The following is a 115,343-nucleotide window of genomic DNA, read 5'->3' as shown; positions in this document are numbered from 1 at the left end:
CAAAAATGGAATTTATTTTCCGGAAGCCCAGCTGATCGCATTCCTGAATAATAAAACATAGTTCGGGTTATCAAACAATTCAGGCGCATGCCCCATAAATATGTATACATTCCGGGCTTTCACCCCAGGGTTCGTCCAGATCACCGGATGATCCCCCTTCAAAATCGTATTCACATGAGCCAATACATGCACATCCGGTCGCGGACTTCTATCGTAGGAATACCATTCTTCTTTCTTCACCAGAAATGAATCGGGCACTCCCCTCATTACGGGATGCTTCCCGTCCTCCACCACTACTTCTCCATCTGCAAAATCAGGAATGTAATCTTTCCACCTGATGTTGCCCATAAACTGATGAAACCAATCCCACATAGGATAACCATCAAACTCGCCCAATAATGTAGCATGATGAAAACCAATCCAGCCGCCCTTTCCTTCCGTAATATAGGCTTCAAATGCCTTTACTGCCGCCGGCTTCCAGGCATAAGGGGCATAATCCAGCTGGATAAATAACTGGTACTTCGACAGGAACCCCGCATCAATCTGATCCGTGTTCCGGATATAATCGATCACAAAATTGCTATCCTTCGCCAACTGATCCAACCACACCTTTGCTCTCTTACTGTAAGCAATATGATGCCCCCCGTTCTCTGCCAGCGCAAGCACGCGAAATCGCTGTGCCTGCACCGTACTACAAAAAAGTATAAGTATTATAATTGCCTTCATCATAGTTAAGCTTTTTTCGCCTTCCCTAATCCGACTTTAAACTTATCCGGCGTACCTGTCACTTTGATATTCATAAACCGGATTGTCTTGTTTTTATCCCTATACTCAATCGCATCTTCCTGGTCCGGATTTACCTCTTCTTTCTTCCTGCCAAACAAACCCTGCCATCCTGCACTCGTCACCACCTTCATCGGCACTCTCAGGTAATATTCCATACTGAAATCCAATCCCTGCTTACCTGATATTTCTATAAACCCAAGTGATGAGTTGATATTCATGTTCGGAATTTCAAGTACCCCGTTCTTCAGGGTCAGCTTATTCCTCAACGTATCAAAGTTAATCTTGTTCAGATTCTTATCTTTAAAATAACTCGCCATTGCCTGCATAGGCGTAAAATTCACCAGACTACCATTCCTGATATCCACATCCAGCGTAGCCTCCGAGTCTTCCAGTCTTGGTGTCAGATCAGGATGCATCAGCACACGACACCTTACCTGTCCAAACAACCTTCCCTTCACATTCTTATTAATCACATAGTCCTGCCCAAAGTAATCCAGCTTCAACATCATCTTTTCAATATTCACATCATTGAACCGGGTCCTGCTTCTGAACATAATCTTTGCCGGGTCAGAACCATCAAAATGTCCTCTCAGACCAATAGTACCTTCTGCAATATGCATTCCCAGTGTATCAATATACAGGTGATGATTTTGCTGCATGCGCATCTTCGTCGTAAAGTCCTTTATCCACAAATGATGGTACTTCACTCTTCCTACTGCCGCATCCACTGTAATATCAGTAAATGGTACGTTAAATATGTTGAACGCACTTTTATGAATAGAATCCGTCACCGTATTTCTCACCATGGCAGGTGCTACCAATGGCTTATCATCTTCCTCCTCCACACCTGAGAATTTATAATTCGTCAGCTGGTCCACATCCAGTTTTTCAGATTTGAATGTCAGGAAGTTCGGTTTCCTCTTCAGCGTAGTATCCTTTCCATAAAACAGCCGGCCACTGATATCAAAGTCACTGTTACCAATCTTACCTGTCAGCGTATCAATGCGCACAAAACGGTTATTACCGTACATAATCGTACCATTGATTTTCTCCAGCTGGATCGGGTGTACTTTCAATGACCCGGATATATTCGCAATATGCAGTTTGGCGAATTTGAAGATTGAATCGTACTTCATATCACACTTGGCCCGAAGCCAGAGATTACTGGCTACCTCATGCTGATAATCTTTTGGCACATAGTTTTTGCTGATTTTCCCCAGCAGGTCATTCATAGCCAGGTGCTGTGATTTCAGGTCAAATGCAATCTGGGTCTTACCCCTCTTCACCTTATCAAACCACAACTGGTAATTAATTACTCTCGCACTCAGTTTCAGATCCGTACTATCTATCAGTCCACCAAAATTACGCATCAGCAGGGCAGTGTCATTGATGGCCACTTCAGTACCAAAATCATGAAATGCATGCGGATAGTATTTAAATGCTGCATTTAGTTTTTCCATCCTGAAAGTACCTTTTGGTAATGGATCCGGATGCAGCAACTGGTTCACAGATGTCTCCAGGGACAATGCAATGTTAAAGCCATTGATCTCTTCTTTTGCCTTTCCTGCTTTAGCAGAATCAAAGGCCAGCACATCACTCATCAATATCTTTTTACTATGCACATTAAACGTCACCTTCACAGGTTGCTGGTGCTTATGGAATACCGCAGGCAGATCGCTCAGAGAACCACTCAGCATAATATCAGATTGCCCCACACGCAATGCCAGGCTGTCCAGGGTCACCATCCCATTCTTCATATTTGCATGCAGGTTCATATTACGCACCATATGCGGATAACCAGGAATCCGGAAAGTCAGGTTACTCACCGTCAGTTCACTCTGAATACCTTCTTTCAGTTTACCCAGTGACGCTTCCGGTAGTTGCATATCTACCAGCTCCCTGAAGTTCATGTTCAGGCTGATGTGCCCTGTTACTTTTTGCAGGTCTTTGATTCCCAGGAAAGCGCCGATGAACTCCAGCTCCAGTTCTGAATTCACCTGCATCACAATCTTAGGATCTGTAAAGTCGCGCATCACAAAGTTGCCCTTGAAAACACCCTTTTCAGGCAACGCACTCATATTCAGAATATGCAGTTCTGATGTCTTAAGGGAATGTTCTTTACCATTGGTATAATATCCTTTAAAACTCAGACTGTCTACTTTCTTATTAGCATCCGGATTCAGGAAGTAAGCATTTTCACAACCGAAGTTGACAGCGATAAATGGCATTTCACCATCTCCCAGTTTTCCCTTCATAATCCCCTTAAAAGAAATCCGGCCATCGTATTTAAAATGATTCAGCTGTTCCGTTACACTGGCAGGCGCAAAGGACAATAAGAGGTTGATATCCGGCTTGTCGCCTTCCAGCTTTATATCTACCAGGTTGCCATGAGACATGTCCAGGGAACCGGTTACATTAAAGCTCGCCTGTTCCAGTTTCAGTTTGCCTACAGGGAGGTTCAGCAACTGCTTTTTACTATCATAACTCAGTTTCAGGTTGGTCTCAATATTTTTTCGCCTGAATAGCACCGTATCGCCGGGGGTAATATAATCTACTACCTGCTTGCCTTCCATTGTAGCATCGATCAGGTCACCTTCCATTTTGAACGATGTTTTGATCTTGTCGATATGCGTAGCAACGTGTGATCCCATCACCTTATCGGTATACGAGATGTCCAGGTTTCTCAGAATAATCTTCTTGATGTCCAGGTTCATTGGTGAAGATTCCGCTGCTACAGTTGCGGAAGAATCTGACTGAATACGGTTAGCCTCCACAATATCGATCTTCCCGTTCTGCTCTTTCACCAGGTGCAGGTAGCCATTCTTTACCACAAGGGCTTTAATATTAAATTTCTGACGAATGACATCCGGCAGACTAAATCCGACAAACAATCTTTCAACCTTGTACAAAGGCTTACCCGTATGCTGTTTATTAGCATAAAATGTTACATCCTTCAGTCCGATAGATACGTAAGGAAAATTTTCAAATGGGGCGATGTTACTCCCACCCACTACGAGATCACCGGGCAACTGCTTATTCAGTTCCCGCAATGCCATCTGTGTCAATCGTTCCTGCTGAGTATACAAAATAAGAGAGGCGATCCCTAATAATGCCAGCATAGACCCTAATACGATATACAGGATACGAAAAATACGTTTCCGTGTCTTCATGCTTCTTTAATGATGTAGGTTGAGACTTGTTTGATAGATTTCCGCAAAATTAACCAGAACCCTATAAAATAAAAATATTTTATATGTATATAAGACGCTTCCCGGCGCTTTTTACCCCCATCATTTACCGAATCAGTAAAAAGTGCCACAATAGCCCCTTATTCTACCATCAGATACTCATAAAATCCGGTAATTTTGTACAATCAATAACAATCAGCACAATGGCTCGCGCTACAATACCGGTTTATGATGTCTGTACCATAGACAAAAACGGGCAACCGTTGCACCTCATGGTTGAAGACTTTGCCGGTTACCTCGACAAACACTACCAGGCAAGGCATCATCCGCACAGGCATGCCTTCTATCACCTGGTGATGTTCACAAAAGGTAGCGGATCCCATACCATCGACTTTGTCAAATTCGATGTACAGCCTTTTCAGATCTACTTCATGGCACCAGGCCAGGTACACAGCTGGGACTTTAAAAGCCGTACCGACGGATATATCATTCACTTCGCCGCCGACTTCTTCCGTTCCTTCCTGCTCAATCCGAATTACCTGGACCAGTTCAGCTTCTTCAGTGGCAACAGCCAGCAATCCGTTTGCCAGCTCCCTGCTTACATCCATGCTGAAGTAACCGAACTGTTCGAAAGACTGCTGCGGGAAGCGAATCAGCATCCCCAGCTCAATATAGACATGATCTGCCTGCGGCTGCTGGAGCTCTTCATTACTGTAGAGCGCCATACCACCAGGCCGGGAACCGCTGCCCTGACAGGACATACTTCTATGCAGCTGCGCAACTTCCAACAGCTTATTAATCAGTACTTCCGTACTAAAAGACTGCCAAAAGATTATGCCGCTATGCTGTACATAACGCCCAACCACCTCAATGCATTGTGCAGAGAATTGCTGGGTAAAACCGCCGGTGATGTGATTCGTGACAGGATCCTCCTGGAAGCTAAACGACTGCTAACCAATGCAGATATGAGTATTCTCGAAATCGCGTACGATCTCAACTTTAAAGACAACTCTTACTTCACCCGTTTCTTCAGAAATTATGAGGGAATCACTCCCGAAGAATTCAGAAAGAAATTCATTACTCAATAATATGTGTGCAGAAAAAATCGAAAAACGGCCCAACCTCTTCCTGAGTATCTGGAAAAACAGATGTCCCGCCTGCCGGAAAGGAAAACTTTTTAAGACGGACAATGCATATGATCTGAAGCACTATACAGAAATGAACGAAAGATGCCCCGTATGTGGAGAAGATCTGCAAAGGGAAATCGGGTTTTATTTTGGTACCGGCTATGTAAGCTATGCTCTCACCGTAGCCTTCAGTGTGGCCACCTTTGTAGCCTGGTGGGTGCTCCTTGGTTTCTCACTCTATGATAGCAGTGTATTCTGGTGGCTGGGTGTCAATGCTATCTTACTGGTTATTCTCCAGCCCCCTATTCAACGTATTTCCAGAACCATCTGGCTCGTATTCTTTGTCAGGTATAATCCTGATATAAAAACAGGACACTATCACCACTAAAAGTGGTCCAGGTCCTTAGGTCAGCTCAGAATATTGATATATAAAATGGTTGTGGGAACAATAATATAAAGAGAAGATCGTTTTGTAAATACAGGCAGCGGGTGTACGAATCCCGCTGCCTTGTCATCTCTGGGGTTTGTTCAATAAAATCTATGGCCTCGTGAATATTTTTGATTAGTTTATCGTCATTGTTGTAGCCTTCCGGCTTATTTCGTTTTCACATTTCCCTTTCGACATCACAAAAGTACAGTCTGTTCTCCCGGAAAAAAATCCCGGAAAACAGGGGTTTTCTTACCTGATCATATTAAAAACAATCTAAATCCAATAATCTCAACCAAGTAGCTATATTTATAAAATATTTTATATATTTCCATCCGGATGGGAACATTATTTACTTTCAGGCGGGTATTAAGCATACTCATTATCATGCTGTTAATTGCCAACAGCGTATTCATCACAAGCTGCTCCAGGTCCAAATCGACGTACCTGGACAGTCTCCAAAACGCTATCCGGAGGGTCCCCGACGAAGCTTCAAGGGTAGAATTATTCCTCCGGCTTGCAAAAAAATTGCAGACCACCGACAGCGCTTTAGCCTTCTCTTACATACAACAGGCACTGAAACTGGAAGAAAAACGGGACAACAAACTCGGAATCGCCAGTGCTCATCTTGCCCTGGGTGAATGGTACCGAACCTACCACGATCCCCAGGAGGCAGAGAAGTACCTGATCCTGGCCAAAGAGGCCCTCAAAAAGGACACCGCCAGGGAAAGCCGCAAGCTCATGGCCATGACACGGATAAATCTCGCCATGGTCATGGGCGACAAAGGCTATGCCCAGCTCCAGGTAGAAGAATACCTGAAAGCCATCCCCGTTCTCGAACAGCTCAATGAACCAAAAATCCTGGGAGCTACCTACCAGAGCCTGGGCGATATCTTCTTTAATAAGGCACAGTACAAAACCGCTACTACATATTATAACAAGAGCCTGGAAACATACGCCGACTCCGCAGCGTTCACAGAAGACATCATCAGCCGGCACCTGAACCTTTCCAGCTGTATGTTCTACCTCGATAGCCTGCAGCAAATGCAGCAGCACCTCTCCGATGCCAAAAAGAAACTGGACTCCATGCCGGGGGACTCTTCGATCCTTTGGGCTTCCTGGTTCGACTACCAGGGACAACTGGATCAGAAGCACCAGATGTACGTACATGCTACCATGATGTTCAATAGTGGTTTGTCCATCGCCCGCCGTTATCAGGATAATACCACCATTTGCCAGAACCTCTATTCCCTGGCAAAACTACATAACCGCCTTGGCCAGTATGATATTGCCATGTCATTCATGAATGAATATACTGCACTGGCATCCTCCCTCAGGGATTATCCCCTGCACATGCCGGCACTCGACCTCATGGCCGATATTGCCTACAAACAAAGTAACTCAGACCAGGGATACCGCTTCCTGCGACAATATATTACCCTTTCAGACAGTATGCAGGAACAGGAAGTGACATCCAAACTGCACGAACTCGAAACACAGTTCCAGACATCGGAAAAAGAAAGACGCATCCTGCAATTGCAACATGAAAACGAAAGACAGGAATTTGCCCTGCAGAAAAACAGGTTGCTCATTTCCCTGATGATCGTGATCATGATCTCCCTGCTGGTAGTTGCAGGATTGAGTTATCTCTTCTACCGCAACGGCCGCAAGCTGCTCACACAACAGGAACAACTGCACCAGTTCGAAGTAGACCGCATCCGCCAGGAACACCACATCTCCCTTTTGAGCGCCATGCTGGAAGGCCAGGAACAGGAACGTACCCGCCTGGCCAGAGACCTGCACGATGGTTTAGGTGGATTATTATCTGGTATCAAACTTGAGCTATCTACCATTCCAACCATCGATGATCTTGAGATCAAACATGATAAGGTAAACAATACACTCCAGCGACTGGATGGTGCCATGGATGAGCTTCGCCGCATTGCCCGCAGCATGATGCCTGAAATACTCATTAAATATGGACTGGGTGAAGCAACCTTAGAGTACTGCCGTGGCCTCAAAAAGACCGGCGTAAATAATATCGTCTGCCAGGTATACAACTTCCATACAGATAGTATGAAACATACCCGCCAGGTAGTACTGTACAGAATTATGCAGGAGCTGGTAAACAATGCCATCAAGCATGCCAATGCCTCCCAGATCCTCGTACTGCTGCAACAAACTGACAACACCATCTTCCTGACCATTGAAGATGACGGCGCAGGCTTTGATACCTCGCAGGGAAATAAACTGAAAGGCGCCGGCCTCGCCAATATCCAGGCCCGTGTAGACTTCCTCGGTGGAAAAATGGAAATTCAATCAGAAATAGGAACAGGAACCACCATCACAATCGAATGTGCAACAAGCGAAAAAAATGATGCATGATAAAGGTTATAGTTGTAGAAGACCACCCCATAATGGTGGAAGGACTGAAGAACATACTGCGTACCGACCTGACCATTAATGTGATCGGGGATTATGGCAATGGGAAAAGCGTACTACAGGCATTAGAAGAAAAAGATCACCCGGATGTCATCCTCATGGATGTAAACCTCCCGGATGTAAGTGGCATAAACCTGACCACTGAAATTAAAAAGAAATACGAGGATATCAAGATCATTGCCCTTAGCGTGCACGATGAGCAACCTGTTATTCACAGCATGCTCCAGAACGGAGCCAGTGGGTATGTATTGAAAAATGCACTGGGCAATGAAATTATCAAAGCCATCAACACCGTGATGGATGGAGAAGAATACCTTTGTACCAGTACCCGCGAAGCACTCAAAAGTGCTGACCAGGACCTGCTCAAAGCCATCCCCCGCATTACCCGCCGCGAAAAGGAAATCCTCCAGCTCATCGGCAAAGGCCTCACCACTATCCAGATAGCAGAACAATTATTTATCAGTACCCATACTGTAGAAAGCCATCGCAAGAACCTGATGGAAAAGTTCGGTGTGAACAATACCACCTCGGTTGTAAAACTCGCTGCCGAATACAAACTATTGTAACTGGGAATATACCTGCAACTTCGCTGTATCTGTCACCGCTATGCTCTTGCCGGATACAGCGATAGCCTGCTCCTGGATCAGTTCACTCATCACCCTGAAAGCCGTTTCATACGTCGTACCTGTATAAGATGCCAGGTCCTGCCTGCTCAGAATCAGGTCTATATTTCCCTCAGCATCCTGCCCAAACTTCTCTGCCAATAATAATAAGGCATACGCCACCCTTCCCTTCACCGGCATATTCACCAGGTTCCGCATCTTCTGCTCAGAATCCTGTAACTCCGTGGCATAAAAGAGCATCATCGCATACAGGAATTCATGATTCACCTTCAGTGAGGCCTGGAAAAATTCAAGGGGAATAAAACAAACTTCCACTGGCTCCAAAGCCGTGGCTGATACGGGATATAACTGGGTGCTCCCCACTCCCCTGTGCCCTACAATATCTCCCCTGCGGGCAAAACGCACAATCAATTCCTTCTCCTCTCCCCAGTGCTTATGCACCTTTACCGAACCACTAAATAAAAAGAAAATACCCTGTACCGGGTCTCCCTCCTTAAATAACAACCCGCCTTTTTTAACAGTATAGGTTTGCTTGTGTGCCTGTATAGCAGGTCTCCATTCGGGTACACAAAGCCGGCAGAACATACAGGTGCTTAAGTCGCAACCTGATTTATCTTTCTTCATTGCTCTTTTTTTTGATCAATGCCTGCACTTCGGCAGCTATATTACGCAAACGTACTACTTCTCCCACTACTATCACAGCAGGATTTGCCATTCCTTCGTGTTGTGACTTATAATAGATGTCAGTCACCGTGCCAACTACCATCTTATCCCTCCCGGTAGTAGCCTCCTGGATAATAGCTACCGGCAGATCCTTTTTCCCGTGCCTGGCAAAGATCTCCATAATCGCTTCCAGTTTGCTCATGGCCATTAATATAATGACAGTAGCCGTAGAACGGGCCGCCAGTTCAATATCCCCCGAAATATCCCCCGTTAGCGTTGTACCGGTCGTTACCCAGAAACTTTCTGTCACCCCCCTGCTGGTCAATGGAATCATCTGGGACTCCGCCGCTGCCAGGGCACTGGAAATGCCCGGAATCACCTCCACCTGTATCCCTGCTGCATTAGCAGCTGCAATCTCCTCCCCTGCACGGCCAAATACAAACGGATCCCCCCCTTTCAACCTCACCACATGCCCATGACTAAAAGCATATTCTACAATCAGGTGATTGATTTCCTGCTGAGACAGAGAATGGCACCCGTACCGCTTACCTACAAACTTCAATACCGCCCCCGGCCGGGCATAACCCAACAATTCCTCATTTACCAACGCATCATAAAGAATGACATCCGCCCTCTTTAATACATTAATAGCCTTTAGCGTAATCAACTCCGGATCACCCGGCCCAGCACCTACAAGGGATAATTTTGCCATACTTAATTAATATTACAAATAATTATATGTGATATAAATCATAACAATCACTATAAAAATACAATCATTATTCTTAATTTCATGATGCAAATCATAGAAAAAGGAAGAATTTCAGCGCTCAATCAGGAAAAAGCAATCATATTAAATATTTTATCATAAACAACCTTCTGCTTCTTATCAACCATGAAAATAGTAATCATTGGCAACGGAATGGTAAGCTATAAGTTTTGTGAGAAGATCCTCTCCAAGACCCACGCTACACCACCTCAGATCACGATATTTGGCGAAGAGCCCCGCCCCGCTTACGACCGGGTGCACCTGAGCGAATTCTTCGCAGGCAAAACTGCGGACGACCTCCTCCTCGCTCCCGCCTCCTGGTACAGCGAAAATAATATTCGCCTGCATTTAGGAGACCCTGTCCAACATATCGACCGTGAAAATAAAACCGTTCATTCCTACAAAGGTATCAACGAATCCTATGATTATCTCATATTTGCCACAGGTTCAGCCGCTTTTGTTCCCCCCATTCCCGGCGTTGACAAAAAAGGCGTATTCATTTACCGTACCATCGAAGACCTGGAACTCATGCGCGATTACGCTCCCAAAGCAAAACGTGGTGTAGTTATAGGTGGTGGTCTCCTGGGCCTGGAAGCTGCCAAAGCCCTCCTGGACCTCGGTATCCCCGATACCCACGTCATCGAATTTGCCCCCCGGCTTATGCCCCGCCAGATCGATGATGCCGGTTCACGCATCCTTCAGTCCAAACTCAACCAACTCGGCCTGGAAATTCATACCAATAAGAACACCTCTATTATATTAGGTGACGACACCATTACAGGATTACAATTTGCTGACGACTCCGTCCTTGAAGCCGACATGCTCGTTATTTCAGCTGGTATTAAACCCAGAGATGAACTTGCAAAACTCTGCGGCCTGGATACCGGTCACCGGGGAGGTATCGTAGTAAACGACCACCTGCAAACCACCGATCCGGCCATCTTTGCCATTGGTGAATGTGCCCTGCATAATGGTATGGTCTATGGCCTCGTAGCCCCCGGTTACGAAATGGCGGAAGTTGTTGCTACCAATCTTAGCAGTGGCGATAAATCTTTCACCGGCTACGACATGAGCACCAAACTCAAACTCATCGGCGTTGACGTAGCCAGCTTCGGTGATCCCTTCACCGGCCGCCCTATTGTATATGAAGACACCATGAAAGGTATCTACAAACGTATTAATGTCTCTGACGATGGTAAGACCCTCATAGGCGGTATCCTCGTTGGCGAAGCAGAAGCTTACAATATGCTGCTGCAAACCGCTAAGAACAAAGTAATACTGCCCCCAAATCCGGAAGATGTGCTGCTCGGTGCCCGCGGAGGTGCCACAGAGGCAGGTCCCGGGGTATTAGGCCTGCCGGACGATGCCATCATCTGCAGTTGCGAAAGCGTTACCAAAGCAGCCATCTGCCAGGCAGTGGAAGCAGGCCATGAATCTCTCAATGATGTAAAGAAATGTACCAAAGCCGGTACCTGCTGTGGTGGTTGTGTTCCCATGGTCAAAGACCTGATCACCTCTACCATGAAAGCACAGGGCAAATACATCCGCAACGTACTCTGTGAACACTTCCATTATTCCCGCCAGGAATTATATGACCTCATCAAAGTAAAACAACTGTATACCTTCGACGAGGTCCTGGATACCTACGGTCAGGGCGATGGCTGCGAAACCTGCAAACCCGTAGTCGCCTCTATCCTCGCCAGTCTCTGGAACGAACTCATTCTCGACAAAGGCAATGACACCGTACAGGATTCCAACGACCGCTTCCTGGCCAATATCCAGAAAGGCGGCACCTATTCCGTAGTACCCCGTATCCCGGGAGGCGAAATTACCCCTGCTAAATTACTGGTCATCGCACAGGTGGCCCTTAAATACAATCTCTACACCAAAATCACCGGTGGTCAGCGTATAGACCTCTTCGGAGCTCACCTCAGCGATCTGCCTTCCATTTGGGAAGAATTGATCGCTGCGGGCTTCGAGAGCGGCCATGCGTACGGCAAAGCACTCCGCACTGTGAAAAGTTGTGTAGGTTCTACCTGGTGCCGTTTTGGTCTGCACGATAGCGTAAGCTTTGCCATTCAGATCGAAGAACGTTACCGTGGTTTGCGTGCACCTCACAAGATTAAATCAGCCGTTTCAGGCTGTATCCGTGAATGTGCAGAAGCCCAGAGCAAAGACTTTGGCATCATCGCGACAGAAAAAGGCTGGAACCTGTATGTAGGGGGAAATGGTGGTTCCAAACCACAGCATGCCATCCTGCTCGCTTCAGACCTGGATAGTGAAACCTGCATCCGCTACATTGACCGCTTCCTCATGTTCTATATTAAAACGGCCGATCCCCTCACCCGTACCGCTACATGGCTCAACAAACTGGATGGCGGTATCACCTACCTCCGCAACGTAGTCGTAAACGATAGCCTGGGTATCGCCAATGAGCTGGAAGCAGAAATGCAATCACTCGTAGACAGATATAAATGCGAATGGAAAGAGGTAGTTGACAATCCCGAACTGCGCAAGCGATTCAATCACTTCGTGAACGCTCCCGGCGAAAAAGACCCTACCGTAAAATTCGATCATCTCAGAGAACAAAAAAAAGCTGCCGAATGGAAGTAACTACCGACACCCAGAAAGAATGGGTACTTGCCTGCCATACCACAGACGTGCCTCCTAATGGTGGAGTATGTGTAAAACTGGGCGATGAACAGGTTGCCCTGTTTTACTTTGCCCGCAGAAACGAATGGTATGCCACCCAGAACCTTTGCCCACACCGCCAGCAGATGGCCCTGAGCCGGGGTATGACCGGCACCCAGGAAGGAGAACCGAAAGTTGCCTGCCCTTTTCATAAGAAGACATTCTCACTGAAAGACGGCCGCTGTCTCACAGACGAGCATGAATGCAGCATTACGACTTACCCGGTGAAAGTGATAGAAAATAAAGTATATATAGGATTATATAATCCGGTGGCGATCATGTAAATTACGATTGTACCTGTCATGTACTGAATGATTACAGTGAAACAATCGTAACTAACACCACTCAACCAGAATTTATGAAGCTACTGTTCCGCACCGGAGCATTCTCCATTTTGCTGAGCGCAATCTCCTACCTCAATGTTGATGCGCAGTTTTCTATCGGAGCACAATTAAGGACTCGTACTGAGTACCGTGATGGACAAGGAGCTCCTCTTCCAAAGGGATCGAATCCCGCCGTATTTACATCCCAGCGTACCCGCCTTATGGCCGGGTTCACCGGTTACCGCTTCAAACTGGGTGCTACTATCCAGGATGTGAGGGTATGGGGGCAGGACGTATCTCTGATTAACAGGACAACGACACAGGATCTCAATGGCCTGATGGTACACGAAGCCTGGGCAGAAGTTATGCTCCTCGATACCGTGTACAAAAACAAAGCCCTGAACCTGAAAGTCGGCCGACAGGAAATTGCATATGACGATATGCGTCTACTGGGTAACCTGGACTGGCTGCAACAAGGCCGTCGCCACGATGCTGCCATCCTGAAGTACGAAACAGGCCCTTTCCAGTTACACCTGGGAGGCGGCTTTAATCAGAACAGGGAAAACACCACCGGCACAATCTATAATGAAACCCCTCCGGGCAATTACACCGCAACTACCAATGCAGGTACCATGTACAAAGCCATGGAATTCCTCTATGCCGGCAAAAAATTTAAGAAGGGTAATATGTCATTCCTCTTCTTCGCCGACCAGTTCTCAAAGTATCACACCGATACTGTGAATGGTGTAGCTACCAAGGTATATGAACAGGCTACATACACCCGTATGACCACCGGGCTGTTTTATACCAACACTTTTGATAAGTGGACAGTATCTGCCTCCGGCTACTATCAGTTTGGCAAAGGCGCAACCGGTCTGAAACTGAATGCAGCCACCCTGAATGCAAACTTTATGTACCAGGTATCCAAACCATTCAGCGCCGGCGCAGGTGCAGACTTCGCCACAGGGGGTACCTCCTCCGATGGCAAAACCAGCAATGCCTTCGACTTCCTGTATGGTACCCCACATAAATACTGGGGCTATATGGACTACTTCTATGTAGGCAGTCCTTTCGGCAACCGGGGCCTGCAGGACTACTATATCAAAACAAAATACAAACCCAATACAAAATGGACACTCACCGGCGATCTGCATGAATTTCTCGCCAGCAGTGAAATTCCAGGGTACGATACCCGCCGTTTTGGGGAAGAACTGGATATCGTAGGCAACCTTGCCCTGACAAAAGTAGTCAGCTTCGAAGCCGGCTATAGCCACTTCTGGAGCACCAATGCATTAACATCCGCAGGCGTTAAGAATGTTGCAAATGCTAAAAGCAATAGTAACTGGGCTTACTTAATGATCATCATCAAACCGGATTTTATTTTCAGGTAAAGGATTAAGACAGCCGTTTTCGAATAATAAGATTGAATCAAAAGAAAAATTATCCGATTTATCCGGATACGGTATCGCCATGCCATTACTCAACCAAAAAAACTCATTGCACTATGTCGCAAAACAACCAGCTCACGACTCTTCCGCTATTCTCTTTGAATAGCATTAACATGCGCACCTTTCACATTACCTGGCTCATGTTCTTTGTTTGCTTCTTCGGCTGGTTCGGCCTTGCACCGCTCATGCCCACCATTCGTGAAGACCTCGGCCTCTCCAAGGGACAGGTAGGCAATATCATCATTGCATCTGTGTCAGGAACCATCCTGGCCCGCCTGATCATCGGTAGGCTTTGCGATACATGGGGGCCCAGAAAGACAGCTATCCGGTTGCTGATCGCAGGTTCACTGCCTGTTTTTCTCGTGGGCCTGAGCCGGGACTATACCACCTTCTTACTTTTCCGCTTAGCCATCAGCGTAATAGGCGCTTCCTTTGTAGTGACACAATATCATACCTCCATGATGTTTGCCGCCAATATCAAAGGCACTGCCAATGCAGTAACCGGCGGCTGGGGTAACCTGGGTGGTGGTGTCACCAACATGGTAATGCCTGTTATTTTTGCAACCATAGTAGGCTTTGGGTTTACTAAGTCTGAAGCATGGCGCTATGCAATGATCATTCCCGGCATCATGATGCTGATCGTAGCATTCCTGTATGCCCGCTTTACAAAAGATACTCCAAACGGTAACTTCGATGAAATAGATCATCACGCCGGTAAAACCAAAACAGATTATACCATTCTTGCCGACTGGCGCATCTGGGCATTAACACTTGCATACGCTATGTGCTTTGGTATGGAGATCACCTTCGACAATGTCGCATCACTTCACTTTGTAGATACTTTCCACTTATCACAAAGCAGTGCAGGCTTTTGGGCGGGCGTATTCGGATTCATGAATCTCTTTGCCCGTGCCATGGGGGGGATCGTTTCGGATAAGGTAGGTGCCCGCTTCGGACTGAAAGGAAAAGGCCGCCTGCTCGCCATCGTATTATTACTCGAAGGTATCGGCCTGCTGTTCTTCGCACAGGCAGGCAATCTCACACTGGCTATCATCTCCATGCTCAGCTTTGCACTCTTCCTCAAGATGGCCAATGGCGCTACTTACGGCATCGTACCCTTCATCAATAATAAGAATATCGGACTGGTGAGCGGCATCGTAGGTGCAGGCGGTAACCTGGGTGGAATGCTCTTTGGCTTCCTCTTTAAGTCTGAGTCTATCACATATGTACAGGCATTCACTTATATCGGCTACATCGTAATCGGTGTCTCGCTCATCGTGATGCTCACAAGATTCATCAGTAAACCGGCGAAATCATGGCTTCCTATAAAACAACCTGTTGCTATTGCGGAGTAGGATGCGGCATTGTCGTGCATCAGGACCGTCAGGGAAAAATCCAGGTAGAAGGCGATAAGGATCATCCTGTAAACAGGGGCATGCTCTGCTCCAAAGGAATGAACCTGCACTATACCGTAATGGACACCAGCGATAGGTTGTATTATCCTGAAATGCGCTACAACCGCCACTTACCCAGGCAACGCGTTTCCTGGGATCAGGCCCTGGACCGCACCGCGGCTGTGTTTACACAAATCATTCAGCAATATGGCCCGGATGCAGTAGCTTTCTACGCATCCGGGCAATGCCTTACCGAAGAATACTATGTAGTCAATAAACTCATCAAGGGCTTCATCGGTAGCAATAACATAGATACCAATTCCCGGCTCTGTATGAGCAGTGCAGTTGCCGCTTACAAACTGGCCCTGGGCGAAGACAGTGTACCCGGTGCCTACGATGACCTTGAACTCGCTGATTGTATTTTCGTAGCAGGTGCCAATCCTGCCTGGTGCCACCCTATTCTCTGGCGGCGGGTGGAGGCTGCAAAAGCCGCCAATCCCGATTTAAAGATCATCGTCAGCGATCCCCGCGTTACACAAAGTTGCGCCACAGCAGACCTGCATTTGCAGATTCACCCGGGTACAGATATCGTATTACATCATGCCATTGGTCGCATCTTAATTGAACAGGGCCATATCGATCCATTATTCATCCGCGATCACACCGATGGTTTTCAGCAATACAGGGAGATAGTGATGGAACGCAGCATTGCCAGTGCTGCTGAGATCTGTGATATACCGGAAGCAGCCATCTGCGAAGCTGCCTCCTTAATTGGCAATGCCTCAGGATTCATGACCCTCTGGACCATGGGCCTCAATCAAAGCGTAGTAGGTGTAAGGAAAAACCTGAGCCTGATCAATCTGCACCTCATCACAGGACAAATAGGCAAACCCGGTGCTGGACCATTCTCACTCACTGGTCAACCCAATGCCATGGGTGGCCGCGAAGTAGGCGGCCTGTCCAACCTGCTGCCTGCACATCGTGTATTGGACAATCCCGCTCATCGTAAAGAAGTACAGGAATTCTGGGGAGGTGTGCCCCTCTCCGAAAAACCCGGCCTCACGGCGACAGAAATGTTCACTGCCCTCAACGATGGCAAATTGAAAGCCATCTGGATCATGTGCACCAATCCGCTCGTCAGCTTACCGGATGCACGCCTTGCAGAAGCGGCATTAAAGAAAGCAAAGTTTGTAGTGGTACAGGAAATATCCAATCGTCCCGAGACCCTGCAATATGCAGACGTCATTCTTCCTGCCGCAGCCTGGACGGAAAAGGAAGGCACGATGACGAATGCAGAACGTCGCATCAGTTACCTGCAAAAACTGACCACGCCCCCTGGCGAAGCATTGCCTGATGCAGAGATCATCTGTCGCTTTGCACGCAAAATGGGCTTCCATGGCTTTGACTACGAAAATGCAGCCGCCATCTATGCTGAACATTGCCGCCTTACCGCCGGCACCAACATCGATGTAAGTGGCCTGAACTATACCACCTTACAGGAGAAACGTACCGTACAATGGCCTTATCCACAGGGAGCAACAGGCGATGGTACCCCACGTCTTTTCACAGACCAGACCTTCTATACCCAAACCGGCAAGGCCGTAATTCACTCCTTCCCGGATGGTAATAATTCTACTCCTCCTGATCCGGAGCTGCCACTTATTCTTACCACGGGCCGCATCCGCGATCAGTGGCATACCATGAGTAAGACGGGGAAAGTGAGCAAACTGAAACAACATATTCCTGCCCCATTGCTGGAAATTCATCCTGACGATGCGGAAGAAAGAGACATCAAAGCAGATGACATCGTTGAGATTTTCAATGCTAACGGCAACGTACGTGTGAAAGCACAGCTCAGTACCAATATTAAGAAAGGTGTTGTCTTCCTCCCCATGCACTGGGGCAAAACGCTGAACAGTGATCTGAACAGGGCAAACAACCTGACACATACACTGGTAGATCCTATTTCAAAACAACCTGACCTTAAATACAGTGCTGTGCAGGTACGACGCTTTCAAAAGCCTGCACAGCGCATCATTATCATTGGTGCGGGAGCCGGTGCCTGCGGATTTGTAAAATCCTACCGCGCACTCAATACTACAGACGACATCACTGTATTCAGCAAAGAAAATCTTCCCTTCTATAACAGGGTGATGCTACCTGACTATATCAGTGGTACCCAGCAATGGCAGCAACTGGTGAAGATGACAGATGAGGAAGAAGCAGAATTAAATGTCAACCTGCTCAGAGGTATCAGTATCGTCGATATAGATCGCAGGAACAAAACCGTCACAGATAGCCTGGGCAATGAACACCAGTATGACATCCTCATCCTGGCCATGGGTTCAAGGGCAGCCATGCTCAAAGGTGTACCACCCCTGCCCGGCGTGTTTACCATGCGTAACCGGATGGATGCCGATGCCTTCATAAAACACATAGATCCTGCAAAAGGCAAAGTGATGATAGCCGGCGGTGGCCTCTTAGGAATAGAACTCGCCGCCTCCCTCAGGGAGATCGGGATGGAAGTAGGTGTCTTACAACGTACATCCCGCCTCATGTCGGCTCAACTGGATAAACTGGGTAGCCAGTTATTGTACGAAGAGCTCACTGACAGGGGAATAGAAATCCTGTACAATGATGAGATAGAACGCTTTACAGGTATCCGGCACTTAGATGGCATCCGCTTAAAAAGTGGCCGGCATGTACCCTGCCAGGCAGTAGTACTGTCCATCGGTACTTCTCCAAACATAGAACTGGCGCAGGCTTCGCAGCTTAACTGCAACCGGGGAGTAATCGTGAATGATTACATGCAAACCAGTGATCCTGATGTATTTGCTATCGGTGAAATCGCAGAGTTCAAAGGTACACTCTATGGTATCACTGCCGCGGCCGAACAACAGGCCGCTGTAGTAGCCAAATTCCTCAGTGGTGATATCAGCACTTACTACCAGGGTTCACTCTTTATGAACATCCTGAAGATGCATGGTACTGACCTTTGCGCTATGGGTACAGTGGAAACACCTAATGATCCTGCTTATGAAGAAGTAGTGTTCATCGATAAATCAAAGCGTTATTATAAGAAGTGTGTCATTCACAATGACCGCCTCATTGGTGCCATATTAATAGGTGACAAATCGGAATTCCTGGAGTTCAGAGACCTGATTGCCAACAAAACAGAATTGTCAGAGAAGCGATTAGCCTTGCTGCGGTCGAACAGGAAGGCAACACCTGTGATCGGAAAACTCATTTGTAGCTGTGGCAGTGTGGGAGAAGGCAATATAAAGGAGAAGATCAAAGAAGGAATACATACCCTGGAAGGGATCTGTCAGGCCACAGGTGCGGGTACCGGCTGTGGTAGCTGCAGACCGGAAGTAAAAGCAATTCTCGAAAAGGTATTACAGCCATGCTAAAGAAAACACAATCCATACAGATCAATTTTCCTGGAGGTATTATCTCTCCGGGTCACCTCCTGTCTATCTTAGAGATCGCGGAAACTGCAAAAATTTCTGAAGTACGCTTCGGTCAACGGCAACAACTGATCATTGAAGTCTCCTCCGGAACAGCCCCATTATTCGCAGATCATGTCAGCACGACACCTAATATAATCAGTTCCTATCCGGCCACCGGGATCTTCATTTCCAATAGCTGGCTTTCTGAAGGCATCTATAAAGACGTGTTTGAAATGCTGAACTATGCACCAAAACTCAAGATCAATGTATGTGACAGCAGGAATACCTTTACGCCCTTCTTTACCGGCCATCTGAACTGGATTGCAGGCGCACAGCCTAATTACTGGCATCTCGTTATCCGCTACCCACAGAGCAACCAGCTCTTTGCATGGCCGGAGCAACTTTATACCAATCATATCGGTGAATTGAGCAGACAACTGGAAGCACAACTGCTGAACAATGAACCCATTACCGGTGTTCCGGTAGATAAAGACCTGAAACTACCTGATTTTCACCTGCCTTATTACGAGGGTTTTAATAAGTACGATCAGTACTACTGGCTGGGCATTTATCGCCGCAATGAATATTTTCCTGTCTCATTTTTGAAAGGACTCTGTCATATCTGTCTTGAAACAAAGACGGGACAGCTCTATGCTACTCCCTGGAAATCCCTGATCATCAGGAACATTGAGCAGGAACACCGCCCGCTCTGGGATTATCTTTTAGGGAAGTATGGTATCAATGTAAGACATGCAGCCAATGAACTGAACTGGCAGATCCCCGACAACAATGAAGATGCTTTGGTACTCAAACGTCACATCATCAGGTACTTTGATAGTGCGGATGTACGTACATACGGGCTTTGCTTCAGCGTTGGTCATCACTGCTTTGGCGGCATCGTTATCACACAGCAGGAGGCAAAGTACAAGACAGCACTGAAAGGGCAGCTGCGTTATGATATCAGCTATACACCGGACTTCAATCCCAATTCAGGCACCCTGATCAATTATCGCTCCGGTGTAGCCAAAGAACACCTGGGACCATATATCACCTCGCTCTGCAAGTACTTTTATGAAAGGCATAATACAGATGATCCGCTGCCGGGTTACGTTGCAGCACATACGGCTCCTGTACCACCTGTAGAGAAATATGTGTATCAGTGTCCTGCATGCCTGAGTATCTATGATGAACAGGCAGGTGATCCTGCACAGGACATCACACCCGATACCCCCTTTGCGCACATATCAGATCACTACCGGTGCCCGCTGTGTGAAGGGCCTGCCAGGGCATTTAACAAAATAGCCTATTCTGCACTAACAGCCTGATTTCGCCCTGCACTGCTTCCCCCTCGTGACTAAAAACCGCTTTAACAATACATTTGCATTTTTACCATACACCCTCCCCCACTACCTTACACACCATTCTCATCCTTTTGGCCTTATAAAAAGAGGCAAAAAACGGTGAATTCACTACAAAATCCGATCATTAAGTATTATTTTTGCGCTGCAAATCGCGTAAAAAAAATAATATGTCTCCTAAATCGGCGCCTGACATCGTATTGATCGGTGCAGGCATAATGAGTGCAACGCTAGGCGTATTGCTGAAAGAATTACAACCGGAGCTGACAATAGAAATCTTCGAACGACTGGACGTGATCGCCGGAGAAAGCTCGGATGCCTGGAACAATGCTGGTACAGGCCATTCTGCTTTCTGTGAGCTGAACTACACTCCGGAAAAGCAGGATGGATCTATCGACATCGGAAAAGCGATTAAGATTGCAGAATCTTTTGAAATCTCAAAAGAATTCTGGTCATTCCTCGTACAGGCAGGCTGCGTAAACTCGCCGGGCAACTTTATACAAGGCGTTCCTCACATGAGCTTTGTATGGGGAGAGAAAAACGTAGAATATCTCAGGAAACGCCAACAGGCGCTTTCCGCCAATAATCTCTTCAAAGGCATGGAATTTTCCGAAGACCCTGAGGTGATCAAAAAATGGATCCCACTGGTAATGGAAGGCCGTGACCCTAACGAAAAAGTAGCAGCTACCCGTATGGATGCTGGTACTGACATCAACTTCGGTGCCCTCACCCGCTCTCTCATCGCTTATCTGCAACAACAACCCGGTGTTCACCTTCACCTCGAACACGAAGTGAAAGACCTGGACCAGAGCGAAGATGGTAAGTGGAGACTGAAAGTGAAAGACCTGAAAAATGGTAAAAAAAGAACATTACAGGCGAAATTTGTATTCATCGGTGCTGGCGGTGGCTCACTCCCACTGCTCGAAAAATCTGACATCCCTGAAGGTAAAGGTTTCGGTGGATTCCCTGTAAGTGGTCAGTGGCTGGTTTGTAAAAACCAGGCAATCGTAGAAAAACACGCAGCAAAGGTATATGGTAAAGCTTCTGTAGGTGCACCTCCAATGTCTGTGCCTCACCTCGATACCCGTATGATCGATGGTAAGAAAGCATTGCTGTTTGGACCTTACGCAGGCTTTTCCACCAAGTTCCTGAAAAAAGGTTCCTGGCTGGACCTGCCACGCTCTATCAAGTTCAATAATATCCGCCCCATGCTGGCGGCAGGTCTCGATAACCTTCCATTAACCAAATACCTGATCGATCAGGTACGTCAGTCGCCGGAAGAAAGATTGCAGGCTTTACAGGATTTCCTGCCTGAGGCGAAGATGGAAGACTGGGAACTGGAAGTAGCCGGGCAACGTGTGCAGGTAATTAAGAAAGATCCAGAGCATGGAGGTATCCTGGAGTTTGGTACTGAAGTAGTGAGTGCAGCGGATGGTAGCATTGCCGCACTGCTGGGAGCAAGTCCAGGTGCAAGTACAGCAGTGTCTATCATGCTGGAGTTGCTGAACAGGTGCTTCAAAAAAGAATTAGCCACAGAGGCATGGAGGAATAAATTGCTGCAGATGATTCCGTCTTATGGTAAGAAACTGGCGGATGATCCTGAAATGCTGGAACAGGTGAGATCATGGGCCAACAATGTCCTCGAACTGAAATAAAACAAAAACGCTTTTGCCGGATGGCAAAAGCGTTTTTGTTTAGGAATAAAATAGGGGATATGGATATATCCCCTTTGTTTTAACCTTATCTTATTGTTTCTAAGAGACTTCATTAAAAAATTCTTTACCTCAATCCTCCTGCCTTATACGGTATCCTCACCACCACACTCACATTCTTCCCCGGCTCCATCACCAGATCCAGACTTCCCTCATGCAATGCCGCCATATAAGACATCAGGTAACACACCGGCTGATTGAGCAATTCATTATCAGTATCCCTGAAATAGTTCGCATAGAAATTACCCCTGATTTCAAAATAGCTTTCTTCAAAACTAAATATGAGCTTAGGTAACTGATGACTTGTAGAATGTCGGTTCATCCAGAAATAAAGATTCAATACGAGCTGACGGATCACAAACTCATCGATATATGCATCAATCACTTTCTTTACAGCGGGCAACTCTGTGACGGCGTGCAATACCTTACCATACGGTTCATCCCGGATTAACTGGTTTAAAAACAAGTGCAGGCTCGTCTGCTTTCTATTAAACGCAAAACTCTTGTTTAGCATATATTGTACTATACGCACATTTTGCAATTGAAAGTCCAACTCGATTACCTGCGATTTGATGGCCTCCGTCTGACGGGTGATCCTTCCTTCTACCGATTTTCCATCATATAACGCTATCAGCTCTACGCTGGAAAGAATACTCGCTACAATGGATTTCAGTTCATGAAAGATATCCTCTATAAGCCGGTTGTCCTCAAGGAAATTATATACTGACACAGAAGTTTTCATTTACTACGCTGTTTACAGGCTCCCTAAAGTTGGTTGTCGGCTTAACAATGATGCCGGAGTGTAAAACTAACACTTAATGCCTGTTGTTTTCTATTAACATTATTACTTATATCAGTAAAATATGGCCAATCTGATGTTTTTTCTCAAGATTAAGCATGTCCGCTATAATATCTATACAACCAAACTACCTTTCACTATATTTAAAAAAAAGTTAAAATGCATTTTTATCACCTCTGATTGTATTAAATACCGTCAGGAAAATGATCTTCAGATCCAAATACACTGACCAGTTTTCCATATACCAGATATCATGCTCTATCCTCTTCGCCAGGTGCAGATCATCCGTAATCTCACCCCTGTATCCATTTACCTGTGCCCAGCCCGTAATACCCGGTTTTAAGAAATGCCTGATCATATACTTCTGAATAATCGCAGAAAATTCTTCCGTATGTTTCAGCATATGCGGCCTCGGCCCTACTATCGACATATCGCCCCACAACACATTCAAAAATTGCGGCATCTCATCCAGGTTTGTCTTTCTCATGAATTTTCCCAGCCTGGTAAATCGCTTATCATTCCTGGTCGCCTGCTTACTGTTCGCATCATTGTTCACATACATACTCCTGAATTTCAGACAGCGGAACGTCTTGTTATTACGACCGGTTCTGTGCTGTATAAAGAATACAGGTCCCCTGCTCTCCAGCTTCACCAGCAGCGCCAGCAAAGGTATCAGCCAGCTCAGTAAAAAGATCGTAACACCCAGGCTAAACACCAGGTCGAAGAAACGCTTCCTGATCCTGTTCGCAATATCATCCAGCGGTTCTGATCGCAGTGAAATGATTGGAATGTCATCCAGGTAATCAACATAAATCTGCCTGTTTACAAACATCCTGAAGTCTGGTACAAAACGAAAACGGATGAAATGTTTCTCCGCCTCATGTGCCAGCGTATACAGGTAAGGAAACTGCTCCGGCGATAAAGTGGAATAGATCTCCCTGATGTTATTTGACTGTGCATAATTGATACACTCCTGCAGGTTACCGATCACGGGGTAATACGACAATTCATGCACATTGCTGTATTCTTCAAAATAACCCTCAAAACGGAGGTTACTCTTTCTGCCCAGCAGGTTATCTACCAATTGCTTCGAAAGGTCGTTATAGCCCACAATAACCACTTTCCGCTCTATTTCTTTGCGCTGCAGCAAATAATGCGTCAGCATATAAAAGAAAAGCCTGTCTGCCAGCACGATAATGAGGAAAAGCGTACAATACGTAATGATGAAGATCCGGTTATAGGCCTCTTTATTCAGAAATACAAACAACAATATTAAAAGCAGGTATAGCAGGATGCCCTGTATCGTTTTCCGGGCAATTCTCTCATAAGACATCTGCTGACTCATGAAATAAATACCCGTAGTATACAACGCAATAACCCACGCAATATTTGAAGCAAGTAAAAAAGTGTCTCTATCCAGGTGTACTGGTACTTCTTTTTGCTGTAACCAGTAGGAAACAAAAAAGAAAAAGGCATTCAGGCAAAAGAAATCCATAATCAGGATCTGAATGCTGCATATTTTTAAATAACGGTTTAACATAAAAATAAGTTTTATCCTACTACTACATGTTCTTCAAATCGACCCATAATCCTGCTCACTGACAAATAATTCTCTGCATATGCTCTCCCATTTCCCGCTATTGCTCTCACATCTCCATTTACCGACCGCAGGATGCCTTCGTTGAGTGCCTGCTGGTTTTCTGCATCCACCAGGATTCCCATATTATGCGTACTCACCAGGTCATGCAGGCTTGTACCACTATTTGCGGTAATCAATGCCAGGCCCCCCACCGCTAAAATGGTTGTGAGCTTGCTCGGCATCACCAGGTCACTCGCATTCGCTTTCTGGATGACCAGGTGCACATCAGCCATATTCAAAAAGTGATTAAAGCGCTCAAATGGCTGCAAAGGAAAAAAGATCACATTCTCCAGTTGCATCTCCTGTGCCTGCGCTACCAGGCGCTCTTTATAAGGTCCGGATCCGCAGATCAGGAACTTCAGGTGCCTGTCTTCTTTCAGTGCCTGCGCCGCCAGCAAAATAGATTCCAGCCCCTGCTTCTCCCCGATTGCCCCTGAATACAACACGATCTTGTCTGTGGCCGCAAATCCATATTCTGTTTTCAACAACAGGCGTTCTTCAATAGGATGAAACTTATTCACATCCACCCAGTTCGGGAAAAAGAAAATTTCCTTCTTCGCCTTCTCCTGGATCTTCTTCATCATACCATCAGAAATACTGCCTACCATATCCGCCTGCCTGAAAATGTAGCGCTCCAATTTGAAGAGTATATTGATCAGCTTCGGCGATGAAATCATCTTCAGGTCTCTCGCTGCCTCTATCTGCATATCCTGTATATGATAGAACACTTTTGCTCCCCTCAGTTTCTTGTAGATCACTGCCAGCAATCCCAGGTGGAAAGGCGGCACCACCGTTATCACCACATCATACTTTTTCCGGGGCAGCAATGTCAGCAACCTGAAGAATGCAGACACCGCAAATGAAAAGTCCAGCATAATGCGTGTCTTGCCCGTAGGCTTTGCCGGCACGTACTGCGGACACCTGTATACCGTGAGGTTACCTTCTTTTTCTTTGGTATACCAGTTCTTCTTTTTGTCATAAGGAGGCTGTACCTTCCACTCCGGATAATAAGGATAGCTGGTAATCACTGTACAATCATATCCATTCTCTGCCAGCCATTTCATCATCTCACCATTGTATTTCCCTATCCCGGTAGGTTCCGGTGAAAAATTCCCGCCTATGAGTAATATTCGCTTGGACATAACTATGCTAGTATCTCTCTTTTACGTACTGAAATGGCAGGATTCCCTGCATATATACTCCAGGCTTCCATATCTTTTGCTGCTACTGACTTCACCGTCAGCACAGCATGGGAGCCGCATACAATACCCGGACAAACGACTGACTGTGCACCAATCCACACCCCGTCTTCTATTCTGATGCCACCCAGCCTGTAAGGAAAATCACTGCGCTTGTAATCGTGATTACCTGTCAGCAACATCGCGCCCTGTGATATACACACATGATCGCCAATGTATACATCATCCAGGTTATCGATCCACACACTCTCCCCAATCCAGCAATGATCGCCGATCGATAAGCGCCACGGGTATTTGATTCTTACTTTAGTCTTGATCACAAGACCCTTGCCCACCTTCGCGCCAAATGTGCGCAACAGCCTCCGCTTAAAACCATAGGGCCATGGTAAAGCACTGTTAAAAACATAATAGTTAACCAGGTACCATAATCCGATTTTCCACTTGGGTCCGGCTGCATAGTTACCTGTGTTAAACCTGGATAGATCGGTGTTCATCGGTGTATGAAATATTTATAATGGTTTTGAAAAAAGCGGCATAAATAAACTCCAACAATAGCGCCTGTCGTATTGAGCAATACATCGTCGACATCAGCTACGCCTGTTCCCGTATAATATTGTGTTACTTCAATGGCAAGGCTTAACAAACAGGCCAGTATGGCAATCTTTATCACATTCGTCATATTGAATACCCACATCATCACAAAGGAAAAAGGCAGGAACATAATGATATTGCCAAATAAATTGCTGCAGAAATAGAAAGCATGCACCCACCACTTTGCCCCATGATTATTAAACAGCTCCTTCACACTATCTACGATCGGATGCAGTCTTAACCGCTCTGCTTCTGACAATTTCACCCCCTTTCTCCACGGTGCCCAGAACACGATATAAAACAACAGCACGAAATAACCTACACTATAAAGAATCTTCTTCCTCATCCACATCAATTGAGCACGATATTGTAATCCTCCTTCAACACCGCAAGCATCTTCTCCTTCCCCTTATCCCCGTTCAGCTTCCGCTCAAACTCTTCCAGGTTCACATCTACCAGTAAACGATACCAATATCCCTGCATAAAGTGAAACACAAATCCATGATACCCGTCCATAAAACCAAACCTCAACACATATCTGTACAGGAAGTAAAAGGATGCCCGCATACCAGGCGATAAAGAAGAATAAACCCGCTCTTTCAGAAAACGTTTTCTCTTAGCCTGTGTACTCTCCATCTCCAGCAATCGCTTATCGGCATCCAGCAAGCGGTATTTAATATTCAGCAGGTCTACCATTTCACGGATCGCATAGTTATTATGCTTGTTTACCCACCAGTGTATCGCATTCAGGTTGTAATCCACTATATGCTCTTTGAACTGCACCGTCTTACCCTGCGACAATACGATATGCTCATCCATCCAGCGCTGCTCAATACTCCCTACACCATTCCGCCAGATGCGCAGCAGGTTGTGCGGATAAAAACCACCATGCTTAATCCACTTGCCTTTGAACAATACCTTTCTGCGGATGTAAACACCACTCACGTCAGCAGGCAGTTGATGTACCTTATGATTGATTTCCCGGATCAATCCAGGCTCCAGGTATTCGTCTGAGTCCATACGCATTACCCAGGGAGCTTTGATACCACAGTTATCCAGTCCCCATTGAAACTGCTGTGCATAATTCACCCATTTATGCTGGAACACCTTTGCACCATAACTCTCTGCAATCGCCACAGTCTCATCCGTAGAAAATGCGTCTACGATATAAATCTCATCCGATACCCGCCGCATACTTTCCAGGCAGCGGCCAATATGTTTCTCTTCGTTGTATGTAAGAATAATGACTGCCAGATCCATATTATATAACCTTTTTCGCTGTTCCTGAACTTTGATACAATGTGACGTAATCCCCTGCCAGCTTGTTCTCATTGAAATCCCTGAGGATGATCTCTCTTGCTGTAGCAGTGATGCGGTTACGCTCCAGCTTATCATTGTAAGCCATCGTCAGTTTCGCTCTTACCTCTTCTATATCTTCGATACCTGTAATCCATCCCAGCCTGTTTTGTTCCACATACCCCGATAATCCGACATTGTTACTGATCAATACAGGCGTACCCACATACAGTGACTCAATCACCACGATGGCAAAGTTTTCATTGTGAGAAGTGAGTGCGAACAGATCTGTATTGGCCAGGAAAGGGAACTTCGTTTCTGAATTCTTCCAGCCCACCCACTCTACATGCTCTTCCATATGCAGCGTCGATACAATTGTCTTCAGCTCCGCTACATACGCTTCTTCACCGGAACCAGCTATCTGCAGTTTGTATTTGAAACTCACTTTTGATAAAGCAAAGAGCAGGATATCCAGGCCCTTCTTAGGGTCCACACGGGAGAGAAAACTGATGGTAAACACCTCATTTTCCCGGCGGGGATATTCTGCTACCGGCAGGTCTACCAGGTTAAAGATCTTTGCACCCTGCCAGCCATTATTGATGCGCAAACATTCATTCCACTCCATCGGAGAAGAGGTATGCAGGTAAGTATGCTTCAGCAAACTCTTCCCAATTACATTGTGCAGTACTTTCTTCTTTGCCTGGTTCTTCGCTGTCAGCACATAATCGCAGAACATGCCGTGCGGAGAAAGTACCGGTTTGATGCCTCGCAACCTGCACATGAGCGAAGCACCTAATACCAGGAAACTCCACCATGAATGAATATGCACTACGTCAAATGATTTGGCCGTCTTCCACGTATGCTTCCACAAAGCAGGAGATACATGTGTATGATCACCTGTAATTCTTGGAAAGTAGTACACCGTTACCCCATCAACCTGTACAGGTGTCTTCACAGGTACTTCAAGCTCCTGGTGACCGTTTGCTGTCGTGCTATACACGGTCACCTCATGCCCAAGGCGCACCAGTCTCTCAGCCAACCTGGCTATCACTACAATTGGCCCGCCGTATATAAAAGCCGGCTTGTAAGAAGGAACAATAAATAAGATTTTCATTATGATGCTTTTGCGCTGATCACCGGCATGGTGACCGCTGCTTTCTTACGTTTTTTAATCAATAAGGGCATAGCCACTCTTTTCTGAAAATGTATCTCCAGGAGATAAGCCATCAATAAAGTCAATGCTGCAAAACAGATCCATGTCAGCGCACCTGGCCCCATGTAGTGCTTCACAAATCGCAACAGGGGCACATGCACAATGTAGATACCGTAGGAGACAGGTGCTAAAAAGGATAGTGGTTCCATCCACCTGAATTTCTCCGCCGGCACAAAGCGCGCTGCCAACATCCATACCACCGCAAAACCAATGGCCGCTATAAAATGCCTGATCTCAATAAAAGGATGTAAGCCTATAGTGCTGTGACTGGCCCTGATAGCAGGATAACTCGCTGCTACATATGCCGCCAGCGTAATCAGCAAACTGCCCATCCCTTTCCAGAAAGGTGCATACCTGTTTGAAAGTGAAGCCTCCGCCAGCGCAGCCCCCAGCCACCAGATAGGCAGGTATAATATTGTAAGACAAGCCTTGTTGGGAAAAAAAGAAAAGACCAAAGCTGACACCACCGAGAGGATTGTTACTGCCAATAAATTCCTGTTGAATTGTGCAGCCCCCGTGATAGCATAAAAAAGGTAAAACCATACTTCATAGCCCAGGCTCCATAAAGGATCATTATCGCCAAATGTAGCATAACCTATACCCGGCTTCTGCAACTGTGAATCCTGTAATCCCAGCAGGTTGTACCCAAAACTGGCCAGGTCAGTATGTGCATCGGCAGTACCAATGGCATAATCAATTCCTACACTCAATATCATGACCACGATGAAAATTGGATAGATGCGTACAAAGCGTTTCCAGAGAAAATCCTTCCTGTCAAATGCAGACTTCGTACTGTAGTTGTAATGAATCACAAAACCACTGAGCAGGAAAAACAGGATCACTGCCTCCTGGCCGAACAACAACAATGGCCGTATCGCAGCTGGCAACAACTCCCTGGAGTGGTGCATCACCACGTACAAAGCTGCCAATCCCCTGCAGACCTCCAGTGGCCATAACTTATTTTGTGTCTTCATGTAGAACCGGCTTGGGTGAAGAAATATGTCGGATTGCTGTCAGGGCATTATCCGCCATTGTGTCCATGGTTAATTCCTGTTTTACATAAGCACGGGCATTCTCGCCCATCCTGCCAATCTCTTTTTCTGTAGTCAGCGACAAGGCATCCACACAGTCCCGCATGCTGTCGAAGATCATTCCATTGTGACCATGCCTGATATAACTATATTCCACACATTGTAAAATCGATTCGGAACGTTTGAATGTAAACACCGGCTTACCGTAAGACATCGCTTCCACGATTGATAAGCCTACCCATCCCGGCTGAAAATAAATATCTGCCATGCTGAACAACTCATCCTTCACCTTTCTGTCATACAATGCACCAAAGTCTTTAACATGTGGATAAGCAGAAAAATCAGGTTTCAGTCTGCCATCGCCAATAATCACAAATGCAAATCCTTCGGGTGACAATGTTTCAATCAGTTCTACCAGCAGATCCACTCTCCTGCCCGGCTCATTGAATCTTGCACAGTAGATGAGCACTCTTTGCTGTGCAATACCATATTTTTCTCTCAGCGCCTGCTTATCCGGCATATCCAGCTCAAGGATCGCATCTACGCCAGAGATAGTATTGTTCAGTGCATGTCCGTTCAGCTTAGGCATAAAGGTTTTCCACACGTCCAGTTCTTTCTTTGTGTAAAACCACACACCATCTGATAAAGCGATCATCCAGCGCAATAAAAAATGCGGCTTCTTTTCTTCCTTTACATATCGCTTTACAGAAATACCATGGCCCCATAGCACAATCTTTTGTTTAATGAAAGGTTTCATAAGCAGGATCAGCCAGGTGCTCAGGTGACCAAAATTCAGCATCAATACCAGCACATTGTACTTCCTGTTCAGCAACGTAAACGGGTTGTAGAAAACAAAAGGTCCTTTCACAATCGCAGATAACGGAATGATGCCTGTATTGGCCCCTTTGAAATGATCCTTGCCGATGTCGGCCTGCTTCTCATAACAATACAGGTCCATTGGCAACTGCTCCTTCAGCATGTTGAAAAACTCCTCCCTGTAGTGAGGTATATATGGTTGCAAAATTGCGATCATAATAAAAGTTTAATTGCCCATCAGGTACTTTCGCAGTATGTCATTCCTGGATAGAATTTCAGACACCCCAAAACTGAGCAGGTAAGTCACGATAATGGATCCCAGTGTCAGCGCCAGTCCCTGTACAGGGTGATGGATCAGCTGCATACCTGTTTTAATTCCTTCCAGGAATACACCGTGTACAAGGTAAATGCCCATTGAATTCCTGGACAGTGCCTTCATACCCAGGTAACTGCCATTCAACTGGAATAAGAGCAATGGAAACAGTACCGCCACAAAAGCTAATCCTGTCAATACATGCGGTATCAACAGCTGTGCAAAAAACAGCGCCAGTGCCCATACCGGTACCAGGACCTGTAAGCTCGTACCATACTTCTCTTTCACTTTTTCATAGTTGATGTAAAACAACATCCCGATAGATGCAGAGATAAGTGAAGGCACGAAATACAGCAGGATGTGCCGTGTAAACCAATCCGCCTGTTTAATATCCGCTGGTGTATACCACAGAACGACAGCAGCGATAAGCACGATGAAATAAATCACCACATTCGCCGTCTTCCTGTTTCTTACCGCCACGTTCAATAAGGGAAAGAACAGGATGCTCAGGTAGAAAAGGTTGGGCAGGTACCATAGCTGGTAAGAACTGCCTTTGAACACGAACGTCTCTATCCACTTCATTTCAAAAGGCTCGTGTACAAACCTTGCTTTGAACAATCTTATTGCCAGGTAAATCAGTGTCCACAAAAAGAAGGGGATCATCAGCCGCTGGATACGGGTCACCAGCATTTCTCTAAAGTTCCTGCGCCCCTTACCGATGATCTGCCACGCAAAGAGGAACATTGAAATCGCGATAAATACCGGTACCGCATAACTATTCAAAGGGTTCAATTTCCTAGTCCAGATACTGCCGGCACAGCCATGGATCCATACAACACTAAAAGCGGCAATAGGTCTAATAAAATCAAACCCCGTAATGTGCTGCCTGTCGTTCATGAGCAGGGGTTGTGTCTTTTGATTTAATAATATCACTTACATCGAATCCATAAATCTGTCTGCTGCCTTCGTGGATAGAATCGAACGCTACCATGGTACCGTCTGCCTTCCATCTCGGGTGCAGGTCACAGTGCAGACCACTGCGGGTGAAAGCCATCTGCTGAGGCGAGAATGCTTTCAACACCGCCTTGTCCACACCTTGTAAAAATGGCATAGATTTATCGAGGTCAGGCTGCTGATCCAGCATCTTATAGGTGCCCAGATCTACACGGCGCTGTGTACTGTATTGGAATAAGAACAAGGTGCGGATACCTTCACTGTTGGGATAAGTATCACAGATCATCCAATCCCTGTTTGCCGGGCAGAACATCGGGTGCCCATCTTCAGTGATCACATCCTTTGCCAGCAATGAATAAGGTGCCCCTTCCGCATCGGTGAACAACAACCAGTTGAAGCCCGGATTACTGTTCACTCCTGGTTTGGGCTTATACAATAATTTTTTGATGATCTTCTTGCCTTTTCCAACCAGGCCAGTGGGCAGCATACGATACAACAATGAGCTGCGCAGTTTCTCCACACTACTACCTGTACGTCCCCAAATGGCAATGTGATTGTCATCCTGCCAGTCAAAGTGGCTCAGGAAACCGCTTGCCAGGCAATGCAGTTCGGAACCATCTGTATTGATCGTCATCAGGCGGGTAGTCTCACCACCATCTTTCAGTTTATAACGATGTAAAAACGCGACTCTTTTCTGTGAAGGATTCAGCAACAGGTGCGTGAAATAATGGTTATTCCCCAGGTTCGCATTCATCTGGTAGTTGGCTACCTCTGCTACAGAGATAATCATTTCCTCTTCACCAGTGTATACATTGTGCTTTACAATACCAGAGCTGGCAGGCGCATCTTCAGCCGCATATGCATCCGGCAAACCTGTGTAACCATATCCACCTACCCTGAACAGGCGCGCATAGTCCAGACCAAAGGCCCACCCATCATCTGTAATCACATGGGTAGGAAATTCGAGCGGCGTACATTCACCTGTTTTTGTATTATAGATCTTAGAACGCCATGCATGATTAATTTTATCATTTACAATGAAGAGGTCTGATTTACCAATCCACTGCTGGCGTGCACCCTGTGGATAATTGTATGCATAAGTCTCTCCCATTTTATGATACCGTCCTTCTTTGTCCAGGTACCCGATATCACAGGGTACATCAGGATTGGGCGGTGTCAGCATATCATCGATTCTTAATGCGAGTAATTTATCGCCGGCATAATTCCATGCGACCAGATCATGGAAACCGAAATAAAAGTTTCCTTCTCCCTTAGAAAGTAAAACAGCTTTATGCATACATCGGTTCTTTTTGTAGTATCCAGTTGGAAAATTCACGGGAACGGGTTGTCCAGCTATGCGCCGTAACGTCCAATGGCACACGCTCCAGCTGCTGCCGGACAAGCCCCGTAATCAACTCAGCCAGTGAATCTGGCCGGGAGTTGTCGAAATAGTACCCTTCGTTCCCAAATATTTCTTTCGGCTCACCAATATTGCAGGTGAATACCGGTTTATGAAAAGGTATGTACATGTAGATCTTGCTGGGACAACGCGCCCAATCCTGTACCGTATCATTTAATGGTGAGATGAATGCATCTGCCAGTTCAAAATAAGAACTCAGCATCGTTTCAGGCGCATAACCCAGGAACTCAATATATGCATCCAGGCCATTGGCAGTGACATAGGCCTTTGCTTCATCCAGGTGCCGGCCCCTGCCCAACAATAACAATTTGATATCAGGTGTTTCCTTCACCGCTGCTTTGACCGCATCTATCATGGTGAACAGGCCATAGTTCCGGGTCATCGTGCCCATATAGATCAGCACTGTCTTCCCTGCATACTTTGCCTGCAGCTCTTCCAGGTGTAGCCTTGGAGCATCGATCACTTCAGTACTGTAAGCATATGGAGAATACAATACAGACATATTGCGACGCAAAAATTGCTTAGACTTCTTACGATAGAAAGTTTCCAGGTATCGGCTGGCGCAAATCAGTTTATCTGCATACACTACAGAGAGTGATTCAATAAAGTGCGCCATGATCTTTTTCAAACCTTTGTTATCAGGGATCCCTGATTGCAATTCAGAGTGCTCAATCACCATCTGTGGATTGAAGCCCAGCGCACTCTTCCTGATCCAGTTACGGAATCCAAAAGAGCAGAAATAAATATAGTCAGGACGAATTTCTTTCAGCAGCATGATCTTTTGTTCTACCTCACCGTTCATGTTGGCTGGCTTGTAATAATATACAGCTACATCAGGTCCGCATTCGATGCCGGCTCTTTCCCTGTTCTCTGCACAGTCCATCGCGATAATGGATACTTCCCATCCCAGGTCAGCGAGCGGATTGGCCATTCCCAGGGCGCGCTTCATAGTAGCTATCGTCGTGATATCCCCCGTTGTCAGGAAGCAGATCTTCTTCTTCATCGTATTCGTCATTTTTTAATGAATGGTAAATGGTAAGTATAAATGCGATCGTGAGTGGCAGCGTACTTCGGATATGTGGCAAAGGTGAAAATGGGAATATCCAGAGTAACTCTATCGTAAAAAATACAAGGATCGGATAGTAAGGTGTCTCCATCGCCCGTTCATCCATCATGAGCGAGAAGCCTCGTTTCATGGTGAGGAAGAAGATGAAGAACATACAGCCGGCTGCAATGATTCCTCCGTATACCCAGGATCCTAACAGGATAGAGTGACTGGGTATCACCCCACTGTTATTCAATGCCAGCAGGCGGCTTTTGTCCTTGTCGAGGTCCTTGAACATAAGACTGCGGTAATGGTTATTCTCATCTACGGCCCAGGAGCCATGACCTAACCAGGGGGCATCTTTCACCGCTTCGATGGCTACAAAGAATTCACCGCGTCCCTGCCCGATCAGTGAAAACGGGTTGTAAGGATTACCTGCTTCCGATAGCTGATCGCCCGCATGCTTTCCTCCAAATTCACCGGATAATACCGCGTTTACATAAAACATATAAAGGATCTGGAAAAGGATGCCCACAAAAATGGTCAGGCCGATCTTTCTTGCAAGGGTCATGTTCATGAGCACCCTGCGGAAGTGGATGATCAGGCCACTAAAGAGAAAGAACATCCCGTTGGAGCGAAAGTCCAGCGCCACATTGGCAAGGCCATAGAGCATGATGATGCCCACCGTGAGCATATCCTTTCGCTTATTATATGTATAAAAAGTGATCAGTAAAATAACATTGTTCGTAATAGGGGCAATCCTGAACTTAAAGAGCGAATAGTCCTCCATCATCGAAGAGGTATCCTGCTCCAGGTTCGAACTGCCAAAGAGAATCAGGCGAACCACCTCCGCACACATGAAGGCGAGAATGATCCGGGGTGTATCGTCAAACATCCTGAACATAAAGGTGAAAACCACCAGTGATACCCCAATGGCTGCCCAACCCCTCAGCATGTTGTTCATGCTGTTGTTGTTGATCACATCGCTCAGCACCTGTACCACAAGGAATATAAACATCGCTCTTTGCACCTTCTTCACATCAGGATTGTTGCGGTACAGTTGTCTGATACGCCCAAAATTCAATGAGTTGAGACCTGCATATACTTCACTCATAATAAGCGTACCGACAAACGACATCTGCACAGAACTGAGCAGAGAGTACAATACGATCTTTATATTCGATTTGTTCCTGGATAAATTCATGCGTTGATCATGCTTTTGTAGAGTTCAGTTACTTCCTGTGCATATCGTTCCCAGGTATGTCCTGTGCGGATCGTCTCTGCAGCTTTGAGTCCCATTTCCTTTCTCAGTGCCGGGTCTGCGCTCAGTTGCTCAATAGCCGCTGCCAGTGCTTCGGCATTATCATCGGGTATCAAAAAACCATTTTCCATGTGTGTGACCGGTGCCCCGCTATTTACAGTGGTGATCACAGGCAGGCCTGCTGCCATTGCTTCCTTCACAGATTGGGCAGCGCCCTCTACATATGTGGGGAAAATATACAAATCGCTTTTAGCGAGAAATGTCTTCAGCTGATCCTGTGGCATGGAACCATGCAGGGTGATACCCGGATGATTCCTGAACCAGTCGGGAATAGCGAATTCGTTCGATACATTGCCGATCACATCGAGTGTGAATGGGAAATCTTTTTTTAGCAGTTGTTCGATCGCCGCTACGATCAGGTGAGCCCCTTTGCGTACGCCGAAGTTGCCGGTGAACACCAGGCGTATGGTGCCTGATTCATAAGATTGTTTCAGTGAATGAAAGCTCTCATCGATACCCAGGTGAATCACTTTGATCTTATCAGCAGCAAAACCCTGTGCCACAAAAGTGTCTTTCACATAGTCTGAATTCACCAGCACCACATCTGCCTCTTCGCAATCTTTCAGTACATTGTTCCAGAAGCCATCGGAGATATTGATGAATTTTGAATCTTTACTATCACTCAGGAGCTTGTCCAGCTGTCTTTTGATCTCACTGGGGTGTGCAATGCTGTGGTCTACCACTATCTTCATGCCTTGTGCACGTGCTTTCTCAATAGCACCAGCGCGGCCTGCACCACTGCGTACATGAAAGATCTGGCTGTTGCGGATGTACTTTCTCGATTCAGTACCAAACGCTTTCCATCCCATTCTTGCCGCTTTATCTCTCGTTAAAACCTTCTTTCCGGTCAGGATAAAAAGAAACTGTATGTAAAATTCTGAGAAGCTGCATGTGCGGATCTGCTCTCTTGGAAATCCTTTTGGAGAGCGCTTGCGCAAGCCGTAAGCCAGATTGCTCCGGCCTACCAGCTTCCCCATGGCATTAATGAATTTGTCAGGAAAGTGCTTGCCGGGTACCCAACCCGTAATCACTTCCACATCTACCCCCTGCTCTTTGATGGCAATGGCGGACTGTATCAGGTGTAGTCTGCCTTGTCCTGTAGAAATAATACTTTTCATAGTTAACTTAGTTCCTTGTGAGCAAGCGTTTAACTCCGTTGGCGACGGGAAATTTCTCTAACAGTAATCTTTTAATCTCAGCGAATGTATCAGGCATAGCCAGGTAAATGCCGCCTACATATAAGCCTGAACCAATTGTTGAAATCAGGACCATGGCCGTAATGGGATTGGCACCCAGGTAAAGAAAACGGAAGAAGTACCAGCAGCTGCCATAGCAAAGCATTGCTAATGGAATGGGTATCACAAACACCTGCAGCGTTTCCTTCCAGGTACCACCCAGCAGCTTAAATCCATTGTATAACCAAATGGGGCTGATCACTAAGTAGTAGAATGATACAGCTGCTGCTGTGCCATACACACCCCATGGTAATGTAGCTGCTACTATCAGGATCACCATAAAGATCAGCGAATAAAAAGACTGTTTAGCCATATCGGCAAACTTCCCTTTCAATCTATATGGTGTGGACCATAACCATGCTACTGCACGGAAAGCCATTCCTACTGAAAGTATTTCTACCAGCGCCGTAGTCTGCACCCACTTTGCAGACAGGAACACACGTACGATCCAATAGGCGGTAGCACCCTGCCAGATAGCAAATGCCGCACCAAATACGGAGAGATAGGTCACACTCTTTTTAAACATATCTTTTGCACGCTGACTATCCTTGATGGATGCCAGGCTGGGAAACAATACACTCGGCAGGTTGTTCGCCACAAAACCAATTACCTGGATAGACAAGCTGAAGGCCATATAATAAATACCTACAATCGTCTTGCTCACCCACAAACCCAGCACGATGTAATCTGCCTGGTCCATGATACGCTGTACAATAGAATGTACCAGCGACCAGGAGCTGCTTACGGTAAGGTATTTCCAGCGGCGCAGGTGCAGATTAAAATGAATCTTCAGATGCGTAACACGATATTTGACAATCAGTGAAACTGCTGATACAATCAATGGTGGTATCACAAAGCTGTACACGCCAAAGCCCATATATGCCAGTGCTACCGTCATAAACATGGTGAGCACCGTCTCCATGATGCGGATCACAGAGAGCGTTTTGAAATCTAACTCTATACGCAGCTTGGTCAGTGGAATCACACTCAGTGCATCCATCGGGGTGGTCAGTGCATAGAAGGCCACGAGGATGAAAATGTTATGATCCTTATACATCAGGCTTCCTGCATAACCCAGCACCAGCAAAAAGATACAGGAGATAAATCCGAATACCCATGAGATACCAAAAGATAAGGGAAGCCAGTTATGAAAGGCTCTCTGCCTTCTGATCAATACATCGTTCAGTCCAAACTGCTGAATGATCAGACCAATACTGGTAACGGTATACACCAGGCTGATAAGACCAAACTGCGCAGGCTCCAATAACCACGCCAGTATAATCTGTCCTAAGATGGAAGTTAACTTTGTAGCACCTGTTTGCATCAACATCCAGCTGATGCTGTTAAATACATGCGATCCGGAAAGATTCTTTTTGCTCAAAACTAATAAGATGACTTAATGAATGAAGATAATTTCTCCGCTTCTGTATCGATGATTTCAAGATTTGGATACATAATGCCATTATCCTTTTTATGGTCAAAGCCAAGTCTGTTGAAGATCCCTGCCCTTGGGCTGTTGGTAAACAAACGGGCAGGTTTGCCAAAAGCAAGACTCACTGCACAGGAATGAACCCTGTCTGATACCGTGAAGTCTGCTGATTTATACAATGCCAGATAAGAAAGGAGATTGAAACTCAAAAACGAATTAGGCAATGCAAAATTGATATGGTTAAACTTCGTGGACACTTCCTGGTTGACCCTTACAATCTTATATCCGTTCACACCATCCTGCACAGGGCGGAAACGGTTCAGGTGACGGCTAAAACGATGACTGAGTCCGAAGAAGGTCTTTTTACGATCCAGCTCTACGTTCTTAATTTCCACTTCACCATTCACTTTGTACACCGGCTCCAGCTCCCTGTAGAAACTACTGATGAAGAACTTGAAATTATTATCCAGTTGATCCACAGGCAGCATCTTGTTTACCAGGAAGGCAGTACAGATACCGTTGTATGAGTTCTTTACATAATCCTTGAACTTCAGGTAAGTATCCTGGTCACGGGATGATAAGAACAAAGGCTGGTACTTTTGAAAAAACTCCCCGGTCTCAATACGCAAAGAATCAGAGATCCCGGCGCTGGAGGCACTGATCAGTGCATACTGCTCACCTCTTTCTTTGATCTGTTTGATCTTGTCTTTATAATTCGTCAGTATCTGGCGAATCATAGGACCGGAGAAAATATGCAAATCGGCAGATTGATAATCCATCAGATGAAGAGCATTCTTTTTTTGCCATTCACTCTTCGGGCGAAATGCTCTGAAGATGGGCCCTTCTTCCATTAATACATTGGCTTCCGGATATAATTTTTTAATCAACACGAAAAGTGCACTCTGGTAAAACCCGTCACCTATATTATTCCAGGTCGAGTTTTCAACTAAAATTTTCATACAGATAGTTATTTATTTTACCATCGCCGGTATAACCTCCGGATGGCTTAATGGTACGCGCTTGGCTGTTGAAGTAAATGGTTTTTCAAGGATGAAGTGTAATGCATACGCAAGCAGCACAACAAAGGCAACTGCCAGCCATACAAATACAAATGTTCTTGGCATCTGGTTATGATTTACACGCAATAGTATTCCGTTTGCTAAAATCAATATGGGCGCATGAATCAGGTACAATGTATACGAGCAATCGCCCAGCCATTTCAGGCGGCCCAAGCCCTGCACTGCTTTTCGCTCACGGTAATCCAACAGTAACAGCAGCAGTCCGCTGAAACCAAAGGCCACGATCTGATCTTTTACCAGCGTGGGGAGACCGGAAGTATGAATGAATGGGATCAATGGTACGATCACCATCAGTGGATAGATCAGCCAGCGGTTTACCTTTACCCTGCCTGTATAGATATCTGCAATGAATGCACCTACCCACCAGGAGAATAAACACGCTACTACCTGATCGAAAAGTATGAACCCGGTATGAAAGCCCGCTACATAGAGCCCAAAAATGGCGGCCACACCAAGGATTGTCAGCTTTGGAAACTTCTTGTTAGTCAACAGCAGGATAGGATACAGCATATAGAAATACCATTCGTATTTCAGTGACCATATACTACCATTGGAACCAAACACCGGCACATAAGCATCCTGGAGAAAAAAGATATTCCCGATCAGGGATGCCCATGAATGATGAAAGGTGATATTCTGATTGACAAGTGGCAAAGGTGTAGTATGCGTGTAAATAGAAAACTGGTAATGTGCCACGAGGCTATCACATACGATCGTAAGCAGAAAGGCAAAAAGGTAAGGTGGCATAATGCGCTTCAGGCGCTTCATAAAGTAAGCACCGAAGGTGAAATGTGTGTCCGGACCTTTAGCTAACTGTAACGCATACTTAAGATGGATCACAAAACCAGAAAGCACGAAGAAGAATAGTACCATCTCATGCCCGAATTTGAACATGGACATACCTAATGCAAATGCTTTGCCGATCACACCATACGAATCTCCCGCCTGCCTGAAACTTTCTCCGCCCTCCCACAGCAGCCAGCGGGCATGCCCTGTAGCTACGTACAGGGCTGCCAGCCCACGAAGGCCGTCGAGAAAGGAAAGATTAGTCTTAACCGGTAATAGCTTCGCCATATTTATTGATTAACCGATGAGATGTTCAAATTGTGCAACAGACTCTTTACGGAACAGCTCAACATCTGCCGCTACCATTTCTTTCACCAGTTCAGGCAGGTCGTATTTAGGCTGCCAGTCCAGTTTTGTCTGTGCCTTGGTAGGATCACCGATCAGCAGTTCTACTTCTGTAGGACGGAAGTATGCAGGATCTACTGCTACTACTTCTTTACCGATAGGCAGTACAAATTCCTTGTTACGGCAGGCAGTCACAATCGCTACCTCGTTTTCACCCTTGCCGGTGAAGGCCAGTTCGATACCCAGTTCATCAAATGCCATTCTTACGAAGTCGCGTACCGGGGTAGTGATACCAGTTGCAATCACATAGTCTTCTGCAGTATCCTGCTGGAGAATTCTCCACATGGCCTCTACATAATCCTTTGCATGGCCCCAGTCACGGCGTGCATCCAGGTTACCGAGGTACAGTTTATCCTGTAAGCCCAGGGCAATGGCTGCTACACCACGGGTGATTTTGCGGGTTACGAAAGTTTCACCGCGCAGTGGACTTTCATGGTTGAAGAGGATGCCATTGCAGGCGAACATGCCGTAAGCTTCACGATAGTTGACAGTGATCCAGTAAGCATACAGTTTGGCAACTGCATATGGACTGCGTGGGTAGAATGGCGTGCTTTCACGCTGAGGTACTTCCTGCACCAGACCATAGAGTTCTGAGGTGCTGGCCTGGTACACGCGGGTCTTTTTGTCCAGTTTCAGGATGCGGAGAGCTTCGAGAATGCGAAGGGTACCGATACCGTCAGCATTGGCAGTATATTCAGGTGTGTCAAAGCTTACTTTTACATGACTCATCGCAGCCAGGTTATAGATCTCATCAGGTTGTGTTTCCTGGATGATGCGGATCAGGTTGGTGCTATCGGTCATGTCACCGTAGTGAAGTTTGAAACGCACATTTGGGTCGTGGGGGTCTTGATAGAGGTGGTCGATTCTATCGGTATTGATCAGGGAGGCACGGCGTTTAATACCATGAACCATGTATCCTTTTTCTAATAAAAGTTCTGACAGGTAGGCACCGTCTTGTCCGTTAACACCGGTTATTAAGGCCACTTTCATATTATACAGTTTTAAAAAGTTTTAAAAATTTATCTTACTGCATTTCCAAAAACTGCCGGAGGCTTCCGCTTTATGGAACAAATGCAAATTCTCTTTATTTTGAAATAAATTCTATCGTAGAAGGCTGCGCTGTACCTATACCATAGGCCACTATCCCCTTCTTCTTCAAATACGGCAGATCATAAATATTCCTTCCATCAAACACCACGATCCCCTTCATCCTGCTCCAATCCGGCAACCTGAAATCATTCCATTCAGTCACCAGCGCTACCGCATCCACACCTTCCACCGCGTGATACATATCTTCGCACCATACCACGGTATCTCCCAAAGTCTTTTTCGCCTCTTCCATCGCCACCGGGTCAAACACCCTTACTACTGCGCCGGCTTCCAGCAAAGCATTGATCAATACCAGGCTTGCGGCTTCCCGCATGTCATCCGTACCCGGCTTAAATGACAATCCCCAGATCCCAAACGTTACGCCATTCAATTCTCCCTCATAGTGATGCATGATCTTATCAAACAGCACCAGTTTCTGATCATTATTCACAGCTTCTACGGCTTCCAGAATGCGCAATGTGTGCCCGTATTCTTTACCGGTTTTCACCAGTGCCTTCACATCTTTAGGGAAACAGCTACCGCCATATCCAATACCTGGATAAATAAAGCTGGTACCAATACGTGCATCGGAGCCAATCCCTTTACGCACCATATTTACATCTGCGCCCACAAGGTCACAGAGGTTGGCAATATCATTGATAAAAGAAATCTTCGTTGCCAGCATCGCATTCGCTGCATACTTCGTCATTTCTGCAGATGCGATGTCCATGAAAATAATCGGCCTTCCATTCAGCAAAAATGGTCTGTACAATTGTTCCAGCACCTCTTTGCTTCTATCACTATTCACACCTACCACAATCCTGTCAGGTTTCAGAAAATCCTGCACTGCAGCGCCTTCTTTCAGGAACTCAGGATTAGAAGCCACATCATAATCAAGGAGTGTGTCGCGGTGTTGCAGGGCCTGTTTAATCTCCCTGTTTACTTTCACCGCAGTACCTACAGGTACAGTTGATTTAGTCACCACTACCAGGTAGTCAGTCATAGACTGCCCGATCTCTTTCGCTACCTGCAATACATATTGCAGATCTGCACTACCATCTTCGCCCGGAGGTGTACCTACCGCAATAAATGCGACAGCTGCACCAGGGATCACGGCTGCCAGGTCAGTACTGAAAGACAGTCTGCCATTGGCGGCATTGCGGGTCACGATTTCTTCCAGTCCGGGTTCATAGATGGGAAGAATACCGCGCTCCAGGTTCCTGATCTTTGTTTCATTCACATCCACACATACCACTTCTGTTCCTACCTCAGCCAGGCATGCGCCTGTCACCAAACCGACGTAGCCGGTACCAATAACAATTACTTTCATCAGTTTACTTGATTATCATTGTGAGCAATAAAAAAACTCAGCTTACGGCCATATGACGTTTCTTCAGGAAATCCGCATACGCTTGTACTAATCCTTCTTTCAATTCAGTCGTGTGTTTCCATCCCAGGCTATGCAGTTTGGAAACATCCATCAGTTTACGTGGAGTGCCATCAGGTTTTGATGCGTCAAATACAATTTTGCCGTCATAGCAAACCACATCCTTCACCGTTTCAGCCAGTTCTTTGATGCTCAGGTCTTCGCCGGTGCCAATGTTTACCAGTTCTTTGCCATCATAATGCAGCATCAGGTATACACAGGCGGCAGCCAGGTCGTCGGCAAACAAAAACTCACGGCGGGGAGTACCACTACCCCATACGGCTACACTGGGTTTGCCCGCTTCTTTTGCTTCATGGAAGCGGCGGATCAGTGCAGGTAATACATGTGAATTTTCAGGATGATAATTATCGCCGATACCGTAGAGGTTTGTTGGCATGACACTTATAAAGTTGCAACCGTATTGATCACGGTATGCTTCGCAAAGCTTGATACCCGCAATTTTGGCAATGGCGTAAGGCTCATTGGTTATTTCCAGTGGCCCTGTCAGCAGACTATCCTCTGTAAGTGGCTGGGGGGCCATCTTCGGATAGATGCAGGAGCTACCCAGGAACATCAGTTTTTTTACACCGTGTTTGTAAGCAGCGTGAATGATGTTGGCTTCCATCATCAGGTTATCGTACAGGAATTCTGCACGGTAAGTATTGTTGGCATAGATGCCGCCTACTTTAGCAGCAGCCAGGAATACGTAATCAGGTTGTTCGCTGGCAAAGAACTCGTCTACAGCTGCCTGGTTACGTAAGTCCAGGTCAACGGAACTGCGTGTGAGCAGGTTATTATAACCTAAAGTTTGCAGTCTTCTTTTAATGGCACCGCCTACCATGCCGCGGTGACCTGCTATATAAATTTTATCATTCAGTTGCATAGTTGATAGTTTAAAGTAATTCCGGTCTGTTTTCTTTTACCCATTGGTGCAGCTGCTTCACTTCCTGTCCTTTCCCTTTTTGTAAAATGAGTAAGGCTTCAGGTGTGTTGACCACTACTACATTCTCCACACCTACCAGTGCCACCAGTTTATCTTTGCCCAGTACCATGCTGTTCACAGGGTCACTCTGGATAAAGACAGCCTGGTTGTTGCTGTACTGGTAATGTTTGGCAAGTGCTTCGGCCAGTGCTTCGTAGCCACCTACATCACTCCATTCCATTGTACTGGGTACAACTTTTACAATGCTGCTTTTCTCTAATACGGCATAGTCAATACTATCTGCAGGAATGGCTTCCATGGTAGACGGCTGAATACGTCCTGATTCCAGGTATTCGTCAGCAGCAATAGCGGCGGCCGTGTAGATAGCAGGTGCATATTGTTCCAGCTGACCGAGCAATACCCCTGCTTTGCCGCAGAAGATACCGCTGTTCCAGAGGTAGTCTCCGCTGTTGAGCATTGCTTCGGCAGTGACGAGGTCCGGTTTCTCGGTAAAGCGTACTACGTCGTAGCCCTCATACTGGATGTACCCATAGCCTGTTTCAGGATAGGCGGGCTGCAAACCGATAGTAACGAGATGATTATCTGCCGCCATTTTCTCAGCCTGGAAAATAGTCTGGGCATAGATGTCTGGCGTACCAATAAGGTGATCTGCTGGTGTAATGAGGAGGATTGTTTCCGGATCAGCAATGAAAGCAGCTAAAGCAATGGCAGCGGCGGTATTTCTACCTACAGGTTCAGCAATCCAGCGGGCATGCACTGCACCGGAGCTGTGCAGCTGATCTACTACTGTGTTGACCTGTTGTTCATTTACAATGGCCAGCACGCTGTCGCAGGCAAACGCATTTCGCTGCCAGGTCAGCTGTAATAAGCTCTGACCGTCAAATAAAGGCAGCAGTTGTTTAGGCGTCTGTTTGTTAGACAGCGGCCAGAGGCGGGTTCCAGATCCGCCACAAAGGAGTATATGTTGCATGGAAAAGCGGGTTAAAGCGAAACGTTAGAAGGCTGTTGCCTGTATTGATTGCTGTTGAGAAGGACCAGTTCGCTTTTCTTAACAGTAGCGGTGAGTGCAAATCCCATGCTGTACAAAACAGCTTTCACCGTATTTTTTCCGGCTTCTACTACCCTGCCACGCTGATGCATGAGCGGGCCTGCAGTAATCTGGATCATGTCATTCTGGTGAATCGGGAAACTTTCTACTTCCACATTGTCATATTCATGCAGGAAACGCTTGATCAGGTCAATTTCATGCTCTGGAATACAAGCGGGCTTACCCAGCCAGTAAACAAAATTGACAATACCTGCCGTTTCCCGCACGGTTGTTTTCATGTTCTCGGGAATACGCACAAACACGTAAGATTTAAACAGGGGTTCTTCAATTACTTTCTTACGATCGCTCCACTGATGTGTGACGCGGTTGATAGGACAATAAGTTTCGACCTGCTTACGAATCAGCGATTCTGCGACTTTCTTCTCCCATCTGGGCTTGGTATACACTGCATACCAGGAGTTCAGATTCTGTTCCATGGGAATGGTTTTAACGGTTAAAAAATCGAGACTGTGTTGGTGGAATTTACAAAGACAAGCGGCGGGCATGGTGGCTGACCTGGAGGCATAGCTTCGCCTCCTCAGTCCCATGAGTGTCTTTTGCGTTTCAGTAAATGTTGAATGGCAGAATCAGAACCTTGTGCTGTATAACCCGTTTATTTAAATAAGCGGGTTAATCCTTTTTTACTGGTAGAACCGTTCTGATGTTCGTCCGTATACCCATAGCCATATCCATTGCCGTTGCCATAGCCGTAGCCATTGCCGTAACCGTAGGAATAACCTGGTATACCCCGCATTTTGATACCGTTGAATACAATATTCAGTTTCCCAAGTTCCTGCGTGTGATATAATTCGTCGATCATGCGGAGATGGAACTTAGGCGTGCGCTGATGGCGTACCACATACAGGGTTGCATCTGTAAATGGTGCCAGCAGGCGGGCATCTGTAACCGGACCTACCGGTGCAGTATCAAGAATGATATAATCAAAAGTGGCACTAAGCGATGCTAATAACTGTTCCAGTCTGCCATTCAGGATCAGCTCCGTTGGGTTTGGCGGAATCACGCCGGCTGAAAGCAGATGGAAATACTCGTTCCCTTCAATTGGTTTCTTCAGGATCTCACCGAGAACTGCCTGACCAATCAGGTAATTACTGATACCAGGTGTATGTGGCACATCCAGCATTTTACTTACCTTGGGCTTGCGCAGGTCAAACTCCAGCAGCACCACCTTCTTTTTCATCAAAGAGAGGCTTATAGCCAGGTTAATGGCAATAAAGCTCTTACCCTCACCTGAGATGGAAGAAGTGACCATAATGGTCTTATTTGCCCCATTAATGCCAATATAGCTGAGGGAGGTACGCAACGCACGGAATTGTTCCGCTACTGCTGTACGACGACCATCGGTGATGGCAATCGGATGGGCTTTGTCGTCCTGCATGATTTCTGCCAGTATGGGTGCTGTAGTAGCCTTTTCAATGTCAGCACGGAACAATACTTCCCTGTTGAACATATCCTTGATGGAAATAAATCCGGCAACTGCCGCCAGACCTCCCAATACTGCGAGACCGAGTATCATAGACCTTCTGGGACTGAATGGGAAAGAATCGGCTTCTGCTGCATCTACGATACGGCTGTCTGAAATAGCTGCTGCATATTGCAGGGCTGTTTCTTCTCTCTTTTCCAGGAGGAAGGTGTAAATGTTGTTCTTAATGGCCTGCTGACGGCTGATAGACAGAAGGGCTCTTTCTTTGCTGGGAACGGTCCTGAGGATGCTGCTATACTTTGCATTATCCACCATCAGCTTTTGCCTGCCTGCTTCCAGGTTTGCACGAAGGCTGCGGATGTTCTCCAGGATGGCTGGAGCCAGCTTCTTTTTCTGATCTGCCAGGCTGGCTAACAGCGGGCTGTTTTCACCCGTTGTTTTCTTCAGTCTGGTCAGCTGCATTTCGGTTTCGGAAAGACGGTTTACGAGTTCCAGCAAGACAGGATCTGTAAGACCCAAAGTAGCAGGCACCATGTTCTCATCTTCCTTTCTACCTTTTACATAATCTTCTATCGATTGTAATACTGACAACTGCATATTTGTTTCTGTCAGTTTTGTGTCGTTGTCTTTTACATTTTCGAGGAACATTTTGCTTTGTTCGCCGATGTCTACCAAACCTTCATTCGTTTTGAACTTTTCGATTTCACCTTCTACCTGACCCAGTTCATTGGTAACGATACGAAGGCGTTCTTCCACGAATGCCATAGTTTTGGCGCTCATTCTGTTCTTATCATCGATGGCAGCTGCATCGTATACTTTCATCAGTTCATTCAGCACGGCTTCACCTCTGGCTGGCACCACATCATTGTATTCGAGGCTGATTACATTGGCTTGTTTATTTGCCTGACCTACCTTCAGGTTGGCGATCATTTGTAAAGTAAGTACTTTATCGCCGGAGATGTGTACAAAATAATTGTGTTTACCATTATCCGTCACGTTGCCAGGCAGGAAAACCATACGCCCCCATTGGGTTTGAACGGTATCATGCAGGTGATAAGTATTGTTACCTATAGTCACCTGCTGAGTCGCCTCATTTACTTTGAGCGGCAGTTTTCTGTTCTCAAGCGGAGCTACGTGATCAGGTTCCAGGAACACCATTCTGACAGGTGTCTGCTGATAGACTACAACATCTCTGATCTTGCCATCTTCCACAATTTCGCCATACAGGTTTAAGTGTTGAATTACTTGTCTGGCCAGTGTTTTGGATTTCAGGATTTCAATTTCATTGTCTATTTGCTTACCGGAGCCAAAGAGGTCCAGCGAAGAAAGCACAGAGCCATCCATGCCCTTTGCATCATCTTTTATGAGCAGAGAAGCAGTAATCCTATATACAGGAGTAGCGTAACGCAGGTATACAAATGCACCTGCAAAAGCAATCAGACCAGCGAGTACGAATAATGGCCAATAAGGCTGATAACGGCTTCTGAGCAGTTCCAGCAGATCGGTCTGATCCTCCTGCTGCTTACGGATATCGGTTTTCTTTCTTTGCATGTAATTCCGCCAAAGAGTTTAAAAGATTGGGATTAGTAATAAGCATGACACTTAGCAAGACCTGTATAATCTGGTTGCATGGTTTCTCAATAAATCAATAGCAGTGTCTCTAATTAATTACTAACCTGTCTAAAATAATTACCAGCAGTGATATACTACTAATGATAATCGGCAATACCTGTCTGGTGGTGTTTGTACTGGCCACCTTCGCCTTGGTAGGCTCTACATAAACAATATCATTAGAACGCAGGTAATAATAAGGCGATGATAACAGCGATCTGTCATTCAGATTAAGCCGCTTTACTGTTCTTGTTCCATCGTCACTTTCGCGTATAAGCATCACGTTTTCTTTCTTACCGAATGCTGTAATGTCGCCGGCCAGTCCCAGTGCCTCCAGCACAGTGACCCTGTCATTGCTGACGTTCACTACCTGCGGTCTGGCCACTTCACCGATTACGGTTATACGATAATTCAGAAACCGTACGCTGACTACCGGATCTACAAGGAGCTTCCGCTCTGTTAGCTGATCCCGTATCTTTTTTGTCAGCTGAGCCTTGGTAAGACCTGTAACCTTTACCTGGCCTAATACAGGATACTGTATGTATCCCGAGTCATCAACTAAAAATCCTGTTGCCTGGGGACCACTGCTTGCAGCCCCTCCCACAGCGGCCATGCTAGGCGTGTTGTAGATTACTGCATCCTCCGCGTTCATTGAACTAACCGTGATTTGCAGAATGTCATTTTTCTGTATTACCGGCTCAAAATTTCCTTGTATGGGTGCCAATACAGTATCTGGCAAATCGTGAAAATACACTGATTGCTTCGTACTAACACAAGACATAAAGAAACAGCAGATAAGGACCGGAAAAACGATTCGGGTTAAATAATCCTTACTTAAAGACATTGTTCCAATTATTATTATTTAGGTTTTTCTTCCGCGCTTTCCGTATTACAATATTAGTTTATCAAGCCCTCTGACACTATTACTTACTAGAGTATAAATCGCAGTATTCACACAAACGTGTCTACTAAAGATAGTAGTGCTTACGCATGCAACACGTTTCATAATCCGAAAAACTGATTTGAATAAAATCCTGCAAAACCCACAAATAATAAGGCTGTACACAAACTATTCGACCAGATTTTTGAGATCAATTCGGATTTTGTAGCAACATTTAGCTTTTGATATACTTTCTTGAGATGTTGGTTGACAGTAAAGACAGTAACAAATAATTTGTCTGCCATTTCCTTATATGAGTAACCTTCTTTGAGCAATGCCAGTAACTCATATTCCCGCTTGGTGAGCTTGTGCCTCACATCTTCTAATGGATCCTTATTTATATGGTTGATCAACAAGTGCGCGGCTTTTGGCGATAAGGTCCCTCCCTCGCTGATGGCATCTAATATTGAATGATAAATTTCCATCAGACGACTTGTCTTAATGATATATCCGTTCGCACCATTACGAATCGACTCTATTACATAATGCTTACCATCATGCCCGGAAAGGACAATGATCTTCGCTTCAGGATATACACGACGCAGTTCCTGCATACCTTGTATACCTGATTCTCCGGGCAGGGAAATGTCTAAAAGGATGACATTAACATCTACCTCTTTGAAGGAGAGCTCTCTGAACTCCTCCATCGATTTGCATGCAAAGACAACCTTACACTCCTGAAAATCCTCGAGAAACTCCCGATAGTTATTCAATTGAAAATAGTTATCCTCTATAATTCCGATGTTGATCATAGGTGCTTAATTAACTTGGTTTTTTTTCCAATATGATATGGTCTTTCCTAAAATTATTACTAACTCCTTTCAAACAAAAATGATTCCAGAAAAGCCGGGACGGGTATGAAATTTTAATTAATCACCGAGCAGAGCCTTACATATTATGGTTAATCCCTCACTGTTTCAATGTTACTATTGCAAAAAATTCTATGTGTCTACTTTGGTTAACATCCTGGCAAAAAAATTGTTCACTTATATTTTAATGGTAATTTAAAATTAATCATTTTACGAGAGAATTTCACCTTTATAATTAAATACTTAATGACTATCTTGTCCATCTTAATTGAAAGACCAGCTATACAATACCCATGAGTAACATTAGTTTATTTACTATGTGAACAATTTTCTACAAGTCGTGCATACCACAATTTCAAAAATAGACGTTAACCGTAGTCACATGAAAAATGGAGAGACGACTGCATCACAGGACGCAGTGAATTTATTGAATAACGCAAGCAATATCATTGCTATTACATCGCATGAATTTAAAACGCCGCTGACCGCCATATCAGCTGCGGTGGAATTATTAGCAGCCAGACTACACAGCAGTCAACAGATGGACGCATTCTATGAGAAAAATCTGTCACGTATAACGACTGAAATTTTCAGACTCAATAGTATGCTTGACGATATGCTCACTATCAACAGCATCATGTCTGGTCGGATGTCATTGAAAAAACAAGTTATTGACGTGGTTCACCTGCTCACCACCTTGCGGTCCAATTACTATGCAGATCCCGAAGATACCCGGACCTTCGAACTCCTTGTCACCGGTATCCCACAGGGTATATATGCTGACCACAATCAACTGAACAGGATTTTTATGAATCTCGTAGGTAATGCCTTCAAATTTTCAAGAGAAAAGGCACCGCTGGTAAAAGTGGATTTTGAAGAACACCAGGTAGTGATCCGTGTCATTGATGACGGTATCGGAATTCCTGAAGCAGACCTCCCGCAATTATTTCAACCCTTCTTCAGGGCCAGTAATGTCAATGAGATTGCAGGTACCGGGTTAGGGCTATCAATTGTTAAAACTTTTGTACAGGAAAATAATGGCACTATTACTGTAGATAGTATAGCTGGTGAAGGCAGTACATTCACCCTTTCCTTTCTATATCATTCGGATTCTCTATAGAGAAAAGCTATGCAACATACCATTTTATTAATAGAAGATAAAACAGGTTTGAGAGATACATTACAAAGCCTGCTGGAGCTTCACCAATACCAGGTTATTACCGCGGCAAACGGGGAAGAAGGCATTCATCTGGCCACAGAACACCTGCCCCACCTGGTGATCAGTGATATCTACATGCCGGTACTGAACGGGTACCAGCTACTGGAAGCATTTCAGGCACACGAACAACTGCGTTATATTCCTGTCATCATCCTCAGCGCAAGATCAGCAACAGAAGAAGTGAACCTCGCCCTGGCAAAAGGCGCAGCAGCCTACATCAACAAACCTTTCCTGTTTGCCAATCTGAATGCGAATATCCAGCAACTACTCCAGACTAGCGGAGCAGCACCACTGAACCTCTGAGCTCCATACGCTCATTGTTCCTGTCATTGAAACTGCAGACATAAATAAATGCCTGCTGATCCTGTATGACTCCTTTTACATAGCCATCCCAGCCCGCCTGCGGATCCCGGCTGCGGAATACCAGTCCGCCCCAGCGATTGTACACACTCAGTTCATAATTGGTCAACGCATCGAATACTTTAGGTTTTAACAAATCATTGTTTCCATCCCCATTTGGACTAAATGCCGTAGGCATCACGACCAGGCAGTTTTTAAACGGAGAGTTAATGTTGGCACTCCCGCTAATCGTACAACCATTGGTATCCGCTACTTCAAAGATATAATGACCAGCCTTCAATGAGGAAAGGATACTATCAGTTTGCCAGGCCTCGTTGTCAATATGATATTTATAGGGCTGAGTACCCCCTTCTATTTGTAAGACTACCTTTCCATCCTGCGTTTCACTGCAACTACAGGGCTTTATTTCTACCTGCTTCAGCGACAGTGGTTCAGGATCCCGCAACAATGCAGTCAGCGTATCGGTACATACCTGTTCATCTCTCACATAGACCTGGTAGCGGCCTTCATCCAGGCCTTTGAATACTGAATCTTTGACTGCAGTATGATCATCCAGCACAAAGCGATAAGGCGGCATACCTCCCGTAACAGCTACATGAATTTCTGCATTGTGACTACCCGCACATGTAGCAGGTATGGTGGTGAGTGTAGTTGTAAGACTGGATACACCTACCGTGACAGTACCCCCACCTGTTGCACCATTTGCCGCAGTGACCACTACAGTGTATTCACCGGGTGGCACCCGGTCCACTTTTGCAGTCGTATAATTGCCCGGCATCCAGAGATAAGTATAAGTAGTATGATAGTCTACAGGAGTTACCTGTATTGTACCAGTACTGGCATTGTTACAACTCGGTGTAGCCGAAAGCGTAGTTTTGATCACCTGGCGGATATTGGAGAAATTATCGATCAGTACCGCTGTACCTATATTACTTACACTACAGGACTCATAAGGATCCGCCCAGATCGAAATGTATGTATAGGTGGCAGTGGGTTCGAGTATTGCATAAAAACGCCTCCAGGTAGTATCCGTAAAAGGCCCGGACGACCATAGTCGCTGTGCGGTATCCTTCGGACTATTGCCGCCATAAATGGTCAGGTTTCCGTTACACGCTGCCTGCAGGTACCTGGGTGAATAAGCCAGGTCTACGGAAATAGCATAAGCCAGTCCCTTTTCAAGAGGAGCAGCCAGCAGCTGGGCTAAACCTTCCCTGTATGCAGGCCCGCTATGCAGACCGGCATAAGACTTACCATCAGCCGGCCGCTTATAAATATTGAGCGGACCAGGGAGTACATCGGGCGTGTTGGAGGCTGCTATCCAGCCGTCGGGCACACTATCCCTTCCAATATTTCCTTCCATAGACGGGTTGCTTAGCTCAATTACCTGGGCACAGGCATATTGATGCAGACAAACATTCACTGTTATGACACATAAAATACGGGTTATTACACGCGCCATATAGCCATGGCGGTGCAGTACCCGTATTCTTGCAAATACAGGCAACGACATAGGATATTTTTTTAGATCACGGGATGAAAAGCCAACAACACTCTATGCCCGAAGTATTGGAGCATGGAATGATTCATTTTCATAGGTCAGGACGAAGGCAGACCGGGGGCTTGGTGTTCCCAATCTCTGCATCCTTTATAAGGTTATTGGCTTATTGCATTCTCAGGTGAAACAAAGATACAATATATTTAAATACGCTATATGTTAATAAATGATTTTCTTGTATTGACGAGGTTGATGATCACCTCCCTTATTTAAGTAATATTCTAATAAGGAGGTAGATTTCAGGGGAAAAATAGCGGGCTGAGTCATGTGAAAAATATTTCTGACACGCAAATATTCCGTAGATAACCCGCAGGTATCCCGCCTCTTTTAGAATGCGGGTTATTGGCGGGTTATATGCGGGTTATCTGCGGGTTATCTGCGGAATATCTCCCTTAGAAAGCACATTGTCTTAGTACGAAAAACCTTACAGTTGACGTATTGTATGCAGAATTAGCTTTACAGGTTGGAGCTTGGTTCAGCGAGCGCTTTACAGGTGTAAATTACTCATTACTTTGTTTCTTTCTTCCATTTTGAGGACAAACAAAGGGGGCTGGTCCTAAGATAGGTTTACACCACGGTTCATTAATCCTTTTAGAAGTTTACAATGTTTGTTCCCGGAAAACAGCTTTAAGCACCGAAAAGAGAATTCTTAACTTTTTCCTTCCCCTTATTTTCAATATATTGCAAGCAGTGGCACCTATGCCAGGCCCGTAAGTAAGTATGAAGAAACAGACACATTTCATCACAAGCACTTACTTCATTTCCCTGATCAAATCATGGTTACAGGGTACCAAAACACGACCTGAAATCATATCCGAGACTGCAGACGTATTACATTTAACCAGCATCGATCCAAGCGATGTCACTTATCTGCTTATTACTGTCGCCAGGGAAATGAATGAAGACTTTTATACAGACATCGTCGCCCACATCAATTATGATGCGGACACAGTCCCTACGCGCAAAGGCCTGATACACCACCTCAACGCCCTGCTGGCGGAAGAAATTACACTGCAGGAATTCATGGAATGGGCACGCTGGTACAGCATAGACGAAGACCAGCTGAGCGCAGGAATTTTTGAAGATTTTGTAGTGGAGTATTTTTGCCTGGACTTTTTGTCGGCCAACGATGATGTCTTCTCGCCCTACATGTGCAGGCGGGCATTGGAAATCCTGGAATATACCGGCGCTTCGCCCACACAGCAGAAGATAGCCTTAACTCTTTTACCAGGCCATGAACTGGACGATTTCAAGGAGTTTTTATCCCAGGTAGCATCACAACATCCCTCAACCACATTTATAGACCGGTACCTCATGAAAAAATTTGGAATGGACCACGAGAGTTTCCCATATATGCAGGAACTCCTGACGCAAGGAACAGCAGCATTATTGAAGAAAGCGCAATTGCTCACTACTTAACTTACCATCAGACTACATCCCCGTAAAGCAGAATTATCAAGCCTGCCCAATACTTCGAAAGTACCATGCTCATGTAAGCGACCTATGTCTTCAGTGGCAATGAAAGAACAGGAATACACATTAGCAAGGTCTACTACATTGATCACACCGGCCGCTTTTTCAGTATAGAGCTGGAATGGGTCATTTTCGTCCCTGACCAGTACCTTCATCCATGGTGGGGTATTGAATAAGCCCTGGCCATAGCTATAGGCCTGGCTGAGTAACTCAGTCATGCCGTATTCTGCATGAATATGGCTGCAACCCAGCCTTTCCTTCAGGAAACCATGCACCTGGTCGCGGGTCCATTCTTCTCTCCTGCCTTTCATACCGCCGGTTTCCATGACGATGGTATTTTTGAGCTGCAGCGCGTATTGCTCTGCAAAGTCCAGGAGGCCGAAGGTAACCCCGATCAGCAGGGTTTTCTGCCCACGGGCTTCCAATTCCAGCAGCTGGTGGTAGAGCTTGTCATGTTCATACAGGTAAAAACCGCTGGCCGGATGACCACTGCGCTGCACCATGTCCTGCACCATGTAGACGAGACTGGAATGCTGTCTCTCCAGGTAGGAAGGTAACAGGCCGACTACTACAAAGTCTGTAACAGGGCCATAAAAACGCTCAAAAGCCGTAAGAAAACTTTGCTCATAGATAGCCGCCTCCTTTACCAGGTGCCGGCTATTGATGGTCTGGGTAGTACCACTGCTTTCAAATACCAGCTGGGGCTCAAAATTGCCGCAGGTGATCTGATGGGTTTTGAAAAACTGGATAGGGAGGAAAGGTATCTGCGCCAGGGAACGGACCTTGTCCGGCTGGATACGCAGGGCATCTGTGTAAGCACGATATAATGCATTTTCACGATACTGAAAACGAAAGGTCTCAAGGGACAATGTTTCCAGGTCCGACCCGTCTGAAGAAAATATTGCTGCTGTAGAAATGCCACTCATAAACACTGATTAGTAAAACCGTACAAAGTTAGGGGGAAAGACGTAACAAAAAATGCGAATTCAACGTTATTAGGATCAGGGGTGTCACAATTTCATTTTCCTGCCCGAAAGGAAATTCAACTGCAACACTCCCCCGGGGTTCGTTTATTAGATAGAGTTAAAAAAATAATGTAGGTTTGTTATATGAAGAAAATAGCTTTTTTATCCCTCTTTTCTTTACTGGCCATTGGAGCCTGTAAAAAAGACTCAATGGGCACCAAACCGGTGATCGCATTTAAATCTTATTCTTCTTCCCCTGTTTTATCCAATTCAGGTATGGACATTACATTTGATGTAAGCGACGGAGACGGGGACATTGAAAATACTTTCAATTTCGCCGCCATCTACGACGTAAAACCACTGGATACTGCTTTTGAATCCCGCCCGATGCCAAGCCTGGATGCCCACAAAGGCAGCAAGCTGACAGCAGAAGTGATTCTTCACCTGATCTCAACGGACTTCCCGCAAATTGGTGATAACCCGGTTGAAAAGGATAGCGTGCACTACCTGGTCTTCATTAAGGACGATGCTGGCAATAACAGTGATACCATCGCCACTCCCAAAGTGCAAGTGGTCTACCAATAAATTATTTACCCTAAGATACCTTTTTATAAAAAACGCTTTTGCCGCTGGCAAAAGCGTTTTTTTATGTTTTTTTCCCCGATATTTAGTGTTCGCGCGTTATTTAACACCTAGATACAATGGATAAGACCACGGAACTCCAAAACAGAATAGCCGAAGCTATGCTCGGCGGAGGCGAAGCCCGCATTGCCTCGCAGCATAAAAAAGGAAAACTGACAGCTCGTGAAAGATTGCAATTACTCATGGACGAAGGTTCTTTTGAAGAACTGGACATGTTTGTACATAATCGTAACCGTGGCATGACCACCGACCAGGAGCAATTTCCCGGCGATGGCGTAGTCACCGGTTTTGGCACTATCAATAGCCGTCTCGTCTATGTTTTCTCACAGGATTTTACGGTGTATGGCGGTAGTCTTTCTGAACCTCATGCCCGCAAGATCTGTAAGATCATGGACCTGGCTATGCAGAACGGCGCACCCGTTATCGGCCTGAACGATAGTGGGGGCGCACGCATACAGGAAGGCGTAGTAAGCCTGGGCGGCTATGCTGATATCTTTTACCGCAATACACGGGCCTCCGGAGTGATCCCCCAGATCTCCGCAATCATGGGTCCCTGTGCAGGTGGGGCTGTTTACTCCCCTGCTATCACCGATTTTATCCTGATGGTAGAGCAGAGCTCATATATGTTTGTGACCGGGCCCAATGTGGTAAAAACCGTTACCCACGAAGAAGTGACTTCCGAAGAACTGGGAGGTGCCCATACCCATGCTACCAGGAGCGGGGTTACACATTTTAGCTGTGCAAATGAAGTGGAATGCATTCAAAACATCAGGCAGTTACTGAGCTATATACCGCAGAACTGTGAGGAAGATGCCCCGAAGTACCCTTATACACCGGCAGATGAACAAAGAGCATCGCTGAATACAATTATTCCGGCGAACAGCAACCAGCCTTATGATATGAAGGAAGTGATAGCACAGTTGACAGATACGGATAGTTTCTTCGAAGTACATGCAAATTATGCAGAGAATATCATTGTTGGTTTTGCCCGTATCGCAGGCAGGAGTATTGGTATAGTAGCCAATCAGCCGGCACACCTGGCAGGTGTTCTGGATATTAAAGCCTCTGTAAAAGGTGCACGCTTTACCCGTTTCTGCGATGCATTTAATGTACCACTGCTGGTATTGGTAGACGTACCGGGCTTCCTGCCGGGAACGGACCAGGAATGGAATGGCATCATTACCAATGGCGCAAAATTGCTCTTTGCACTGAGTGAAGCCACCGTACCGAAGATAACTGTGACGACCCGCAAAGCCTATGGCGGTGCTTATTGTGTGATGAACTCAAAGCATATCGGGGCCGACCTCAACTTTGCTTTTCCACAGGCAGAAATTGCAGTGATGGGACCTAAAGGTGCAGTAGAGATTATTTATAAAAGAGAGATTGATACAGCACCAGATCCGGAAGCAAGAATGAATGAACTGGTAGCTGAATATACAGAACGGTATGCCAATCCCTATTTAGCGGCAGAGAAGGGATTTATAGATGAAGTAATTGTGCCTGATCAGGCAAGGATTAAGCTGATCAGGGGATATGCCATGCTTGAAAATAAAGTGGTGACGCTGCCCCGCAAAAAGCACGGCAATATTCCTTTGTAATTGCCGTAAATTGCATCTCACTATGTTCAGGGCATTTACTAACTTTTTATTATTCTCGTCGGTCTACGTCTCGCTCTGTGCCATATTACTGATATGGCAAACGAACACTATATTGAATTTACATCCTGTCAATTTCGACTATTATAAATTCGCCTTTTTTTCGACGATCTGCAGTTACAATTTTCACTGGTATCTTACACCTGCAGCTTACTCCGGTTCTCCCCGCCTGCAGTGGGGCGTAAGACATAAGAACCTGCAGCTGGTCTTCACCATTATCGGGTTAATCGGTGCGGCAATCTACTTCCGGGATCTGAAGGCATACTGGCTGGAATTAAGTGGAGCGGCCTTTCTGACCTTCCTGTATTCAGCACCTAAGATCCCCTTCCCTCCTTTCACCTGGCTTCGCAGGATTGCCATTGGTAAAACAATCTTTCTTACTGCCGTATGGGTATACGTTACGAATGTACTGCCTGTGTTGCTGAGTGGTGGTCATTTTACAACACAGGCAGTGTTTTACATTGTGCACAGGTTCTTTATCATATATGCATTGTGTATACTCTTCGATCACCGTGATCTGGAGTCAGATAAAAAGGAAGGGATCCGATCGCTCATTACATGGCTGAGTATACCAGGGATGATGCGCTTATACTTCTTCTCATTGCTGTTTGCTGCAGGTTTTGCATTGCTCGTATGCCGGGATATCATTACATTTTATCTGCTGATACCAATCGTCATCACGGCGGTTTTAACAAAATATACACTCAATACGAGATCTGATTATTACTACTACTTTGTGCTGGATGGGCTGGTCATGTTATCAGCCTTTTTACATTATATAGCCGTGGTTGCCTGATAATTAAGGTCTATACACCTAATAGCTTTTTCTTACTTTTGTTCCATAAATTACATTAACAGCATGTCAAAAAAGCAAAAGTCCGTATTAAGCAAGGACGCGCTTACGTTCCTGCGGAATTACCTGAATAATCCCTCCCCTACTGGTTTTGAGAAGGAAGGACAGAAACTGTGGCTGGAATACCTGAAGCCTTACATAGATGAGTACTTTGTAGATGCATATGGTTCTGCGGTGGGAGTAATCAATCCCAAAGCACCATTCAAAGTGGTGATTGAAGCACATGCGGACGAAATTTCCTGGTTTGTAAATTATATTTCACCTGAAGGTCTGATTTATGTGATCCGTAATGGTGGTTCTGATCAGCAGATTGCACCATCGAAGAGAGTGAATATTCATACAGAGAACGGCCCGGTAAAGGCAGTGTTCGGATGGCCGGCTATTCACACCCGTATGCGTAGCACAGAAGGTAAAGAGCCACAACCGAAAGTTGACAACATCTTCCTGGATTGTGGTGCACGCAGCCGTAAGGAAGTAGAAGAACTGGGTATTCATGTAGGTTGTGTGGTAACTTTCGAAGATGGATTCGAAGAGCTGTCCCACGATTATTATGTATGCCGTGCGATCGACAACCGTATTGGTGGTTTTATGATTGCGGAAGTGGCACGTATGCTGAAAGAAAAGAAGCAGGAGCTGCCTTTCGGCCTGTACATCGTGAATGCGGTACAGGAAGAAGTGGGTCTGAGAGGTGCTGAGATGATTGCAAAACGCATCAAGCCGAATGTTGCGATCATTACGGACGTTACACACGATACCACCACCCCTATGATCAACAAGAACATAGAAGGTGAAATCAGGTGTGGGTCTGGTCCAAGCATTACTTATGGTCCGGCGGTGCACAACATTCTGCGTGACCTGATCATTAAGACAGCGAAGAAAAATGATATTCCTCACCAGCTGCATGCAGTAAGCCGCAGTACAGGTACTGATACTGATGCATTTGCGTATGCAAATGACGGAACCCCGTCAGCTTTGATCAGCTTACCGCTGCGCTATATGCATACCACGGTAGAAATGGTGAAGAAAGACGATATTGAGAATACTATTCTATTGATTTACAATACCTTACTCAACATTACACCAAAAACAAACTTTCTATACCTGTAATTAGGTGTTTAGACACCTAATCCATTCATACTCCGTTATTTGGCAGTATGGATTAAATGTATAGATTTGCTTCTCAAATTACATTATTATGCAAGATGTGCAGATCCGTCACGACTGGTCTATTGAAGAAATAAAAGAGATCTACAATACGCCCTTACTGGAGCTGGTTTTCCGTGCGGCATCTGTTCACAGGCAGACGCAGGATACGGCAGAAGTACAGGTTTGTACTTTGCTCTCCATCAAAACCGGTGGTTGTACCGAAGACTGTGCTTACTGCCCTCAGGCAGCGCGCTATAATACCGACATTAAAGTACATGGCCTGATGCAGAAGGATGCGGTGCTGGCTTATGCGCAGAAGGCGCGTGATGCTGGTTCTACCCGTTTCTGTATGGGGGCTGCATGGAGAGAGGTGCGTGATAACCGCGACTTCGACCGTGTACTTGATATGGTGAAAGGTGTAAATGAAATGGGAATGGAAGTATGCTGTACGCTCGGTATGCTTACGGAAGAACAGGCGCAGAAACTGGCGGATGCGGGCTTATATGCCTACAACCACAACCTGGATACTTCTGGTGAGTATTATGAGCAGATTATTACGACCAGGACTTATGACGACAGGCTGAAGACTTTGGATAATGTACGTAAAGCGGGTGTGAGTGTTTGCTGTGGTGGTATCATTGGTCTGGGTGAGAGTCACGAGGACCGCATTGGTATGCTCCATACGCTGAGCAATCTGCCTGTGCATCCGGATTCTGTGCCTATTAATGCATTGACGAGGGTGAAAGGTACGCCATTGGAAAATATGCCGAAAGTGCAGTTTTGGGACATGGTAAGGATGATTGCCACTACACGTATCCTGATGCCGAAGGCGATGGTACGTTTGAGTGCGGGTCGTGCGGAGATGAGTATGTCTGAGCAGGCGCTGTGTTTTATGGCGGGTGCGAATTCTATATTTACGGGAGAGAAGTTGCTGACGACTGCGAATCCGTCATTTGAAGAGGATCATATGATGTTTGAGTTGCTGGGATTGAAGCCGAGAGAGGCATTTAAGAACCAGGAAATCCAGGAAGCGATCTTCTGATAAAGAGATTAATCCAGCTAATAAAAAAATGGGCTTTTACTCCGGTAAAAGCCCATTTTTTTATTAGCTGGTAATTATCTATAAGAAATAATTTATTCCAAGCGCATACCCCTTCATCCCCAGGCCTGCAATCGTCCCTTTACACACCGGCGCTATCACCGACTTATGCCTGAACTCCTCTCTTGCATGCACATTACTGATGTGTATTTCCAATACCGGTGTTTTAATCGCCGCAATCGCATCCCTGATAGCTATTGAATAGTGGGTATACGCACCCGCATTCAACAGGATCCCATCATAAGTAAACCCTATCTCATGTAAAATATCGATGATATTCCCCTCGGAATTATTCTGAAAATATTCCAGCTCCACATCCGCAAATAACTGCTTCAGCTTCAGGAAATAATCTTCAAAAGGTTCATTTCCGTAGATCCCCGGCTCTCTTTTACCCAATAAATTCAGGTTAGGGCCATTAATGATTGCTATTTTCATTGGTACAAATTACTAATTTATTCTTGTCCCCATCTATAAGTCTCCTGCTGGATCCCGATCAGGTCAAGCACCCTGTCTACCACGGTAGCTGCTACTTCTTCCATATTCTTTGGCACACTATAGAAAGATGGGGTAGCCGGACAAATGATCCCGCCCGCCTCTGTCACGGTGAGCATGTTCTTAATATGAATCACATTGTAAGGTGTTTCCCTCACCACGCAAATCAGTTTACGACGTTCCTTCAGCACCACATCGGCAGCACGGGTTATGAGGTCATTGCTGATCCCTCCGGCTATACGCCCCAGGGTTCCCATGGAACAGGGGCATATCACCATGGTGTCATACCTGCCGGATCCGCTGGCAAAGGGAGCCATGAAATCCTGCTGGGTATAGGTCTTAAAGGGCAAATCCTTGTAATCGTCCGTGCCCAGCTCCGTCGCCCACACCGTTTTGGCATTTTCCGTCATCACTATGGCAACCTGCTCTGTCTGTGCTGCCGCTTTTTCCAGCTTTTGCAACAACTGACGTGCGTAAATGGCCCCGCTGGCCCCGGTAACTGCTACAACTATACGGTGTTTCATGCGTACAAATCTAGTTAAAAAACGAAGCCACTTATTATTAGCCTGCACTAACAGGTGTTTTTCCCCCTGGATAAAAAAAATACCGGCCTGATGGCCGGTACTAATTTCTTTGGAATAAATAGCTGTAAGCTAATGGTCTTAATTTGCATGTGATACCAGCTCATCCATTATTATGGCACTATGGCTCTCATCATACACACACTTTCCATTTTTAATCAGCAACACCTGGGGAGATTCATGCTCTACACCAAAAGTCGCTGCAATTTCATCTGATATTTTCCGATACTTAATAAGGTCCAGATAATAGAAGGTCATATTTTCAGGCGCTTCAGCTCTGTCGAGCCTCGACTTTGCTACCGCACTGATGGAACAGCGGGTGCTGTGCTTAAAAATAACGACGGTTCCCGTTTCAGATGTTTCCTTGATGGTTTCTAACTGATCTTCAGTAGTTAAAGGTATCCAGTTCATTAACAATCTTTGCTGTTTGCCGCATGGCTCACCTTGCCTATCTTCATCGGACAGCCTAATTTGTTTTGAGACGCACACGATGTGAATAAAGTAGCAAAGATACAAATAAGCGCTGCGCCGCCCAAAACTTTGAATGATACTTGCATAAAGGGATGTTTAAGTGGTAAATGAAATTTCATAGGGAAAGGTGATATCACTTTTTTAATCGCCATTTTTTGACGTTACTTTGCAAATATAAAATTTATATTAAAAAATTTATTGATAATATCAGTCCTTTTTCCCGTTTCACATAAATATAACGCAAAATACCGGCAACTGTTTTATTGCATATGACAAAAGTACATTTTATTGCTATAGGTGGCAGCGTGATGCACCAGCTGGCAATTGCGCTGAAGTTGAAAGGTTACCAGGTGACCGGGAGCGACGACGAGATTTTCGAGCCGGCTCTCAGCAACCTGCGCCAGGCAGGGATTTTGCCTGCCACTATGGGTTGGGATGATTCCCGTATCAGCCCCGATCTGGATGCTGTCATTCTTGGTATGCACGCCCGTGGGGACAACCCTGAACTCCTGAAAGCCAGGGAATTAAATCTTAAAATCTACTCGTTCCCCGAATATATTTACCAGGAGAGCCTGCAGAAAAAACGTGTCGCTGTCGGTGGCAGTCATGGTAAAACGACCACAACTGCTATGATTATGCATGTGTTACAACAGGCAGGCAAGGATTTCGACTACCTGGTCGGTGCCCGCCTGGCCGGTTTTGCACAATCCGTAAATATTACCAATGCACCCACTATTGTCATGGAAGCGGATGAATATCCTGCCTCTGTGATTGAAAAGCGGCCTAAGTTTCATTTCCTCCACCCGCAGATTGCCGTTTTAACCGGTATTGCCTGGGATCATATCAACGTGTTCCCCACTTACGAGATTTACCTGGAACAATTTGTCATCTTCATCAGGACCATGGAAACGGGTGCCACCCTGATCTATAATGAAACTGATCCTGAGCTGGTAAAACTCGTGAATGCCGAAGGCGCTCACCTGAAACTGCTGCCTTATGGTGTTCCTGCGCATACTATCAGCAATGGTATCACCAGTGTCACCTTTGGTGGCGAAACGAAGGCAATGGAGGTATTCGGCGACCATAACCTGCTGAATATGCATGCTGCCCGACTGGTTTGCAATGAACTGGGTGTAGATGATACCACGTTTCTATCTGCTATCGCTACCTTTAAGGGCGCTGCGAAACGCCTGGAACTGGTAGGTAAAAATGACCATTGCGCTATTTACCGCGATTTTGCCCATGCACCGTCCAAGGTAAAGGCTACAATAGAAGCCCTGAAAGAGCAATATCCTTCCCGTACGCTGATTGCAGTACTGGAATTACATACTTACAGCAGCCTGAATGCCGCCTTTATGGTGCAGTACCAGGGTGCGATGGACAAGGCAGATATTCCTGCCGTATTCTATAGCCGTCACGCACTGGAAATCAAGCGTATGCCAGACCTGCAGCCGGAAGGCATCGCACAGGGATTTGGCAGAAATGATCTCCAGGTATTTAATAACAGAGAGCACCTGCAGGCATTTCTGGATGCACAAAATTACCAGAATGCAAACCTCCTCCTGATGAGTTCAGGAGATTATGAAGGAATGAACGTACCTTCGCTCACAAAGTATTTATAAAAATCAGTCATGCCATCATTGCAACTTAAAAGGCCCCTGGCCGTTATTGACCTTGAGACAACCGGTACCAACGTGGCCACAGACCGTATTATCGAGATTGCGATCATTAAAGTAATGCCCGATAAGAGCATTCAGCAAAAAACCAAACGCATCAACCCAGGCATGCCAATCCCTCCAGCTACCACCGCCATTCATGGCATCAGTGATGAAGATGTGAAGGATTGCCCTACTTTTAAACAAGCTGCAAATGAACTGAGACAGTTCATGGACAATTGCGATATAGCCGGATATAACTCAAACCGTTTCGACATACCGCTGCTGGTAGAAGAATTCCTCCGTACCGGACTGGAATTCGACGTTAAAGGACGTAAATTCATCGATGTACAGAAGATTTTCCACCTGATGGAGAAACGTACCCTCAGCGCGGCCTACAAATTCTACTGCGATAAGAACCTGGAGAATGCACATAGCGCGGAAGCCGATGCACTTGCTACTTACGAGATCCTGGAAGCCCAGCTCGACCGTTACGAACAGTTACAATCAGAAGTAGAACACCTTGCGGAATTTACTAAAGAAGAAGAATATGTTGACTTCGCCCGCCGCATGATCATGCAGAACGGCGTGGAAACTTTCAACTTCGGTAAATACAAAGGCAGGGCTGTCAGAGAAGTGCTGAAGATTGAGCCTCAATATTATGACTGGATGATGAAGGCCGATTTTCCATTGAATACCAAGCAAAAACTCACAGACATCTACCATAGTATGATGTTAAAAAAGATTTAATGTTTATAAAATAGGGAACATATTTCCCGATTATTATAATTTCGCAGTCCTAAAACAACACTTAGCTGATTGGAAAAGCTTGTCATCATTCCGACCTACAACGAGAAGGATAATATAAGAAAGATCATTGACGCGGTATTCACACTGCAGGAAGACTTTCACATTCTGATCGTTGACGATGGGTCGCCGGATGGAACCGGGAATATAGTAAAGTCCTTGCAGAAGCAACACCCGGGGGAACTCTTCCTTTCGGAGAGAAGCGGAAAGCAGGGGCTCGGTACTGCCTATATTCATGGGTTTAAGTGGGCGCTGGAAAAAGGATACCAGTACATCTTTGAGATGGATGCGGACTTTTCACACAACCCTAAAGACCTGCCCAGGCTATACAATGCCTGTGCAAAAGAAGGAGGGGATGTAGCCGTAGGCTCCCGCTATGTAAAAGGTGGCAGAACAGAAAACTGGCCATGGGATAGGGCTGTCCTCTCCTACGGCGCTTCTGTATACGTACGTTTCGTGACCTGGATGCGTGTGAAAGACGCTACTGCCGGATTCGTGTGTTACAAGAGACAGGTACTGGAAGCCATCAACCTGGATGCGATCCGCTTCGTAGGATATGCATTCCAGATAGAAATGAAATTCACTGCCTGGAAACTGGGCTTTAAGGTGAAGGAAGTGCCTATCACCTTTATAGATCGGAAAGAAGGATACTCCAAGATGAGTAAGGGGATTATTAAAGAAGGTGTGTGGGGAGTACTCAAGATTCAATGGGAGAGCCTGTTCAGGAAGTATGAGAGAAGAGTGCGGAACGAACAGTTACAGGAACAGGAACAATAGAGCATGCTGATATCGCTGTCACAGCATTTTGGCAGCGGACTGATACAAAAATGAAAAAACCTTTGCTGCAATTACACCTGTCAGTCTTCCTGGCAGGTTTTACAGGCATCCTGGGAAAACTGATTTCCCTCAATGAAGGATTGCTCGTTTGGTACCGACTATTATTCACTGTCATTTCTCTGTTTATTATATTTCGCTGGAAAGGAATGTTGTCGCGACTGTCGTGGAAACAGTTAGTACCTATTGGATTGAATGGTGTGGTGATTGCTATGCACTGGCTTTTCTTTTATGGGAGTATAAAGTACTCCAATGTCAGTATCGGGGTGGTCTGTTTTTCATTGACAAGTTTGTTTACAGCGATATTGGATCCGCTTATTAACCGCAGGAAATTTGATGCGAGGGAGTTATTGCTGAGCGGGATTACCCTGGCGGGGATCGTGATGATCTTCCATTTTGATTCGCAGTATCATACGGGGATTATTATGGGGATTGTGTCGTCTGTTTTTGCGGCCTTGTTTACCATTGTGAATAAGAAGTTGCTGGCGCATTACGATTCTCCTTCTATTACCTTTTACGAGTTATTGGTAGGATTTGTGGTATTATCACTGTTTATGCCGATGTACCTGGATTTGGTGAATCAGCATTTCCTGCTGCCTTCTACAAAGGATTTTATCTATTTGCTGATCCTGAGCTGGGCTTGTACAGTGTGTATGTATATGTTGCTGATGGCTGCTTTGAAGAAGGTAAGTTCTTTTACAACGAATCTGACGTTTAATTTAGAACCTGTTTATAGTATTATTATTGCCTTTGTGTTGTTCCAGGAGAATAAGCAGTTGAGTTGGGCTTTTTATGCGGGGTTGGGGTGTATTATTCTTTCGGTGTTTCTGCAGATGCGGAGAGTGGCGAAAACAATATAAATTTTTTAAAAAAGGGCGCTTCTCAGAAGCGCCCTTTTTATTTTTAATAATGTACATATCCAATCAGACCACGTGCCTTTGTGCCGGAAGTGACTGATATACTACCTTTGAAAATTACCGTGTAACTACGCTGTACCGTAAGGTTAGCGATATTACCTGTTGTCAGTGCCATGGTAGCAAAAACAGCCCTGCCTGACAATGGTGTACCTGCTGCTGCTGAACGGGTCACATAGAGTGTATCCTTCACGTTTACATTGTAAGGAATCGTCTTGTAATCACTCAGGTCACCGGGGTTCAATCCTGTTGCCACCACGCCATGTTTTGCTGAATACAGATCGACGGTTTTGCCGGTCGTATCGTTTAATACTGTGTGAATAAAGCGTACGGCTATTACCCCGGTATCAGGTTTTGGAAACGCATCTTCAGTAAAGAGCTGCCCTGCACTGGTCAGAATAAAAGTATAATATTTACCCGCCTCGAAATTATCACTGAAACTTTGTAAACTGATTGAATCGCCTACCAAAGTACCCGGTTTAAACAACTCCACTGTTTGTGTACCCGGATCAATCGTCAGATAAGAATTGACCCCGGATACCGGATAAATGCCATTGTACGTAATAGCCGCCCCGTTCACTTTTGTACCTCCTACATACAGGTTGAATGTATCCAGGTTCGTTGATGCATGCACTATTTTCAGATACGCTTTTCCACCTGTGCCTTCTTCAGTAGCATGAATCGTGAATTCTTTTTTACAGGCTGTTACCCCCATCAGTAAGGCCATACCTGCTAATATGAATCTACGCATATCGAATATTTTTATTTTTGTGAAAACCAGCATTCCTTCGTGTGATAATCCAGTTCCAAAGCACCCAATGCTGTCAGTGCAGGAATGTTGTACAGGTACTCTGAATTGTACCTTGGGCGACAACGGTAAGCCAGTTTCTGGTTGTTGTTAAGAAACAGGTCAGCAGCGCTGAGAGGTGTCCATCCTGCATACACCTGTGCACCTGTCACGGGATCCAGGTCTGTGTAGTGGAAACGACGCATATCTACCCAGGTTTCATTTACACCAAAGCAATACAAAGCGATGTATTTCTGCAGCATAATATGTGTAAGGGTAAGGTTCGCACTGGTAGGTACCACGCTGGGATTGGCCATATATGCAGCTTTGGCAGTAGCCGTCATTTCCTTGCCGGCAGGAATGTTGGTTGGATAATTATACATCATATCCATGCTGAGGGAGATTGCGTTGGTATAGGCCGTTAAAGCAGTAGCCTTATCCCCTTTACGATAGGCTGCCTCTGCTTTCATAAATTGCATTTCAGTGGCCGTCATCACCGGCCATGGAGAATCGTCCGCATAGAGGTAACGGGGATTCAGTGATTTGGAAGAACTATACTGGCCACCCCAATAGTTGCGGGGCAGATCGGCAGTATCCAGACCAGTACTACCGGTAGCACCATAGTTAGGCCGGATACCTTTGAATGTACCATTGAAGTTTTCACGAAGCAGGTAGTAAGCACGGGGATCGGCAACAGGAAAAACAGTGTTGTTACCACTTTCCAGGTTGGCAATGTATTCACCCTGTACAAGCGAACCAATGTTTGCACGGAAAGGACCAAAGTAGTTTTTAGTAGCACTGGTAGTTGCATTTTCTACCCTGTAGATAGCGTTGTCCTCGTTGGTGCTCATGGCCAGGTCCGCATACTTGATCACTGAATCAGGCTGGTAAGTAGCTTTGTTGGAAAGGTGATTGTAAGAACGTGCAAGCACACCGTATACAAATTTCTTCCACTTATTTACATCCCCGTTAAAGAGGTATGCATCGCCCTTGGCAAGGTTGGCAGCGCTTACATTATCACCGGTCATATTTAAATATGTCAGTGCCCGGAACGCAACGGCACGCACGGTATCATATACTTCTGCCTGTGAATCATAATCAAACTGATCCTGGCTGGTGTTGAAGGCTTCTTTCAATACTACTTCACCATATTGATCTGTGAGACTGAGCCATCCCCAGGCACGCAGTGCATAGGCAACACCCACATAGTCCCATTTCTTCTGCTCAATACCCCACTGCACTACCTTGTTCAGGTTTTGCCCCATGCCATAGTAGTGGGCTGCCCACAGGTTGCCCATGATATCGCTGGAACCTGTTGCACCACCCATTTTGTCGTACTGGTTGCCATTGGCATTTGCACACCAGTATTGGATATATCGACCGGTATAATAGTTATCTACCACGGTGCCATAGTTGGTACCATTGGCGGTATAACTGTTTACCAGGTTAGAGATCATATTGGGCAGTAATGTTTCGATCGGTTGTTCCACATCCGCATTGGGATTGGTGTAGGCATCATCTATCAGCTTCTTACACCCTGTACCCAGCATCGCTATGATAGTGCCGAAGCAGGCATATTTCAACAATTTATTCTTAGTCATACCTGTAGTTTTTTAATTAAAATGAAACCCTTAAACCAAAGTTGGCACTCACCGGAGCAGGCAGGTTACCATAATCAAATCCGAAACCACCTACGCCTTTGTTCGCCGAAGTATTACCATTGCTCACAGGGTCTGCGCCCCTGTAGTTGGTAATCAGGACCAGGTCATTGAAGGTGGCGAATGCACCGATATTGCTGATCTTTTTCCACTTGCCGAAGTTGTAGCTGATGGTCAGGTCTCTGAGGCGGAACCAGTTCACATCTTTCTGGAGAAATTCTTCCTCAGGCATATTGGTGTAATAAGCCTGCTGGCGATAAGGGAGTACTACGATATTGTTTTCTGTAGGTTTTTCTGTGTTCTGCAAGCCATCGTTCAGCACACCTTTGATTACGCGGGCAGTTTCTCTGTCAGCAGTTTTGATACCCTTACCCTGTACGGTCAGGTACATATCAGTTGCATCAAATACATCGCCGCCTACTTTCAGGTCCCAGAGGAAACTCAGTGACCATTTCTTATAGCGCAGGGTATTATTGATACCCAGTGTAAAGTCAGGATTACGATCGCCGATCACACCAAAGGTTGCATCGATGACAGGCAGACCAGTCAGCGGGTTGATGAGGATAGCGCCCTTGTTGTTGCGTGAATAGTGATACCCTGTGATAGTAGTGGTAGAACCGCCTTTCAGCAAACCACCTCTTGCATTACCATAGACCCAGGTATCTGCAATGTAGTATTCAGTGAGTGTGGATGGTATGGAGAGCACCTCGTTCCACATCTTGTTAAAGTTCAGGGTCAGGTCCCAGCCAAAGTCTTTTTTACGTATAGGCGAAGCGCTGATCATCGCTTCAATACCCTTATTGCGGGTAGAAGCTGCGTTCATGGTATTGAGGATAAAACCTGTTGCATAGCTGGCGCGGAACCCCTGTGCTATCTGGTCTTTCACCAATGTGTTGTAGTAAGATACTTCAGCATTGATTCTGCCGTCGAACATTCTGAACTCTGTACCTATTTCATAGGTCTTTTGTCTTTCCGGTTTCAGGTTAGGATTTGCATTCGTATACCCATAAGAGTATCCACCACCACTGGCCAGGTTATTTACAAATACAGACTGATTGGCGTATGGATCAGAGAGGCGTGCAGTACTTGCCATGGAAGCACGGAGTTTCCAGTAGCTCAGCACTTTGCTTTCTTTCATACCCGGGATCAATTCGCTTGGAATGAAGCTGGCGCTGATACCTGGGTAGTTATAATTTCGGGAGGCAGCAGGCATGATGCTGGTAGTTTCGAAGCGCTGTGTAAAGCTCACGAAAGCATAGTCATTGTAACCGATAGCTACTTCGCCAAAGTAGGCAATATTCCTGTTGATGCTCATGTTGTACTCACCTTTTGCATTCCTGAGCAGGCGGGTACGGGTAGTAGGATCTGTATTGCTGCTGTCTGTGCCCATAGGGTCTGTGAGGTTGGTACCTCTTACTGCATACATACCTGTTTCATTATCCTGCCACATGGTACCGAGCATTAAGCGACCGTTGAACTTCTTATATGTTTTGGTAGCAGTAGCTGTGATGGTGTGGTTATAACTCCAGTATTTCAGGTAGTAGTTTTCCAATGCGCCATTCTGAGCAGCGGTAACGTTGTAGGAGTCAGGATTGTACAACATATAACCGTCTGTATGATAAGCGTCGTAACCAAAGCGGCCTGCGAGGGACAGCCATGGGAAAGGATTAATGTTGATACCAAGGGTGGCAATGTAACGGTTGTTTTTATCCTGACTGAGGTTGCGTTGCACGCTGAAAACAGGGTTGTCCACTTCTGCGTTTGGAGAGTTGCCGGTTACGAGTGTGGCTTTGCCGCCTGTAGAATCCTGCCAGTCATGAATATCATGATCTGTAGGCCAGAGATATAAATCCAGCAGGTAACCGCCGGCACCTCGCAGTGGTTTGTTGTTCACACTGTTGATGACAGAGAAGCTGGGCGTGATTTCTACATACTTACCAATTTTGGTGGAGTTGGATAAGCGCAGGTTTAGTTTCTTATAATTATTGTTAGGGATCACACCATCCTGGTTGATGTAGGATGCAGAGAAACGGAAGCCGGAATTCTTCACGCCAAAGTCAACACCGAGGTTATGGCTTTGTGTAAAACCAGTTCTGAAAAAGTTGTGCACGTTATCATACAGTTTGGTGGTATCGCTGTATTTAGGGCCGAAAAAGGTACCGCTACCTGACTGGAAGATGGAGGTATACACACCATCAGTACCTGTGTTGTAGGCATTGGTCACTTTATTGAAGCGGGTAATTTTCTGTGTACGGAAACTATTGTCATAGCTTACGTGGATGCCTTTTCCTTTGCTTCTTTTGGTAGTGATTACGATGGCACCGGAGCTGGCCTGGCTACCGTACAGTGCAGTGGCTTCGGGGCCTTTCAGCACGGTGATGCTGGCAATGTCTGCAGGGTTGATGTCTGCCGCACGGTTGGTGTAATCACTGTTTTTATTTGCCATGTCAGAGACGAGACCGATACCTGCACCGCCATTGGAGGTTTGGTTCAGGGTTTGGTTGTCAACGATGATCCCATCTACTACAAAGAGTGGCTGGTTGCTCAGGGAGAGGGAGTTAAAGCCTCTGAGTACGATAGAGGAGCCGGAACCTGCCTGGCCGGTGGTAGGTGTGATGGTGACACCTGCTACCCTACCCTGTAAAGCATTCACAAAGTTCTCGCGCTGTGTGGCGGCAATTTCATCACCGCTTACACGTTGCACGGAGTAACCGAGTTCACGGGCATTACGCTTGATGTCCATAGCGGTGACTACGACTTCGCCGAGTTCACCATTGCTCGGCTTCATGATGATTCTGGTAGCATCGCTGGCATTTACTTTTACTACGCCGTAACCGATGTAGGAAAAGACGAGTTGCTGTCCTTTTTCAGCGGCGATGCTGAAGTGACCGCTGGCATCGGTTTGTGCTCCCTTTTTGGTGGCCGCGTTGACTACGGTTACACCAATCAATGGGGTCTTCCCGTCTTCTGCCAACACGGTACCTGTTACCGGTGCCGTCTGGCCAAATGACTGTAATAATGAGGATAGCAGCAGGACTATCATCATTCCGGCAAATTTTCGCATAGCATTGATTTTATGAATAAATAGGCAAAAGCATCCCTGCAGCGCCAGCGGGCGCAGTTTTAATAAACCAGTATGAACTGTGTGGTATTTGTTTACCCCAATAAATGAATACCCTGTAGCTACATAGTGCTATGTTTACGATCAACTATCTACTATGGCTCAGATGAAATGTTAAGTTCAATAGTTAAAGCTGGTTGATAAAAATTCTCACATAATGGGTTTACTTCCCTGTAGCATAAAACAAATAAAAAAAAGGATAAAAACCGCATATTCCTGCATTTTTTTGGGGGATTTATGCAAATATGTTTGTTGATTCACGCAGAAAGCGGCAATTGGGATAAAATACTATTATTTGAAAATTGACCTTTCATACATTTTGCCGGTTTGCCAAAATGTATTTTTTTTAAATTGCCAGTCTTATGAAAAAAATAATGGTTACAGCCGTTCTATCCGGCATTTCTCTCCTCACCTATGCCCAACAGCCAGCAAAAAAACCACTTGACCATAGTGTGTATGATAGCTGGCAAAGCATTGGCACCAAAGTCATCAGCAACAACGGGCAGTTAGTTGCATACACCATTACACCACAGGAGGGCGATGCTTCCCTGGTGATTTATGACACAAAATCAAAGAAACAGATTTCGGTACCACGTGGCAGCTCGCCGCTGATCACGGAGGACAACCGTTATGTGGTCTTCGCTATTAAACCCACTTTTGCAGCTGTAAGACAGGCAAAAATTAAAAAGAAAAAACCGGCAGAGATGCCGAAAGATTCGCTGGGGATCTTATATCCGGGTGCTGATACCGTGTATAAAACAGGGACCATCCGCAGTTTTAAAACACCGGAAAAAGGAAGTGGCCTGCTGGCTTACCTGCTGGAAAAACCGCAGGCAGATACAAGCAGCGGCAACCTCGTTATTGTATCACTCAACAGGCAACAACAGGATACGATTAAAAACGTGCAGGATTATGTAATCAGTAAAACCGGCAATTACCTGCTGGTAGAACTGGTGGCTGACAAAAAAGATTCTACTACACGCGATGCCTTGCTGCGCTGGGATGTAGCATCCAGAAAAGCAGATACGCTGAGCAGAGGTTTTGGTAACAGAACGCAACTGGCATTTGATGATGCAGGTAAACAGGCTGCCTGGGTAAATACGAGAGACAGTGCAAAAGCGCTGCAGCAGTTTTATGAATTATATTACTTCAGGGCAGGTCAGGATACAGGTAGTATCGTAGCAGATAAAAACACCAAAGCCTTTCCTGCCGGCTGGTCTGTAAGCCAGAACGGGAAAGTATGGTTCAGCAGAAATGGAGAAAGATTATTCTTTGGATCTGCCCCTGTTCCGCCAGCAAAGGATACAAACATCGTAGATTTCGAAGTAGCGAAAGTGGATGTGTGGAATTATCTCGATGATTACCTGCAACCCATGCAATTAAAGAACCTGGAAAAAGATCAGCAAAAGAATTATCTCGCTGCTTATTTCCCTGACAATAAAAAAGTATTGCAGCTGGCAGATAAAGATGTGGAAAATGTGGTGATTGCAGATGAAGGTAACAGTGACTATGCAATCGCCTACACGGATAAAGGCCAGCGAGTGGCGATGCAATGGACCGGCGGCACCTTGAAGACATCTTACCTGCTGCGTATTACCGATGCGTCACGTAAATTGATCATCAAAGACCTGGATAGTACCTCTTACATTTCTCCTGATGGGAAATATGTGATCTGGTATGATCTGCATCGGAAGCATTATTTCACTTACGAAACTGCTACAGGTACTACCCGCAATATCACGGCAAACATTCCGGTTCAGGTATACGATGAAGAAGATGATCAGCCGGAAACACCGGGTAATTACGGCATTGCAGCATGGCTTGAAAAAGATGCGGCAGTGTATATCTATGACCGTTATGATATATGGAAAGTAGATCCTTCCGGCAAGCAGGCACCTGTAATGATAACAGGTGGAGTAGGCAGACAGCAACACCTGGTGTTCCGCTATGTGAAATTGTCTAAAGACGAGCGCTTTCTGAAAGCAGGCCAGCAGCTGGTGTTGCAAACCTTCAATGAGATTACAAAAGAGAATGGTTATTACACCACAGAAAGTACAAAGAGTAACCTGAAACCTGTGGTGATGGGACCTTACAACTATACTAAACTGGTGAAGGCAGAAGCAGCGAATTACTATTTGTATTCCAGGGAAAATTATCAGCAATCTCCGGATGTATATGGTGGTAATGATATTCCTCATGCAGTGCAGCTGAGTCATCTCAATCCACAGCAGGCGGAGTATAACTGGGGTACAGCCTCACTCTTTAAGTGGACGGCTTATAATGGCCAGCCTGCAGAAGGGATCCTGTATAAACCGGAAGATTTTGACAGCACGAAATCATATCCGGTGCTGATGTATTTTTATGAGAAACTGTCAGAGCAATTGTATTGGTATATACCACCAGCACCGACTCCTTCCCGGTTGAATATTTCATTCTTTGTGAGCAGGGGTTACCTGGTGTTGGTACCTGATATTCATTATGTGAACGGGCATCCGGGTAAGAGTGCGTATGATTATGTGGTGAGTGGTGCGCGTGCATTGGCGGCTCATCCATGGGCGGATAGTACGAAGATGGGGATCCAGGGTCAGAGCTGGGGAGGTTACCAGGTAGCGTATCTCATTACTGCAACTAACTTGTTTAGTGCAGCCTGGGCAGGTGCGCCGGTGGCAAATATGACGAGTGCTTATGGTGGTATCAGGTGGGAAAGTGGTATGAACAGGCAGTTTCAGTATGAGCGGTCGCAGAGTCGTATTGGGGCTACCTTGTGGGAGAAGCCGGAGTTGTATATAGAGAATTCTCCTTTGTTCCATTTGCCGAATGTGCAGACACCGCTGGCGATTATGGCAAATGACGCGGATGGTGCAGTGCCCTGGTACCAGGGGATAGAGCTGTTTACAGGTTTGCGCAGGCTGGGGAAACCTGTATGGATGCTGAATTATAATAATGAGGCGCATAACCTGATGCAGCGGCAGAACAGGAAGGATATCTCACGTCGTGAGCAGCAGTTTTTCGATCATTTCCTGAAGGGGGCTGCGGCTCCGGAGTGGATTTCGAAGGGGGTGCCTGCATTGGATAAGGGAAGGAATTGGGGATGGGATCCGGAGAAAAACTAGCTGAATTCAGGGATAAAAATCTTGTACAATAAGGGCCGCAAATTGCGGCCCTTATTGCTTTTGATTGGATTTTACGTTTATAAAGCATTGTGCTTCAGGCTACTCAAATTAATTTTTTTTATATACTTTCTAATATCTATGTTTGTATCAGAAATGAGACCCTGATTGGAATGTGAAGTAACCGAACTAACCACCTAATGCTGATCCTATGAACTTCCGTATCTATTCTCCGGCAGCATCGCTTGCCCCTTATGTAAAACATTATTATCATTTACAGAATGCTAATGATGGTTTGCTCCATCTTCCTCAGAATTTATTTTCTTTAGGAGACCTGTACATGGTTTTCCTGCAGGAAGGTGAGGTCACTTTTCAGCCTGAGCAACATGCAGCGTTTGCCTTGCCTGAAGCTGCTGTGGTAGGACATTTTACCTGTCATCATACGATTAAGGTACAGGGTCCGGTAAAGATGACTGTGGTACAGCTGAATGCGTATGGTTGTTATAAACTGGCAGGTTTGAACATGTCTGCTTTTAACAATTATTATCGTGATTTGCTGAAGCAGGATAATGGGCAGTGGCAGCACCTGGTAGATGCGATTAATGCGACTACTGATTATATGCAGCTGGATGCGAGTCTGGATAAAGTATTCATGGATATGATGATGACGCAGGAGCATTCATTGAAGCAGATGGATGAGGTGGCGGATTATATGCTGCGTCACCAGGGGCATGTGAATATTGAGCGCCTGGTGCGTAAGTTTAAGATTTCAAGGCCTACGCTGGAGCGTAAGTTTATGGAGGTGATAGGGATAACCCCGCAGTTGTATGCGAGGATGCTGAGGTTTAGAGATGCGATGAGGCATATGCAGCAGATGAATGTGGAGCAGTGGCAGTCGTTTATTACGAAGAGTGAGAATTATAGCCAGGATTTGTTTAATCAGGATTTTCAGTTTTTTAAGGGGTCTGAGTCTACGATAGCGAGGATGCCGGTGTCACAGACGATGGCGGTGGCGTAAAGTTGTTCAAGCGCAGATAATTTTTACTATACAATGAAAAAGGTGTCCTCATCGAGGCACCTTTTTTGCTTTCTTTGTATCTCATTCTGATCTATATGATACTCAACCATAACCATAGCGCTGAATACTGGCGTGAACATTTGCAATTAACATCTCATGTGGAAGGCGGCTCATTCCGGGAAACGTACCGGGCGGCTTTGAAAGTACCGACATCGGTATTGCCATCTGCTTTTAAGGGGGAGCGCAATGCGTCGACAGGAATTTACTTCTTGCTGGAGTATGGTGATTTTTCTGCTTTTCACAGGATTGCGGCGGATGAGATGTGGCATTTTTATGATGGGTATACGCTGACGATTTATGAGATAAAGCCGGAGGGTGCGCTGGTAGTGCATCAGCTGGGTAAGCATGTGCATCTGGGCGAGCGGCCACAGTTGGTGATTTCGGCGGGGAGTTGGTTTGCATCGAGGGTGGAAGTGGAAGATGGGTATACGTTGGTGGGGTGTACGGTGGCACCGGGATTTGATTTTGCGGATTTCGAGTTGGGGGATAGAGGGGTGTTGCAGAAGGAGTATCCGGCGCATGCGGGGATTATTGGGGAATTGACGAGATAGGAAGGCTTGGAGTGATTAGGGAGAATTGAGCTTTTAAGTAAGGGAGGAATGGTAAGAGAGAAGGGATCCTTTAAATCAGGCTGGAATGATATGAGAGAAAGGATCGTTTAAATCAGGCTGGAATGATAAGAGGGAAAGGATCGTTTAAGCCGGCATGAAATGATTGAGAGAAATTGACCTGATAAAAGCGTTCAGAATTGTTAGGGAATTAACCAGATAGTTAATGCCTGGTTATTATCGAATTAACCAGATAACTGATGCCTGGTTATTACTAATTAAGCACATAATTTATGATTGCCAATATGAAAAGATTTTTACGTTTCTTAATACTGGTAGGCTTTGCACTATTACTCTTTTGGCTGGGCAAGCAGTTTGGGAGTAAGAATGTAAACCAGGAGATTTTGTCGAACAGCATGATTGTAAAAGATATTGCAGAGCTGGCGAGTCTGGAGGTACAAGGCAATGCTACCATTAAACGGAGTAACGTGGAGAACGATGGTAGCTGGATGAATAATATGAAGAAAGCCTTTGTGGAGAATACGATCTGGGTAACGATCCCTTATGTGGCGAAGTATGGAATTGATGTAGATAGTCAAAGCTTTAAGGTAGATGTTTCTGATAAGAAAATAGTAGTGAGTTTACCGGAGCCTAAATTGCTGAGTTATGAGTTGAGAGTGGATAAGATGGAGACGGCGAATAGAAAGGGAATGTTGTTGTTTTCGGATGATGAGACGTATACGGATGTGCAGAAGAAATTGTATAGAGAATCAAGGGCGCAGCTGGAAGGGAATAAGTTGTACGCGAATCAGAGTAAGGAGAAGATTGTGAAGATACTGAAGGAATATTATAAACCATGGTTGGATGATCATGAGTTGGTGGTGGAGTTTGGGGGCACGAAAATGCCTTTACTTAATTAGTAAAAAGCGCCGCTTTTGCAAGGACGATTTAGTTCGTTTCGCGTTTCCCAAAACGAGCAAGAAAACAGATTTGAAAGGGCTGTTTTAGTTCGTTTTGCGTTTCCCAAAACGAGCAAGAAAACAGCTTTAAAAGGGCGGTTTTGGTTCGTTTCGCATTTCCCAAAATCGAGCAAGAAAACAGCTTTAAAAGGGCAGTTTTGGTTCGTTTCGCATTTCCCAAAATCGAACCAAAACCGCAATATTATGCTGCATGATTGGCAATATACTTCACCAGACTCCGCTTTGCTATCGGCAATAGCGTCTCATTCACCGGAAACGCCAGCTTCGTATCCACTCTATACACCGCCGGGTTCGGAAGTTTCTTCCGTTTCCTGATCAGGGTCGTTTTAATATGCTCACAGGAATGCACCAGGTCTTTCGCAAAAGACTCCAGGTACTCAGTATGAATTCCCCTATACTTCTCATCATGCCGCTCAAAGATGCTTAACCGGTACTCATATACCAAAGTCTCCCGTTGCCGCCCATCACACAAAAAGAAATACCCTTCCTGGGAATCCAGCGGAATGAGCCCCACCGGCGAAATAGTGAGACTATCCTCCACGAACTCATAAATTTCCGTCCCATCCTTAATCGCATGGTTCATTTTAAACATGGCGAACTGAATAATATTTTCCAGCTCTTTCATCAGCTCATCATCCGCAATGATCTGCTCATACAATAACTGAAGACGCTCCATATTCACTGCTGTCAGTCTCTTAGGGAACTGCTGTTGCAGGTACTGCTTGTTGTCCCGGAAAGAGACCAGATTGTTGTAGTGAAAGATAAGGTCCCCCAGCTGCGGATACAGCTTGTTTTCATTAAAATAACGGTTGATTTGTTGAAGATAAGCCAGCAAAGAGTACTTTTTCGACTCAAAATCAATATAACCGTCGGCAAACCAGGTTTCGCTCAGACTCTTCATATTAAACAAAATTTAATGGATTATCACACTTAATTTACAAAAAAAAGCGCATATTCCATCCCCCATTTTGGTGCTATCCGTGGGGATTTGAGGCTCAGATTGACCCCTAAAAAGTCTTAACGGGAAATAATTTTTGGGGCTGACGCATTTATTGAACTTATTTCTTTAACTTCAGTATTATTTTTCATTTTTTTAATTTTTTAGTCATGAACATTTACGTAGCCAACCTGCACTACAGGTTGAACGATGCGGACCTTCACCAGATATTCAGCGAATTTGGCGAGGTAACTTCTGCAAAAATTATCAAGGACCATGAGACTGGCCGTTCACGCGGTTTTGGTTTTGTGGAAATGCCAAACCAGGAAGAAGGTAGCAAGGCTATGGATAGTTTGAACGGTACTGAAATCGAAGGCAAACAACTGATGGTTAACGAAGCAAGACCTAAACAACCGAATAATAATTCAAGAGGTGGTGGATTTGGTGGAAACCGCGGTGGTGGCGGATATGGTGGCGGCGGTGGCCGTGGCCGTTATTAATTATTCTGTTGGCCCAAAGCTTTTTTCGGTCAAGAAATTAAAAGGCTCCCAATCAAATTGGGGGCTTTTTTATTGGCTTAAAGGAAAACTTATTGGGCTTAAAAAGTAAACTTATTGGGGCTTAAAAAAAGCAAACCCGCTTTCCTGTCGGAAAGCGGGTTTGCTTTTTTTTGCACCGAACCACACCTGAAAGAGCGCATTTCCCTCCCACTCAACCCAACAAAAAAGCGCCTCCACTCATTGTGAAAGCGCCATTTGTTAAAAAGGTTTGCCAACGGCGGGCAATTGAAGCCGCAACAAATCCTATTAATTTTTTCTACTAATATTCTCTAATTTCTACTAGTATTCTCTATGCACATCAAAATGCTCCAACTCATGCACCACTGCACTCAGGAACGTTGATCCCAGCGCCCCGTCAATAATCCTGTGATCATAAGACATAGACAGGTACATCATATGACGGATTGCAATCGTGTCCCCATGTTCTGTTTCGATCACAACCGGGCGCTTCTTTATAGTACCTACCGCCAGGATCGCTACCTGCGGCATATTAATAATAGGCGTACCCGCCAGGCTACCGAAATTACCCACATTCGTTAAGGTAATGGTGCCATTCTGGGTATCTTCCGGCCTCAGTTTATTATTACGTGCAGCGTTCGCCAGGTAATTTACCTGTTTAGTCAGGCCTACCAGGTTCAGTTGGTCTGCATTCCTGATCACCGGAACGATCAGGTTACCCGTAGGCAGTGCAGCCGCCATCCCCACATTGATATCTCTCTTGATGATGATCTTATCTCCTTCCAGGGAGCTATTCAATAAAGGATACTTCTTAAGACATTTCACCAATGCTTCAATGAAAAGCGGTGTGAAGGTGATCTTCTCTCCTTCTCTCTTTTCAAAGACCTTCTTTTCCTGCTCTCTCCATCTTACGATATTCGTTACATCCGCTTCAGCAAAACTGGTGACATGTGCGTTGGTTTGCACACTTTTTATCATATGATCAGCAATCAGCTTACGCATACGATCCATTTCAATGATCTCTGCAGCACCACTGTAAGATACTGTCTGACCATTGGAAGTAGCGGCTGTCTGTGGCTGAACCGGCACCTGCACCTGAGGAGCGGATGACTGCGCCTGTGTTTGTGGCTGAGCGGGTGCCTGTGATGCTGACTGTGATTGAGGTGCTGACTGTGGTTGTGCTGCCTGTTGTTGAGGCGCTGACTGTGCCTGTACCTGTGCTACCGGCGCTTCTGCCGCCCTGGCTGGCATCGGGGTAGCGGTTGGTACAACCCCTTTCGCCTTGGATTCGACGTAGTTGAGTATATCTTTCTTCGTCACACGACCCTCATTACCTGTACCTGGGATCTTCTCCAGTTCGGCAAAACCAATACCCTCCTGTTGTGCGATCGTGAGCACCAGCGGAGAATAAAAGCGAGGGCCAGCAGCCGTTGTAAACTGTGGCTCATGTACTTCCACCTGTGGTTTTACCACCTCCACTTCCGCCTGTTGCTGTTGCTGTACAGGGGCTTCAGGAGCTGTAGCAGGCGCAGATGCTGCTGCTTCCACTTTTGTGTTGATACGTGCTATCACAGCACCTACCGGAACTACATCATTTTCTGCGTAGAGTATCTCGGTAATTTCGCCATCGGCGATAGAAGGTACTTCGCTGTCTACCTTATCAGTGGCAATTTCCAGGATGGTTTCATCAGATTTCACCTGATCTCCCGGTTTTTTATGCCAGCGTAATATGGTGGCTTCCATAATACTTTCTCCCATCTTGGGCATTACCAGTTCTACAATGGCCATAAGATTGCGTTTAACTATTTGATAGAAAACAAAAGTATGAATTAAATACTAATAATCAGGAACAGGGAAGCAGCTTGCAGCTATTCTGATGAACATCATTTTATTAAATGATCTTCCGCAACTCATTCATCGCATATGCGGCTGTCATCTGTATATTCAGATACCTATCATACCTTAACTGAAATTTCACAGCCACCGTCTCCGTCGCATTCCCTACTCCTACCCATACCGTTCCCACAGGCTTCTCCGGCGTACCGCCATCCGGCCCCATGATTCCGGATACAGCTATCACATAATCCGTCTGCAAATGCCCCAGCGCTCCCCGTACCATTTCCTTCACCACCGCCTCACTTACGGCACCATGCGCTGCCAGTGTCTCCGGCTTCACACCCAGCATACGGGTTTTGATTTCATTCGCATAGCTCACCACACTGCCTTTGTACCACGCAGAACTGCCCGGTACCAATGTCATACTATGCGCTATAAATCCACCTGTACAGCTCTCCGCCGTACCCACTGTTTTCCCTTTTGCCAGCAACAGCTGACCTATGACCTCCGCAATCGGCTGGTCCTGATCCGCCACCACTATGTCCGCCAGGATATCTTTCAGCTTGTGAAACTGCATAGACAGTGATGCCGCCGTTGATAATTTATCCTGCCCATGCGCTGTGAGCCGTAATTTGATCGTACCCAGTGATGGCAGGTATGCCAGTTTGATATTCGCAGGCAACTGTGCTTCGAAATCCACCAGCCGCTCTGCTACAAAGGACTCTCCCATACCTGCAATGATCAATGTCTGATGCACAACAACCGGTGTCTGGAAATGCTCCTTCAGGCGTGGCAACACATGATCCTCCATCAGGCCCTTCATCTCAAATGGCACACCCGGCATGGATACAAACACTTTTCCATCCTTTTCAAACCACATACCCGGTGCCGTACCTCTCTTATTATGTAATACGGTACATACATCCGGCACCAGCGCCTGGTCCATATTACGTTGCAATGGAGGCAATCCGCGGCTTTCAAAGAACTCCATTACCTGTTTAAAAGTAGCTTCGTCCCTCACCAGCGTGCCTCCAAAATATTCTGCCAGCGTAGGTTTGGTAATATCATCCGCGGTGGGGCCAAGACCTCCCGTGATCAATATAATAGGCGACAATGCACTCTCATCGTCCAATGCCTTTACGATGGCTTCCTTTACGTCGCCAATCGCGACACGGCGGTGTACCCATATACCCATCGCATTGAGCTGCTGGGCCATCCACGCCGAATTAGTATCTATCGTCTGTCCGATCAGTAATTCATCGCCAATGGTGATGATACTGGCTACTACCTTTTGCCCTTCCATAGTATTAATATTATTACAGGCTATTCAAAAAAAGGCGCTAAAGCCTCCCGCATCTGCGGAGGCAGGCCATATTTCAGTTTGGTATCTGCATGTAAAAATACGAGGGTCGTTACACCTACATTCAGCAACTCCCCTTTCTCGTTGTACAATTCTGAGTGGAAGCGGATCTTGTGATCGACCGGCATCTCTTTCAGTATAGTCTTTACGGTTATCAGGTCATCATAGTAGGCCGGCCGTATGTATTTAACATTTAACTCTGCTACCGGCATGATTACACCTTCCTTTTCAAGCTGGGCATATGTAAATCCCAGGTTACGGATGGCTTCCGCACGCCCTACTTCATAATATAAAGCATAATTTCCGTAATAAAGGTAGCCCATCTGGTCTGTCTCTCCATATCGAACCCTGATGTGTGTTGTTTCTATGAACATATCTCTTGCCTTAACTTTCTCATTTACAATGTTTATTTGCTGCTTATACGAATCAAACACAATTGTTCACTGTCTTTTCTTCCATTATCTTGTTTAGACTCATCTCCTGATTCTGAGTCACCCCCTGCCTCAGGCAAGGCAGGCAATCACCATTATCTCCCAATCGCACTGTCCAGACTCACTTTACCCGGGCCTGCAAACAAAATCACCAGGAAAGGTACCAAATATAAGATCGCAGGTTCCTGTTCCTTCAATCCCTGGTGTCCATGAATCAAAAACAACGCCACACCCATCGTAACTATCACAGGCACAGCCGCTAAGCGGGTAACCAGCCCTATAATTACCAGTCCTGCACAAAATACTTCTGCAAATACTGCCAATCCCAATGAAATAGGATGACCTATGTGCAATGGATCCGGAAATGAGTCCTTCATAGCTGAAAAACCCTTTAATTTGGCAAGGCCATGATTCCAGAGCAGAAGGCCTCCAAAGGCCACACGAAGCAATAACAGGGAGAAATTGATAGCACCATTGGATGCTTTAGAAGAAAACAGTTTGCTCATATGTCAAAAATGGTTTGATCTTTGCACAAATATAAATCTTTGATTTTTTGATAGTGTATGATTTTAGGGGGGATTGCATTTGCCATCGGCAAAAGATGTGAGGAGGGGAAAAGGCTATTAATTCTGTAGAGAAGTACACTATTCCATGTTGTGAGCTGCATGGCTTGCGCAATCTATTAATTGAAAGCAATAACTATATTTGTCCCTGTTTTAGTTTCCCTGAAAGCATTATTTATTGATCCTGAACAGAAAATAATAACTGTAAAGGATTCGTTTAAAACGCATATTAAAGTTAATAACAGGTTAAAAGCATGCAATTCATAAAAAAGTTTCTTGTTCCCGGACAATTGTTTCTCTATCTGGCTACCTGCTGTATCCTGGCTACTTCGGTCGCTAATGCCCAGCAAACCCGCATCTACACGGAGCCGGATAAAGTCTTCAAAGATGCCCAGCAACTTTTCCAACAGGAAAAATACGCCGTGGCCATGCAATTGTTCAAGCAAACACTTGATAATATTGGTTATTTCCAGGAGACCAGCCGTAGCCTCGTAAAGACTGACGCTCAATACTATTACACCGTCTGCGCCCTCAAACTGGGCAACGCAAGCGCTGAAAAAGCAGCCCTGGAATACCTCGCTACCTATAATAACAATGCAAGGGAAGAACTGGTCAGCTATCAACTGGCTAAATACTACTTCCACCAGAACAAACTGAAAGAAGCTATTCCCCTGTACGAAAAAGCCAGCATCGAAAACCTGTCCAACCACGAGATTGCAGAAGCTAAGTTCGAACTGGCCTACTGCTATTTCAACGTTAAAGACTTCAAAAAGGCACAACCCCTGTTTCAATCTATCAAGGAACTGCCTGGTAAATATTACATCCCGGCAAACTACTACTACGGTTTCATTGCCTACTACAACCACCAGTATGCTGAAGCACTCACCAGTTTTCAGCGTGTAGTGAAAGAACCTAAATACAGCACTGTCGTACCTTATTATATCGCCGAAATTTATTACTTCCAGCGTAAACCTGACCAGGTGATCTCCTATGTTGAACCACTTATAAATGCAGGTGGCCAATATTACGAAGCTGAACTGAAACAGTTATTGGGTCAGACTTACTTCGAAAAAGGTAATTACGCGAAAGCACTGCCTTACCTCCAGGAATACCAGGACAATGCTGAAGAAGTACGTAAAGAAGACATCTACCAGCTGTCTTACAGCTACTACCAGACAGGTAACTACGCAAAAGCCATCAATGGTTTCAAACAACTGAGCAGCGAGAAAGACTCTCTGGGTCAGAACTCCATGTACCTGCTGGGTGATTGTTACCTGAAAACAGGTCAGAAAGCAAACGCACGTAATGCCTTCGCCTTCTGTGCACGCAACAGTGCAAACCCTGGTCAGCAGGAGATCTCCCGCTTTAACTACGGTAAGCTCTCCTACGAACTGGGTTATGGTGACGTGGCTATCTCTGAACTCACCAGCTTCCTGAGCACTTATCCTAATTCTGCTTACAAAAACGAAGCAAGAGAAGTACTGGTCAGCGCATTCCTCAACACTAATAACTATAAGGATGCAATGGCTGTCGTAGATCAGATTCCCGACAAGAATCCTACTGTACTGAAAGCATATCAGAAGATCGCTTACGGCCGCGCTGTAGAACTGATCAACGACCAGCAACTGCAGGATGCAGACAAACTGCTGGACATCGCTATCAAAAACGCTTACGATAACAATACCGTTCAACTGGCTCACTTCTGGAAAGCAGAAATTGCTATGCGCCAGAACAATACTGATGGTGCCATCAATCACCTGAACACTTATCTGACCAGCAGTGCACCTTCTTCCGGTGAAGCAAATCCTCAGACTGCGAGCTACAACATGGGTTATGCCCTGCTCAAAAGAGAAGATTACACCAATGCCCTCAAGCATTTCGAAGCTGCACAACGTACCAGTGGCCCGAATGCAGCCCGCATCACCAACGATGCCACCCTGCGTGCCGCCGACTGTTACTACATGCTGAAAGATTATACAAAGGCACTGACACTGTATGACCGCATCATCTCAGGCAACCAGCCAGGTTCTGACTACGCTACCTACCAGAAAAGTATTATCCTGGGGATCCAGGGTAAGACCAATGAAAAAGTGGCCCTGCTGAAAAACCTGGGTGATAAATTTCCTACTTCCGGCTTTGGTAATGATGCTGACCTGGAGATCGCCAATACTTACCTGGCTGAAGAAAAATACACCGAAGCCATTCCTTACCTGGAGAATGTGCTGAACAAACAACCGAATGGTCCGAACGCGCCAAGAGCATTGCTGAAACTGGGCCTTTGCTACTTCAACAGGGATGATGAAGGCAAAGCACTCTCCTATTATCGCCAGGTAGTAGAGAAGTATCCAAACTCTCCTGAAGCAAATACCGCACTGGCCAGCATCAAAGATATCTATGTAGGTCAGGGTAAACCCGATGCTTACATCGCATTACTGAAATCTACCGGTCATACTATCTCTACAAATGCAGAAGACTCCCTGGCATATGCTGCTGCTGAAGCCAAATTCAGTACCGGCGATTGCACAGGAGCTACTGCTGCTTTCAACAGCTACATCCAGCGCTACCCTGAGGGTCAGTTCATTCTGCCTGCACAATTCTACAAATCAGAGTGCGCTTATAATAACAAAGATTACAACGGCGCTTTACCTGGTTACGAGTTTGTATTGTCTAAAAATGCGAGTCTCTATGCAGAACGTGCTGCACTGCAGGCTGCCAATATCAACTACTACCAGGCCAAAAACTATGAGAAAGCACGTACTTATTACCTGCAGCTCCAGGACCTCTCTACCACCAAGGAAAATACCTTCACTGCTACCAGAGGCCTGATCCGCACCAACTACCAGCTGAAACACTGGGATGAAGTAGGTAACTATTCCGAAGTACTGCTGTCCAGCTCCAATATCAGTACTGATGATCAGATCATTGGTCATTTCTACCTGGGTAGATCTCAGCAGGAACAAGGTCAGTACGACGAAGCGATGAAGGAACTGAAAATAGCTGCCGGGCTGACAAAATCAGAAACCGGTGCTGAAGCACGATACAATATTGCGGTTTGCCTGTTTGCTAAAAACGACCTGGCTGCTGCTGAAAAAGCAGGCTTTGATGTAATTAAAAATACGCCGGGTTATGAAATGTGGGTAGCTAAATCCTACATCCTGCTGGGTGATATCTACGCCCGTCAGAAAGACTATTTCAATGCCAAGGCGACCTACCAGAGTATTGCCGAAAACAGCTCTATTGCGGAGCTGAAAGCGGAAGCAAAAGATAAACTGGCGAAGACTGAGGCTGAAGAGAAAGCTGCATCAAAGATCAAATCCAATAAATAATTACGAACTACGACCATAGCATGAACGCATATATCAAACATATTCAACGGGTTTTAACAGTTACAGGTGCAGTAATGCTGGCACAGCAGGGTATTGCCCAGGACAAAAACCTGAAACAGGAAACGATTGATATCATCTCAAATTACCGCCCGAAACTGCGGGATGCGGCTAAACTGAACCTGACAGCTTCCCTGCCGGCTTCGGATACCACGCGTCCTAAATACCAGTACCAGGTGCCTGCACTGAACCTTTCCTTCCTCTATCAGCCAGTGCCCCTGAAACCACTGGCCCTGGGTAAGGATACACTGGCAACCCTGCAGAACAACTTTATCAAAGCCGGTTATGGTAACCTGAGCACCCCGCTCATCCAGGCAGGTTTTGGTAGTGGCAGACAGGATAAATACAATTTCGGGATCTATGGTAACTACACCTCTTCCAAAGGGAGCATCAAGAACCAGGATTACAGCACACTCAATGTACTGGCATCCGGTACTTATTACTCCCCTATCCTGGAGATCAACGGTAGCGTAGGTTACGACCGCAACCAGCTGCATTATTATGGATATGATCATGCAGCATACGACTATAGCAAGAGCGAAGTAAAGCAGGCCTTCAACCAGTTCACCGCACAGGTGGGCGTGAAGAACAGGCCTCAGAATGACTGGGCATTTATGTTCCAGCCTTCTGCAAAATTCATTTACTACAGCGATGCCTACAACCGTAAGGAACCAACAGTGATCCTGAAAGCACCTGTGAGCAAGCAATTGTTCGAAGATATCTTCCTGCGTGTGGAAGGACTCTTTGACCTCTCCTCTTTCAAAGCAAAGGATAGTGCACAGTTTAACAATAACGTAGTTGCTATTCACCCTGCACTGGAGATCATCAAACCAAGATTTGTACTGCATGCGGGCGTGAATCCAACCTGGACCAACAGTAAATTTTACCTGCTGCCGGACATCGTGAACGAATCGCACATCATTTATAAGAAAGTCATCCTGAGCAGTGGCTGGATCTCTTATATCAATAAGAACAGCTACCGCAACATGACCAATACCAATCCGTTCTTCACCAGCTATAACAGCGGTATCCTGAATACCCGTGTAGAAGAGAAATACACAGGTATCAAAGGTACCCTGGGTAGTCACTTCAACTACAACACCAAGTTTGCAGCAGTGACCTGGTACAACATGCCGCTGTTTGTAAATGATAGCCTGGACGGTAAGACTTTCTACACCAGGAATGAAACTGAACTGCGTGCTTTCAACCTGCATGCAGAAGTGGGTTATATCCAGGAAGAGAAGTTCCAGCTGCGCTTTACTGTAGACTGGTTCAATTATACCAAGCAGAAAACTGAGGTGAAACCATGGGGACTGGTACCATTCCAGACCGAGGCTTTTGCAACTTATACCCTGGCCAGAAAACTGCACCTGAATGCAAACGCATTCTTCCTGGGTAGCAGCTACTACCTGGCAAACGGCGATTTCCGGAAGACCAAGAGCGGTTGGGACCTGAATGCCGGGGCCAGCTATGACATTGGCAAGAACTTCAACCTGTGGGTGAACACCAATAATATCTTCAATACCCGCTATCAGCGCTGGTACGGTTACAACACCTACGGTTTCAATGTAGTAGGTGGTGTAATGGTTAAATTTTAAAATCGTACCATTGCATTCTGTGAGGCTATCCTTCTCACACGGGAAGGATAGCAAACACAGGCATATTTATTGATGGAGAGTCATTTTACTAAGGAATATTTTTATAAACATTGGTACTACAGCAATACATACAGGACACTTTGTTCCGGAAGGAACCTTGTATTCTCCCCAAAACAGGCATCTTTTCGGTGCAACATATTCCAGCGCGTTATAATGTGACAACTAAAACTCTGGAACCTCCACAGGAGGTGATCCGGTTTGAGGATATATGGGGAGATGAAGAGCAACTGGTGAAATGGATTTCCCAGAGAGAGCATCTGGTCGATAACATTGCCCGGATGAAGATGGAGAAATATGTGGCAGAGGTGCATACACTGCTAAAATCGGGTCAGACCTTCGCCATTCCGGGCGTAGGACAACTGAAAGCTGATGTAGCGGGCCAGATTACCTTCATTGCAGAATACCTGCCTATTGAGCTGGAAACCCTGATGGTGCAGCCTGTGATCAGAACGGATGTCAGTCACCGTGTGACCATTGGCGACAAGGAGTTTGTGAACAACCAGGTGGTCAACCATTTATCTGCTTCCTCTGAAAATGCAAAGCCGAATGCTGAGTATACTGCCAATACAGATTATCCTCCTTACCCGGAGGAGCAGGGATCTTCCTTCCGCTGGTGGTGGGTCGCGGTACCTGTGGCTGCTGTGCTGGCAGCAGGCCTGATATGGTGGCTGGTTTCCAGCCAGCAACGCAACCAGGAGCCGGTGATCTCGGCAGACCGGAGCACTCCTGCGGCGGCAGATAGCATGAAGGTGCAGGATTCCACTACCCGCTCAGACAGCAGTCTGCAACAGGCAGCGGCATCTGCTACTACGCCTTCTGAAAAAACCTATTATGTGGTGGTTGGTGAATATCACAACCTCAGGGATGCGACCAAAAAACTGAACTTTCATCATAAAAACGGCAGGGAGTACGTAACGCTGCAAGCTGATGCTAACGATACCAGTTTTTACCGCTTGTTAGTGCCTGTCACAGCCCCATTGGCTGATACAACGAAGGCAAACGACTCTATCCAGAAATTCTTTGGGGTACCTAAACGTCGAATTGTCTACTAGGGGCCTAAATTTCTTTTGCAACTATCTGTAATCCCTCTTCAAAACTGTGCGGCTGATAGCCCAGTTCCTGTACAGCTTTATTGATCACGAAGCCTGTCCTGGCGGGGCGTTTAGCCGGCTGAGTAAAGGTTTTGGCATCTACTTTCTCCAACAATTGAGGGTTCAACTGGAAGTAACCGGCTGTCTGAACGGCCATTTGATAAGGGGTAAGGGTTTCACTACCTGAGATGTGGAAGATACCTGTCGCCTTCTTATCGGCTACCAGTTTGCAACCTGCGGCCAGATCCTGCACCAGGGTCGGTGTACGCCATTGGTCATCTACCACTTTCAGTTTCTTTCCCTGTTCCAGATTCGTTTTTACCCAGGTGATGATATTACTGCGCTTAGGGTCTGCAGCTACGCCGTATACCAATACTGTACGCACGATGGACCAGGACAGGTGGCTGTTCTGGACAAGCCTTTCTGCCGCTACTTTGGTAGCTCCGTAATAGCTGAGGGGGTTTACGGCATCATCTTCTGCATAAGGGCCCTGTAAGCCATCAAATACAAAGTCAGTGGAGAGGAAAATGAAGAAGCTCTTACTTTTTTCAGCGGCCTGGATGAGGTAACGGGTCGCATTGACATTACAGTCCCAACAGGCATCTTTATTTCTTTCGCAGTCGTCTACCTGGGTCATGGCAGCCGCGTGGATCACGATATCTGGCTGATGCTTCTGTAGTAACTGATTAACGCTGGAGGAGTCCCTGAGGTTTGCCGGCTCATAGCGGTAACCATCCTGGTGAGGGAGGCGATTAGCGCCCCTGCCGGTAGCGATGACTTCGTAGCGGGAATCCTGTAAAAAGAGGGGGATGAGGTGCTGGCCCAATAATCCGTTACTGCCTGTGATTAATACCTTCATAATTATGCCTTTTGCTAAAATTACGAAGAAAAGAGTTTGGTTAAAAAAAAACGCTGATGCCTGCGGCATCAGCGTTATTGAGAGCTGCGAAGCCCTGCAAAGGGCTTGAAAAAGCAATTAATCTATTTTTTTAAAATGCATACCTAAATTATACATTACAAAGGCCCAGATATCCGCAGACTCTTCTATCAGCTTGCCCGTTGGCTTACCGGCACCGTGGCCGGCCTGGGTATCGATACGTATAAGCGTTGGGTTAGGCCCTGCATTATCCGCCTGCAGTGTAGCTGCAAATTTGAATGAGTGTGCTGGCACTACCCTGTCGTCATGATCGCCTGTAGTGACCATGGTAGCGGGGTAAGAGGTGCCCGGCTTCAGGTTGTGCAATGGTGAGTATTTAATCAGGTATCTGAACTGATCTTCCTTATCGCTGGTACCGTATTCCACACCCCATGCCCATCCGATTGTGAAGTGCTGGTAACGCAGCATATCCAGCACCCCTACTGTGGGTATCGCTACCTTGAACAGATCCGGGCGTTGTGTCATGACTGCACCTATGAGCAGACCACCATTAGAACGGCCATGCACTGCCAGTTTGGAGGTATTGGTATATTTTTCTTTGATCAAAAACTCAGCTGCACCGATAAAGTCGTCAAATACATTCTGTTTCTTTTCGAACATACCTGCTTTGTGCCATTCCTCGCCATACTCCGCACCACCACGCAGGGTTACCTGTGCAAAGATGCCGCCCTGCTCCATAAAGAACAGATTGGATACACTGAAAGAAGGTGTGAGCGGGATATTGAAACCGCCATAACCATACAGGAAAACAGGATTGTTGCCATTCAGTTTGATCCCTTTCTTATAAGACAGGAACATTGGAATGCGGGTACCATCTTTACTATTAAAAAAGACCTGTTTGGTTTCGTACAGGGAAGGGTCGAATTTCAGTTCAGGTTTGAAATAGATGGAAGACTTACCACCAGTTATTTCATATTTATAGACCAGTGCCGGTGTCACATATGAATTAAAGGTGTAATAGAATTCCTTGTCTTCTTTTTTACCCCCGAATCCACTGGCGGAACCGATGCCGGGGAGTTTGATTTCCCTTTCCAGGTGACCGGCATAATCTAACTGGTATACGCGGTTAGCAGCATCCTGCAGGTATACGGCGAACAGTTTTCCACCACCGGTACCAACGTGTACGAGGGTTTCTTTGCGCTCGGGAATGATCAGTTTGCGTGGTCCCTGGGGATTTTTGGTATCGATCAGCTCAACTTTGTAATTAGGAGCGCCCTCGTTGGTGATCACGAGCAGCTTATCGCCGTCATTGTCTATTACGTTTGGCTCATAATCGAAGCCTTTTATCAGCAATTTAAACTCCTTTTGGTCAGGATTTTTCATGTCCCAAAACCATATCTCATTGCCGGAAGTCCCTTCTGACGCGTTCAGGAGCAGGAAACGTTCATCCTCTGTCATACTTGCTGAAAAATTGCGAAGTGGGTGATCTGAATCAGCGTGAATCAGTATATCCTTATCCTGAGAAGTCCCTACCTTGTGATAGTAAATTTTATGGAATTCGTTCTTTTTGGAGAGTTTGCTGGCTTCGGTGGGTTCGTCATAGCGGCTGTAGTAAAAACCATCTCCTCTCCAGGAAAGACCGGTGAATTTGAGCCAGTTCAGGCTATCGGGGAGCAAAGTTTTGGTAGCTACGTCCATTACATGGGCCTGCTGCCAGTCAGAACCAGCCTTTGAAATCACGTAGGCGGCATATTTCCCGTCTTTCGAAAACTGTACGGTGCCTAAAGCTGTTGTACCATCGGCAGACAATTTATTGGGGTCGATGAAGACTTCGGGGCTCGCACCGGGGGTAGTCAACTGCCGGTACAGTACAGCCTGGTTTTGCAAACCATCGTTTTTATAGAAGTATAAATAGTTACCTCTATGATCCGGTGCACCAGTTTTTGGATAATTCCATAACACTTCCAGACGATTTTTTATCGAGTCGCGGAAAGGTATCTTTGCAAGATAATTCTGGGTAAGTGTATTTTGTTCCTTCACCCATTCCCTGGTTTCAGGACTATTATCATCCTCCAGCCAGCGGTAAGGGTCAGCGATAGTAGTACCATGGTAGTTATCTGTGACTTCGGTCTTCCGTGTTTGCGGATAAACAATGCCTGGCTGTTGTGATTGCGCTTGCGCTGTAGACATAGTGGTAAGAAGCAATGAGGAATTAATAAAAGTAAAAATAAAAGCAGGTAGACGTTGCATTATTGCATTTAAATTATACATATGTATATTTTTTTAAAAAAATACTCTATTGGTTAACTGAAATTGAAAATTTTCTTTAATTCATCAGAATACTATTAGAAAGAATATCCAAAATGTTATTTTTGTGCGCCAATTAAATATTTTTCCGGCAATTTATGCATAAGGAATGTGATAATCAGGAAAAGAAGCTGACTTGCGGAAAGAGATTGTTAGAATTTTCGGGGTATACCACTATGACACATTTGGGGTATAAACTGGGCATCACAGATTCAACGTCGGGGAATTCCCACATAAAACAACGTAGAGAGGGAAATATAACATAACTATGAAAAAAGTTAACAACATTGCGGTCCTTACATCAGGCGGAGACGCGCCGGGCATGAATGCTGCCGTTCGTGCGGTTGTAAGAACGGGAATTTACAATCAGCTGAATGTTTTTGGTGTCATGTATGGTTACAGGGGAATGTTGAAGAACGAAATCTTTCCTTTGGAGTCTAAATCTGTTGCCAACATTATACAGCGCGGTGGTACAATCTTAAAAACGGCCCGTTGTAAAGAGTTTTACGAAGCCGAAGGCCGTAAGAAAGCCTACGAAAATTTAAAGAAACACAACATCGATGGTATTGTGGTGATCGGGGGTGATGGTTCTTTCAATGGTGCGTACAAGTTGAGCCAGGAATTTGACATTCCATGCATTGGCCTGCCAGGTACAATTGACAAAGACATTGCCGGTTCAGATTTTACCATCGGATTTGATACTGCTGTGAACACTGCGGTGGATGCGATTGACAAAATCCGTGATACTGCTGATGCCCACGACCGTTTATTTATCATAGAAGTGATGGGGCGTGATGCTGGTTATATTGCCCTCCATAGTGGTATTTCCACTGGTGCTGAGCACATTATGACTCCTGAGCACACTATTGATGTACAGGACATTATCTTAGAACTGCAGGCTAACGAACGCCGCAAGAAATTAGTAAACATCATCGTAGTAGCAGAAGGTTCTGCTGCTGGTGGTGCAGAAGCGGTGGCACGCCAGATTAAGGAACAATGCCCTCAACTGGATACCCGCGTAACCATCCTCGGACATATTCAACGTGGTGGTAGCCCAACCTGTCAGGACCGTATCCTGGCCAGCCGTATGGGTTATGCTGCTGTAGATGCGCTGTTGAATGGCACTTCCAATGTTATGGTAGGAATTGTAAACAACAAAATCCAATATACCCCTCTGGAACAGGCCATCAAAGCCAAAGAGCATATCGATCCGGAATGGTTTAAAATTGTAAAAATACTTGCGAGTTAAAATAAGAGCTATGAGTACACAAGATATATCTAAACACAAAACGAAGATAGTTGCCACAGTAGGACCGGCATGCGACACTTACGAAAAATTACTGGCCCTGGTAAAAGCCGGCGTAAATGTGTTCCGCCTGAACTTTTCACATGGCTCTCACGAAGACAAGCTGCGCATTATCGAGCATATCCGCCGCATTAACGAAACTGAATCTTTCAACGTGGCCATCCTGGCTGACTTGCAAGGTCCTAAACTGCGCGTAGGTGAAATCGCTAACAATGCTCTGCCGCTGACTCCAGGTCAAATCCTGACTTTCGTAAATGAGAAAGTAGTTGGTACCGCAGAGAGAATATATGTATCTTATGCAGACCTGCATAAAGATGTAAAACCAGGCCAGAAAATCCTGCTGGATGACGGTAAGATCGAAACTGTAGTAAGAGAAATCACTGCTGCAGGTGAAATCAAAGCTGAAGTTACCCTGCCAGGCGTTCTGTCTTCAAAGAAAGGTTTCAACCTGCCGGATACCAAAGTATCTCTGCCAGCGCTGACTCCAAAAGATGTAGAAGACCTGGAATTCATTATCGACCACAACTGTGACTGGGTGGCCCTGTCATTTGTAAGAGATGCTGCTGACCTGCAACTGATCCGTAAACGCCTGAAAGAACGTAACTCTAAGATCAAAGTTATCTCTAAGATCGAAAAGCCAGAGGCTATCGCAAATCTGAAAGAAATCATCTGGGAAAGCGACGGCGTAATGATCGCTCGTGGTGACCTGGGTGTGGAACTGCCGGTAGAGCAGATCCCAATGATCCAGAAAGATATTATCCGTAAATGTATTCACCGTGCTAAGCCGGTTATCGTGGCTACCCAGATGATGGAATCCATGATCGACCGTACCCGCCCTAACCGTAGCGAAATCACTGACGTAGCTAACGCGGTACTGGAAGGTGCTGATGCCGTGATGCTGAGCGGTGAAACTGCAACTGGTCAGTTCCCGGAACTGGTTATCCAGACTATGCGTAAGATCATCGGTGAAGTTGAGAAAGAAGAAATCATCTACAACCGTAACCTGATCCCTCACCGTCACTCTCCAACCTTCCTCAGCGATGCACTTTGCTACAACGCTTGTAAAATGGCTGAAGACCTGGAAGCGAATGCACTGGTTGGTATGACCCAGAGCGGTTACACCGGCTTTATGCTGAGCAGCTACCGTCCACGCTCTCCGCTGTTCGTATTTACTAAAGAAAAGACTTTGGTGAATCAGCTGAGCCTGAGCTGGGGTGTACGTGCATTCTACTACAATGAAGAAATCGGCCTGGACAACATCATCAAAGATCAGATCAGCATCCTGAAAGATAAAGGATACCTGAAAACTGATGATATCGTTGTAAACACTGGTTCTACTCCGGTAGCAGAACACCTGCCAACAAACACTATCAAAGTTTCTAAGGTGCTGTAAGCTCCTTTTAAATTATAAAAGAACGGCTCCCGCTACCGGGGGCCGTTCTTGTTTTAGGAGCAGTTTAGAAATCCAATACTATCCGGGTAAACAATCTCATACCATTCACACCCATCTGCACCGGATCCCAGGCCCCGCCTGCTTCTCCATCGAAAGCCGATAACTTCGCCCCCTGCACATAACCTAAATCCGGATGTACATTAAATACATTATCCACACCTATAAACCAGTTAATGTGTCTGTTGAATTTATAACTCGCATATAAGTCCGTCACTACTTTTCCTTTGTATACAAACAGTTCAGGCACCGTCTTCCCCCCTTCATCCAGTTCTACAATTGGATTGATGCCTGTACCTGATAAATCTCCGGAATAGCCATAGCCAAACAATTCGACCTTACCAAAGTAGGTGAGGTGCGAGCCAAAGCTGATTTTATTAATTCCATATTCCAGGTTCAATCCCATTTTCACCGGCGGTGCTGAAGCTTTTACAAACCGCTGCTCACGGTCGCTAAAGAAGGACTGACGATGTACATAAGTGTCATTTAACTTAGCAGGTACATTGATCTGGTCAATATTCATATGCTGGATATTGCCGGTGAATAAACCGCGGAAATGCTGATTGCTCCAGCGTTTGTTGTAATCCACCACGATATCCACACCGTAGTTGGTCGTATTCACAGCATTGGCAAAGAACTGTGCATTGTCGATGTGCAGCGAGTTCAGGGTATTATATACTTCTTCATCAAGGGTTGTATCGCTGGCACTGAACTGACCGGAGAGCACGATACGGTCTTTTACTTTTACATAATATCCGTCTACCGTCACCGTCAGCACTGGCAATGGTTTCCAGGTAAAACCAAGACTTGCATTGACAGATTTTTCCTGCTTCAGATCAGGGATGCCTGCTGCTCTTGTAATGGCATTGTAGTTAGGCGCGATCTTTACTTCGGTAATGGTGCCTCCCTGTACATTGGTGTACTGGGAACTGTAGTTGATCTGTTGCAGGGAAGGTGCCCTGAAACCAGTGCTGACAGAACCCCGGATATTGAAGTTGTCTGTGAGTTTGTAACGGGTAGCCAGTTTGAAATTGGTGGTGAAACCGAAGTCGGAGTAATTTTCCCCCCTGACAGCAGCACCTACCAGCCATTTATTTGTTACATCCCATTCAGCATCTACATAAGCTGCTATGTTGCTGCGATTGGCCGCCACTTCATCACTGGGGCGATAGCCGGGGAAACCCTGTGAACCGGTGGCTTTATAGAAAGTAGGATCGTAATTGGTGTATGAGGCTTCCTGACCTGCATAGATGCTATACCTTTCATAGCGGTATTCTGCGCCGAAGGCAAGGTTCAGGGTATTAATCGCTTTTGTGAAGGTGGCATTCGTGGTGTTCTGTAAGAACGAGAAGCCACCATCATCGAAGTGCGTGGGCGTATTTGCTCCCATGGAAGCGTTGAAAGTCTTGTCGCCAAAGAAATGAAAATTATTCCTGCCCAGGGTATTACTCACATCCCAGGTCCAGCCTTCTCCAAATTCGCCCTTTACGCCCACAGCAGCAGAGAGATCGCTGACATGGGTCTGGATATGAGGATCGAAAATGGTATCACCAGGTACGGCATACATAATATCTTTATAGAAGATCAGGTTGCCATTGTCGTCAGTAGGAAAACGGTCCGGGTGCCCGGCAAAAGAGCGTGAATAGGCGAAGGCATCGGAACTCTTATAGTTATAGCCGCCAAAGGCATACAGGGTGGTCTTTCCCGTACCAAAAGGTACTTCCATGTTGATCATTCCACCCCCATTTACACGGGAGCCATCGCCGGCCCCTCTTCTCACACTGTTGACAGGCAAACCATCTTTGTGATTCAGGTTCGTATCCAGGTTCTGCCTGTAGGTTTTACCCTGCATGAGGAAGTTGCCCGAGAAGTTCAGGAAACCGCCGTTTTTACCTAATGGAAGGCCATAACTGAGGCCAAGGGTACCGGTATTACCATCGATAGGTACGCCGTATTGATATTGGGACTGCTTGCGGCCAAACCAGGTATTGTACTTATGGTCGTAATAACCAGCATAGCCTGCAGTCACATTGAGGTGGTTCACATCTTTTTTGAGGATAATGTTGATTACCCCTGCAATGGCATCGGAGCCATATTGGGCAGAGGCCCCGTCGCGAAGGATTTCGACCCTGTCGATAGCGGCTTCGGGGATGGCATTGAGATCGGTACCTGAATTACCACGGCCACGGGTGCCATAAACGGCTACGAAGGCAGTCTGGTGCCGTCTTTTACCATTTACCAGTACCAGGGTCTGGTCAGGTCCCAGGCCCCTGAGGGTGGCCAGGTCAATCATATCTGCGCCATCGCTCCCGCTTTGCTTGTTGTAGTTCAGGGAGGGGGCGGCCATATTGAGCACTGCAGTCAGGTCTGTTTTGGCGGTGGGCAGGGCTGCCTGGGCAATGGGGATCACATCAACTGGTACAGGGGTTTCCGTTCTGGCCCTACCTGTTCCCCGGCTTCCGACGAGCACGACCTGGTTCAGTTCCGAGACGGCGGAGACAAGTTTTACGTCGACCACGGACCGGCCATTGACCGAAACGGCCTGGGGATTAAAACCGATGGCACTGATTTCCAGCACATCGCTGGCTTTGGCCTCGATGGTATATTCCCCGGACTTGTTGGTCAGGGAGCCGGAGCTACTGAGTTTGACCCTTACAGTGATTCCTTCTAACGGTGCGCCAGTGGTGGCATCTGTGACTTTTCCGGTTACTTTTTGTTGTGCGCTGGCTACAGTCAGGCAAAGGCATAGCACTGCCAGACAATACACGATTTTGGTTGACATATTTACAGGTTTGGGTATGATTAAATATAATCATTTTGGGTCATAATAATATTACTCACTAAAATAGGTAGCTGTATAGTTTGGATTTAATAATGCTGTCAGCCGGGGATTCAGGTGATTTTTGAAAGAAAATGACAGGGATGTACTACACTTATTTATAAGCATTTTGAGTACCAAGGGATAAGGTAAGCCGACTTATATCTGATATGAATTTAATCAGACAGGCAGAACAACAAATTTTCGCCGACTTTGTCCAGGTAGAAAATGTCCCCGAAATTATGCATTCCTACATCGTTCCCCATGCAAGAAGAACGGTATACGGCAATGCCCGTGTATTTGTATTTAAGCAATTGCTGGAAGCTCCTCCATTCAGGGTATGGCAACATCATGCTATCACTTCCCAGGTTACAGAAATTCATCCCCATGTAGAAGTACCCGGTTTACATTTAGGAGTTACCCTTAGCTCACTGAGTGTGTATTCCACAATGCGGGGTGGCATCTCTGAACATGTGCAGCAGGGAGACCTGAATTTGTTTTATGTCACCCACGAAGAAAAAGCGGTGACCATACACCCGGGTACACATTGCTTTTTTAACATCGGGTTTAGTGAAGCTATACTTCCTTCACTGATGGACAATACCTTTCTTGAAACATGCATCCTGCCTGCTATTGCAGACAATCTACGGGGTGGTGTGATCAATATGAATCCTGTACCACTGGATGCATATGGTACATTACTGCTTGAGCAGATCCGCAATCCTATGGGATGTAATGATTTTGCACGCAGCAGGTATATAGGCAAGCAATGTGAATTGTTACTGATACATTTCTTTGCACAGCTGCAAAAAGAACCCGTAGAATATCAACCACTCACTAATAAAGATGTGAATAGCATTGATAATGTGAAGGCTTATATCAAGGCGCATACTACCGGTATTCGCACTTCAGAATTATGCCAGCTCTTTGACATCACTTTAGAGAAATTACAGGATGGTTTCAGTTATTTGTATGGTACAAGTGTGGAAGCATTCGTGATCCTGTGGAGGCTGGAAAAAGCAGCAGGCCTGTTGACAACAACAGGTGCAGATCTGGCAGTGATTGCCAGGGAAACTGGTTACAATCATGAAGCTGCTTTCGTGAATAGTTTTACACGGTATTATAATTGTACACCTGACCAGTTCAGGAAATTATAATCCTTACTTTTACACCTCAGGGAATCAAAACTTTATTCACATGAGTACCTTCAAGAGTATTAATCCATACACACAGGAAACCATTGCTGAATATACAGCGCACACACCATCAGAACTGGAACAAAGATTAGCGAAAGGGCATCAGGCACATCGGGCATTGAAACAAACTTCGCTGGAGCAGCGTTGCAAGTGGATGCAACAGCTTGCAGACCTGCTGAAAGAGAAAGCAGATGAACACGCTGCGATCATCACCGGGGAAATGGGGAAAACACTGAAGGAAGCAAAGGCAGAGGTATTGAAATGTGCAACTTCTGCCGAATACTATGTTGAACATATCAGTAGTATGCTGGCACCAAAGGTCATTCCATCCGATGCGCAGCAGAGTTATATCTCCTACGAAGCGAAAGGAATCATCCTGGCTATCATGCCCTGGAATTTTCCTTACTGGCAGGTATTTCGTTTTGCCATTCCAAACATTCTTGCCGGTAATGCAGGCATCCTCAAGCATGCCAGCAATGTAAGCGGTTGTGCACTAGCTATGGAGCGGGCCTTCCTGGAGGCGGGTTTCCCGGAAGGTGTGTTTCAAACCGTACTGGTGAATTCAAAACATATAGAACCATTGATTGCCGACCATCGTGTACAGGGTGTGACCCTGACGGGAAGTACTGCTGCGGGTATGAGCGTAGCAGGGCTGGCAGGAAAATACATTAAGAAGACGGTATTGGAACTGGGGGGCAGCGATCCCTTCATCGTGCTGAAAGATGCGAACCTGGAGGAGGCTGCACGTACTGCTGTGAAGGCCCGTTTTCAGAACGCCGGTCAGTCCTGCATTGCTGCAAAGCGCTGGATTGTAGACCAGGCAATAGCTGACGAATTTACGGAACGGGTGACGACACTCATACAGCAAATGAGCCAGGGAGATCCTAACTTGCAGACCACTGACATGGGGCCAATGGCTCGTCCGGACCTGGCAACGGAGTTAGGACATCAGTTACATCAGTCAATCGAACAGGGTGCGAAACTGATCACCGGCGGGCAGCGTTCCGGAGCAAACTTTGCCCCTACCCTGCTCAGCGGCGTACAACCAGGTATGACGGCCTTTGACGAAGAAACATTCGGTCCACTGGCAGTCATCATTAACGCTGAAAATGAACAGCATGCAATTGCCCTGGCAAACCAGACACCTTATGGACTCGGATCATCCATCTGGACCAGCGATCCCGACAAAGCAAGAAAACTGGCTACACAGATAGAAAGCGGCAATGTATTTATCAATGCCATGGTGCGATCAGATGCCCGGCTGCCCTTTGGTGGCGTAAAACAATCGGGATATGGCAGGGAACTTTCCCTGGAGGGCACACATGAATTTTTGAATGTTAAAACGGTTTACATAGCTTAGCACCCTGAAACAACGGAATCGAATCAACAGGTCAACAGCATCTAAACTAAATGACACGGAATAACTACGCTCCCTATATCACTATTGCCCGTGAAGAATGGGCAAATAAAAGTGATGAACCCACGGAACACCTGATCAAAGATCTGGATAAGTTGCATGGGTTAAATGAGCCGCTAACAAAGGAAGAAGTTACACAAATCTACGTGCCGCTGTCACGCCTGCTAAACCTGTACGTAACAGCTGCGCAGGAACTGCATGCTACAACAAATACCTTCCTGGGTAGCAAGGTGACCAAGGTGCCCTATATCATCGGAATTGCAGGTAGTGTAGCGGTTGGAAAAAGTACGACGGCGCGTGTATTGCAAAGATTGCTGGCTGCCTGGCCCAATCATCCGAGAGTAGCGTTGGTAACTACTGATGGGTTCCTGTATCCCAACAGGATATTGGAACAGCGGGGGATCATGAACAGGAAAGGTTTTCCGGAGAGTTATGATATCAGGAGATTAGTACAGTTCCTGGCGAACTTAAAGTCAGGCAAAGAAAAGGTGGCAGCACCACTGTATAGTCATCTTGAATATGATGTGCTGGCGAATGAAATGCAGTGGGTGGAATCACCGGATATCGTGATCGTGGAGGGTGTGAATGTATTGCAGGTGCGACCAAGGCCACAGGGTTCGCCGGAGCCAAGTATCTTCGTATCTGACTTCTTTGACTTTTCTATATTTGTGGATGCGGAAGATAAAGATTTGGAGCAGTGGTATATAGAGCGATTCAAATCACTGAGAACAACGGCGTTTTCTAATCCGGAATCTTATTTTCACCGATATGCACATTTGACGGATGCAGAATCAGAGGAGATAGCCAGGAAGATCTGGAACGAAATTAATAAACCCAACCTGTTGCAGAATATATTGCCGACGAGGTTCAGAGCAAGCTTGATACTGGAGAAAGGAAATCATCACTTTGTACAGTCGCTGAAGTTAAGAAAGACTTAAAATATTTGAAAGGTTTTGCCAGTAAGCAAAACCTTTCTTTTTTCGCATACATTTAGACTAAATATTCAAGCACAATGAAAAAACTCCTCCTTCCTGTCACAGCCCTCATTATTTTAGTAGCGTCAGCATTTACGGTTCTCTCAGGACCTGATTATAAAATTGCCGCCGGCTATGCTGTTAAGTTTTCGGCTTCAGGTGCCAATGGTATTTTTAAGGACTTAAAAGGGAAGATTGTATTCGATGAGCAACATCTGAATACTTCTAAATTTGATGTAACGATTGACGTATCCAGTATCAATACGGGTAATGGTTTGAAGAATACACATGCAAAAGGTGATAAGTGGCTGGATGCGAAGAAGTATCCGGCTATTACATTTACATCTACAGAGATTACAAAATCAGGTAGTGGATATATTGCAAAAGGAGAATTGACCATGCATGGTGTGAAGAAGCCGTTTTCAATTCCGTTTACATTTACAAAAGCGGGGAATGGCGGTACTTTTACAGGGAAATTTGATGTGAACAGAAGTGATTTTGGTGTAGGTACACCGGGGGGTAAAGTGGATGATATTATTAAGATGGAGGTGAATGTACCTGTGAACTGATTTAACTGAAATAAAAGGCATGTTTATATGTTTGTACATATAGACATGCCTTTATTATTAATGTCTCCTGGCCCAATCCTTCAGCAGCGTAATGGCATCATACAATACCCCAGCTTCTCCCCTGAAATCCCCAGATCCTTTTGGTGCACCTGTCTGCACATCATACCACTCATAAAAGCCATGATGGCTGAGCGCGCGGTCCAGCATCGGACCAAGTTCTTCATAGGCTTCTTTTACCATTCCCTGTTCAGTAAGGGCCTGGATCATTCTGCCCCCAAACCAGGTCCAGTCACCGGCGTTCTGGTAAACATAGGGTTTCATGTTAGGAAACTCCTTTTCAGGATATGGTGGATAAACGGTGATACCGATGGTAGCATATTTCTCTTTGGCCGCAGCAGCCAGCATTTGCCGGTTGATACTTTTGATCTCCCTGGTGGTGTGGAAACCAGCTAGAATGGCGCAGACAGAACCCCCGGTGTAAAGAATTTCATCCTCTTTAAAGTCCGGAGAAAAAGGGCTGCCATCCAGGTAGAGATGTGGCAGGTATTTGTTTTTGCCTGCTTGCCAGAGATATTTGCGTACGTTATTTTTCAGTTCATTATAGAGGGGGAGGTAAGTAGCGGCATCTCCTGACAGTTCAGCATATTCTTTGAGTGCAATAGCGTACATCGCATTGTCATAAATATCGATTGACCACTTTGTATGGTCATTGATCACTACTCCCCAACCCTTTTCAGGCTGTACGTCTCCCCAGTCAATAGTAGTTGCCCCTGTCACCAAATTATACCGGGATGACCAGCGTGCATTGTGTACATATTGCAGCGCAGCAGCCAGGCGTTGCAACACGGTCTGGTGGTCAATCACGGTGTGCAGGATGCCTGTATCGCCGCTATGCCTGACATATTTGTATACTGCCTGTACCAGGGAGGATTCCTGGTCTGTTTCCACCGTGTTTTTGTGGGCAGCCCATTCAGGAGCGAGGTCAGAGTAGATGTAATCATAGCCTGCCTGTGCTTTTTGTTTGGGAATCATACCATCTACAATGTTCCCATCCCTGCCCTGCATGTGGAAAAACAGGAGGAGCATTTCTTTTACTTTTTCCTTGTCGTGAACGACCAGGGAGCCCTTGATAAAGGTGTTGAAGTCCCTGATCCAGACTTCTCCATAGCTGGCGCCTGCGGTGAAACCTGTGAGGAGTTGTAGTGCTCTTGCCTGGATCGTATCCAGGCGCTGATCCGCCAGTATTCTGGCAGCGAGTGCTTTTTGCTGTGCAATGGCCGGCAGGGTAAAAAGCATGAAATAAGCGAAGAAGAAGACCTTTTTTATCATAGTATGTATATACATGCAAACATAATGATTAATTTTGGCAGATGAAAATGAGTATCGACCATCAGAATCCGGTCCCTTTACATATACAGGCAGAGCAGCTTTTGCGGAATATGATCAGGGATCCGAAGTATGCGGGCGGGCAGTTTTTGCCGAATGAAGTAGAGCTGGCGAAGCAACTGGCGATATCCAGGTCTACTTTGAGGCAGGCGCTGAATAAACTCGTGTATGAGGGATTGCTGGTTCGAAAGAAGGGTGTGGGCACAAAAGTGGCGGAATTAGAGCGGATCAGTTCAAAGGCGAAGAACTGGATCTGCTTTACACAGGAAATGCAGGCAAGGGGCTTAAAAGTGCGGAATTTCGAATTGCATGTAACCTGGGTATTGCCCGATAGTGATACGGCGGAATTTTTTGGTATTGCTGCTACGCAAAAGATTTTGAAACTAGAGAGATTGAGAGGGACACCGGAGGGACCTTTTGTTTATTTTATTTCATGGTTTCATCCGAGAATTGGGTTGACGGGTGAGGAGGATTTTAAGCGGCAGCTGTATGATATCCTGGATAAGGATTATGGAGTGATAGCAGTGCTGTCAAAAGAAGAAGTAAGTGCGAGAGCAGCAGATAAATTCCTGGCGGGGAAATTAGAAATTGATGCGGGGAGCCCGGTATTGTTCAGAAGAAGGTTTGTGTATGATAAGAATGATTTGCCGCTTGAATATAACCTGGGATATTATAAGGCGGATAGTTTTGTGTATACTGTTGAGAGCAGACGTGAATAAAATATATAAGCCCCTCCGCGCCAGCAGAGGGGCCTCTAAAAAGGGCATAATTTTCTTTAGCAAATCATACCACTACTTTACCCATTCATTAATATGGGAAGCATTACCCATGGCAATTTCACGGGCAGAGATAGTGAATGAAACCATCATTGGATTCTGGTTGTCAGCATCGAAGGTTTCTTCGAACTTTACCAGGTATCCTTCCTTGAAGTTGAGTGATTTCAGTTTAGCATCAGAATCTCTTTTGTAGAATGTGATAGTACCATCCTTCCTTTCGAAGTTGTTTACCATCCATTCAAACAAATCGGTATCACCATTAGATTCTACTGTTAATCTGATGCGGCCACCGCGGGTAATTGCTGAAGGGCGACCAGTTGCATCTACTTCTTGGGTGAGGTCGTAGCTACAGTGTTTAACAACCATCTGTTTTCCTGCTACTTCAAACACGGATTTGAATGACATGGGTTAAATGTTTAAGGTTTACAATAAAGAATTAACAATTAAGGGCTATTTATTTATTTATCTATTTATGATGCTCAAAATTAAAAATAATTCTTTGGATAGCCAAGCCTGACCAGCCTTAAAACCTTACTTTAACAAATTATAATTTTAATCATTTATCATTAATGATATGTATAAAACAATTACCTGCTTCTCATTAACTGCCTGTTGTAGTCCAGCTCACTCCGTGCATTTTCAAGTTCTTTGTTCAGATCATTGATCTTCTCTTTCAGCTCCGCGATGCTCTGTTGTGCATTGGATAATCCACGTAATTGCTGTTTACTTTGTTGCAGCAAAAGACAGTTCTGTATGATGTTTGCATACAAACCATAATGACTGACCGCATCCTTAGGTATAGAGTTACGCATACTCACCAGGTCCTGTGCTATCACCTGATCCATATAATTTGCATTCTGGTTGGGCAGGTTGATGGAGTCAAGATTGTTTCTCACTCTCTCCAGCTTTGCCAGAAACTCTCCCTGAAATGCCTGCTCCTGGCGGAATGTAGCCAGCTCCTTACGCAGCTCTGCATTCTCGCGGCTTGGCACCTGGAAGTTGAAAAATATGGCCAGGACAAACAGCCCTACTGTAACGATAAAAAATAACAGGAACCATAAAAAAGCGGATAATCTTTCCTGTTTGTTCAGTACACGCATGTGATATTAAATTGAGTTGAAAATGATGATCAATCTGTGAAAAACCACTTCTTGGTTTTATGCTTGCGAATGTATTCCGCATCTTCTGCTGATTCTTCTTTTACGAAGATGCCACTATCCATCTTACGACCGATATAATCCAGTCTGCTCAGGCTTTCGAACAACTTGTTTATCGCGCGTACAAAAGGAATCATAGGTTGCAGGCACTCTCTTACATCTGTGTGTTTATAACGGATATTTGCACAATTTACCATCAGCGTTTCCAGTTCTCCCTGTTTCAGTTCGCACCATTCTGAAAAGTAATTCAGCAACTCTTCTTTCCCTGCACTCGCACGCTGATCGATCGCATTCTTCATGGTACGTGCCAGGCCGGCTATCACTTCCAGCATAGCGGCAGGTGTCTGATAAATACCTAACCAGCGGAACTGGGAGATCCTTGTGCTCAGGTATTGTACTAATCTTTCTGTGATGTACAATACTACCTGTGCCAGGTCATTATTCTGATTGCGTGAATAGACTTTCTGTACAATGTGTACGCCATAGAGTTCCAGTTGGCCGAGGAACTGATCCAGCTCCTGGTGCAGGTCTGCCAGCGAAGGATGTGCATACACCATGGTACATGGCGGTATGTAATCATCATCCATTTGCGGACGACCATCTATGACATTGATACGCCCCAGGATCATCTGGTAACTACCCAGCTGCCCCTGTGGTAACTGGGAAGCAGGTGTTACATACAAATGATATTCTGGTGTAGCATAGGGCAACCTTGGCGGATCTTCATGCAGCAAGGGTTCGCCGCTTGGCTGACGATCGAATGGGTTGATCTGTATGAGAATATAATATGCACTTTCTGAGTGTTGTGGATCCCAGTTAAATGTAGCTTCCGGAAAGGTAGTCGCATATTTCAGCGAGTGTACAGTATGTTCGGGGATCTCAATTCTTGCACCACCGGGAGTAACGGCACGACATTCAGTGAGCTTGATTCTCCATTGCTGCTGATTGTCGGTTACAAACCAGCAGCGTAATGATTCTTTACTTTCTGCTTTTGCAGGCAGCAATCCGTAGTTCTGCGCATGCAATCCGCTGGAAATAGCATCCCTTATCTGATCCAGCATTGCGTTTTCTGTTTCAACGAAATGCTGCTTCTTTATCTTCATACCATCAACCCAGTTGACGGGAAAATATTTGAGCGGTTCTGCCATGGATGAATAATTTTAAAATGTAGGGATTAATTGATAATAATTCGGTTACAAATAATGACGCTGTTTTCCTGCATACCATTCATGAATACGGGCTTGTCAGGGTCGAGGGTTTTGGCGGTAAACGCCCATTTTGATTTCAGGTGGAATACCCAGCCATATGGTTGTCCGTTTGCATCCACTACGTCAATCGGCGTATTGGGATAACGGTCGTTGTAGTCATTGATAAAATGATAGAAGAGGTCGCCGAGGTCCATCTTGATCGGTGTACGTGCGCGGAAATAGGTGCGGTCATGATCAGTCACTTTCTTTTCCAGTTCGAACCCGATTACGATCAGGTCACGCATATCATCTTCGTTCACTTCCGGCAGTTCCTGGTAAGCAGGATATTGCCACCACTTGAATATCTTGGCAGGAATCGCCATCATTTTCTCAAAGGTCTTGTACACAAATGTAGGCAATGCAAATGCGAACATACAGGTGAGTAAGGGGTAAAATGAGAATTCTCCTTTTGCAAACAGGTGCTGGATAAGAATGAACCCGATTCCACCAAACAACCAGATGGCTACAATGAATGCCAGCTCTGATCCAAAGGAATCATCACTGCCCCAGAAGCGGGTATACATGAGGTTACAATGTACTACGCCCAGGCCCAGGAACCATACTTCGTAGAAGATATACTGGCTCATAGAATTCTGGTGTGTAAAGAGGAAGGGAATGGAACTGATCACAGCAAAAACAAGTACCATAATAGCGAGGTACCAGAGTGCCTTTTTCTTATATAGGGAAAAGTTTTTAATATAACGGCTCAGCAGGCCCACTATCAGGGAGCCGATAGCCATAAATGCCGCCAGTACAATGTAAATCTTAGCTTTTAGTATCATAGTTTATTTCCTCGGAAAGGGTTAAACCTGTTGGATGATCTGGGGTTGGAATACTCCGTTGGGCCCGGAATCATACCTTAAGGGTATATAACATGCAAAAATAGTTCCATTTAATGCTCACAGGTAAAAATTATAGCCCCCCAATCCCTCTTTTTCCTGAGAATCAGCCATAAAGACGCGGCGTTCATCAGGGTGGGGTTCCAGGATTGTCTCCACTTCTACATCTGCCGGAACCAGGAAACCAATACAGGTCTCTAACAATTTGCCATAAGGCTGCCAGGGAAGAAAGTCGTGTACCCTGTGCTGTTGCAAAGGGCCAATGGTAATTTTCCAGACAGGCATATCGGTAAAGAAAAGGTCGCCGGTCATTGAGTCCAGCCCCAGCCTTGAATCTCCCAGGGGTACTGCACTACCTGTCTCCACAGCTGTAGGTGTATCTTCCTGCACAATCTTAACCGGCTCATCCAGGATCGCCTTCAGGTACAGCTGTACCAGCGGCAGGTTGCCAGCTATGCGATAAATGTATGGCAACAATTTAACCAGTTTTTTAAGGGCTGTTTTTGGCAGGTCAGGTCTGATACCCCAGAAAGACAGGAATAATTCATCTGCATCTTTTCCAAATGCATCAAAGAGTAAATGTTTTTCTTTTTGCTCCAGGAAAACTCTTTGCAGAAAGAATTCATTTTCAAGCGGGCGGAAAAATTTCCTGGCTTCCTGTTGTTCTTTCTGCTGACGTTTGTAATTAAGGACCATTTCCCTGACAGAACGCTGTTGCTGCTGGGGTGTGAACTGGTGGAAAATACCCTCCGGCAAACGATCGTACAGCCCATCACGGGAAAGTGTAAGCGAAATAAACGGATGATAAGGTTGCGAATCATCCAGTTGAGCATCTAAAATATCTTTATTGAAAGACCGTACAAAAACGTTTTGATTTTGTACAGCAATTTCTTCGGCACGCACATGATTATCCAACAACTCCCCCACTACTACTTCGGCACGAACATCATAATGCAATTTGCTGATATGGTCTATCACTTCTTCCAGCACCGCGGCTTTTTGGGCATTATTTACCATACGGGTTAATTTAGGTTTTTCTTGATCTCTAATTTTTCAGGGTTACATACTAACAAATATCACCAGATTTCACGGATTCAAATGTTAAAATTTCAACTACGAATGTAGGTAGTTTATTAATTTCTCTAAAAAAATATTTAAAATTGCAGAAATACGAGAAACCTATGACCCCAAGAAAGTCCGCAAACGAGCGAAAAGTTACTACGTATAGACCATTCAGCAAGATAACAAACCATATCGACCCAATGGTACTGTACACATTCCTTGCATTACTTGGCATCAGTATTATCATACTGGCTTTCCAGGTGACCGGCCGTGAAGATTGCAGCCAGATAAGCATCGAGCTGGCAAGCCGGAACAATGCAGGCAAACACACTTCTTTCAGTACAGGAGAAGTGATCACCTTCAAGGCTGCTACTACTGCAGCCGACAACAGCGGGCTCACCTGGGATTTTGGTGATTCTACAGCCACCACTTCGGGGCTGCAGGTTTACCATGCTTTTACCAAGGCTGGCACTTATATGGTTACCTTGTCACATGGCAAGTGTACCTGGCACCAGGAGGTAATTATTATCAATGCTTTAGCAGATAACACACCAGCACCTGCAGCCGACCTCTACCCCACTATCGATGGTCCGGAAGAAGTGCTGGCTGGCCGTCCTGTTACATTCACCAATAGTACTTCAAATGCCCGTACATGGCAATGGCAGCTGCTGCAAAGAGGCGCTGAAGTGCACAGTGGCCGTGCTGTCACTTACACCTTCTCCTCGCCCGGTGAACGCATTTTGTCACTCATTATCAATGGCGACAGCAGCAAGATGGTGACCAAACATATCATGGTGTTCCCTGCACAAAGCAATCACCAGGTGCCTGACTTTACGCCAATGCCGTTCCCTGAAGAGAACAAAACACCTGAACCGACACCGGTACCGGCAGTACCAGAGAAGCCTAAAGTGCCTTCCGTATCAGACGATGAATTCAAATTCATGCTGAGCCAGGTAGTGGATAAACAGAAGAACGCCAGTGACTTCTCAGCATACCTTTGTGAAAACATCAATGCAAGAGTATTGCTGAATGATAAGGATACTGATACTTTCAGTCACTTCTGCTCACGCATTCGCGGTAAGAGAAGATTTAAGATCGAAGTCGTAAACCTGATCAAAGATCAAAACGGCTGCGTGAAAGAAATACGTGTGCGCTATGACAAGAAATTCTTAGGCATTTTTTAATCATTAAAAAATGAAACAGCAGTATTATAAATTACCGATGGACTTCTCCAGAATTTTGCAGAAGCAGGATTTGCCGGATGTAAACCTGGAAGAATCAGTAGGACAACATATTCAGTTGTTAATCACAACCGTACTGGGGGAGAATAAAGACGATCCCCAGTATGGTTGCCAGTTGTGGGACAGCGATTTCGATATCAGGGCTTCGAACAATGAAGTGAAGGAACAGGTAGAATTGTCAATCAGGGCTTCTATCAACAGGTATGAGAAAAGACTGACGCAGACAAGAGTTGTGGCGCAGATCAGCCAGGAAGAGTTGATGGGCATTAGTGCAAAGAAAGTGAAGAAGAAGATAAAGGTGACAGTGACGGGGGTATTGGCAAGGAATAAGACGGAGTTCCATTATAGCAGTTTCTTTTACGTAAGTCCATTGTCATACGATTAGCGTCAGCGGAAAATTTAATGATTGCTCTGCAACCATAGAAATTTTTCCAGGAGAAATTACACTTCCGGCGGGGAAATAAATTCGCTGTAATTAATGATTAAATTTAAACCCTTAACCCTTGGCTAAAGAGCAAAAAGAACGAATCAAAGACCGGATGCTTAAAACAGCCGCCAGGCTGTGGGGATACCCTGATGCAGAGGTAGAAACCTCCTTTGATCCCATTGTACAATTATTACTGGAAGCCTGTGCCAGCGAACTGGAAAAAATCTCAGGCGAAGCCGAGGTATCCCACGCAAGACTGGTAGAACGACTGGCCCAGATCATGATGCCTGAACCCATCACCAGCAGCCAGCCAGCCTACGGGATCCTCCATGCCAGCTGTAATGAACGTACAGCAGCACTGACACCTGACCACCAGTTTTTTTATTCACTGAGGAACGGCTTCAATAGCCAGGACCTCTTTTTCATGCCCCTTACACATCATCGCCTGTTCCGCGGACAGGTAAAATATAGCGTGATTGGCGGTAAACTATTTGAGACCAGGGACCATTGGTTCAAAGAACAGGTGCTCCAGGGCAATTTACAGGCCGATACGCCGCCTAATCATCTTTGGTTGGGGCTAAGTATGGAAGGAGCACATACCTCCGCAGAAGGGCTCTCATTTTTCTTTGACCTTCGCAACGTACACCTGCAGGAAATGTTCTATCATTACCTGCCACTGGCTAAATTTTATGTAGGTGAAACTCCCCTGCAGGTTAAAAGTGGCTATACCCATAGCAAGAGTACCGCTGAAGAAGACCTGGAAGCCATCATGCAACCAGCCTTCGATACAAATACCCGCTATAGTCAGCAGGTGCTGCAAAGATTCAAACAGCATTTCCTGACCATCACCAGCACGGAACCTTTACCAGCTGCGATGCCCTTTCCCCCGGCCCTGCACCATGTATTTGGCCAGGGTAGCAGCAGGTTGCAGCAGGAGATCGTGTGGCTCAGGATTGAATTCCCGGAGACGATCCGTCATTCCCTGCTGGAAGACCTCTTTTGCAGCATTAACTGCTTCCCGGTCATCAATAAGAAACTGAACGAACAATCACAGCGACTCAACAAGTACCTGAACATTATGCCACTCCACACCAATGATATCTACTTTGATGTGAAGCGCGTGTACGATGTGGCAGGCACCGATTACCATGTACGCAACTTCACGACCAGTGGTGAGATGCAGGAAGGGGAGCTTGTGATCAGGAGCAGTGGTATCGGTCGGTTCGACTCCCGGGAGGCAAAGGAAATCATTGCCTACCTGATTGAAGTAATCAGGGATGAAAGCTCCCTCTTTGAAGAAGTACGCAATGACTATGTAGCCAGCAGGATGCGCGAACTCCACCAGTTGATCGCTTCCCTGGAAGAACAGTTACAACCTACGGCCAACAGGGGGAATATTCCTTACCTCATGATCAAGCCAAAAGAAAATGCGGACTACCTGTTCTTAGAGTTCTATACAACGAATGGCAGCACTGCGAATAATATCCGTATGGGCAGCAAACTACAGGAGTATGGCAGCGTACAGTTACAGCCTAACTCCATCACCATGCTGTCGAATACACAGGGCGGTAAAGACAGGTTGAGTATCGATGAAAAGATCAACCTGTACAGGTATCACCTGCTGACACGCAACAGGATTGTGACACCGGAGGATATCAAGGCAATGGTGCGGTTTGTGATGGGAAAAGAGCTGAGAGAAGTGAGCATTGTGAAAGGGGTGTCTGTAAGACCCGGTGCATCAGAAGGCTATAGCAGGACGCTGGATATTAAGATCACGCTATCGAAACCAGCGAACCTGTATGCGGAAGGAAGTTTGCTGTATATGAAAGATGAGATGTTGCAGCAACTGAAGGAGAATGGCACAAACAATTATCCGTATAGAATATTCATGAATGAAGTATTGATGTAATAAAGAAGCCGCCTGTATGGGCGGCTTCTTAAAAAAATTCCGGCTTATATTTTCTGTAAGCGTACCTCTCCTCCTGTTTTGAGCGTCTCGGGTGTTACTCCTTTTTTGCCTCCCGCATCACATAGCACCACCATATTTCCAAACCCGAGATCTACGTAAATCCGGTTACTCACCAGCCATCCCCTCCCCGAAAGTTTTGTCTGTTTCCGGATATATACACCATTTGCCTGCAGATCATCCAGCAACAGGATGCTTACCAGCTGCCCATCCTCAAAGCTTTTACTGCTCTGCATCTTAGCTGCCAGTGTCGTCACTGTCGCCTTCTCCGATTTAGCACCGATATTGATTTTGATACTTCTAAACCGTTTGTCCGATTCTATGGAAGGTCCGGAATTAAAGACGGATGCATTCACCGTTGTTTTATTGAACACATTGTAACCAAATTCCGGGATGTACAATTCAGGGAACTCAAACAATTGCTTGATCGCAATAATTTTGTAGATATACTGTGCGGTTTCGCTGTTCAGCATCAGCTGGTAATAATCGCTGCTGCCCTGCTTGCGGATATTGCGGGAAATGTTGCCGGGGCCACAATTGTAAGCGGCAGCTGCCAGGGTCCAGGAGTGTAACTGATTGTAGAGTTGTACAAGGTATTTACAGGCTGCATGTGTAGATTTCAGCAGCTCATTCCGCTCATCATTTGAATCACTTACGTCCAGTCCCAAAGTAGTAGCGGTGGCCGGCATCAGTTGCCATACCCCCTGTGCCCCTACGACGGAAGTGGCATTTGTAAAGCCACTTTCCACAATAGGTAAGTATTTAAAATCTTCCGGTATATGGTATTGCTGTAAGATGGGCACGATGAGCGGAAAATACTGTTCTGACCTGGCCTTCAAAGCCGGCAGAAAATTACGGTGACGGAGATGGCCCTTGATCACATCCATCAGGCGGTAATTTACAAAGTCCCGCTCCATAGGCACAGATTCCCCGCAAAAGGCGACCTGCTGCGCAGATAGCCCTCCTGTTATCATACAACAGGCACAAATAAGGATGATATGGAGATAGCGTTTGATCATTTAGTGACCATATATTTTGGCAGTCCTGCCATTGGCACGTAAAGAACGATCTGGTTTTTAGTTGCTGCATTGTACATGATGAAGATAAGTTCATCTGCCTTCTTCAATACAGGTGCAGGTGTTACAAACACTACGTTTTCTTCATCCCGTCCGCCAAAAAAGGAGGGTCCTTTTTTGTACGCAATGGGCAGATGATGCAGTGTGGTGGTATCGGTATGTACCTTATGCATGATCGTTATTTTCCCGACCTGGTAAGGAGTACCGCTTTGGTTCTTAATCCTGAAACACAAATACATCAGGTTATTCAGACTCATCGCCTGCGAAAAGGTCACCGTAATATCTTCTGAGGTGGTTTCATACTGACGCTGCACTTTGCGTTGTTTTATAAAGTCAGCTGCGATATTACTTACCGTCACGGTATCAATATCCGGTACCGGGGCGTTATCATCAGCTGCCGGCTCGGCAGAAGTGTTAGCACCGGTTGAAGTACCACCTGCATTACCTGTGCCACCAGTGGCAGGCCTGGATGCTGCTGCATTGCCAGACAGGTTGTACTTGAGTTTTGACAGTTCAACCTTTTCCCTGTAGGCCAGGATCATGTAAAAAATATTGTCTCCCTCCCTGATTACCAGATTGGTCGGTCTTGGATTTGCCACTACCGGCCGGATAAATACGACATTTCCATCTACGATGCGATAGTCGTAATCTGAATTTTTTCCATCGCCAATTTGAAATGTGCTGATGGATGATCCACAGGTAATAAGGGTGACGGCGCCTTTCGTCGTGATAATACTGTCTGGTTGCGTTTGCCCTGAAGCATTGCTCCAGGATAATAAGCAAACACAGAAAACGCCTAATAGCAATTGCTTCATCGGTCTTTTTCCTTGCTTTTGTTTTTATGTTTACAAAAAATGCTCACGGCTTAAAAAACAGGCTCCCCCTCCAGGAGGGGGAACTACAGTTTGTTTATCATCAATAAGTTAAATCGCCGGGAATCATTTTATGCTTTGTCCTGCTCATATTCAGTATTCCATTCGTTAGCATCTTCCCCTTTGTGACCATCCATTTTGATCAGGAAGTTCTTGGCAGGGAAGTATGGTTTCAGGTGTATATCGAGGTGAATACGATCTTTCTGTAAAGCATCCTGTTCGAAGCGACGGATGTTGAAATCTTCAATCAGTTTATCCGGTCCCGTGATACTATCCAGGAAGC

Annotated in this window: 95 protein-coding genes (1 of these 95 only partly in view); 41 read left to right on the top strand and 54 right to left on the bottom strand. The window is 45.8% G+C overall.

The window, feature by feature from the left end:
• Positions 1 to 12: 12 nt before the first annotated feature.
• Together DXN04_RS04200 and DXN04_RS04195 are read right to left on the bottom strand one after the other, a co-directional pair.
• Complete coding sequence (locus tag DXN04_RS04200; protein ID WP_199414980.1) at positions 13 to 729, bottom strand: ThuA domain-containing protein; 717 nt, start codon at positions 727 to 729, stop codon at positions 13 to 15.
• Between the two features lie 2 nt (positions 730 to 731).
• Positions 732 to 3,956 carry an AsmA family protein gene (locus DXN04_RS04195; RefSeq protein WP_116852031.1) on the bottom strand — a complete coding sequence of 1,075 codons (3,225 nt, stop codon included), beginning with the start codon at positions 3,954 to 3,956 and terminating at the stop codon, positions 732 to 734.
• A 221-nt stretch (positions 3,957 to 4,177) separates the two neighbouring features.
• Between DXN04_RS04195 and DXN04_RS04190 the strand changes: the two genes are divergently transcribed.
• From DXN04_RS04190 to DXN04_RS04175, 4 genes are all read left to right on the top strand, one after another.
• Entirely contained in the window at positions 4,178 to 5,062 is an 885-nt protein-coding gene (locus tag DXN04_RS04190; RefSeq protein WP_116852030.1) for an AraC family transcriptional regulator, read from the top strand.
• Position 5,063: 1 nt separating this feature from the next.
• Positions 5,064 to 5,489: a DUF983 domain-containing protein gene (locus tag DXN04_RS04185; RefSeq protein WP_116852029.1), complete on the top strand. Its 426-nt coding sequence runs from the start codon at positions 5,064 to 5,066 to the stop codon at positions 5,487 to 5,489.
• 378 nt (positions 5,490 to 5,867) lie between these two features.
• Complete coding sequence (locus tag DXN04_RS04180; RefSeq protein ID WP_116852028.1) at positions 5,868 to 7,913, top strand: tetratricopeptide repeat-containing sensor histidine kinase; 2,046 nt, start codon at positions 5,868 to 5,870, stop codon at positions 7,911 to 7,913.
• Positions 7,910 to 8,536, top strand: a complete 627-nt coding sequence (locus tag DXN04_RS04175) for a response regulator transcription factor (protein WP_116852027.1) — start codon at positions 7,910 to 7,912, stop codon at positions 8,534 to 8,536. Before DXN04_RS04180 ends, DXN04_RS04175 begins: the two co-directional genes overlap by 4 nt.
• Here the strand turns inward: DXN04_RS04175 and DXN04_RS04170 are convergent.
• Together DXN04_RS04170 and cobA are read right to left on the bottom strand one after the other, a co-directional pair.
• Positions 8,528 to 9,217: a Crp/Fnr family transcriptional regulator gene (locus tag DXN04_RS04170; RefSeq protein WP_116852026.1), complete on the bottom strand. Its 690-nt coding sequence runs from the start codon at positions 9,215 to 9,217 to the stop codon at positions 8,528 to 8,530. The genes DXN04_RS04175 and DXN04_RS04170 overlap by 9 nt on opposite strands.
• The gene (gene cobA / locus DXN04_RS04165; RefSeq protein ID WP_116852025.1) at positions 9,204 to 9,968 is read right to left on the bottom strand and encodes a uroporphyrinogen-III C-methyltransferase; all 765 of its coding nucleotides are present in this window, start codon (positions 9,966 to 9,968) and stop codon (positions 9,204 to 9,206) included. Before cobA ends, DXN04_RS04170 begins: the two co-directional genes overlap by 14 nt.
• Before the next feature lie 183 nt (positions 9,969 to 10,151).
• Here cobA and nirB point away from each other — a divergent pair, with 183 nt between their 5' ends.
• The 7 genes from nirB (at position 10,152) to DXN04_RS04130 (ending at position 22,343) form a co-directional block, all read left to right on the top strand.
• The gene (gene nirB, locus DXN04_RS04160; RefSeq protein ID WP_116852024.1) at positions 10,152 to 12,638 is read left to right on the top strand and encodes a nitrite reductase large subunit NirB; all 2,487 of its coding nucleotides are present in this window, start codon (positions 10,152 to 10,154) and stop codon (positions 12,636 to 12,638) included.
• On the top strand, positions 12,629 to 13,000 hold the full coding sequence (gene nirD / locus DXN04_RS04155; protein ID WP_116852023.1) for a nitrite reductase small subunit NirD: 372 nt from the start codon (positions 12,629 to 12,631) through the stop codon (positions 12,998 to 13,000). The genes nirB and nirD overlap by 10 nt, the downstream gene beginning before the upstream one ends.
• A 74-nt stretch (positions 13,001 to 13,074) precedes the next feature.
• A complete protein-coding gene (locus tag DXN04_RS04150; protein WP_116852022.1) occupies positions 13,075 to 14,430 on the top strand; it encodes an alginate export family protein in 1,356 nt (451 codons plus the stop codon).
• 113 nt (positions 14,431 to 14,543) lie between these two features.
• The gene (locus DXN04_RS04145; protein ID WP_116852021.1) at positions 14,544 to 15,842 is read left to right on the top strand and encodes an MFS transporter; all 1,299 of its coding nucleotides are present in this window, start codon (positions 14,544 to 14,546) and stop codon (positions 15,840 to 15,842) included.
• Positions 15,803 to 19,291: a nitrate reductase gene (locus DXN04_RS04140; protein WP_116852020.1), complete on the top strand. Its 3,489-nt coding sequence runs from the start codon at positions 15,803 to 15,805 to the stop codon at positions 19,289 to 19,291. The genes DXN04_RS04145 and DXN04_RS04140 overlap by 40 nt, the downstream gene beginning before the upstream one ends.
• Complete coding sequence (locus DXN04_RS04135) at positions 19,285 to 20,655, top strand: rubredoxin (RefSeq protein WP_116852019.1); 1,371 nt, start codon at positions 19,285 to 19,287, stop codon at positions 20,653 to 20,655. Before DXN04_RS04140 ends, DXN04_RS04135 begins: the two co-directional genes overlap by 7 nt.
• A 173-nt stretch (positions 20,656 to 20,828) precedes the next feature.
• A complete protein-coding gene (locus DXN04_RS04130; RefSeq protein WP_262512430.1) occupies positions 20,829 to 22,343 on the top strand; it encodes a malate:quinone oxidoreductase in 1,515 nt (504 codons plus the stop codon).
• Positions 22,344 to 22,467: 124 nt separating this feature from the next.
• On the opposite strand, the gene DXN04_RS04125 is transcribed toward DXN04_RS04130, so the two are convergent.
• The 25 genes from DXN04_RS04125 to DXN04_RS04005 all read right to left on the bottom strand — a co-directional run bounded on the left by DXN04_RS04125 (position 22,468) and on the right by DXN04_RS04005 (position 50,260).
• On the bottom strand, positions 22,468 to 23,142 hold the full coding sequence (locus DXN04_RS04125; RefSeq protein ID WP_116852017.1) for a histidine kinase: 675 nt from the start codon (positions 23,140 to 23,142) through the stop codon (positions 22,468 to 22,470).
• Between the two features lie 211 nt (positions 23,143 to 23,353).
• Entirely contained in the window at positions 23,354 to 24,739 is a 1,386-nt protein-coding gene (locus tag DXN04_RS04120; protein WP_116852016.1) for an undecaprenyl-phosphate glucose phosphotransferase, read from the bottom strand.
• A gap of 11 nt (positions 24,740 to 24,750) precedes the next feature.
• Positions 24,751 to 25,980, bottom strand: a complete 1,230-nt coding sequence (locus DXN04_RS04115; protein WP_116852015.1) for a WcaI family glycosyltransferase — start codon at positions 25,978 to 25,980, stop codon at positions 24,751 to 24,753.
• Between the two features lie 2 nt (positions 25,981 to 25,982).
• Positions 25,983 to 26,531: a WcaF family extracellular polysaccharide biosynthesis acetyltransferase gene (locus DXN04_RS04110; RefSeq protein ID WP_116852014.1), complete on the bottom strand. Its 549-nt coding sequence runs from the start codon at positions 26,529 to 26,531 to the stop codon at positions 25,983 to 25,985.
• Complete coding sequence (locus DXN04_RS04105) at positions 26,528 to 26,974, bottom strand: VanZ family protein (RefSeq protein ID WP_158568838.1); 447 nt, start codon at positions 26,972 to 26,974, stop codon at positions 26,528 to 26,530. The genes DXN04_RS04110 and DXN04_RS04105 overlap by 4 nt, the downstream gene beginning before the upstream one ends.
• A gap of 5 nt (positions 26,975 to 26,979) precedes the next feature.
• Entirely contained in the window at positions 26,980 to 27,888 is a 909-nt protein-coding gene (locus DXN04_RS04100) for a glycosyltransferase family 2 protein (protein WP_116852012.1), read from the bottom strand.
• A 1-nt stretch (position 27,889) separates the two neighbouring features.
• Positions 27,890 to 29,038: an XrtY-associated glycosyltransferase XYAG1 gene (locus tag DXN04_RS04095; protein ID WP_116852011.1), complete on the bottom strand. Its 1,149-nt coding sequence runs from the start codon at positions 29,036 to 29,038 to the stop codon at positions 27,890 to 27,892.
• The gene (locus DXN04_RS04090; protein ID WP_116852010.1) at positions 29,038 to 30,111 is read right to left on the bottom strand and encodes an acyltransferase family protein; all 1,074 of its coding nucleotides are present in this window, start codon (positions 30,109 to 30,111) and stop codon (positions 29,038 to 29,040) included. The genes DXN04_RS04095 and DXN04_RS04090 overlap by 1 nt, the downstream gene beginning before the upstream one ends.
• On the bottom strand, positions 30,095 to 31,201 hold the full coding sequence (locus tag DXN04_RS04085; RefSeq protein WP_116852009.1) for a glycosyltransferase: 1,107 nt from the start codon (positions 31,199 to 31,201) through the stop codon (positions 30,095 to 30,097). The genes DXN04_RS04090 and DXN04_RS04085 overlap by 17 nt, the downstream gene beginning before the upstream one ends.
• A 9-nt stretch (positions 31,202 to 31,210) precedes the next feature.
• Complete coding sequence (locus DXN04_RS04080; protein WP_116852008.1) at positions 31,211 to 32,194, bottom strand: acyltransferase family protein; 984 nt, start codon at positions 32,192 to 32,194, stop codon at positions 31,211 to 31,213.
• Positions 32,163 to 33,548 (bottom strand): hypothetical protein, encoded by a 1,386-nt coding sequence (locus tag DXN04_RS04075; protein ID WP_116852007.1) that lies wholly within the window; start codon positions 33,546 to 33,548, stop codon positions 32,163 to 32,165. The genes DXN04_RS04080 and DXN04_RS04075 overlap by 32 nt, the downstream gene beginning before the upstream one ends.
• Positions 33,541 to 34,674: a glycosyltransferase family 4 protein gene (locus DXN04_RS04070; RefSeq protein WP_158568837.1), complete on the bottom strand. Its 1,134-nt coding sequence runs from the start codon at positions 34,672 to 34,674 to the stop codon at positions 33,541 to 33,543. The genes DXN04_RS04075 and DXN04_RS04070 overlap by 8 nt, the downstream gene beginning before the upstream one ends.
• Entirely contained in the window at positions 34,583 to 35,920 is a 1,338-nt protein-coding gene (locus DXN04_RS04065; protein WP_147319829.1) for a hypothetical protein, read from the bottom strand. The genes DXN04_RS04070 and DXN04_RS04065 overlap by 92 nt, the downstream gene beginning before the upstream one ends.
• A complete protein-coding gene (locus DXN04_RS04060; protein ID WP_116852004.1) occupies positions 35,917 to 37,155 on the bottom strand; it encodes a glycosyltransferase family 4 protein in 1,239 nt (412 codons plus the stop codon). Before DXN04_RS04060 ends, DXN04_RS04065 begins: the two co-directional genes overlap by 4 nt.
• Before the next feature lie 7 nt (positions 37,156 to 37,162).
• Entirely contained in the window at positions 37,163 to 38,653 is a 1,491-nt protein-coding gene (locus DXN04_RS04055) for an oligosaccharide flippase family protein (RefSeq protein ID WP_116852003.1), read from the bottom strand.
• 2 nt (positions 38,654 to 38,655) lie between these two features.
• Complete coding sequence (locus tag DXN04_RS04050) at positions 38,656 to 39,660, bottom strand: polysaccharide pyruvyl transferase family protein (protein WP_116852002.1); 1,005 nt, start codon at positions 39,658 to 39,660, stop codon at positions 38,656 to 38,658.
• Between the two features lie 12 nt (positions 39,661 to 39,672).
• On the bottom strand, positions 39,673 to 40,854 hold the full coding sequence (locus tag DXN04_RS04045) for an acyltransferase family protein (protein ID WP_116852001.1): 1,182 nt from the start codon (positions 40,852 to 40,854) through the stop codon (positions 39,673 to 39,675).
• Positions 40,855 to 40,863: 9 nt separating this feature from the next.
• Positions 40,864 to 41,961, bottom strand: a complete 1,098-nt coding sequence (gmd, locus tag DXN04_RS04040; RefSeq protein ID WP_116852000.1) for a GDP-mannose 4,6-dehydratase — start codon at positions 41,959 to 41,961, stop codon at positions 40,864 to 40,866.
• 94 nt (positions 41,962 to 42,055) lie between these two features.
• On the bottom strand, positions 42,056 to 43,390 hold the full coding sequence (locus DXN04_RS04035; protein ID WP_116851999.1) for a UDP-glucose dehydrogenase family protein: 1,335 nt from the start codon (positions 43,388 to 43,390) through the stop codon (positions 42,056 to 42,058).
• A 37-nt stretch (positions 43,391 to 43,427) separates the two neighbouring features.
• Complete coding sequence (fcl, locus tag DXN04_RS04030; protein ID WP_116851998.1) at positions 43,428 to 44,369, bottom strand: GDP-L-fucose synthase; 942 nt, start codon at positions 44,367 to 44,369, stop codon at positions 43,428 to 43,430.
• Between the two features lie 10 nt (positions 44,370 to 44,379).
• Complete coding sequence (locus DXN04_RS04025; protein ID WP_116851997.1) at positions 44,380 to 45,399, bottom strand: mannose-1-phosphate guanylyltransferase; 1,020 nt, start codon at positions 45,397 to 45,399, stop codon at positions 44,380 to 44,382.
• A gap of 11 nt (positions 45,400 to 45,410) precedes the next feature.
• Positions 45,411 to 45,953, bottom strand: a complete 543-nt coding sequence (locus DXN04_RS04020; protein ID WP_116851996.1) for a UpxY family transcription antiterminator — start codon at positions 45,951 to 45,953, stop codon at positions 45,411 to 45,413.
• 176 nt (positions 45,954 to 46,129) lie between these two features.
• Complete coding sequence (locus tag DXN04_RS04015) at positions 46,130 to 48,508, bottom strand: GumC family protein (protein ID WP_116851995.1); 2,379 nt, start codon at positions 48,506 to 48,508, stop codon at positions 46,130 to 46,132.
• Positions 48,509 to 48,617: 109 nt separating this feature from the next.
• Complete coding sequence (locus DXN04_RS04010) at positions 48,618 to 49,349, bottom strand: polysaccharide biosynthesis/export family protein (RefSeq protein ID WP_262512429.1); 732 nt, start codon at positions 49,347 to 49,349, stop codon at positions 48,618 to 48,620.
• A 221-nt stretch (positions 49,350 to 49,570) separates the two neighbouring features.
• Positions 49,571 to 50,260 (bottom strand): response regulator, encoded by a 690-nt coding sequence (locus DXN04_RS04005; protein WP_116851993.1) that lies wholly within the window; start codon positions 50,258 to 50,260, stop codon positions 49,571 to 49,573.
• Positions 50,261 to 50,699: 439 nt separating this feature from the next.
• Between DXN04_RS04005 and DXN04_RS04000 the strand changes: the two genes are divergently transcribed.
• A complete protein-coding gene (locus DXN04_RS04000; RefSeq protein WP_116851992.1) occupies positions 50,700 to 51,437 on the top strand; it encodes a sensor histidine kinase in 738 nt (245 codons plus the stop codon).
• A gap of 9 nt (positions 51,438 to 51,446) precedes the next feature.
• The gene (locus DXN04_RS03995; RefSeq protein ID WP_116851991.1) at positions 51,447 to 51,839 is read left to right on the top strand and encodes a response regulator; all 393 of its coding nucleotides are present in this window, start codon (positions 51,447 to 51,449) and stop codon (positions 51,837 to 51,839) included.
• Here the strand turns inward: DXN04_RS03995 and DXN04_RS03990 are convergent.
• The gene (locus DXN04_RS03990) at positions 51,811 to 53,406 is read right to left on the bottom strand and encodes a T9SS type B sorting domain-containing protein (RefSeq protein WP_116851990.1); all 1,596 of its coding nucleotides are present in this window, start codon (positions 53,404 to 53,406) and stop codon (positions 51,811 to 51,813) included. The genes DXN04_RS03995 and DXN04_RS03990 overlap by 29 nt on opposite strands.
• A 765-nt stretch (positions 53,407 to 54,171) precedes the next feature.
• Here DXN04_RS03990 and DXN04_RS03985 point away from each other — a divergent pair.
• The gene (locus tag DXN04_RS03985; RefSeq protein WP_116851989.1) at positions 54,172 to 54,870 is read left to right on the top strand and encodes a hypothetical protein; all 699 of its coding nucleotides are present in this window, start codon (positions 54,172 to 54,174) and stop codon (positions 54,868 to 54,870) included.
• Here DXN04_RS03985 and DXN04_RS03980 read toward each other — a convergent pair.
• Positions 54,867 to 55,850 (bottom strand): acyl transferase, encoded by a 984-nt coding sequence (locus DXN04_RS03980; RefSeq protein ID WP_116851988.1) that lies wholly within the window; start codon positions 55,848 to 55,850, stop codon positions 54,867 to 54,869. The two genes, DXN04_RS03985 and DXN04_RS03980, sit on opposite strands and share 4 nt — an antisense overlap.
• Before the next feature lie 183 nt (positions 55,851 to 56,033).
• Between DXN04_RS03980 and DXN04_RS03975 the strand changes: the two genes are divergently transcribed.
• The 5 genes from DXN04_RS03975 (at position 56,034) to bioB (ending at position 61,227) form a co-directional block, all read left to right on the top strand.
• Positions 56,034 to 56,474 (top strand): hypothetical protein, encoded by a 441-nt coding sequence (locus tag DXN04_RS03975; protein WP_116851987.1) that lies wholly within the window; start codon positions 56,034 to 56,036, stop codon positions 56,472 to 56,474.
• Positions 56,475 to 56,590: 116 nt separating this feature from the next.
• Positions 56,591 to 58,129, top strand: coding sequence for an acyl-CoA carboxylase subunit beta (locus DXN04_RS03970; protein ID WP_116851986.1), 1,539 nt, complete (start codon positions 56,591 to 56,593; stop codon positions 58,127 to 58,129).
• 22 nt (positions 58,130 to 58,151) lie between these two features.
• Positions 58,152 to 58,982: a UbiA prenyltransferase family protein gene (locus tag DXN04_RS03965; RefSeq protein WP_116851985.1), complete on the top strand. Its 831-nt coding sequence runs from the start codon at positions 58,152 to 58,154 to the stop codon at positions 58,980 to 58,982.
• Between the two features lie 63 nt (positions 58,983 to 59,045).
• Positions 59,046 to 60,146 carry a M42 family metallopeptidase gene (locus DXN04_RS03960; RefSeq protein WP_116851984.1) on the top strand — a complete coding sequence of 367 codons (1,101 nt, stop codon included), beginning with the start codon at positions 59,046 to 59,048 and terminating at the stop codon, positions 60,144 to 60,146.
• Between the two features lie 88 nt (positions 60,147 to 60,234).
• The gene (gene bioB, locus DXN04_RS03955) at positions 60,235 to 61,227 is read left to right on the top strand and encodes a biotin synthase BioB (protein WP_116851983.1); all 993 of its coding nucleotides are present in this window, start codon (positions 60,235 to 60,237) and stop codon (positions 61,225 to 61,227) included.
• Positions 61,228 to 61,305: 78 nt separating this feature from the next.
• Here the strand turns inward: bioB and aroQ are convergent, their stop codons facing one another.
• The 3 genes from aroQ to ytxJ all read right to left on the bottom strand — a co-directional run bounded on the left by aroQ (position 61,306) and on the right by ytxJ (position 62,768).
• Positions 61,306 to 61,719, bottom strand: coding sequence for a type II 3-dehydroquinate dehydratase (aroQ, locus tag DXN04_RS03950; protein WP_116851982.1), 414 nt, complete (start codon positions 61,717 to 61,719; stop codon positions 61,306 to 61,308).
• 17 nt (positions 61,720 to 61,736) lie between these two features.
• Positions 61,737 to 62,300, bottom strand: coding sequence for a UbiX family flavin prenyltransferase (locus DXN04_RS03945; RefSeq protein ID WP_116851981.1), 564 nt, complete (start codon positions 62,298 to 62,300; stop codon positions 61,737 to 61,739).
• Between the two features lie 138 nt (positions 62,301 to 62,438).
• A complete protein-coding gene (gene ytxJ / locus DXN04_RS03940; RefSeq protein ID WP_116851980.1) occupies positions 62,439 to 62,768 on the bottom strand; it encodes a bacillithiol system redox-active protein YtxJ in 330 nt (109 codons plus the stop codon).
• Positions 62,769 to 63,097: 329 nt separating this feature from the next.
• Here ytxJ and DXN04_RS03930 point away from each other — a divergent pair, with 329 nt between their 5' ends.
• The 4 genes from DXN04_RS03930 (at position 63,098) to DXN04_RS03915 (ending at position 66,984) form a co-directional block, all read left to right on the top strand.
• Positions 63,098 to 64,450 (top strand): UDP-N-acetylmuramate--L-alanine ligase, encoded by a 1,353-nt coding sequence (locus DXN04_RS03930; protein WP_116851978.1) that lies wholly within the window; start codon positions 63,098 to 63,100, stop codon positions 64,448 to 64,450.
• A 9-nt stretch (positions 64,451 to 64,459) separates the two neighbouring features.
• Entirely contained in the window at positions 64,460 to 65,233 is a 774-nt protein-coding gene (locus DXN04_RS03925; RefSeq protein ID WP_116851977.1) for a 3'-5' exonuclease, read from the top strand.
• A gap of 69 nt (positions 65,234 to 65,302) precedes the next feature.
• A complete protein-coding gene (locus DXN04_RS03920; protein ID WP_116851976.1) occupies positions 65,303 to 66,067 on the top strand; it encodes a polyprenol monophosphomannose synthase in 765 nt (254 codons plus the stop codon).
• 50 nt (positions 66,068 to 66,117) lie between these two features.
• Positions 66,118 to 66,984: a DMT family transporter gene (locus tag DXN04_RS03915; protein WP_116851975.1), complete on the top strand. Its 867-nt coding sequence runs from the start codon at positions 66,118 to 66,120 to the stop codon at positions 66,982 to 66,984.
• 43 nt (positions 66,985 to 67,027) lie between these two features.
• Here the strand turns inward: DXN04_RS03915 and DXN04_RS03910 are convergent, their stop codons facing one another.
• Genes DXN04_RS03910 through DXN04_RS03900 form a run of 3 tightly spaced genes read right to left on the bottom strand, consistent with a single transcriptional unit; the run spans position 67,028 to position 72,547 of the window.
• Positions 67,028 to 67,789, bottom strand: a complete 762-nt coding sequence (locus tag DXN04_RS03910; protein WP_158568836.1) for a DUF4397 domain-containing protein — start codon at positions 67,787 to 67,789, stop codon at positions 67,028 to 67,030.
• A gap of 11 nt (positions 67,790 to 67,800) precedes the next feature.
• A complete protein-coding gene (locus DXN04_RS03905; RefSeq protein ID WP_116851973.1) occupies positions 67,801 to 69,426 on the bottom strand; it encodes a SusD/RagB family nutrient-binding outer membrane lipoprotein in 1,626 nt (541 codons plus the stop codon).
• A gap of 16 nt (positions 69,427 to 69,442) precedes the next feature.
• Positions 69,443 to 72,547 carry a SusC/RagA family TonB-linked outer membrane protein gene (locus tag DXN04_RS03900; protein WP_116851972.1) on the bottom strand — a complete coding sequence of 1,035 codons (3,105 nt, stop codon included), beginning with the start codon at positions 72,545 to 72,547 and terminating at the stop codon, positions 69,443 to 69,445.
• Positions 72,548 to 72,966: 419 nt separating this feature from the next.
• On the opposite strand from DXN04_RS03900, the gene DXN04_RS03895 reads away from it, so the two are divergent.
• The 4 genes from DXN04_RS03895 (at position 72,967) to DXN04_RS03880 (ending at position 78,260) form a co-directional block, all read left to right on the top strand.
• Complete coding sequence (locus DXN04_RS03895) at positions 72,967 to 75,717, top strand: alpha/beta hydrolase family protein (RefSeq protein WP_116851971.1); 2,751 nt, start codon at positions 72,967 to 72,969, stop codon at positions 75,715 to 75,717.
• Positions 75,718 to 75,925: 208 nt separating this feature from the next.
• Positions 75,926 to 76,732: a DUF6597 domain-containing transcriptional factor gene (locus DXN04_RS03890; protein ID WP_116851970.1), complete on the top strand. Its 807-nt coding sequence runs from the start codon at positions 75,926 to 75,928 to the stop codon at positions 76,730 to 76,732.
• 95 nt (positions 76,733 to 76,827) lie between these two features.
• On the top strand, positions 76,828 to 77,343 hold the full coding sequence (locus DXN04_RS03885) for a cupin domain-containing protein (protein ID WP_116851969.1): 516 nt from the start codon (positions 76,828 to 76,830) through the stop codon (positions 77,341 to 77,343).
• A 302-nt stretch (positions 77,344 to 77,645) separates the two neighbouring features.
• Positions 77,646 to 78,260 carry a DUF4230 domain-containing protein gene (locus DXN04_RS03880; protein ID WP_116852427.1) on the top strand — a complete coding sequence of 205 codons (615 nt, stop codon included), beginning with the start codon at positions 77,646 to 77,648 and terminating at the stop codon, positions 78,258 to 78,260.
• Between the two features lie 241 nt (positions 78,261 to 78,501).
• On the opposite strand, the gene DXN04_RS03875 is transcribed toward DXN04_RS03880, so the two are convergent.
• Entirely contained in the window at positions 78,502 to 79,221 is a 720-nt protein-coding gene (locus tag DXN04_RS03875) for a hypothetical protein (RefSeq protein WP_116851968.1), read from the bottom strand.
• A gap of 206 nt (positions 79,222 to 79,427) precedes the next feature.
• Here DXN04_RS03875 and DXN04_RS03870 point away from each other — a divergent pair, with 206 nt between their 5' ends.
• Positions 79,428 to 79,757 (top strand): RNA recognition motif domain-containing protein, encoded by a 330-nt coding sequence (locus tag DXN04_RS03870; RefSeq protein WP_072361796.1) that lies wholly within the window; start codon positions 79,428 to 79,430, stop codon positions 79,755 to 79,757.
• 339 nt (positions 79,758 to 80,096) lie between these two features.
• Here DXN04_RS03870 and DXN04_RS03865 read toward each other — a convergent pair whose 3' ends face one another.
• The 4 genes from DXN04_RS03865 to DXN04_RS03850 all read right to left on the bottom strand — a co-directional run bounded on the left by DXN04_RS03865 (position 80,097) and on the right by DXN04_RS03850 (position 83,908).
• Complete coding sequence (locus DXN04_RS03865) at positions 80,097 to 81,563, bottom strand: dihydrolipoamide acetyltransferase family protein (protein ID WP_116851967.1); 1,467 nt, start codon at positions 81,561 to 81,563, stop codon at positions 80,097 to 80,099.
• Between the two features lie 103 nt (positions 81,564 to 81,666).
• Complete coding sequence (locus tag DXN04_RS03860) at positions 81,667 to 82,914, bottom strand: CinA family nicotinamide mononucleotide deamidase-related protein (protein WP_116851966.1); 1,248 nt, start codon at positions 82,912 to 82,914, stop codon at positions 81,667 to 81,669.
• Positions 82,915 to 82,934: 20 nt separating this feature from the next.
• A complete protein-coding gene (locus tag DXN04_RS03855; RefSeq protein WP_116851965.1) occupies positions 82,935 to 83,345 on the bottom strand; it encodes an acyl-CoA thioesterase in 411 nt (136 codons plus the stop codon).
• A 152-nt stretch (positions 83,346 to 83,497) separates the two neighbouring features.
• Entirely contained in the window at positions 83,498 to 83,908 is a 411-nt protein-coding gene (locus DXN04_RS03850; RefSeq protein ID WP_116851964.1) for a DoxX family protein, read from the bottom strand.
• A gap of 311 nt (positions 83,909 to 84,219) precedes the next feature.
• Between DXN04_RS03850 and DXN04_RS03845 the strand changes: the two genes are divergently transcribed.
• The 3 genes from DXN04_RS03845 to DXN04_RS03835 all read left to right on the top strand — a co-directional run bounded on the left by DXN04_RS03845 (position 84,220) and on the right by DXN04_RS03835 (position 90,058).
• Positions 84,220 to 87,291 (top strand): tetratricopeptide repeat protein, encoded by a 3,072-nt coding sequence (locus DXN04_RS03845; RefSeq protein WP_116851963.1) that lies wholly within the window; start codon positions 84,220 to 84,222, stop codon positions 87,289 to 87,291.
• Positions 87,292 to 87,311: 20 nt separating this feature from the next.
• Positions 87,312 to 88,946 carry a TonB-dependent receptor gene (locus DXN04_RS03840; protein WP_116851962.1) on the top strand — a complete coding sequence of 545 codons (1,635 nt, stop codon included), beginning with the start codon at positions 87,312 to 87,314 and terminating at the stop codon, positions 88,944 to 88,946.
• Positions 88,947 to 89,056: 110 nt separating this feature from the next.
• Positions 89,057 to 90,058, top strand: a complete 1,002-nt coding sequence (locus tag DXN04_RS03835; protein WP_116851961.1) for an HU domain-containing protein — start codon at positions 89,057 to 89,059, stop codon at positions 90,056 to 90,058.
• Positions 90,059 to 90,062: 4 nt separating this feature from the next.
• Here DXN04_RS03835 and DXN04_RS03830 read toward each other — a convergent pair whose 3' ends face one another.
• Complete coding sequence (locus DXN04_RS03830; protein ID WP_116852426.1) at positions 90,063 to 90,956, bottom strand: SDR family oxidoreductase; 894 nt, start codon at positions 90,954 to 90,956, stop codon at positions 90,063 to 90,065.
• 117 nt (positions 90,957 to 91,073) lie between these two features.
• Entirely contained in the window at positions 91,074 to 93,164 is a 2,091-nt protein-coding gene (locus tag DXN04_RS03825; RefSeq protein ID WP_199414979.1) for a prolyl oligopeptidase family serine peptidase, read from the bottom strand.
• A 385-nt stretch (positions 93,165 to 93,549) separates the two neighbouring features.
• Between DXN04_RS03825 and pfkA the strand changes: the two genes are divergently transcribed.
• A complete protein-coding gene (pfkA, locus tag DXN04_RS03820) occupies positions 93,550 to 94,530 on the top strand; it encodes a 6-phosphofructokinase (RefSeq protein ID WP_116851960.1) in 981 nt (326 codons plus the stop codon).
• A gap of 10 nt (positions 94,531 to 94,540) precedes the next feature.
• Entirely contained in the window at positions 94,541 to 95,980 is a 1,440-nt protein-coding gene (pyk, locus tag DXN04_RS03815) for a pyruvate kinase (protein WP_116851959.1), read from the top strand.
• A 64-nt stretch (positions 95,981 to 96,044) separates the two neighbouring features.
• On the opposite strand, the gene DXN04_RS03810 is transcribed toward pyk, so the two are convergent.
• Complete coding sequence (locus DXN04_RS03810; protein WP_116851958.1) at positions 96,045 to 98,819, bottom strand: TonB-dependent receptor; 2,775 nt, start codon at positions 98,817 to 98,819, stop codon at positions 96,045 to 96,047.
• A gap of 206 nt (positions 98,820 to 99,025) precedes the next feature.
• Between DXN04_RS03810 and DXN04_RS03805 the strand changes: the two genes are divergently transcribed.
• The 4 genes from DXN04_RS03805 to DXN04_RS03790 all read left to right on the top strand — a co-directional run bounded on the left by DXN04_RS03805 (position 99,026) and on the right by DXN04_RS03790 (position 103,011).
• Positions 99,026 to 100,012, top strand: coding sequence for a helix-turn-helix transcriptional regulator (locus DXN04_RS03805; RefSeq protein WP_116851957.1), 987 nt, complete (start codon positions 99,026 to 99,028; stop codon positions 100,010 to 100,012).
• A gap of 40 nt (positions 100,013 to 100,052) precedes the next feature.
• The gene (locus DXN04_RS03800; RefSeq protein WP_116851956.1) at positions 100,053 to 101,411 is read left to right on the top strand and encodes an NAD-dependent succinate-semialdehyde dehydrogenase; all 1,359 of its coding nucleotides are present in this window, start codon (positions 100,053 to 100,055) and stop codon (positions 101,409 to 101,411) included.
• A gap of 50 nt (positions 101,412 to 101,461) precedes the next feature.
• On the top strand, positions 101,462 to 102,406 hold the full coding sequence (gene coaA / locus DXN04_RS03795; protein WP_116851955.1) for a type I pantothenate kinase: 945 nt from the start codon (positions 101,462 to 101,464) through the stop codon (positions 102,404 to 102,406).
• A gap of 74 nt (positions 102,407 to 102,480) precedes the next feature.
• Positions 102,481 to 103,011: a YceI family protein gene (locus DXN04_RS03790; RefSeq protein WP_116851954.1), complete on the top strand. Its 531-nt coding sequence runs from the start codon at positions 102,481 to 102,483 to the stop codon at positions 103,009 to 103,011.
• Positions 103,012 to 103,068: 57 nt separating this feature from the next.
• Here the strand turns inward: DXN04_RS03790 and DXN04_RS03785 are convergent, their stop codons facing one another.
• Entirely contained in the window at positions 103,069 to 104,340 is a 1,272-nt protein-coding gene (locus tag DXN04_RS03785) for a glucosidase family protein (protein WP_147319827.1), read from the bottom strand.
• A gap of 41 nt (positions 104,341 to 104,381) precedes the next feature.
• Here DXN04_RS03785 and DXN04_RS03780 point away from each other — a divergent pair, with 41 nt between their 5' ends.
• Positions 104,382 to 105,116: a GntR family transcriptional regulator gene (locus DXN04_RS03780; protein WP_116851952.1), complete on the top strand. Its 735-nt coding sequence runs from the start codon at positions 104,382 to 104,384 to the stop codon at positions 105,114 to 105,116.
• 72 nt (positions 105,117 to 105,188) lie between these two features.
• On the opposite strand, the gene tssD is transcribed toward DXN04_RS03780, so the two are convergent.
• The 5 genes from tssD to DXN04_RS03755 all read right to left on the bottom strand — a co-directional run bounded on the left by tssD (position 105,189) and on the right by DXN04_RS03755 (position 109,433).
• On the bottom strand, positions 105,189 to 105,578 hold the full coding sequence (gene tssD / locus DXN04_RS03775; protein WP_072361749.1) for a type VI secretion system tube protein TssD: 390 nt from the start codon (positions 105,576 to 105,578) through the stop codon (positions 105,189 to 105,191).
• A gap of 182 nt (positions 105,579 to 105,760) precedes the next feature.
• Positions 105,761 to 106,273, bottom strand: a complete 513-nt coding sequence (tssO, locus tag DXN04_RS03770) for a type VI secretion system TssO (protein WP_116851951.1) — start codon at positions 106,271 to 106,273, stop codon at positions 105,761 to 105,763.
• Positions 106,274 to 106,302: 29 nt separating this feature from the next.
• Positions 106,303 to 107,478 (bottom strand): hypothetical protein, encoded by a 1,176-nt coding sequence (locus DXN04_RS03765; protein WP_116851950.1) that lies wholly within the window; start codon positions 107,476 to 107,478, stop codon positions 106,303 to 106,305.
• 26 nt (positions 107,479 to 107,504) lie between these two features.
• A complete protein-coding gene (locus tag DXN04_RS03760; RefSeq protein ID WP_116851949.1) occupies positions 107,505 to 108,359 on the bottom strand; it encodes a TssN family type VI secretion system protein in 855 nt (284 codons plus the stop codon).
• A gap of 117 nt (positions 108,360 to 108,476) precedes the next feature.
• A complete protein-coding gene (locus DXN04_RS03755; protein WP_116851948.1) occupies positions 108,477 to 109,433 on the bottom strand; it encodes a type VI secretion system baseplate subunit TssG in 957 nt (318 codons plus the stop codon).
• 164 nt (positions 109,434 to 109,597) lie between these two features.
• On the opposite strand from DXN04_RS03755, the gene DXN04_RS03750 reads away from it, so the two are divergent.
• The 3 genes from DXN04_RS03750 to DXN04_RS03740 all read left to right on the top strand — a co-directional run bounded on the left by DXN04_RS03750 (position 109,598) and on the right by DXN04_RS03740 (position 113,055).
• Positions 109,598 to 110,662: a PKD domain-containing protein gene (locus tag DXN04_RS03750; protein WP_116851947.1), complete on the top strand. Its 1,065-nt coding sequence runs from the start codon at positions 109,598 to 109,600 to the stop codon at positions 110,660 to 110,662.
• A 10-nt stretch (positions 110,663 to 110,672) separates the two neighbouring features.
• Positions 110,673 to 111,104, top strand: a complete 432-nt coding sequence (locus tag DXN04_RS03745) for a GPW/gp25 family protein (protein WP_116851946.1) — start codon at positions 110,673 to 110,675, stop codon at positions 111,102 to 111,104.
• Positions 111,105 to 111,222: 118 nt separating this feature from the next.
• Entirely contained in the window at positions 111,223 to 113,055 is a 1,833-nt protein-coding gene (locus DXN04_RS03740; protein WP_116851945.1) for a type VI secretion system baseplate subunit TssF, read from the top strand.
• A gap of 44 nt (positions 113,056 to 113,099) precedes the next feature.
• On the opposite strand, the gene DXN04_RS03735 is transcribed toward DXN04_RS03740, so the two are convergent.
• From DXN04_RS03735 to DXN04_RS03725, 3 genes are all read right to left on the bottom strand, one after another.
• A complete protein-coding gene (locus DXN04_RS03735) occupies positions 113,100 to 114,131 on the bottom strand; it encodes a lytic transglycosylase domain-containing protein (RefSeq protein ID WP_116851944.1) in 1,032 nt (343 codons plus the stop codon).
• On the bottom strand, positions 114,128 to 115,003 hold the full coding sequence (locus DXN04_RS03730) for a hypothetical protein (RefSeq protein WP_116851943.1): 876 nt from the start codon (positions 115,001 to 115,003) through the stop codon (positions 114,128 to 114,130). Before DXN04_RS03730 ends, DXN04_RS03735 begins: the two co-directional genes overlap by 4 nt.
• A gap of 128 nt (positions 115,004 to 115,131) precedes the next feature.
• On the bottom strand, positions 115,132 to 115,343 hold the 3' end of the coding sequence (locus tag DXN04_RS03725; RefSeq protein ID WP_116851942.1) for a DUF5458 family protein. The gene runs 1,171 nt beyond the window's last position; 212 of the gene's 1,383 nt are visible here — the last part of the coding sequence; its start codon lies off the right edge, out of view; it ends in the stop codon at positions 115,132 to 115,134.

The sequence above is a fragment of the Chitinophaga silvisoli genome (genome assembly GCF_003412465.1).
GTDB lineage: Bacteria > Bacteroidota > Bacteroidia > Chitinophagales > Chitinophagaceae > Chitinophaga > Chitinophaga silvisoli.
The sequence above is the reverse complement of the archived record's forward strand: the minus strand, read 5'-3'. Positions and strand labels throughout refer to the sequence as shown.

Coding starts and splice junctions, on each gene's coding strand:
- DXN04_RS04200 (WP_199414980.1), bottom strand. CDS start 729: ATGATGAAGGCAATTATAATACTTATACTTTTTTGTAGTACGGTGCAG.
- DXN04_RS04195 (WP_116852031.1), bottom strand. CDS start 3,956: ATGAAGACACGGAAACGTATTTTTCGTATCCTGTATATCGTATTAGGG.
- DXN04_RS04190 (WP_116852030.1), top strand. CDS start 4,178: ATGGCTCGCGCTACAATACCGGTTTATGATGTCTGTACCATAGACAAA.
- DXN04_RS04185 (WP_116852029.1), top strand. CDS start 5,064: ATGTGTGCAGAAAAAATCGAAAAACGGCCCAACCTCTTCCTGAGTATC.
- DXN04_RS04180 (WP_116852028.1), top strand. CDS start 5,868: ATGGGAACATTATTTACTTTCAGGCGGGTATTAAGCATACTCATTATC.
- DXN04_RS04175 (WP_116852027.1), top strand. CDS start 7,910: ATGATAAAGGTTATAGTTGTAGAAGACCACCCCATAATGGTGGAAGGA.
- DXN04_RS04170 (WP_116852026.1), bottom strand. CDS start 9,217: ATGAAGAAAGATAAATCAGGTTGCGACTTAAGCACCTGTATGTTCTGC.
- cobA (WP_116852025.1), bottom strand. CDS start 9,968: ATGGCAAAATTATCCCTTGTAGGTGCTGGGCCGGGTGATCCGGAGTTG.
- nirB (WP_116852024.1), top strand. CDS start 10,152: ATGAAAATAGTAATCATTGGCAACGGAATGGTAAGCTATAAGTTTTGT.
- nirD (WP_116852023.1), top strand. CDS start 12,629: ATGGAAGTAACTACCGACACCCAGAAAGAATGGGTACTTGCCTGCCAT.
- DXN04_RS04150 (WP_116852022.1), top strand. CDS start 13,075: ATGAAGCTACTGTTCCGCACCGGAGCATTCTCCATTTTGCTGAGCGCA.
- DXN04_RS04145 (WP_116852021.1), top strand. CDS start 14,544: ATGTCGCAAAACAACCAGCTCACGACTCTTCCGCTATTCTCTTTGAAT.
- DXN04_RS04140 (WP_116852020.1), top strand. CDS start 15,803: ATGGCTTCCTATAAAACAACCTGTTGCTATTGCGGAGTAGGATGCGGC.
- DXN04_RS04135 (WP_116852019.1), top strand. CDS start 19,285: ATGCTAAAGAAAACACAATCCATACAGATCAATTTTCCTGGAGGTATT.
- DXN04_RS04125 (WP_116852017.1), bottom strand. CDS start 23,142: ATGAAAACTTCTGTGTCAGTATATAATTTCCTTGAGGACAACCGGCTT.
- DXN04_RS04120 (WP_116852016.1), bottom strand. CDS start 24,739: ATGTTAAACCGTTATTTAAAAATATGCAGCATTCAGATCCTGATTATG.
- DXN04_RS04115 (WP_116852015.1), bottom strand. CDS start 25,980: ATGTCCAAGCGAATATTACTCATAGGCGGGAATTTTTCACCGGAACCT.
- DXN04_RS04110 (WP_116852014.1), bottom strand. CDS start 26,531: ATGAACACCGATCTATCCAGGTTTAACACAGGTAACTATGCAGCCGGA.
- DXN04_RS04105 (WP_158568838.1), bottom strand. CDS start 26,974: ATGAGGAAGAAGATTCTTTATAGTGTAGGTTATTTCGTGCTGTTGTTT.
- DXN04_RS04100 (WP_116852012.1), bottom strand. CDS start 27,888: ATGGATCTGGCAGTCATTATTCTTACATACAACGAAGAGAAACATATT.
- DXN04_RS04095 (WP_116852011.1), bottom strand. CDS start 29,038: ATGAAAATCTTATTTATTGTTCCTTCTTACAAGCCGGCTTTTATATAC.
- DXN04_RS04090 (WP_116852010.1), bottom strand. CDS start 30,111: ATGAAGACACAAAATAAGTTATGGCCACTGGAGGTCTGCAGGGGATTG.
- DXN04_RS04085 (WP_116852009.1), bottom strand. CDS start 31,201: ATGATCGCAATTTTGCAACCATATATACCTCACTACAGGGAGGAGTTT.
- DXN04_RS04080 (WP_116852008.1), bottom strand. CDS start 32,194: ATGAACGACAGGCAGCACATTACGGGGTTTGATTTTATTAGACCTATT.
- DXN04_RS04075 (WP_116852007.1), bottom strand. CDS start 33,548: ATGCATAAAGCTGTTTTACTTTCTAAGGGAGAAGGAAACTTTTATTTC.
- DXN04_RS04070 (WP_158568837.1), bottom strand. CDS start 34,674: ATGAAGAAGAAGATCTGCTTCCTGACAACGGGGGATATCACGACGATA.
- DXN04_RS04065 (WP_147319829.1), bottom strand. CDS start 35,920: ATGAATTTATCCAGGAACAAATCGAATATAAAGATCGTATTGTACTCT.
- DXN04_RS04060 (WP_116852004.1), bottom strand. CDS start 37,155: ATGAAAAGTATTATTTCTACAGGACAAGGCAGACTACACCTGATACAG.
- DXN04_RS04050 (WP_116852002.1), bottom strand. CDS start 39,660: ATGAAAATTTTAGTTGAAAACTCGACCTGGAATAATATAGGTGACGGG.
- DXN04_RS04045 (WP_116852001.1), bottom strand. CDS start 40,854: ATGGCGAAGCTATTACCGGTTAAGACTAATCTTTCCTTTCTCGACGGC.
- gmd (WP_116852000.1), bottom strand. CDS start 41,961: ATGAAAGTGGCCTTAATAACCGGTGTTAACGGACAAGACGGTGCCTAC.
- DXN04_RS04035 (WP_116851999.1), bottom strand. CDS start 43,390: ATGAAAGTAATTGTTATTGGTACCGGCTACGTCGGTTTGGTGACAGGC.
- fcl (WP_116851998.1), bottom strand. CDS start 44,369: ATGCAACTGAATGATAAAATTTATATAGCAGGTCACCGCGGCATGGTA.
- DXN04_RS04025 (WP_116851997.1), bottom strand. CDS start 45,399: ATGCAACATATACTCCTTTGTGGCGGATCTGGAACCCGCCTCTGGCCG.
- DXN04_RS04020 (WP_116851996.1), bottom strand. CDS start 45,953: ATGGAACAGAATCTGAACTCCTGGTATGCAGTGTATACCAAGCCCAGA.
- DXN04_RS04015 (WP_116851995.1), bottom strand. CDS start 48,508: ATGCAAAGAAAGAAAACCGATATCCGTAAGCAGCAGGAGGATCAGACC.
- DXN04_RS04010 (WP_262512429.1), bottom strand. CDS start 49,349: ATGTCTTGTGTTAGTACGAAGCAATCAGTGTATTTTCACGATTTGCCA.
- DXN04_RS04005 (WP_116851993.1), bottom strand. CDS start 50,260: ATGATCAACATCGGAATTATAGAGGATAACTATTTTCAATTGAATAAC.
- DXN04_RS04000 (WP_116851992.1), top strand. CDS start 50,700: ATGAAAAATGGAGAGACGACTGCATCACAGGACGCAGTGAATTTATTG.
- DXN04_RS03995 (WP_116851991.1), top strand. CDS start 51,447: ATGCAACATACCATTTTATTAATAGAAGATAAAACAGGTTTGAGAGAT.
- DXN04_RS03990 (WP_116851990.1), bottom strand. CDS start 53,406: ATGTCGTTGCCTGTATTTGCAAGAATACGGGTACTGCACCGCCATGGC.
- DXN04_RS03985 (WP_116851989.1), top strand. CDS start 54,172: ATGAAGAAACAGACACATTTCATCACAAGCACTTACTTCATTTCCCTG.
- DXN04_RS03980 (WP_116851988.1), bottom strand. CDS start 55,850: ATGAGTGGCATTTCTACAGCAGCAATATTTTCTTCAGACGGGTCGGAC.
- DXN04_RS03975 (WP_116851987.1), top strand. CDS start 56,034: ATGAAGAAAATAGCTTTTTTATCCCTCTTTTCTTTACTGGCCATTGGA.
- DXN04_RS03970 (WP_116851986.1), top strand. CDS start 56,591: ATGGATAAGACCACGGAACTCCAAAACAGAATAGCCGAAGCTATGCTC.
- DXN04_RS03965 (WP_116851985.1), top strand. CDS start 58,152: ATGTTCAGGGCATTTACTAACTTTTTATTATTCTCGTCGGTCTACGTC.
- DXN04_RS03960 (WP_116851984.1), top strand. CDS start 59,046: ATGTCAAAAAAGCAAAAGTCCGTATTAAGCAAGGACGCGCTTACGTTC.
- bioB (WP_116851983.1), top strand. CDS start 60,235: ATGCAAGATGTGCAGATCCGTCACGACTGGTCTATTGAAGAAATAAAA.
- aroQ (WP_116851982.1), bottom strand. CDS start 61,719: ATGAAAATAGCAATCATTAATGGCCCTAACCTGAATTTATTGGGTAAA.
- DXN04_RS03945 (WP_116851981.1), bottom strand. CDS start 62,300: ATGAAACACCGTATAGTTGTAGCAGTTACCGGGGCCAGCGGGGCCATT.
- ytxJ (WP_116851980.1), bottom strand. CDS start 62,768: ATGAACTGGATACCTTTAACTACTGAAGATCAGTTAGAAACCATCAAG.
- DXN04_RS03930 (WP_116851978.1), top strand. CDS start 63,098: ATGACAAAAGTACATTTTATTGCTATAGGTGGCAGCGTGATGCACCAG.
- DXN04_RS03925 (WP_116851977.1), top strand. CDS start 64,460: ATGCCATCATTGCAACTTAAAAGGCCCCTGGCCGTTATTGACCTTGAG.
- DXN04_RS03915 (WP_116851975.1), top strand. CDS start 66,118: ATGAAAAAACCTTTGCTGCAATTACACCTGTCAGTCTTCCTGGCAGGT.
- DXN04_RS03910 (WP_158568836.1), bottom strand. CDS start 67,789: ATGCGTAGATTCATATTAGCAGGTATGGCCTTACTGATGGGGGTAACA.
- DXN04_RS03905 (WP_116851973.1), bottom strand. CDS start 69,426: ATGACTAAGAATAAATTGTTGAAATATGCCTGCTTCGGCACTATCATA.
- DXN04_RS03900 (WP_116851972.1), bottom strand. CDS start 72,547: ATGCGAAAATTTGCCGGAATGATGATAGTCCTGCTGCTATCCTCATTA.
- DXN04_RS03895 (WP_116851971.1), top strand. CDS start 72,967: ATGAAAAAAATAATGGTTACAGCCGTTCTATCCGGCATTTCTCTCCTC.
- DXN04_RS03890 (WP_116851970.1), top strand. CDS start 75,926: ATGAACTTCCGTATCTATTCTCCGGCAGCATCGCTTGCCCCTTATGTA.
- DXN04_RS03885 (WP_116851969.1), top strand. CDS start 76,828: ATGATACTCAACCATAACCATAGCGCTGAATACTGGCGTGAACATTTG.
- DXN04_RS03880 (WP_116852427.1), top strand. CDS start 77,646: ATGAAAAGATTTTTACGTTTCTTAATACTGGTAGGCTTTGCACTATTA.
- DXN04_RS03875 (WP_116851968.1), bottom strand. CDS start 79,221: ATGAAGAGTCTGAGCGAAACCTGGTTTGCCGACGGTTATATTGATTTT.
- DXN04_RS03870 (WP_072361796.1), top strand. CDS start 79,428: ATGAACATTTACGTAGCCAACCTGCACTACAGGTTGAACGATGCGGAC.
- DXN04_RS03865 (WP_116851967.1), bottom strand. CDS start 81,563: ATGGCCATTGTAGAACTGGTAATGCCCAAGATGGGAGAAAGTATTATG.
- DXN04_RS03860 (WP_116851966.1), bottom strand. CDS start 82,914: ATGGAAGGGCAAAAGGTAGTAGCCAGTATCATCACCATTGGCGATGAA.
- DXN04_RS03855 (WP_116851965.1), bottom strand. CDS start 83,345: ATGTTCATAGAAACAACACACATCAGGGTTCGATATGGAGAGACAGAC.
- DXN04_RS03850 (WP_116851964.1), bottom strand. CDS start 83,908: ATGAGCAAACTGTTTTCTTCTAAAGCATCCAATGGTGCTATCAATTTC.
- DXN04_RS03845 (WP_116851963.1), top strand. CDS start 84,220: ATGCAATTCATAAAAAAGTTTCTTGTTCCCGGACAATTGTTTCTCTAT.
- DXN04_RS03840 (WP_116851962.1), top strand. CDS start 87,312: ATGAACGCATATATCAAACATATTCAACGGGTTTTAACAGTTACAGGT.
- DXN04_RS03830 (WP_116852426.1), bottom strand. CDS start 90,956: ATGAAGGTATTAATCACAGGCAGTAACGGATTATTGGGCCAGCACCTC.
- DXN04_RS03825 (WP_199414979.1), bottom strand. CDS start 93,164: ATGTCTACAGCGCAAGCGCAATCACAACAGCCAGGCATTGTTTATCCG.
- pfkA (WP_116851960.1), top strand. CDS start 93,550: ATGAAAAAAGTTAACAACATTGCGGTCCTTACATCAGGCGGAGACGCG.
- pyk (WP_116851959.1), top strand. CDS start 94,541: ATGAGTACACAAGATATATCTAAACACAAAACGAAGATAGTTGCCACA.
- DXN04_RS03810 (WP_116851958.1), bottom strand. CDS start 98,819: ATGTCAACCAAAATCGTGTATTGTCTGGCAGTGCTATGCCTTTGCCTG.
- DXN04_RS03805 (WP_116851957.1), top strand. CDS start 99,026: ATGAATTTAATCAGACAGGCAGAACAACAAATTTTCGCCGACTTTGTC.
- DXN04_RS03800 (WP_116851956.1), top strand. CDS start 100,053: ATGAGTACCTTCAAGAGTATTAATCCATACACACAGGAAACCATTGCT.
- coaA (WP_116851955.1), top strand. CDS start 101,462: ATGACACGGAATAACTACGCTCCCTATATCACTATTGCCCGTGAAGAA.
- DXN04_RS03790 (WP_116851954.1), top strand. CDS start 102,481: ATGAAAAAACTCCTCCTTCCTGTCACAGCCCTCATTATTTTAGTAGCG.
- DXN04_RS03785 (WP_147319827.1), bottom strand. CDS start 104,340: ATGATAAAAAAGGTCTTCTTCTTCGCTTATTTCATGCTTTTTACCCTG.
- DXN04_RS03780 (WP_116851952.1), top strand. CDS start 104,382: ATGAAAATGAGTATCGACCATCAGAATCCGGTCCCTTTACATATACAG.
- tssD (WP_072361749.1), bottom strand. CDS start 105,578: ATGTCATTCAAATCCGTGTTTGAAGTAGCAGGAAAACAGATGGTTGTT.
- tssO (WP_116851951.1), bottom strand. CDS start 106,273: ATGCGTGTACTGAACAAACAGGAAAGATTATCCGCTTTTTTATGGTTC.
- DXN04_RS03765 (WP_116851950.1), bottom strand. CDS start 107,478: ATGGCAGAACCGCTCAAATATTTTCCCGTCAACTGGGTTGATGGTATG.
- DXN04_RS03760 (WP_116851949.1), bottom strand. CDS start 108,359: ATGATACTAAAAGCTAAGATTTACATTGTACTGGCGGCATTTATGGCT.
- DXN04_RS03755 (WP_116851948.1), bottom strand. CDS start 109,433: ATGGTAAATAATGCCCAAAAAGCCGCGGTGCTGGAAGAAGTGATAGAC.
- DXN04_RS03750 (WP_116851947.1), top strand. CDS start 109,598: ATGACCCCAAGAAAGTCCGCAAACGAGCGAAAAGTTACTACGTATAGA.
- DXN04_RS03745 (WP_116851946.1), top strand. CDS start 110,673: ATGAAACAGCAGTATTATAAATTACCGATGGACTTCTCCAGAATTTTG.
- DXN04_RS03735 (WP_116851944.1), bottom strand. CDS start 114,131: ATGATCAAACGCTATCTCCATATCATCCTTATTTGTGCCTGTTGTATG.
- DXN04_RS03730 (WP_116851943.1), bottom strand. CDS start 115,003: ATGAAGCAATTGCTATTAGGCGTTTTCTGTGTTTGCTTATTATCCTGG.